Below are 92,124 nucleotides of genomic sequence, written 5' to 3'. Positions count from 1 at the left end.
CGGCGCGGGCACGCGCATCCTCGGTTCCGGTCAGCAGGCAGGCGAACTCCTCTCCGCCCATGCGGCCGAAGATCGTGCCCCGTGGYCCGACGAGGGACAACTCGCCCTTGATCACGTTGAACAGCTGCGGCAACTCGTCCAGGGACGTCCGGCGGATGAAGCGGCCCACCGGCGTCACCCGCGGGTCGTTGCGCGTCACCAGCTTGGCGGCTCCCGCATCGCTCTGGGTCACGTACATCGAGCGGAACTTGTAGACCTCGATGAGTTCGTTGTTGAAGCCGTAGCGCTTCTGCCGGAACAGGACCGGACCGGGCGAGGTGAGGGCGACGGCCAAGGCCACGCCGAGCATCACCGGGCTGAGCGCNCTCGTTGTTGAAGCCGTAGCGCTTCTGCCGGAACAGGACCGGACCGGGCGAGGTGAGGGCGACGGCCAAGGCCACGCCGAGCATCACCGGGCTGAGCGCCACCAGCATGGCGAGACCGACGAGGCGGTCGAACACGCTCTTGGCGATGATGTCCCAGTCGGCCATGGGTTTGTCGAACACGTCGAGCACCGGCACCGTGCCGAGGTAGGAGTAGGCRCGCGGGCGCAGGCGCAGYTTCGAGGCCTGGGCCGAGAGGCGGATGTCGATGGGCAGGACCCARAGCTTGGCCAGCATCTGGAGGATGCGGTCCTCGGCGGTGATGGGGATGGTGAAGATGACGAGGTCGAGGCGGGTGGTGCGGGCATAGGCGACGAGGTCGTCGACGGTGCCGAGCTTGGGGTACCCCGCCACCACGGTGTCGGAGCGCCGGTCGCCGCGGTCGTCGAACACGCCGACGATGCGGATGCCGGACTCGGCCTGGGCGTCGAGGGCGCGGATCAGGTCCTCGGCCACGGGCCCGCCGCGGTGCCGAGCTTGGGGTCCCCCGCCACCACGGTGTCGGAGCGCCGGTCGCCGCGGTCGTCGAACACGCCGACGATGCGGATGCCGGACTCGGCCTGGGCGTCGAGGGCGCGGATCAGGTCCTCGGCCACGGGCCCGCCACCCACGATGGCCGTGCGCCGGTCGAACCGGCCACGCCGCGTCTGGGCACCGATGATCCGGGACAGGATGAAGCGGCCCAGCAGGAGCAGGCCGAGGCCCGCGACGAAGACGGTGCCCAGCCAGACGCGCGAGTAATGGTCGGCGACCTTGGCAAACACCATCACGGTCGCCACGACGAGGAGAACGAGCGTCCAGGCGGCCACGAGGCGCAAGGCCGGCTTCAGGAAGCCGCGCAAGGCCCCGATGCCGTAGAGCCCCATGACTTGGAAGAGGATCACCGCGACCGTGGCGATGCCGAGGATCGCCGTGGCGTAACGCGGACCGAGCGGAACGACGCCCGCGAGCTGGAGCCATTGCGTGGCCAGACCCGTGACACCGATGAGGGCGAACTCCGCGATCCGCACGCAGCCCGTCAGCACGACGGGCGAGAAGGCCGGTGCCGGCCGAGCCGTGGCCTCGGCCGGGGGGATCGCGCTCGAGCCGCTCGGCAGAGAAGCTTCCTGTTCGGAAGCGGGAAACGGTCGGGCCGCGGCTTCCAAAAGGTCGCGGACGTCGAAGGCACTCATCGTCAGGGCTTCCGGACTTCGGTCGACGTCGCGTCACCACGACGATGATCCACTCTGTCAGGAAGGCCTCACGGAACGTTTAACGGCCCCGGTGGTACGGGCTCCGGATCAGATCGCCTGTCCCGCATGCGCGGCGGCGGGCTCGGCTTTGACACGGGCTCGGAAGGCGGCGGCATAGCCCGACAGGACATCGGCGCCCATGCGCTTCATCGAGAAGCGCACCTGGACCGAGGCACCGAGATCGGCGAACCGCGCCGCGCGGGCATCGGGGGCTTCGTCGAGCACCCGGACGATGGCTTCCTTGAGAGCGCCAGCATCCCGGGGAGGGACGAGGTGGGACGCAGCCGCCCCGAAGATTTCGGGAATCCCGCCGACATTCGTCGCCACCAGGGGGTGCTGGGCCGCAGCCGCTTCGAGCACCACGTAGGGCAGGGATTCGGCCAGGGACGGCACCACCATGATCCTGCCCCGCGCCAACACGGCACGGATGGGCTGAGGCGCCTCGAACGCGACGGCGTCGCCGAGTCCCATGGCCCGGACACGGGCGGCCAGGAGGTCGGCATCGGGACCGGAGCCCACCATCAGCAGGCGTAAGGTCCGGCCCTCTTCTCGCAAACTCGCCAAGGCTTCGAGGAGAAAGGGCACACCCTTGGCATCCCGCAATTCGCCGATATAGAGCAGATCGTAGGGATCTGCCGCGGGCGCGACGGGCAGGAACTCGGATTCGCAGATCCCATTGTGGACGATCCGGGTCAAGCGGGCCGTACCCGCATGAGCGCGGTGGCGCCCGGCGACGTACTCGCTCTCGAACAGGAACAGATCCGTCCGCAGGGCCAGAAGGCGCTCGATGCCCATGTAGAGCCTGTGCCGGATCGTGCCGGGCTTGTAGTTGTAGCTGCCCCCATGGGGCGTATAGGCCCGAATCGGATTGGGTCCGGCGACCCTCGCCGCCCGCGCGTAGACGCCGCCCTTGGCTCCATGGCCGTGCAGCACCGTAGCCCCCGTGATCCTGGCCCGCTCGGCGAGGACGCGCAGAGCCGTCAGGTCGGAGGGATGGGGATTCCGGTGCATCGGCACCCGAACGATCCCGAGTGCCAGGCTGGGCGCGAGTGCTGCGAAGGCCTGGGCCGCCCGATCCCCACCGGTGTTCGCATCGCAGACGATGCCGACCTGATGACCGGCTGCTGCCTGCAGTCGGGCGAGATCGACCACGTGGCGGAACAGGCCCCCCACGGGGGCTCGGAAAACGTGGATGATGCGGTGAGCGGTGAGTGACGGGCCTTCGGCCAGGGTGGCGGAACGAGATGCGTTCGAAATGGAAGCGGACGCACTCACGATCGGATTCTCCACGCGGCAACCGGCGGGCGGCGGCGCCCGGATGGCCGTGATCCTGTCGTCAGCGGGATGGCGGGAACATTAAGAGCATCCCGGTCACATGCTCCAACTTCGACTTGCGGTTACGCAAGGCTTAAAGGCGCCGTTTCGCGCGGATGCCTCAGAAGAAGCGCTCCTTGACCACAATGGTGTCGCCCGGGCGAACCGGGTAGGTCATCGGCACGATGCCCGAGACGAGGCCGCCACGACCCTCACGGGTCAGGACAGCGTAGTCGCGCGCCGCCCGCGGGCCGAATCCCGCGGCGATGGCCACGGCCGTCTCCACGGCCATGCCGTTGACGTAAGGGTATTGGCCGGAGTTCGTGACTTCGCCCAGGATGTAGAATGGGCGGTAGGCATCGACCTCCACGGTGACGTGCGGCTCACGCACGAAGCCGGACGCGAGCTTGGCCTCGACGGTACGGGCGGCCTGCGCCGTGGACTGACCGCCAACCTTGACGAGGCCGATGAGGGGCATCGCGATACTGCCGTCCCCATCGACGGCATAGATGTTGGATAGGTTGTCCTGCCCGAAGACGATCACCCGCAGGCGGTCGCCCGCCGACAGGGTATAGCGCGCACCGATCGAGCCCGTCGTCGTGGCGTCGAGCTGTTCCGTCCGGAAGTCCGGACGCAGGCAGCCGCCCAGCGCGAAGCTGGACGAAAGAGTGAGAAGAAGTGTGCGTCGGTTCATCACCAATGCCGCCATGACCATGAATTCTGGTCTCGATCCCTAGGGGCATATGGTTAAGGAATGCTGATCCGGGCTCCTGCCCGGTGGTTCTGTGCCGGGACTGCCCGGTCTTAACGCGTGATCAACCTTAATATGATTGCCTGATGCGACGAAGGCCGGCCTACGGCCGCTGCCTCGCACGAGCGTAAAGATCGATCCATGCCTCGCTCATCGCCGAACTTTGCCGGTCCGTCGGTCCTGCACAGGGCCGGGGACGGCCTCGGGCTCGCCCAGCTCGCCAGCCTTCTGCGCCGCTCCTGGCGTTGGATCGCCGTCCCGACGGTGGTCGCGGGGCTCGGTGCCATCGCGTTCGTACAGGTTGTGCCGCCGCGCTACACCGGCGAGGCGAAGCTTCTCCTCGAGAGCCGGGAGGCAGCCTTCACGCGCTCGACCCAGGAGCGGGGCGAGCAGGTGGCACCCATCGACGAGCAGGCCGTCGCCAGTCAGGTCCAGGTGGTGATGTCCCGCGATCTCGCTCGCGAGGCGATTCGCCGGCTCAAACTCGTGGGCAACGCCGAGTTCGATCCGGAGGTGGCCGGCATCGGCCCGGTTCAGCGTCTTCTCATGATGATCGGCCTCGCCAAGAACCCCCTGGAACGGGCGCCCGAGGATCGGGTGCTCGAAGCCTATTTCGACCGACTCCTGGTTTATCCGGCGGGGAAGTCGCGGATCCTCACGGTCGAGTTCCGCGCGAAGGATCCGGAACTCGCCGCGCAGGCCGCCAACACCATCGCCGAACTCTATATCACCTCTCTGGAGGCCGCGAAGACCGATACCGCCCGCTACGCCTCGACCTGGCTCGGCGGCAACATCGAGACCCTGCGAACCCGCGTCGCCGAAGCCGAGGCGAAGGTCGAGGCGTATCGTGCCCGCAACGGCCTCATCGGAGGCGGTACGGCGAGCCAGCCGCTGAGCGCGCAACAACTCGGCGAACTCTCGACGCAGCTATCGCAGGCCCGCACCGTCAAGGCCGATCTCGCCGGACGGGCCAAACTGATCAAGGAAATGATCAAGGACGGTCGTGCCTTCGAGATCCCGGATGTCGCCAACAACGAAATCATCCGCCGCACGGTGGAGCAGCGCATCACCCTGCGCGGCCAGCTTGCCCTGGAGGCCCGCACGCTCCTGCCGGCCCACCCGCGCATCAAGGAACTGACGGCGCAGATCGCCGACCTCGACACGCAGATCAAGGCCACCGCCGAGCGCATCGTCCGGACCATGGAGAACGACGCCCGGATCGCCGAGGCCCGCGTCGAAAGTCTGAGTGCGACCGTCGATGCCCAGCGCGATGTCGTCTGGAAGGGCAATTCGAGCGAGGTTCAACTGCGGGCCCTCGAGCGCGAGGCCAAGGCCCAGCGTGAGCAGCTCGAATCCTACCTGTCCCGCTACCGCGAAGCCTCCGCTCGCGACGCCGAGAGCGCGACCCCCGCCGACGCCCGCATCGTTTCGCGCGCCGTGGTGCCGGAAACTCCCTCCTTCCCCAAGAAGCTGCCGGTCATCACGCTGGCTGTGATCATGGCTCTTCTGTTTTCGATGGGCGGCGTCATCGCCCGCCATCTTCTCACGGATCCCGATGATATCCGGCGCAAGCGCGCGGATGCGGACGCTGAGACCAAGGCCGAAGCCGATGGGGGCGAGCCGTCCGGCTCCGCATCGTCGCGCTTCACCTTCCCGGAGGCGTCGCCGGCATTGGCCCGCCACGGCGTCACCACCGCGACTTCCTTCGAGCCCATGGTCGCCTCGGCATCGGTCGTTCCCGCCGCCGCGCCCGTTCCTGCAGTCACTCCGGCGCCCGGCCGGTTTGCGCTCGACGGGCTCGTGGCGCGCCTGAGTGAGGATGCGTACGCGGGAATCGGCCGCCGGGTCCTCTTTGCGGAAACCCTGGATCCGGTGGAAACCCAGGACGGCGGCATGGGTGACCCCGCCGGAACCCTGGCGGGTACCCTGGCCGAAGCCCTCGCGGTCGGTGCGCGCACCGTGGTGCTCGATCTGAATGGCCCAGCCTGTGGCCCCGAGGATGCCGGCCTCACGGACCTCGTCGCCGGCGAAGCGGCTTTTCTCGATGTGATCCAGCGAATTCCCGGGTCGCGCCTCGACAGGGTCCAGCGCGGCTTCCTCGACATCGACGTGCTGAGCGAGGAGCCGGAAGCCTTGGAGATTGCCCTCGATGCCCTGGCGCAAGCCTACGATTGGGTGCTCTGCCGCCTTCACGGAGCGGAGACCGAAGCGGCCCAGGCGCTTCTGTCGGCGGTGGGCGGCGCCATGGACACGGTGGTGATCGCTTCGAACCGGGAGGCGGACGATGCCGAACTCGTTCATCTCTTCGCCCTGGCAGAAGCATCCGGCGCCAGCCGTATTCTCGTGGCCCGGGACCGGACCGTCGCCGAGACACCCGTTCGGGGATTCGGTGCCGACCTCGAACTGCGTCGTTCGGCGGCCTGAACGGGCGCCGACCTCTGCGCCTTCCGAGCGCCGGCCGTCCCCCGAGCCGACGCCTCCCGCGCTACTGCGCGAGCGCACCTGCCCGCCAGTGGCGTAGGCGGCCGACCAGGGTCGACAGGCGCGGATCACGCTTGATCCGCCGCTTGAGCCGGGCAACGCCCACGGTCTTGAGGAGGAGGATCCGACCGGGCAGGGACACGGGAATCGTGACCTCGCCGAGCTCGATGGTCTCGTCACATGTGTTGGCCTTGTAGCGCGCCTCGCCGACGCCGAGGTCGAGGGCGCGGCGGCCACGCTCCGCCTGATCCCGGATCAGATACTGCAGCAGAATATCACCGGGGCTCGATCGGCTCACAGCCGGATCCTGATCGAACGACGTCATCATGCCGCTGTAGCGGGCCGCGTCCACGGCGCCGGCGAAGACCGCGAACACCCGCCCGCTCTCGGTGCCCACCAGGGCCGCGACTTCGATGGCCGGTTCGTCGGAGCGTCCGTGCCGGCGCGCGCCGGCGGCGAGGAAGCCGCGCACGCCCGCATCGGCATAGGGGTTGGCGATCCCCATGGCGGAAAAACGCGATGCCTTCTGGGCGTAGAACGCGTCGAGGTAGGCGGTGACCTCCGCATCGGTCCGCGCCATCCGGTATGCCACCGGGCCGAACGCCTCGACGAGCTTCTTCTCCTTGGCGCGCAGTTTCTTGCGGGCGTCGGTGCTGAACACCCGCTTGACCGTGGATTCCGCATCGGGCCCCAGCAGGAGGCCGTAGGCGTCGCTCGGCGAAGGCTCGGCCCGGAAGCCGAGGGGGTTGGCGGCACCCTCCCAAAAAAAGGGCTGGTGCGAGAAGGCGTAGGCGGCGATGCCGGTGGCCCGGGCTGCCGCTCGGAGAGGCTCTGCCAGATCCTCGGGCCGCAGGGCGGCTGCCGCGCGCGAGGCGAAGAGGGGCATATGGAAGTTGGCGTGCTTCCCGCCGACGACCCGTGCGACGCGCAGGCCGTGCTCGTACGTCAGGTGACAGGGGATCAGCACCTGCGGTCGACCGGCCGCGTCGCGTACCACGAAGACACGAAGCACGGCGTCCGGTTCGGTCCGCAGATAGGCGGAGACCCAGTCGAAGCGCTGGTAGGGGGTCATCAGGACAGCCGGATCGGCTTCCAGGCCGCGCCACAGGGCCTCGACGGCGGCCAAATCGGAATAGACCTCCGTGGTCAGGCTGCCGCGCGCCGTATCCCGTATCATCTCCACTCCGCCTAGATCGTGCACGCCGCCCGTCACCACCGTCGCTCCCGCTCGCTCGGCGTCGAGGGAGCGCTCAGGCTCTTAAACGACGGGTGAAGCGCCGGGGCCGTCCTGTCGGCGTGGGTAACGAAACCTTGCCGGTTCCGGGACGACTATCGCTGGCCCACGTTCGGAGTTTCGATGTCGACAGCCCGCCGCCACCGCCTGTTCGAGGCCGGGTTCCGGACCATCGCGGCGACGGGGGCCGACCGCTGGCTCGCGCCCCTGGCCCGGGGACGGGGGGTGATCCTCACCTTTCATCATGTCCGCCCCGAGCCGCCCGGCGCCTACGCGCCCAATCGGCTGCTGGCCATCACACCGGACTTCCTGGATCACGTCCTCCTCACCCTGGCCCGACGCGGGTTCGAGGTGATCTCCCTCGATGCGGTGCCCGAGCGGCTCGCGGGGACGGGGCGCGCGCCCTTCGCCGTCCTGACCTTCGACGACGGCTACCGGGACAATGTCGAGCACGCCGCCCCGGTCCTGAGACGGCACGGCGCCCCCTGGACCCTGTTCGTCACCAGCGACTTCGCCGGTGGGCGCGGTCGCCTGTGGTGGCTCGAACTGGAGCGGGCGATCGGTCGCCTCCGGCGGGTGCGGCTTCCCGGTACGCAGATCGACCTGCCCGCGGGCAGCGACGCGGAGAAACGGGCGGCGTTCGAGGTGGTCTACCGCCACCTGCGCGCCGGACCCGAAGGGCATCTTCTCGCGGAGATCGCGGGCCTGTGCGAGCAGGCCGGCATCGCGGCAGGGACCCTGGCACGCGAACTGTGCCTGAGCTGGGACGAGCTCAGGGGGCTCGGCCGCGACCCGACCGTGACCTTCGGCGCCCATACGATCAGCCACCCGATGCTCGCCAAGCATGACGCGGCGACCCTGCGGCGGGAGGTCGAGGCGGGCCGCGAGGATCTCGCCCGCGAACTCGGCCGCCCGGTGCGGCACCTGTCCTATCCGGTCGGCGACCCGAGTTCCGCGGGCCAGCGGGAGTTCGCCCTGGCGCGGCAGCTCGGCTTCTCGACGGCGGTGACGACGCGGCCGGGCCACCTGTTCCCTGGGCACGTCGACCACCTGCAGGCCCTGCCGCGCGTCTCGGTGAACGGCTGCCACCAGAGCCCGGCCGCCCTCGCGTCCCTGCTCTCGGGTGTGCCGTTCCTGGCCTGGAACCGGGGGCGGCGCCTCAACGTCGGTTGAACGGAAAGGTCTTGGCGATCAGTCGGATCAGCGCCGGCGGTGACGGCGATACGAGCGCGACCCGCCGCCGGTGTCGAAGCTCGCGCTCTGGCGGCCGTGGCGGCCGTAGCGACTGCGCCGTCCCCGACGGCCGGTCTCCTGCACCGTCGGCAGGGCGGCGGCGATGCTGGACGGCAGGGCCGCCAGGGCCGTGGCGACGGAGGCCGAGGCGGTCGCCGCTCCTGCGGAAATGCCGGCCGCAACGTTCTTGGCGGCAGGGCCGAACATCGCCAGGCACTGGTTGTAGGCGAGATCGTTCTTGAGGCGTTCGCACTCGCCCACGGAGCGCGGTGCGCCTTGGGCGGCGGCCAGGGTGGGGGCGAGGAAGGCCAGGAGAACCAGAGTCGGGCGGAGCGGCATGATGCGGGGAATCGACCTTCGGCGCGTTCGGGAGCGGGGCCGTTTGTGCCCCGCGAGTGCGGCGAAATCCCGGCGCCTTCCGGTCAAGCGTCGGAGTCGGGCCGCTGCATCCAACTGATGAGGGGCATCAGCGGGATGATCCAGGCGATGCCCAGGATGCAGTAGAGCACCGCCTGCACGGGGGCCGGGGTCTGCGAGATGCGGCTGTCGGCGAGCGCCATGGCGAGCGGCGCGTAGACGACGACGAAGGCCAGCATCGTGATGGTGCCGATCAGGGAGCGGGTGCGGCGGCGCATCGGCCTTCTCCTCGGGCGGTCCTACGGAGAAAACGGACGCCCCGGGCGGGGTTAAGCCCGGCGCACGCGCGGCGCAATGCGCCGGTCCGTCGCCCGGATGGAACGGCGCACGCCCCCCATGCGCCGAAGGCGCCGGTACGGTTCGGCCGGCGCGGCGCCGTCACAACTCGGCCGAGCGGCCCGACAGTTCGGTCCGCAACTGGCGGGCGGCCTCCAGCAACGCGGCGTCGCGGCGGCGGCGGGGCCGGGGCACCGTGACGGTCATCTCCGCGGCGACCCGGCCGGGGGCGCCGGCCAGGACCACCACCCGGTCGGCCAGGGTGACGGCCTCGTCGATGTCGTGGGTGACGAACAGGATGGTCTTGCCGGTGGCCGCCTGGATGCGCTGCAGCTCGTCCTGCAGGCCTTCGCGGGTGAAGCTGTCGAGGGCCGAGAACGGTTCGTCCATGAGGAGCACGTCGGGATCGACGGCGAGGGCCCGGGCGATGGCGACGCGCTGGCGCTGGCCGCCCGAGAGCTGGTGCGGCCAGCGCTGGCCGAGGTCGGCCAAGCCCACCAGCGCCAGCATCTCGGCCGCCTTGGCGAGGCGCTGGGCCTTGGTGAGGCCGCTGCCCTCCAGCCCGAAGGCCACGTTGGCGACGACCCGGCGCCACGGCAGCAGGCGGGCGTCCTGGAACACCAGGGCCATGGGCGTGCGGCAGCCGGGGCGGGGCTCGACGCGCACGGTGCCGGCGCTCGGCTGGGCGAGGCCGATGAGCACCCGCAGGACCGTGGACTTGCCGACCCCGGATTCGCCGACGATGACGAGGAATTCGCCCCGCGCGATGGTGAGGTCGAGGTCGGCGAGGATCGTGTTGCGCACTCCTTCCCGCTCGTAGGCGAGGCTGAGGCCCTGGATGGCGATGATGGGCGAAGAGACGGGCGGGGGGACGGGCGTGCTCACGCGCGCCACCGCAGGAGCCAGCCCTGGAGGGCGACGAAGCCGGTGTCGAACAGGCCGTAGAGGCCGGCCATGGTGAGCATGTAGACGACCACGATGTCGGTGGAGAGGAGGCTGGAGGCCTGCATCATCCGGGCGCCGACGCCCGGCACGCCGAAGATCTCGGCGGCGACCACGGCCATCCAGGCCTGGCCCAGGGCGGTGCGCAGGCCCACGAGGATGCCCGGGGTGGCGGCCGGCAGCAGGATCTTGACGAGGCGCGACCACGGCGAGCGGAAGCCGAAGGCCTGCGCCACCTCGACGAGGTCGCGGTCGACGCCGCGCACGGCGCCTTGGGTGGCGAAGAACACGATCCAGAACACGCCGATGGCGATGATGAACACGGCGGCCGAGGGCTGGACCCCGAACCAGATGATGGCGAAGGGCACCCAGGCGAGGCCGGGGATCGGCCGCAGCAGCCGCACGATCCAGGCGGTGACGGCCTCGAACCCCGAAAACATGCCGCTGAGGAGGCCGAGCGCGATGCCGGCCCCAGCGCCCACAGTGAGGCCGACGACGTAGTGGCTCAGGCTCGACCACACGGCCTCGCCCCACACGCCAAGCTGGATCTCCCGCAGGAAGGCGGCCGGAATCGTGCTCGGCGGCGGCAGGAAGGCCGGGTTGATGAGGCCGAGGCGCGGCATCGCTTCCCAGAACATCAGGAAGGCGGCGAGGCCGAGGGCGGAGAGCGCCGTGGCGCGGAACGCGGGCATGCGGTTCAAGCGGGCGCGCGGCTCAGCGCGCGGTCGCCTTCTCGTAGGGGCGCGGGTCGAACAGACCGTCCAGCGGCACGTCCTTGTCCAGCGTCCCGATGGAGACCTGATAGGCCTGCATCGCCTTGGTGGCCTCGACGATGGCGCGGGGATCGGCGGTGAATTTCGCTGCCGGCGAGGTGATGGCCTTCTGGATGGTGGCCAGATCGGTGATGCCCTTGCCCAAAGCCGCCTCGACGGGCTTCGCCGCGCGGGCCGGATCGGATTTCAGCAACTCGCTCGCCTTGATCACGGCCTTCACCAGGCCCTCGACGGCCGCCGGGTTCTTGTCCGCGAAGGCGCCGAACACGCCCACCACGGTGCCGGGCTGGTTGGGGAACATCTCACCGCCCGTGGCGATGAGTTTGATCGCCGGGTTGCGCTGCTGGACGATGGTGAGCGCCGGCTCGCGGATGGAGGCGCCGTCGACGGCCCCGGCCAGCACCGCCTGCTGGGTCGCGTCGATGCCCATGGCGACGACCTCGGCATTCGCCTTGTCGGCCTTGGCGACCTGCCAGAGCCAATGCTGCAGGGTGGTGTTGGGCACGGAGCCCGGCGGCTGGGTGGCGAGGCGGGCGGGCCGGCCCTCCTTGGCCTTGAACTGGGCGAAGGCCTCGGCCTTGCCGGCGCCGTTCGCGAAGTAGGGGGCGAGCTTCGGCCCGGCCACGAACACCATCTCCTCGATGGCGGTGGCGGCCACCACGCGGACGTCGATGCCCTTGGTGCGGGCGACGGCGAGCGGCGCGACGCCGGCGACGTAGACGTCGATGGTGCCCGACGCGAGCGCCTGGATCATGTTGGGGCCGGATTCGAAGGTGGTGAAGGTGGGGGCGAGCCCCGCCTCCTTGAGCCAGCCCTCGCCATTGGCGACGAAGACCGGCGCCGCGCCGACGACCGGGATCACGCCGATGCGCACGGGCACGGGGGCGGTGCTCTGGGCCGAGGCGACGCCCGTCATGGAGAGCAGCAGGGCGAAAACGGGCAGGAGGCGCATCGGTCAGGTCCGGTCAGGGGCGTCGAGAAGGGTGGCCGACGGCACGGGGCGCCCCAGGGCTCCACCGCACGGATCGATCGGGGCTTCTGGTCCCGGGCCTTGGCACGGGGCGCCGGGGCACGCAAGAATTTGCTCGCGTCTCCGGCCTGTTGCCCCGTGCTTTGGAAGATCCCTCTCCGTTCGCGGGGGCGGGCAGGGCGGTTCTGTCGCGGCCCGGGCGGGTTCCGGCGCGGCTTTCGGGAACGGCCTCGTCTCGCTTCCGTTATCCCCCCGCTGCGGCCACCGGGCCGGCGGCGGCACCAGAATCAGGGATTTCCACCATGAGCCTCCTCGGCAGCATCGTCAGCAAGATCCTCCATCCCTTCGGAGGCGGCGACGCCCAGGCCAAGCCCGCCGACGCCCCGGCCACCACCGGCGGCTCCGACGCCTCCACCTCGACCGGCACCGCCACGGGCGGGTCCGTCCCGGCCGGCTCCGTCGATGTCGAGGAGGTCCTCAACGGCATGGCCGCCAAGAACGGCCAGACCCTCAACTGGCGCACCTCCATCGTCGACCTGATGAAGCTCCTCGACCTCGATTCGAGCCTCACCGCCCGCAAGCAGCTCGCCGACGAGCTCCACTACACGGGCGACAAGGAGGATTCGGCTTCCATGAACGTCTGGCTGCACAAGCAGGTGATCAAGAAGCTCGAAGAGAACGGCGGCAAGGTGCCGGCCGATCTGAAGGATTGATTGTCAATTCAGGCTCGGAGCGCATTCGCGCCTGAGCTGTTCGGCAGGCCCGGTTGCCCTTGCGGCAGCCGGGCCTTCGTCGTTTGAATGCCGAGGGGAAGGCAGCAAAGCCGCTTGGACGTCTCGGATACGTCGGCCCGTGATCCTACGCGCACCGACCGGGCATCGATCGTGGCGAAGATCGAAGGCGGAGGTCTTGCTGGCGATCCAAGGGTGTCGTGGGAGCCGTGCCTCCGGTTCAAAGCGTAGGTTGCCCTCGGCAAATCGAGGGGTACCTTCTGTCGCTTCGAAGCGGGATCTATCAACTTCGCTTTAGGATTGCGTGTGCATGGTGTGTGCAAACTAGGGTTCGCACATGCATCCGAGAGTCTTGGCCTCGACCACTGCCGCCGCCGTGACGGCGTGCGCCCTCGGCATGACGATCGCGACCGGGCTTCGGGTCGAGTTGTCCCACTTGCTGCTGTGGGCCGCGGGCATCTGCGTCCTCTTCGCACTCCAGGCGTTCTACACCTTCTACCGACGGGAACCTTTCATCGCCGATAGCCTCGGTACGCTCGCCGTGACCGGGTGCAGTCTGACCATGCTTGGGGTTCTTGCGTTGGCAGGCCTGGCCGTTAACGCGCCGCTCATCGATGGGGCGCTGATTCGAGCCGATGAGATGATCGGTCTTGATGCGCGAACGATCGTGGCGTTCGTGTCCCGGGTGCCGGCACTGCACGACCCCCTGGTCTTCGCTTACCACGCGTCGTTCAAGGTACTCATCTTCGTGCCCCTGATCCTCATTCTCATGCGGAGAGCGGACGCGGCATGGCGGTTTTGTGCGATGATCGCGCTCGCCGGGTTCACCTGTGCCGTCATCGCGATTCCATTTCCGGCCATCGGAGCCTTCGCCGGACTGCAACTCGCCGAGGATGTCGTTTCACAACTACCGGAGGGCGCGGGCCTCTATCACCTCGCAACGTTCGATGCGTTCCGCTCCGGAACGACGAAGCATGTCCGTCTTTCCGAGTTGAATGGAGTCATCACGTTCCCCTCGTTTCATGCGGCCTTCGCCTGTGTGACCGCCCACGTGTTCATGTCCTTGCGAATATTGCCCGTGCGCCTGTTGCGCCTATCGATCCTGATCTGGACCGCCATCGTCATGGTATCGACGATCGTCATCGGCGGGCATTATTTCGTGGATGTGTTCGCCGGTGTCGCCCTGTTTGCGGTTGTGGTGTCGATCACGCGGACGCGGAAGCCCTCTCCCGATCTGTCCATGCCGTTGCGAGCCCTGAACCCCGCGACGTGAGGGGGGGTCGGCTCGCGACCGTTCCGACGAGGGTTACCGGTAACACCCTGCGCCTCGAACGTGGTCTCGGCCGGGACGCTCCTCGCAGGGCGCGCCCGGCCCGGCGCCGGAGAGGGGCGATCCGGTTTCGGGATGTCCATTCAATCGAAGGCGGCGCTTGGAGCCTTCTTCCCGCAGGAGTATGCCTCGGTGAGCCGCAGAGGCTGGTTCGAGGAACTGGGTCATGGCGTGGAGCGCGCGAACCTTCTGCATCGTCATTGGCGGCGCTGCCGCACAGCTTCTTGTCTATCATGCCCTGCGAGGGTGGGCCGGTCTGACATCACCCGTGGCGAGCGTGCTTGCGGGTGTGCTCGTCACCTCCGCCTGTCTCCTTGTCGCGAGCGAGCGCCCCGCGCGTCTGCGATGGGGGCTCGAGGACTATTCTGCCCTTCACATAGTCTCGTTTCTGGCACTGCTGCCGGCGGCGCGCGATGGGTTCAATCTCTTCGTCGGGTTGCCCTCCGATTCGTTTGCGGCGGCGACCGCTTTCATCTGCCTCCCGTTGCTGGCGATCCAGGCGCTGACCCGACGCATTCTCTTCAGCCGGGCGGAAATCGAGAGCCTGCGCGGAGACCGGATCCGGTCCCGCGCGCTCGAGGAAGAGCGGGGCGTTTAGTGTCTGTCACAAAACTCCCGCTGCACCGCCGTATTCAAAGCGAGAACCGATGGTGACCGGCAGGTTTGCGAGGCAGTCTTAGCGCCTGTCCCCGCGTCCGGGCTGGAAAGCGGGAGCGTGCGCCGGACGATCCGCGCGGTCACGCCAACCGCTGCCCCAGCCGCCCCGCCAGATCCTGAATGTACTGGAACGCCGTGCGCCCCGAGCGCGAGCCCCGGGTGGTCGCCCATTCCAGGGCCTCGGCCCGCACGGTGTCGGGATCGGCGGTCAGGCCGTGACGGGCCACGTAGGCGCGGACCATGGCGAGGTATTCGTCCTGGCTGCACTTGTGGAAGCCGAGCCACAGGCCGAACCGGTCCGACAGGGACACCTTCTCCTCCACGGCCTCGCCGGGGTTGATGGCCGTGGAGCGCTCGTTCTCCACCATCTCGCGGGCGAGCAGGTGTCGGCGGTTGGAGGTGGCGTAGAACAGCACGTTCTCCGGGCGCCCCTCGATGCCGCCGTCCAGCGCCGTCTTCAGGGACTTGTACGAGGTGTCGTCGCCGTCGAACGACAGGTCGTCGCAGAACACGATCCAGCGGTGCCGGTCGCCCCGCAGGGTCGCCATGAGGTCGGGCAGGGCCTCGATGTCCTCGCGATGAATTTCCACGAGCTTGAGCGGGAGGGCGTCGCCCCGGGCCGCGTTGATCTCGGCGTGCACGGCCTTCACCAGGGACGACTTGCCCATGCCGCGCGCCCCCCACAGCAGGGCGTTGTTGGCCGGCAGGCCGGCGGCGAAGCGCCGGGTGTTCTCGGACAGCGTGTCGCGGGCCCGGTCGATGCCCGTGAGCAGGCCGATCTCGACGCGGTTGACGGAGCGCACCGGGATCAGCCGGCGCTCGGGCCCCCACAGGAACGCGTCGGCCGCCGCGACGTCCACCGCCGGGCGGGCGGGGGGCGCGGCCCGCTCCAGGGCGGCGGCGATGCGCTCCAGCACGGGCAGCAGATCGGGGTGAAGGGTTTCGTGCGGGGCCGGGTCGGTGGCAGAGGTCATCGCGAAAGGTCCTTCGGGCGGGCGCGGGGGCCGGTTTAGGGCAAATCCGCCGAAAGATCAGCGTCCCCGGGGCAGGGGGCTTGCGCCCGGGACCGTTTCGCCCCAGGCCCACGCCGTTGCTTTCACTTAGGCCGTGGCTATAGTCCGCGCGCTTTTTCGACAGGCCCGCACGCCCCCTCGCCCGAGGGGATCGGGGCCGTATCCTTGAGGAGTCACGCGCTTGATCACCCCCGCCTTCGCGCAAGGGGCCTCCGCGGCCGCTGGCGGAGCGGACATCGCCTTGCAGGTGGTGCCGTTCGTCCTCATCTTCGTCATCATGTACTTCCTGATCCTCCGCCCGCAGCAGCGCCGCGTGAAGGAGCATCAGAGCATGGTCAAGAACGTGCGCCGCGACGACACCGTCGTCACCACCGGCGGCATCGTCGGCCGCGTCACCAAGGTCGCCGACGACGCCTCGGAGATCGAGGTCGAGATCGCCCCCAACGTCCGCGTCAAGGTCGTCCGCACCATGATCGCGGAAGTCCGGGTCAAGGGCGGGCCGGTCAAGGCCGCCTGAGCCACCGACGGACGAGGCCGGCGCACGGGCCGGCCTCGCAATCAAGAAACGGCAAGGGACGGGACTTCCGGATGCTGCGCTTCTCGCGAACCAAGATCGTCACGACGCTGGCCGTCATCCTCATCGGCCTCAGCCTCGCCGTGCCGAGCTTCTTCTCGCCGGAGCAGCGCAAGGGCTTCATGGCGGGGCTGCCGGGCTGGTTCCCGAGCTGGATCATCCCCCAGCGCGCCATCGTGCTCGGCCTCGATCTCCAGGGCGGCTCGCAGCTCCTGCTGGAGGTCGACCAGAACGAGCTCGTGGCCTCCCAGGGCAAGGCGCTCCGCGACGACGTGCGCCGCATCCTCCAACAGGAATCCGTCCGGGCCGAGGGCGGCATCCAGCTCTTGCAGCGCGGCGTTCAGGTCCGCGTCCCCGACGATGCGGCGCGCGCCAAGGTGCTGCCGAAGCTGCGCGAACTCGCCCAGCCCATCGCCAATCCCCTCGTCGGCCAGGGCTCGGGCCGCACCCTCGACATCGCCGAGCAGCCCGACGGCGCCATCCGCCTGAGCCTCACCGATGCGGGCATCACCGAGCGCACCCGCCGCGCCGTGAGCCAGGGCATCGAGGTCATCCGCCGCCGCCTCGATTCCACGGGCACCACCGAGCCGTCGATCCAGCAGCAGGGCGCCGACCGCATCCTGATCCAGGTGCCCGGCGAGCAGAACCCGGAGCGCCTCGAGAAGCTCCTGGGGAGCACCGCCAAGCTCGAATTCCGCATGCTGTCGGACTCGCCCTCGGGTGACGTCGATCTGCTGCCTTCCAAGGACGAGAAGGGTGCCAAGGTCCCCGTCGAGCGCCGGGTCATGGCCGATGGCGGCGACCTCACCGACGCCCAGCCGGCCTTCGACCATCAGACCCAGGAGCCGATGGTCTCCTTCAAGTTCAACCTGAAGGGCGCCCAGCGCTTCGGGCAGGCGACGGCCGAGAACGTCGGCCGCCGCATGGCCATCGTGCTCGACAACGAGGTGGTCTCGGCGCCGCGCATCAACACGCCGATCACCGGCGGCTCCGGCCAGATCACGGGCAACTTCACGGTCGCCCAGGCCAACGACCTCTCGGTGCTCCTGCGCGCCGGCGCCCTGCCGGCGAAGTTCACCGTGGTCGAGCGCCGCGTCGTCGGCCCCGGCCTCGGCCGCGATTCGATCCAGGCCGGCAAGCTCGCGACGTTGGTCGCCGGTGCCCTGGTCATCGTGTTCATGTTCGCCACCTACGGGGTGTTCGGCTTCTTCGCCAACATCGCCCTCATCGTCCATGTCGGCCTCATCCTGGGCCTGATGTCGGTGCTGGAGGCCACCATGACCCTGCCGGGCATCGCCGGCATCGTGCTCACCATCGGCACGGCGGTGGATTCCAACGTGCTGATCTACGAGCGCGTGCGCGAGGAGGTGCGGGCGGGCCGCTCCATCGTCTCGGCCCTGCAGGCGGGCTTCGACAAGGCGTTCGCCACCATCATCGACTCGAACTCGACCATGGCCATCGCCGCCCTGATCCTGTTCTTCCTCGGCTCCGGCCCGGTGAAGGGCTTCGCCGTGGTGTTCATCCTCGGCATCCTCACGACCGTCATCACCGCCGTGACCCTGACCCGCATGATGATCGCCCTGTGGTACAATATCGCCCGGCCGAAAGCCCTGCCGTTCTGATCGTCCCCACCGGGGACGCCCGCCGGCCCTTTCGACCCTGAGACACATTCGAGACCGATCATGCGTCTGCTCCGCCTCTGGCCCGACGAATCGCACTTCGATTTCATGCGCTTCCGGCGGTTCACCTTCCCGCTTTCGGCGCTGATGTCGGTGGCGACCGTGATCCTGTTCCTCACGGTGGGCCTCAACTTCGGCATCGACTTCAAGGGCGGCACCCTCGTCGAGCTCCAGGCGAAATCCGGCACCGCCGATGTCGGGGCCGTGCGCCACACGGCGAACGGCTTCGGCTTCGGCGAGACCGAGGTGCAGGAACTCGGCGGCCAGGGCACCATCCTGGTGCGCTTCCCGCTCCAGGCCGGCGAGCAGGGCCAGACGGCGGTGATGCAGAAGGCGCACGCCTCGTTCGACGCCGAGTACGAGTTCCGCCGCACGGAGACCGTCGGCCCCCGCGTCTCGGGCGAACTCGTGCAGTCCGGCACCATCGGGGTGGTGCTCTCGGTGCTGGCGGTGCTGTTCTACCTGTGGTTCCGGTTCGAGCGGGAACTCGCCCTCGGGGCGATCGTGGGCACCCTCCACGACATCGTGCTCACCATCGGCATCTTCGTCATCACCCGCATCGAGTTCAACATGACCTCGATCGCCGCGATCCTCACCATCGTGGGCTACTCGCTCAACGAGACCGTGGTGGTGTTCGACCGGACCCGCGAACTGATGCGCCGCTACAAGACGATCCCCACGGTGGAGCTCCTCAACCTGTCCATCAACTCCACCATGTCCCGCACGGTGATGACGGCGACCTCCGCCTTCCTGTCCTTGCTCGCCCTGGTGCTGTTCGGCGGCGAGGCGATCAAGGGCTTCGCCATCGTGATGCTGGCCGGCGTCGTCATCTGCACCTACTCGGCGATCTTCGTCTCGACGCCGGTGCTGATCTACCTCGGCCTCATGCTCTCGGGGGTGAAGGCGCAGGCCGCCCGGTCGGGCGGGCGGGTGCCCCAGGCGGCGGAGTAGCGCATGGCAGCCGGCAGCCTCCACGACGGCTACGTTCCCGGCCGCCACATCATCGACGCCTACGGCAACGGCGGCTTCCGCTTCGCCGAGATGTCCCATCGCGGCTCGATCCTGATGCTGCCCTCGGGCGTCCGTGCCTGGGCGCCCGACGACGCCCGGGCCATCGACCGCAACGCCCTGCGGCCCGTGGTGGCGGAGGGGGGGGCGGTCGAACTCCTCCTCATCGGGACCGGCCTCGACATCGCGCCCCTGCCCGACGCCCTGCGGCGCTGGTTGAAGGAGGCCGGCATCGGCCTCGACGTGATGCAGACGGGTGCGGCGGCCCGCACCTACAACATCCTGGTGGCCGAGAACCGCAAGGTCGCCGCCGCCCTGGTGGCGGTCGCATGACGGACACGGACACCAAAGCCGGCCCGGCCGGCGGCCTCGACTTCGCGTTCGGGCATTGCGAGGCCCTGGTGAAGGCGGGCGACCCAGACCGTTACTTCGCCACCCTGTTCGCCCCCGCGAGCGCCCGGCCGCACCTCATCGCCCTCATCGCCTTCAGCCTCACCATCGCCCGCACCCGCGAGGCGGCCTCGAACCCCATGGCGGGCGAGATCCGCCTGCAATGGTGGCGCGACGCCCTCCAGGGCGAGGCGCGGGGCGACGTGAAGGCCAACCCCGTGGCGGCGGCCCTCGACGACGCCATCGTCAAGCGCAAGCTCGGGCGCCAGCCCTTCGTCGATCTCATCGACGCCCGCGTCTTCGACCTCTACGACGACCCGATGCCGCGGGTGAACGACCTCGAGGGCTATTGCGGCGAGACGGCCTCGGCCCTCATCCGCCTCGGCGGCCTCGTCCTGTGCGACGGCGCCGAGCCCGGCGGCGCGGCGGCCGCCGGCCATGCGGGCGTCGCCTACGGCATCACCGGCCTGCTGCGGTCCCTGCCGTGGCATGCGCGCGGCGGCCAGGTCTACCTCCCGGCCGACATCCTGAAGACCTACGGCGTCACCCGCGAGGACGTGGTGACGGGCCGCGGCGGCCCCGGCCTCGTGCACGCCTGCGCCGACCTTCGGGCGCTGGCCCGCCGCCACCTCGCGGCCTACGCGGCGGCGCGCGGCACCATCGCGCCCGCCGCGCGGGCCGCCTTCCTCCCCGTGGCCCTGGTGGAACCCTACCTCGCCGCCATGGAACGCCCGGGCTACGACCCGCTGAACACCCTCATCGAGATCCCGCGCTGGCGCCGGCTTTGGCGCCTGTGGCGGGCGTCCCGGGGGGCGTTCTAGGGGCGAACGCGTTTCGGTCGGGTCCGAATCCATGGGGCCGGGCAAGGATGCGTTAGGGGTTGACCCCTGCCCGTAAGATCGGACTCATGACCACGCTGAAAGCTAGGCTTCAGGCCCTCTACGAAGGCGACACCGACCGAGCGCACCGCTTCCGTTACGCACTGCTGGCGTTTGACATAGCGACGATCGCTTTCGTCATCGTCACATCTTTTCTGCCACTTTCACTTTGGATCGTCGTACTCGACGTGGCGCTTGGCGCAGGTGTTCTGGCCGATTTCCTCGGCCGCCTGCTGATTAGCCGGGCGCCGGCCCGCGAGTTCCTGCGGCTGAGCACTTGGACGGACGTGGTGGCGATCGTCTCATTCCTGGCGCCAATGGTCGTGCAGGGCGTCGGCTTTCTGCGCATCCTGCGCACCCTTCGACTGTTGCGCACCTACCAACTGCTTGAACGGTTGCGGCACGATAGTCCGTTTTTCCGGCGGAACGATGATGCCATTCTGGCCGCCACCAACCTTATGGTGTTCGTGTTCGTAATGACCGGTGTCATCTACGTCACGCAAGCAGGGAGCAACCCAGCGATCGGCAGTCCGGTCGACGCACTGTACTTCACGGTCACATCCCTCACGACCACCGGCTACGGCGATATTACGTTACCGGGACCGACCGGGCGCCTGATCTCGGTGTTCGTGATGATATGCGGGGTGACACTCTTCTTCCGGCTCGCCCAAGTCGTATTTCGCCCCTACAAGGTACGCTTCCCGTGTCCGACCTGTGGGCTGCAGCGTCACGAGCTGGATGCTGTACACTGCAAAGCCTGCGGCACCACGCTGAACATCCCCGACGAAGGCGCATATTAAGACAATTGTGTAGGGCGGGATCAGGCTCGGGAAGAAGTCCGACCGACGCAGATCGCGGCAGCATTCCAAAGATGGACGTTCCAAAGGCTCCAGTTCGTTGAATTCCGGTCATTACGGAGGGCACACCCCAACGCCGATGATGGACCGGGGGCGGAGCGTCCGCTTCAGGGCAAGGGGTCAGGGCCCGCTCCCCACCAACCAAGGGCGCCACGCTCCCGGGTTGACAGCGAGGTCTGCCGGCGCTTCTGTCATGTCGGCTCGTGCAGCCGGCCGCTCGCGCCGCAAGGCATGGTGAATGCACGTTTCCCCCGATTCGGTCTGACCCCCTGGGCGGTCCCCTCGGCAATGCGAGCCCCGATACGAGCGACTGCCCGGTTCGAGGATCGGACGCATGCATATCCCACATGACCCGAAGGCGATGGCCAAGAGCCTTCGTCAGGCGCTCGCCGAGCGCCGTGTCGAGATTTCCCACGGCGACAGTCTGGAATGTGTCGCGCGTCAGTTCGGCTGGCGCGACTGGAATACCCTGGCGGCCCAGCTCGACCGGCCCGTCCTGCGCCTCCCCGAAGATTGGACCGTCGCCGGCACCCGCAGCGACGATTACGAGATGGGTCTCGATCCGGCGGAAGGCTGCGCGCTCATCCGCTACCGGGTCGCCCTGGCCGACCCGTCCCTCGGTCCGGCATCGACGGGCTTCGGGGCGCTCATGCAGAACTTCCGCGCCGATGGCTTCCGCGACAAGCGCCTCGAACTCAGCGCGCACCTGAGAGCACGGGACGTCACGGGCGCCGGATCGCTGTGGATGCGGATCGATGGTGACAAGGGGCGCATGCTGGCCTTCGACAACATGGATGGGCGCACGCGCGAGGGGCCGCTCGTCGGCACCGTCGGGTGGCAGGAACGGTCCATCGTCATCGACGTGCCCCCGGAGGCCCAGTCGATCCATTTCGGGTTTTTCCTGCGCGGCGGAGGCAGCCTGTGGGCCCGGCGGTTGCGCTTTGCCGAAGTGGGGGCGTCCGTGGCGGTGACGGATCATGCCGTCCCCCGGCGGGCGGCCCCGACGAATCTCGATTTCGCAGCCGGCGCGTAGTCTCGGGGCCAGTCCGGGCGACGGTCGCCCGGACTGGCCCCGTGCTCGCAAACCACCCGGACCAAGATGCGCAGCCGCCGCAGACGGAGCGATCCGAGCGCGCAGTCAGGGTCGACACGTTCGGCCGAACCAGAAGGGGCGGCCCCGAAGGAGCCGCCCCTGTTTCACATCGAGAGAACCCGCCTCAGCGCGCCTTGAGGGTCAGCTTCTTGGCGATCTCGAACATCTCCTCCGGGGCGTAGTCCGGGGTGAAGGCCGAGGGGACACCCGTGAGCTGGTGGATCTTGCCGCCGTCCGGCATGCCCTCGACGACGGAGAGCTCGCCGGGCGGATCGCCCGGAAGGGCGACTTCGCCGTTGCCCCAGATGCCCGCCATCTCCTTGTAGTCGCTCGGGCTGAAGGTGTAGAGCCGGCGGTGCGAACCCTCCTGCAGGTACTTCTGACACTCGGGGATCTTGTCGAGATTGATGTTCGGGGTTGGCAGGAACTTGTCGAGCTCGACGCCGGTGATCTTCTTGAGCGCCAGGGCGTAGGCGTGGGCGTGGACCGAGCCGCGCACCAGAAGATAACCGCAGACTTCGCGGCCCGTCGGGTCGGTCAGGGTTTCGTAGACCCGAAGCTTATGCAGGCGCGCGCCGCATTCGAGGTGGAAGTTGTGCAGCAGATCGACCACCACGTTGCCCGTGGTGGTGATGAAATCGTTGTTCCACGAGGCACCGTTGGAATTGACCGGGGTCACGCCGCCGCCGTTGGACAGGAACGCGGCCGCGAGGCGAATGTCCTTCATGTCCTCGAACGGGGCGCCCGAGATGTCGCCGCCGTTCGTCTCGTCGCCGTCGTTGTCCGGGCCGTTGTTGAGCATGGCGACGCCGTTGCTCACGAGCTCGACATGGCCGAGTTCCTCGGCCGTGATGGCTGCAACCAGACTATAGAACGGACGCAACTTGGACTTGCTGCGGAAGTTGAAGCTCTGGAACATGTAATTGCCCAGTGTCGACATCTCACCGTACTTGCCGCCGAGCAGTTCCTGTAGGGCCGCGGCGGCGTTCGGATCTTTCTTTTTCGGGGCGGGAAGCTCGGCTTGAAGCTGATCGACACGCATAAACATAAGTTATTCTCCGGTTCCGGGGCTGATCGGCGTCTCGGTGGAACCGGAGCGAAGCGGGCATGTTCCGCCGTTGCGCCATGATCACGCAGGCGCGACCGAGCCGGAACCGACGGGCCGCACGCGCCACGGCCCCGGCCGGCCCCGTGGTGGCGCGCTCGCAACTGTCTCTGAATACATGATTAACCCGCGTTGAGCCGGCTCCGGGCGTCTGCTAGCAACGATTCCAAGGTTCCGGCGGAGATCGGGGCCACCTTGGGAGGACGTTGCCCGTGAACACCGTGACCACCTGGAATCAGGTCTACGACCCGTTCGGGAGCCCCTGGCTCTCGACGCTCGCCGCCTCGCTGCCGGTCATCGCGCTGCTGGGCATGATCGCCAGCGGCAAGGTCAAGGCCCACATCGCCGCCGTCCTCTCCCTGGTGCTGGCCTTCTGCGTCGCCGTGTTCCTGTTCGGCATGCCCGCCGATCTCGCCGCCCGCGCCTCCGGCTACGGCATCGCGCTCGGCCTGTTCCCCATCGGCTGGATCATCCTCAACGTCATCTTCCTCTACCGCCTGACGGTGGAGAAGGGGTGGTTCGCCACCCTTCAGCAATCGGTGGCGGGCATCACCACCGACCGGCGCCTGCAGCTGCTCCTCGTCGCCTTCGCCTTCGGGGCGTTCTTCGAGGGCGCCGGCGGCTTCGGCACCCCCGTGGCGGTGACCGGCGCCATCCTCATCGGGCTGGGCTTCTCGCCGCTGGCGGCTTCCGGCCTCTCGCTCATCGCCAACACGGCGCCCGTGGCCTACGGGGCGCTCGGCGCCCCCATCGCCGGCCTCGCCTCCGTAACGGGCTACGACCCCTACATCCTCGGCGCGATGATCGGCCGGCAGCTGCCGTTCTTCTCCGTGCTGGTGCCGTTCTGGCTCATCTGCGTGTTCGCGGGCTTCCGCGGCATGCTCCAGATCTGGCCCGCCATCCTCGTCTGCGGCGGCTCGTTCGCGCTCGCCCAGTTCGGCATCTCGAACTACGTCAACCCGTGGATCGTCGATATCGGCGCGGCGCTGGTGTCCATGGGCGCCCTGGTGCTGTTCCTGCGCTTCTGGCGCCCGGCCGTGATCTGGACCTCGCCGGCCCTGCGTGGCAACGACCCGTCCATCGGCTACGTCACCGCGGTCGACGGCCCCAAGGCCGCCGCCGCCACCCGCACCGCCACCTCCTCCGAGATCCTGCTGGCGTGGGTGCCGTGGATCATCCTCTCGGTGATCGTGGCGATCTGGGGCACCAAGTTCTTCAAGGATATCGTCGATCCGATCTTCATCTGGAACTATCCGGTGCCGGGCCTGCACAACGTCATCATGAAGGTGCCGCCGGTGGTGGCCACCGCCCATCCGGAAGCCGCCGTCTTCAAGTTCGCCTACATGTCCTACACCGGCACCGGCGTGCTGTTCGCGGCCATCCTCTCCGGCCTGCTCATGCGGTTCTCGCCGTGGCGCCTCGTGACCGCCTACATCGAGACCATCTGGGTCCTGCGCTACTCGCTCATCACCATCTCGGCGATGCTGGCGCTCGGCGTGCTGACCCGCTACGCGGGCGTCGATGCCACCCTCGGCCTCGCCTTCGCCGGCACCGGCATCCTCTACCCGTTCTTCGGCACCCTGCTCGGCTGGCTCGGCGTCGCGCTCACGGGCTCCGACACGGCCTCGAACGTGCTCTTCGGCGGCTTGCAGAAGATCACCTCGGAGCAGCTCGGCCTGTCGGGCATCCTCATGGCCTCGGCGAACTCGTCCGGCGGCGTCATGGGCAAGATGATCGACGCCCAGTCCATCGTCGTCGCCTCCACGGCCACGGGGTATTTCGGCCAGGAGAGCAAGATCCTGCGCTTCGTGTTCTGGCACTCCATCGTGCTCGCCTGCCTCGTCGGCGTGCTGGTGATGCTCCAGGCCTACGTCTACCCGTTCAACGCCATGGTGATTCACCCCTGAGGGTGAACGCCCGACGAACGCGACGCAGCCCGCCCCGGTCCGCCGGGGCGGGTTTTTTCGTGCGGGGTGTCCGGCCGGGGCCCCGGACAGTGTGGCCGGATCGTCCGGCGCCATCGCTGTCGCGGGGGCGGGGAGGCAGCTATCGCCGGGGTTCCTCGCCAAGAAAGGGACCCCGATGCGACGGACGACGCGGGGATGGGGCAGCGGCCTCCTCGGAATCCTCATCTTCAGCGCCTCCCTGCCGGCGACGCGGGTCGCCGTCGGGGGCTTTTCGCCCCTGTTCCTCACCGCGGCACGGGCGGTGATCGCCGCGCTCCTCGGCGCGGGGCTGCTCCTGGCGCTCGGCCAGACCCGGCCGGCCCGGCGCGACCTCGGATCCCTGGCCCTCGTGGCCGTCGGGGTGGTGGCCGGCTTTCCGCTGCTCACGGCCCTGGCGCTCCAGCACGTCACGTCCGCCCATTCCGTGGTGTTCGTCGGCCTGCTGCCGCTGGCCACCGCCGGGTTCGGAATCCTGCGCGGCGGCGAGCGGCCGCGTCCGGCCTTCTGGGCGTTCTCCGTTACCGGGGCGGCGGTGGTGGCGGGCTTCGCCCTGGCCCAGGGCGGCGGCGGCTCGTCCGTGGGCGACCTCCTGATGCTCGCCGCCATCCTGCTCTGCGGCCTCGGCTACGCCGAGGGCGCGGTCCTGTCGCGGCGCCTCGGCGGCTGGCAGGTGATCTCGTGGGCCCTCGTCCTGTCCCTGCCGGCGATGGCGGCCCTGGCCCTCGCGACCCTGCCGGCGACCTGGCGCGGGATCGGCTGGCCGGCCTGGGCCGGCCTCGCCTACGTCTCGGTGTTCAGCATGCTCGTCGGCTTCGTGTTCTGGTATCGTGGGCTCGCGCTCGGCGGGATCGCGGGCGTCGGGCAGCTGCAGCTCCTGCAGCCGTTCTTCGGCCTGGCGCTGGCCGGGCTCCTCCTGCACGAGCCCGTCGCCTGGTCCATGCTGGCGGCGGCCGGCCTCGTCGTCCTGTGCGTGGCGGGAGCCAAACGGTTCGCGTGAAGACCCGATGATGGGCTAGGATGGCGGCGCCATGTTCAAGCTCGCCACGCGCTACTCCCTCGCCAAGCTCTCCCCCGTGGAGACCGCCCGCCTGCGCCTCGCGCCCCTGGGGCCCGGGGACGCCGAGGCCGTGCGGGCGCTCACGGACGATCCGGCCATCACCGGCGCCATCGACTTCCTGCCCAGCCCCTTCACCCTGCAGGCGGCGCGCGGGCTCATCGGCCCCGCCAAGGTGAGGACCGATTGCTTCCTCGGCGCCCGCACCCACGCGGGGGCCCTCGTCGCCATCGTCGGCCTGCACCTGCGCGGCGACCACGCCGTCGAGCTCGGCTACTGGGTCGGGGGCGGGGCACGGGGGCAGGGCTACGGCGCCGAGGCCGTGACCGCCGCCGTCGGCCTGCTGCGCCAGCGCTTCCCCCACCGATTCCTCGTCGCCGAGTGCCGCCCGGACAACGCCGCTTCCCGCGGCCTCCTGCTCAAGGTCGGGTTCCGCGACACCGGGGACGAGGGCCACCGGCCGGGGCGGACGATCTTCGCGTACGAGCCGAAAGCCGACTGAATCGAGGACGATCGAGGCATGCGTCGCGCGCCCTCGATGCGACGCGATCAACCGGATTTGGTCTCCGCCGCGTCCTTCCCCAGAAGACTGATCCAGTCGATGCCCAGGGCCCGCAGAGCGGCCTCCGGCTCCCGGTCGAAGATGGTGAGGAGCGAGCGCGCGGCCGGGTCGGGCACCTTCCGGCCTTGTTCCCAGTTCCGGTAGGTCGTGACCGGAACACCGAGGGCATCGGCGAAGGATTGCTGCGTGACGCCGAGATTCTTCCTGATCTCGGCCGGCGCGCGCGAGAGAACATACCCTGTGGGGGCTGCGTCCGGGTCACCTCCGTCCTCGCGGGTATGGCGGCGGATGTCGGCCTCGGTCGTGGCTTCGATCTTTTCGCGGTTCGCCTGAGGACGGTTCAGTCGAAGTTGATCGAGGCTGATGCGTGCCATCGTTGGCGCTCCCTGCGATTTGCGCGACGGGCCGAAATGATCCACCGCACAGAGCCGCGATCCGTAAAGGTAACGTGGTAGAGATCGCCCTCGATCTCTCCCAGGGCGTTCTGGCGAACTTCGCCGTAATCCCTCCGGTCGTCGGACTTCAGGAGCGTGCGCCCGAGGAAGATCAGGGCGGCGAAGTCGAAGCCGAATCCGCGCTCCCCAAGATCTCGGTTCGACTTCTCATCGTGCCACGCGAAGTCCATGGGTCAACCTACGCCCAGGGCTCACGGAATGCAACGAGTCATACGCCCTGGGCGCAGTGGTGGTCCGGGCGTGTCCGGCGCGATGGAGTCGGGGCAGGCGCCCGCTACTCCGCTGCGATCCGCGCCGCATCCGCCCCGATCCAGGCGGCGAGATCCGCCCGGCCGCGATCAGTGAGGGCCTTCTTCTTGGCCACCGCCTTCTCCGGCCCGCGCAGGCGCTTGCCGGCCTCGCCCTTGGGGGCGTGGTCCAGGGGCGGGAACAGGCCGAAATTCACGTTCATCGGCTGGAACGAGCGCGGGGCGCCCGCATCCTCGGCGGCGATGTGCCCGCCGGTGATGTGGCCGATCAGCGCCCCGAGCGCCGTGGTGGGCGGCAGCGGCGCGAGCGTCTGGCCCCGTGCCTCCGCCAGGGCGAAGCGTCCCGCCATGAGCCCGATGGCGGCGCTCTCGACGTAGCCTTCGCAGCCGGTGATCTGGCCGGCGAAGCGGAGCGAGGGCCGCGCCTTCAGCCGCAGGGTCGCGTCGAGGAGGCGGGGGCTGTTGAGGTAGGTGTTGCGGTGCAGGCCGCCGAGGCGCGCGAACTCGGCGTTCTCGAGGCCCGGGATCGTGCGGAACACCCGCACCTGCTCGGAATAGGTGAGCTTCGTCTGGAATCCGACCATGTTGTAGAGGGTGCCCAGCGCGTTGTCCTGGCGCAGCTGGACGATGGCGCAGGCCTTCACCGTCGGGTCGTGCGGGTTGGTCAGGCCCACGGGCTTCATCGGGCCGTGCCGCAGGGTCTCGGGACCGCGCTCGGCCATGACCTCGATGGGCAGGCAGCCGTCGAAATAGGGCGTCGAGGCCTCCCACTCCTTGAACCCGATCTTGTCGCCGTCGACGAGGGCCTGAATGAAGGTGTCGTACTGCTCGCGGTCCATGGGACAGTTGATGTAGTCGGCCCCCGTGCCGCCGGGGCCGACCTTGTCGTAGCGCGACTGGAACCACGCCTTGTCCATGTCGATGGAATCGCGGTGGACGATGGGCGCGATGGCGTCGAAGAACGCGAGGGATTCGGCGCCCGTGAGGTCGCGGATGGCTTGCGCCAGGGACGGCGCGGTCAGGGGTCCGGTGGCGACGATGGTCCGGCCCCACTCCTCTGGCGGCAGGCCTTCGACCTCCTCGCGCACGATGGTCACCATCGGATGGGCTTCGAGGGCGGCGGTGACGGCGGCGGCGAAGCCGTTGCGGTCGACGGCGAGCGCCCCGCCGGCCGGCACCTGATGCGCGTCGGCGGCCTTGAGGATGAGGGAGCCGAGGGTCCGCATCTCCTGGTGCAGCAGGCCGACCGCGTTGCCGTTGGCGTCGTCGGAGCGGAACGAGTTCGAGCAGACGAGCTCGGCCAGATCCTGGCCGTGATGCGCCTCGGTGCCGCGCACCGGGCGCATCTCGTGGAGCACCACCGGATGGCCGGCTTGGGCGATCTGCCAGGCGGCTTCCGAGCCCGCGAGCCCGCCGCCGACGATGTGGATTGGCAAAGGGTCTGCTCTGTCCGTCATCGTGTCGGGATAGACCCGCCGGGCGCCCGGATCAATGCAGGGGCGGGGAGACGAGGAAGCGGTCGCGGTTGGCCGACGTCACCGCGAGCTTGATGGTCTGGCCGTCGCGCCGGATGGTGAGGGGCACGCGCACCCCGGCCTCGCCGAGCGCCCAGACCTGCCGGAAGAAGCCCGCGAGATCCGCCACCGGCTCGCCCGCCACGGCGGCGACCACGTCGCCGGCCCGGAGATCGGCGGCCTCCGCCGGGCCGTCGTCGGCGAGCCCCATCACCACCACGGCGTCGTCGCCGTCGCTGGCGTAGAGGCCGAGCCACGGCCGGGGCGCCCGGTCGGCCCGGCCGCGGGTGACGAGGTCGTCGAGGATCGGCGTCAGGAGGTCGATGGGCACGATCATGTTGATGGTCTTCGGCCCCTCCGGGGTGCCCTGCTGGAGCTGGAGCGAGCCGATCCCCAGCAACTCGCCGGCCGCCCCGATGAGGGCGGCGCCGCCCCAATGCGGGTGGGCGGGGGCGGTGAACAGGGCCTCGTCGAGGACGTATTCCCAGTAGCCGGCGAATTCCTGACGGGCGACGATCTCCACGGCGACGCTGCGCTGGCGGCCGCCGACCCCGGCGACGATGGCGCGGTCGCCGACCTTCACGCCGGCGGAGCGGCCGAGCGGCAGGGCCGGCAGGCCGAGGGTGCCGAGGGCCTGGACGAGGCCGAAGCCCGTCACCGCGTCGTAGCCGACCACATGGCCGGGGATCGAGCGTCCGTCCTGGGTGGTGAGCCACACGGTGTCGGCCTCCATGACGAGGTAGCCGATGGTGACCACGAGGCCGTCGTCGCCGATGACGACGCCGTTGCCGGCCCGCTCGGTGCCCAGCGTCTCGGCGGTGAAGGCCTCGTCGGGCACGCGGGTCGAGAGGGCCACGATGGCGGTCAGCGCCTGCGCGAGGTCGAAGGCATAATCGGCGGCCTTGGGCTGCACGGATGCGGGGATTTTCCAGTCTCCGGGCGAAGCCATGGGGGCGTCTTTCCTACCGTCTTCATGCGAGAGACCGTGAGATAGGTCGCCGGCCAAACTTTCAAAAGGTTCGGGCGGCGTCTTCCCGCAGCGACCGCCGCCCGGACTTGGGCGAAGGCTGCCCTCAGACCAGCAGTTTGTCGAGGGTGATGGGGAAGTCGCGCACCCGCACGCCGGTGGCGTGCCACACGGCGTTGGCGATGGCGCCCGCCGTGCCGGTGATGCCGATCTCGCCGACCCCCTTGATGCCGAGCGGGTTCACGTGCGGATCGTGCTCCTCCACCAGGATCGCCTCGATGGACGGCACGTCGGCGTTCACCGGCACGTGGTACTCGGCGAGATTCGGGTTCATCACCCGGCCCGACCGGGTGTCGACCACCGCGTGTTCGTGCAGCGCCAGGGACACGCCCCAGATCATGCCGCCGTAATACTGGCTGCGCACGAGGCGCGGGTTGACGATGCGCCCGGCCGCGAACGCGCCGACCAGCCGCGTCACCCGGATCTGCCCGAGATCGGGGTCCACCGTCACCTCGGCGTAGACCGCCCCGTGCGCGTGCATGGCGTAGGTTTTTCGCGATGCCGGGTCGCCCGCCCCCGTGCCCTTCGCCTCCACCGAATCGCGGCCCGCTCGAGAAAGAATCTCTGCGAAGCCCTCGGCGCGGGTGGGGTCGTCGCGGCGGACGAGGCGCCCATTCTCCGCCACCGTGCCGGCATTGCCGGCGCCGTAGAGGGGCGAGGCCCGGTCGTTGACGGCGAGGTCCGCGAGCTGCGCCAGGGCCGCTTGCGTGGCCGCGTGCACGGCGCTGCCGGAGGTGGCGGTGCCGGTGGAGCCCCCGGCGAGCCCGCCGTTCGGAAGGTCGGAATCGCCGATGCGGAGTTCCACCCGGTCGCCGTCGAGGCCGAGCCCGTCGGCGGCGATCTGGGCCAGCACCGTCCAGGCGCCCTGGCCCATGTCCTGGGCGGCGGTCTCGATGAGCGCCGTGCCGTCGGCCCGGATGGTGGCGCGGGCCTCGCCCTGCATCATCCCGGCCGGATAGGTGGCGGTGCCCATGCCCCAGCCGACGAGGAGACCCTGCGCGTTCCGCATCTGCCGCGGCTGCTTCGGGCGCCTGCTCCAGCCGAAGCGCTCGGCGCCCTGGGTGTAGCATTCGCGCAGGGCCTTGGAGGAGAACGGCCGGTGGGTGATGGGCTCGACCTCGGCGTAGTTCCTCAGCCGCAGGTCCAGCGGGTCCATGTCGAGCTTCAGGGCGAGTTCGTCGAGGGCCGATTCCACCGCGACGCTGCCGGGGGCCTCGCCGGGGGCGCGCATGAAGATCGGCGTGCCGATATCGGCCCGCGAGACCGCGTGCGTCGTGGAAATCGCCTCGGAGGCGTAGAGGTGGCGGCCGATGAGGCCGCAGGCCTCCACGAAATCGTCGTGGCGGCTCGTCAGCGTCAGCGTGTGGTGATCCAGCGCCGTGAGGGCGCCGTCGGCCCGGGCGCCGAGCTTGAGGGTCTGCCGGGTCGACGCCCGGTGGCCGACGGGGCCGAACATCTGCTCGCGCCGGGTCACCAGCTTCACCGGCCGGCCGACCAGTTTGGCCGCCATGATCCCCAGAATCTGCGGGGACGAGATGAAGCCCTTCGAGCCGAAGCCGCCGCCGAGATAGTGGCTGACGATGCGGATGTTGCCTTCCGGAATCCCGAACAGGCCGGCGAGGCGGCCCTTGGCGATCCACAGGGCCTGGGTCGGCGTGTGGAGGGTGAGGCGGTCGCCGTCCCACTGCGCCACGCTGGTGTGGGGTTCCAGCGCGTTGTGATACTGCGCCGCCGTCTCGTAGGTGGCCTCCATCCGGGTCTCGGCGGCGGCGAACCCGGCCGCCATGTCGCCCGCGCCCTCCTCGGTCGGCGAGCCGGCACCGACGGTTCCGGGCGTGAAGATCTCTTCGCCGCCGAGTTCCACGCTCGCGGCTTGCGCCTCGTAGCGGGGATCGAGCAGGGCCGCGCCCTCGGTGGCCGCCTCCAGGGTCTCGGCGATCACCACCCCGATGGGCTGGTTGGCGTAGCGGACGCCCGCATTCTGCAGGAGGTCGAGGCGGAACGCGAAGGGATTGTCCTTGTCGTCCGGGGATTTGGCGAGTTCGGGCGCGTTCTCCGGCGTCATCACGGCGACGACGCCCGGATGCGCCTGCGCCGCCGTGACATCGAGGTGGGTCACCCGGCCGCGGGCGATGGCGCTCACGGCCAGGACGGCGTGGAGCATGCCCGCGGGGTGGAAGTCGGCGCTGTAGCGGGCCGCGCCCGTGACCTTGGCGGGGCCGTCGCGCCGGGTCAGGGGCTGGCCGATGGAGGCGCCGTGGCGCATGCGCTCGGTCATGGTCGGGCTCCGAAAGGACTGGCCGGCAGGGCCGGGATGCGCGCTGGGGTGCCGGCCTGCGCCAGGGTGAGCGCCCGCACGACGATGCGGCGGGCGAGCTCGATCTTGGCGGCATTGTCGCCGGACGGCCGCGCCCCGGCGAGCGCCGCCGCGGCGGCGCTCGCGAACAGTTCGGGGCTCGGAACCTGCCCGGCGAGCAGGGCTTCCGCCTCCCGCGCCCGCCAGGGCTTGAGGGCGACGCTGCCGAGGGCGAGGCGGGCCTGCCCGATGCGGCCCCCGTCGAAGGTGAGCCCGACGGCCGCCGAGACCAGTGCGAAGGCGTAGGAGGTGCGCTCGCGGACCTTGAGGTAGCGCGAATGGGCCGCGAAATCTTTTGCGTCGGGGGGCAGCCGGACAGCCACGATCAATTCGCCCGGCGCCAGCTCGGTCTCGCGCTCCGGCGCGTCGCCGGGCAGGCGGTGGAAGTCCGCGAGCGGGATGTCCCTGCGTCCGGCCGGGCCCTCGACCTCCACCACCGCGTCGAGGGCGGCCAGCGGCACGCAGAAATCCGACGGGTGGGTGGCGATGCAGTGCTGGCTCCAGCCCAAGATCGCATGGGTGCGCGTCGCCCCGCCAATGGCCTCGCAGCCGGCGCCGGGCGCGCGTTTGTTGCAGGCGCTCGCCGTGTCGTAAAAGTACTGGCAGCGGGTGCGCTGCAGGACGTTGCCGGCGGTGGTGGCGGCGTTGCGCAACTGCGCCGAGGCGCCCGACAGCAGGGCCTCGGCCACGGCCGGATACGCCCGGGCGAAGGCCGGATCGTGGGCCAGCGTCGCGTTGCGCACCAGGGCGCCGATGCGGACGCCGCCGTCCGGCAGGGTCTCGAGCGCATCGAGGCCCGACACCCGAGAGATGTCGATGAGGCGTTCGGGCCGGGTGACGCCGCCCTTCATCAGGTCGAGGAGGTTGGTGCCCGACGCCAGATACGCGGCCCCCGCCCCGTGGGCCGCCACGGCCTCGGCGACGCTGCCGGCGCGGACATAGTCGAACCGGTTCATGCCGCGTCCTCGATCAGGTGGCCGCCGGGCAGGACGTCCGGCGCGTTCATGGCCGCCTGCGCGGCGAGCACGGCTTCGGTGATCCCCGCATAGGCGCCGCAGCGGCACAGGTTGCCGCTCATGCCCTCGCGCACCCGCTCGGGATCGTCGCCGGCCTGGCCCTCCCGGATGAGGCCGACCGCGCTCATGATCTGGCCCGGCGTGCAGAAGCCGCACTGGTAGCCGTCGTGATCGACGAAGGCGGCCTGGACCGGGTGCAGCACGTCGCCGTCGGCCAGCCCCTCGATGGTGGTGATGGCCGCACCGTCGTGGCTCACGGCCAGCGCTAGGCAGGCGTTGATCCGCACCCCGTCGAGCAGGATGGTGCAGGCGCCGCACTGGCCCCGGTCGCAGCCCTTCTTCGAACCGGTGAGGTCGAGGCGCTCGCGTAAGGCGTCGAGGAGGGTGACCCGCGCATCCTCGAGGACGAGGCTGCGGGATTCGCCGTTCACGATCAGCGTGATGGGAAAGCTCATGCTCGGGCGGCTCCGCGCGGCTTGTCTGGAACCCGTCCAGATAGGGCCGGGCCGGAGTGCGACCAGCGGGGGGACGGATCGGGCGCGGGGGCGCCCGAGACGTTCCGATGGCGTACCCTGGCCCCGGCGCGGCCTTTCTACTTCGCCGGCGCAGGCTTGCGCTTCAGGATCGCCTGCATCTGGGCGATCTCGGCATCCTGGGCCTTGACGATGCTCTCGGCCAGCGCCCGCACCTCGGGGTCCTTGGAGTATTGCAGGGCGACCTTGGCCATGGCGATGGCGCCCTGGTGGTGCGGGATCATGCCGGCTGCGAAATCGCGGTCGACGTCGCCCGAATAGGCGATGTCCATGTCGCCGTGCATCTGCGTCTCGGCTTCGCGGAAGGCGCGGGTGGAGGGGGCTTCGGCGCCCGCCGTCGCTGCCGGATGGGCATGATGGGGCGTGCCGTGGCCCGCATGGTCGTCGGGCCCGGGGGCGGCCTGGGCCGGGCCCGAAATCAGGGCCAGGCCGAGGAGGAGGGCGCCGGCGCGGGCGGTCCTGTTCGAGGGGGAAGTCTTGTTAGAGGGGGAAGTCGTGTTCGTGGTGGAAGGCGTGTTCGTCTTGCGCGTCATGGCGGTGCTGCTCTCTTCGGAACGCGGATGGGTGCCGGAACGGGGCGAGGCGCCGAGGAGTAGGATCGGGGCGCGTCCGTTGTCGAGGCGTCTCGCGCCCAGCCGGCGGCCCGCCGCGCACGGTCCTCGACCTCCATCCTTGGCCTCCATCCGTGGCGTTGTCCCGCCCGGGCTGGCCGTCGCCCCGCGACAGAAGCGATTTTCTCGCTTAGGCTGACACTGCGGTGTGAATTCCGGTCTGTCGCCGTAAGAGCATGATAAGACAGGGACTTCGGGCCGGACTCCGGTCCAGGGAACAAGGCCGAAGCCGGGCGATGGGTCTGAGAGCACGTCACATGTTGCGAACCATCCGGGTCATCGGCATCGGGACCGGCAATCCCGAGCACGTCACCGTCCAGGCGGTGCGCGCCCTCAACACCGTCGACGTGGTGTTCGTCCTCGACAAGGGCAGCGAGAAGGCCGACCTCGTCGCCGTGCGTCGCGAGATCTGCCAGCGCTACATCACCGAGCGGCCCTATCGCTTCGTCGAGGCGCAGGACCCGGAGCGCGACCGCAACCCGGCCGATTACGGGGCGACGGTGGAGGCCTGGCACGCCGCCCGGGCCGCCCTCTACGAGGCGATGATCGAGGGCGAATTGCGGCCCGACGAGTGCGGCGCCTTCCTCGTCTGGGGCGACCCCTCCCTGTACGACAGCACTCTGCGGATCATCGAGCGCATCGTGGCGCGCGGCCGCGTGCCATTCGTCTACGACGTGATTCCGGGGATCAGCAGCGTCCAGGCCCTGGCGGCGAGCCACCGCATCGCCCTCAACCGCATCGGCGCGCCGATCCACATCACCACGGGCCGGCAGATCGCCGAGGGGCTGCCCCCGGGCGCCGACACCACGGTGGTGATGCTCGACGGGCATCCGCGCTTCGACCACCTCGACCCGGAGCTCACGATCTACTGGGGCGCCTACCTCGGCACCGCCGACGAGATCGTGCTGTCCGGCCGCCTCGGCGACATCGCCGACGCCATCGGCCGGACCCGGGCCGAGGCCCGCGCCCGCCACGGCTGGATCATGGACACCTACCTGCTGCGCGCGCCCGGCGAGGCGTAAGCCGCCCAACCCCTTGCCCCTGCGACATATTCGGCCGGCCTTGAGGATGCGATCCTGCGTGCGGCGTTCGCGGCGGGAGATCGATCCGCCCGCGTCGGCACGGGCAGGCGAGACCGTCTCCGGAGTCCCGCGCGCCGCCCGGCGCGGCGATTTCCGGCGCCGGTGGGGGATTTGCCGGAGCCTTGCCAGGGGCGATCATCACCCGAACGCGTCGTTGCGACGCGTTCGGGAGGCCTCGGTCGGATGGCAACGCGTACGGGAACGGCAGGGTGGGGCGGACGCCTCGGACGCATCCTCGGGGCCGGCACCGCCTGCCTGACCGGGGCCGGGTGCCTGACCTTCGCAACCCTCGCCTGCCTCGACCGGCCGGGCATGAACGACCCGGGCATGAACGACCCGGGCATGAACAATCCGGGCATGAACAATCCGGGCATGAACACCAGTGTGAGCACCGGTCTGGGTCCGGTCATGAGCGCGGCCTATGCGGCCGTGTCGCTCCGCCTGGAAGAGCGCTTCGGCACCCAGACGCCCGCCGCGCCCGCCCGGGTCGTCCTCGGGCCCCACGGCCGCGACATTCGCCTGTCCGGCGAACTGGGGGAGGGGACGGCGGAGCGCCTGCGTGCCCTCCTCGACGCCAATCCCCGGGCCGAGCGCCTGCACCTCACCAGCGAGGGCGGTCTCGTGGAGGAGGGCCAGGCCCTCGGCGACCTCGTCGCGGCGCGGGGGCTCGCCACCTACGTGCCCGATTACTGCGTCTCGGCCTGCACCCTCGCCTTCGTGCGCGGGCCCCGGCGCTTCCTCGTAGAGGGCGGCCGCCTCGGGTTCCACGCCCCCTACGAGGCCGGCCTGTTCGGGCAGGCCATCCAGGCGGACGGGACGTTCGAGCGCGCGGCCTACCTCGCCGCCGGCCTCGACCCCGCCTTCGTGACCGAGGCCCTGGCCACCGCCTCCGCCGACCTCTGGGTTCCGGAGGCAGGCCGGCTTCTCGCCGCCCGCGTCGTCACCGAGATCGTCGACACCGGGCGGTTTCCCGACTCGACCCTCGACGACGATGCGAGCCCCGCCGGTGCCCGGGCGGCGGTCCTGCGCACCCTGCCGCTCCTCGCCGCGGCACCGGGCGCCGTGGACGGGCTCGCCGCCTGGTACGCCGACGCCTACCGCGACGGCCGCCCGGAGGCCGAGTCCGTCGCGGGCCTGCGCCGGCGCGCGGCCCTCGGGGTCGCCCGCGGCCTCGCCCGCGCCGACGATCCGACGGTGCTGGCCGCGGGCCGCGTGCTCCTGCGGGCCATGCTGGCCGCCCGCACGGAGGACCGGGACGCCTGCGCGCGGATCGGCGCGGGGGCCGACCTCGTCGAGGCCGGGGAGGTGTTGGCCGATGCGACGGAGGTGCCGGCCCTGGTGGCCCGCACCGGGCTCGCCCCGTGGATCGAGCCAGTGTCCGACGCCGCGGCCGCCGCGCCGCGCGGCTGCACCGCCGAGATCCACGCCTATGCCCGGGCCCTCGGCAAGCCCCCGGCCGAGGCGGCCCCGGCCCTGCGCTCCCTCGCGGCGCGGGTGGCCCGCCCCGTGCGCGCGGCGTCCGCCCTGCCGTGACCGCGCGGGGGGGCGGGTTCCGCCGATCCCCTCAGAGGAAGCGGCGCGGATCGAACGGCGCGAGGGGGATCTCGGGCTCGGCCCGGCTCGCGAGCTGGGCGACGAGGCGGCCGGTCCGGGCCGAGCCGACGAGGCCCACATGGCCATGCCCGAAGGCGTAGATCACGTCGGCGGTGGTCCGCGCCGTTCCGATGCAGGGGCGCCCGTCCGGCATGCTCGGCCGGTGGCCGAGCCAGACCCGCAGGCCCTCGGCCGACACGGATCCGGCGAGATCCGGGAACATCGAGACGAGGTGATCGCGCAGGATGTCGGCGCGCTTCCAGTTGGGCAGCGCCGCGAGCCCCGCGAACTCGACCTGCCCGGCGGCGCGCAGCCCGCCGTTCATGTGGTTGACGATCATCTTGGCGTCGGAGGCCATCACCGGCGTGCGCGGACCCACCGCCGCGTCGGGCAGCATCACGTGGTAGCCGCGCTCGCTCTCCAGGGGCAGCGGGTCGCCGAGCGCGGCGGTGAGCGCCTTCGAACGCGCGCCGGCCGCCACCACGGCGCAGTCGCACGCGATCTCGCCCTGCTCGGTCACCACGGCGGCGAGCCGGCCCGCCGCATGGCGGAACCCCGTCGCCCGGGTGGTGACCGGGGTCGCGCCCCGCGCGCGGGCCAGATCCGCCAGGGCGGCGACGTAGCCGCCGGGATCGCGGCAATGCCCCGCCTCCTCGACCACGACGCCGAAGGTGTAGCGCGGATGGAGATGGGGCTCGCGCTGCCGCACCTCCTCGGCCGAGAGTTCGAGCCATGCGACGCCGACCTTCCGGCGGATGGCCCAGGACCGGGCCTCGGCCGCAAAGGCCGCCCGGTCGGGATAGACGTGCAGCACGCCGCGGCGCTCGATGAGGTGCGACACCCCGGCCTCGGCCGCCAGACCCGCGTGGAGCTTCGGCGCATCCACCAGCAGCGTCCGCATCGCCCGCGCCGTCCGCTCGATCAGGGCCGGATTCCGGGCCGCCAGCAGGTAGCGGATCAGCCAGGGCATGACCTTGGGCAGGTAGGTCCAGCGGATCGAGAGCGGGCCGAGGGGATCGAGGAGGAACGAGGGGACCCGCCGCCACATCCCCGGCTCGGCCGGCGGGATCACGGAATGCGAGGAGAGCCAGCCGGCGTTGCCGTAGCTCGTGGCGTGCTCGCCGCCCGGCTGGCCCGGATCGACCACGGTGACGCGGTGCCCCGCCCGCAGACATTCGAGGGCACTCACCGTGCCCACCGCGCCCGACCCGATGACGACGACGTGGCGACCTGACCCTGCGGACATCCGCTGCCTTCCCAAATGCACTGGCGCGTCGTCGCCCGGCCCGTGGCCGTGGGCACGATCGCGTTCGGAAAGGCCGGTGTAGATCATCTTCCGGGGCGAGGGGGGGCGGATTCTCGCCGTCGGCCCGCCGTTGCGGCGAGGCGGGGGCCGGGTTCGCCGCGGGCCGCGATCCCGCCGGATCGATCCGAAGGGGTCGCCGACTCCCACGGAAGGCCACGGCGCGGCAGGAGCCGCGGCCCGGCAGGGGGTCAGTGTCGGCGCTCGCCGGCCGCGTCCCGGAGGTGGCGGGCGAGTTCGCGGCCGATCTCCCGCATCAGGCCGTCGAGGAGCCGGGCGAGGGCAGGGCGGTGCAGGTGCCCGACGAGGCCGTGCAGAGCGATGGCGTGCTCGGCCATGCGGTTCACCGCGTGCTGGGCCGGCCGGTCGAGCCCTTCCTCGTGGGTGAGGTCGAGGGCGATGCCGCGCCCGTGCCGGGGCTGCCCGGCGTCGTCGCACTCGATCCGTCCGCGCAAGGACAGGGTGCGCCCGCTCCGCGCCGTGCGGAAGGCCACGTCGAACGGCGCGGCGCCCACGATGGCGGCGTGGACGACGTTCTCCACCCGGGCACGATCCTCGTCGTGAATTCCGCCGAGGAGGCTCTCCAGCGGCATGCCGGGCGCCGCAGGTTCCTGCTTGGGATCGAGTTCCTGTCCGGGCTCGAGTTCCTGGCCGGGCTCGAGTTCCTGCCCGGGATCCAGGATTTCGGCGAGGTCGCCCGAGAGCACGAGGCGATCCGTCCAGATGTCGTAGGTCCACAGGCCGACGACGCCGGAGGCCGCCAGGGCCGCCTGCACCTCGTCGCCGTTCGCCGCCGCGTGCATGAGCCGGGACATGGATCTCCTGGAGGGGGCACCGCGAAGGGGCACCGCCGGAGCGCGGGGTCCGGAGCCGGTCGCGGGGCAGGCGGTGGAATTTACCTGAGGTTGATCGTGCGCGCGGCGCGACACGCCCTGGTCGACCCAGGCTACCCGTGAAACCAGCTTAGGAGAAGGGGGCGGTTGCGCTTTTATGGCCAACCAGCAACCTCAGATTGGATTTTGGGAGTGGCGGCGGGGGCGGAGGACGGGCCGCGGTTTAACGAAGGATTAACCATGATCGGGGAGATGGATCAGGTCATCCTTGCGTCACAGGACGAACCGGCCCGCGCGGCAGGTCCTGGGTGGCCGGGACACGTCGAGAGCCGCGAAGGGGCGCCAGGATGAAGGCCATCACGTTCGTCACGCAGAAGGGGGGCAGCGGCAAGAGCACCCTGTGCATCTCGCTCGCCGTCGCCGCGCAGGAGCGCGGCCTGTCCGTGTGCATCCTCGAGATGGACCGGCAGGCGACGATCTCCGACTGGCTCGACCACCGCACCGCCGACGGTCCCGAGGTCGCCCAGATCGACGCGACCCAGATCGACGGGGTCATGGCCAAGCTGCGCGAATCCTCCTACGATTACGTCTTCATCGACACCCCGGGCGTCGATTCCACCGGGACCCTCTCGGCGATCCGCGCGGCGGATCTCTGCATCATCCCGTGCCGGCCGACGCCGGCGGACCTGCGGGCGTTCAAGCCGACCCTGGCCGCCGTCTATCGCCTCGAGAAGAAGTTCGCCTTCGTCCTCAACCAGACCCCGCCGCGCTCCTACCGCATCCGCGACGCCGCCGACGGCCTCGCGGTGCTCGGCATCCTGCCCGACGTGAACATCGTCGCCCGCACGGACCACCAGGACGCCATCGGGGTCGGCCAGGGCGTCACCGAGTTCAATCCGAAGGGCCAGGCCGCGGGCGAGATCCGCAAGCTCTGGACCTGGATCGAGAAGCGGATGCAGGTCTCCAAGCATGTCAAAGCCGCCTAAGCCGAGCCTCGCCGCCATCGTCGCGGCCTCGGCCACGACGGGGCGCCCCCCGCACGCCACCGCCGAGATCGTCCAGCTCGACGTCGGCCCCCCCCGCCCCCGGCCCGCCGCCACCCTGAAGCAGCGGGCGCGGCAGATGTCGGTCTACCTCGAGCCGCCGGTCTACGATCAGCTGCGCGACATCGCCCATGCCGAGCGGGCCAAGATGCACGGCCTGATGCTGGAGGCCCTCGACCTGCTGTTCCGCCAGCGCGGCGCCCGCTCCATCCAGCAGCTGACGGAGACCGACCCGCGCTGAGGCGGGTCGGCGCGGACCCGTGTCGCTTCCGCGCGGCAGGGTTCGGTGCCTGCCCTGGACAGCCGAGTCTCCGCGCTCGGGATGATTCCTCGTTTCGATTCAGGTGGTTGCGCTGGGATTTCGATCCAACCTCTCAGCGCAACGCCCGAACCCCGGCCCTCGCGCGAGCGAGGCGGCTCACAGATTCATTGTACTGATCGTCAGGTTTTTCATATTCTTTGGATTGTGTAACGGGTTCGCCTCGATTCTGAAGGTAGTGCGTGACCCTGCGCCAGGCCGGCTGACCCGCCCGCACGGCAATCCCGTCGATCCCATTCAGCCTTCGTTTACGGCAAAGCGACAAACCTGCGGCCCTCGGGATGGCGTGCGTTCGCGCCGCTCCGGGGCCCGGTGGACCTCGTCGTCTCGGTCGCGGGTGTGTGTTGCGTAACGAGGCGGCGGGGCGGATTCTTGGGATGACGCGTTCGACGAAGGCCGGCCTCGTATCCGCTGTGCCGGGCCGCCCCCTGTGGCAGCTCCTCGGTGTCTGCGCCGTGGCGCTCACCACCGCCAACTGCGCCCAGAATCCGCAGCAGAAATTCGCCGGGCCCTCGGGCTCCACCCTCGATCCGAAATACGGGGTCAAGGCGAGCCCGCGCCTCTACAAGGAGGGCGACGTGATCCCGAAGGGCGGCGGACGCCGCTTCTCCGGCAAGCCCTACGTGGTGGCCGGCCGCACCTACGTGCCGCGCGAGGACGCCAAGGGCTACGTCCGCGAGGGGCAGGCCTCGTGGTACGGCGCCGCCTTCCACGGTCGCCTGACCGCCAACGGCGAGGTGTTCGACCGCAATTCCATCGCCGCCGCGCACCCGACCCTGCCCCTGCCGAGCTACGCCCGCGTCACCAACCTCGCCAACCGCCGCTCGATGATCGTGCGGGTGAACGATCGCGGGCCCTACCACGCCGACCGCATCATGGACGTGTCGGAGGAGGTGGCCCAGGCGCTGGAATTCCACCGCGGCGGCACCTCCCGCGTCCGCGTCGAGTATGTCGGCAAGGCCTCCACCGCCGGCAGCGACGACCGCAAGCTGCTGGCGACCCTGCGCACGGACGGCGTGCCCGCCGCGATCCGCGGGGCCTCGCCGGTGATGGTGGCCGACCTCGGCCCCGACGAACCCCTGGCCCGGGGCCGCTCCGCCCTGGCGTTCAAGCCCGCCGCCGACGAGGCACCGCGCGAGACCGCGCCGGAGGCCGCTTCCGAGACTGCTGAGGAAACCGCTCGGGAGACGCCGCGCGAGGCGCCCCGTCCGGCACGGGTCCAGCCGATCCTCCTGGCGAGCGCGGCCGGCCTCGCCGTGCCGGCCGCCGTCCAGCCGACCGCCGTGCGGGAGACCACCTTCCGGCATGTGCCCACCGCCCCCGTGCGCCTCGCGCCGGCGCCCCTGGCCCTGACCCCGCCGCCCGTGCGGTTGGCGGCGCGCGGGATCGAGGACGGTCACCGGACCGGGGGCCGGATGCAGGCCGACGCCCAGCCCCTCACCCGCACCGCCGCCGCCTGGCCCGCGCCGTCCGTTCAGCCGAAGGCCGTGGCCAGAGGGACCGGCAGGGACGTCGCCCCGGTGCACGCCGTCGCTGCGGGCAAGACCACCGCTGCGGACAAGACCACCGCTGCGGACAAGACCGTCGTTGCCTCGAAGGGCGGCGTGGGTAAGACCGTCGACTCAGCCAAGGCGGGCGGACCCGTGAAGGCCGTGGCGGTCGCGAAGGCAACGCTGCCGCCCGCGAAGGTGACGGCCAAGGCCACGCCTGTCCTCGCGGGCAAGGCCACGCCGACACCCGTGGGCAAGGCCGCCCCGGCCAGGACCGCCGTCGTGGCCGGCAAGCCCGCGCGCGCGCGGGTGGCCGAGGCGCGCTGACCCGGAACTCTGCCCCGGAACTCTGCGGCGTTGTGCGATGCGAAATGCCGTGAGGCATCACGCATTTGGGTTCGATCTCGCACGCAAATCCCTGTATCGTCACGCTTGATCACTGGTGGGGGCCGGTGATCGGGGTGACGAGATTCTGGCGTCGAGTGGTGTGAGGCGAAAGATGCGCGCGATGGTTCTTCACGCGAGCCGGACGGCCCTGGTCTGCGGCCTGCTCGCCGCCTCCGCCTGGGGCGCCCTTGCCCAGAGCTTCCAGTCGGCGGCGCCGCACGCGATCCTCATCGATGCCGATTCCGGCTCGGTGCTGTTCGAGAAGGGGGCCGACGAGCCCTTCTCCCCGGCCAGCATGGCCAAGCTGATGACCACCGAGATCGTCTTCAACGAGATCCGGCAGGGCCGGCTCACCATGGAGTCCGAATTCCAGATCACCGAGGACGCGTGGCGCCGGGGCGGGGCCGGCGGCGGCGGCTCCTCGATGTTCGCCCAGCTCAACAGCCGCATCAAGCTGTCGGACCTCCTGCGCGGGCTCATCGTCCAGTCGGGCAACGACGCCGCCATCGCGATCAGTGAGGGCATCGCCGGTTCGGAAGAGAATTTCGGGCGGATGATGACCAACCGGGCCCGCGAGATCGGCCTGTCGCGCTCGACCTTCCGCAACGCCACCGGCTACGCGGCGCCCGACCAGAAGGTGACCGCGCGGGACCTCGCCAAGCTCGCCCTGCACCTCATCGAGACCTACCCCGACCTCTACAAGATGTTCGCCGAACGCGAGTTCACCTGGAACAAGATCAAGCAGCAGAACCGCAACCCGCTGCTGGCGCTGGACATCGGCGCCGACGGGCTCAAGACCGGATACCTCGAGGAATCCGGCTACGGCCTGACCGGCTCGGCGGTGCAGAACGGCCAGCGCCTGATCATGGTGGTGAGCGGCCTCAAGACCGCGCGCGACCGGGCCGCCGAATCCCGCAAGCTGGTGGAGTGGGGCTTTCGCGCCTTCGAGCCGCGTCAGGTCTTCGCCGCCGGCGAGACCGTGGCGGAGGCCTCCGTCTACGGCGGCGCGCAGGGAAGCGTGCCGCTGGTGGCGAAGAAACCCGTGCGGGTGCTGCTGCCGCGTGGCACCGGCGACAAGATCACCGCCAAGGCGGTCTATGACGGGCCTCTCGTCGCCCCCGTACAGGAGGGCAAGGCCGTTGGCCGCCTGCGGATCATGCGCGGCGACATCCAGGCCCTCGACCAGCCGCTCTATGCCGGCGCCGACGTCCCGGCCGGCACGATCCCGCAGCGGGCCCTCGACGCGGCCCTGGAGGTCGGCACCGGCCTGTTCCGCCGCGCCTTCGAGAAGGCCGGCGCCAAATCGTGACGGACAGCGAGTCGTGACGGAAGACAGGTCTTGACGGAAGGCGCGACAGGGATCGGCGCGACGGGGGCGTTCATCACCTTCGAGGGCGGGGAGGGGGCGGGGAAATCCACCCAGGTCCGGCGCCTCGCCGAGCACCTGCGCGCCCGCACCGGCCGCCCCGTGGTGGTGACGCGCGAGCCCGGCGGCTCGCCCAAGGCCGAGGCGATCCGCGCCGCCCTGCTCGCCGGCATCGCCAAGCCGCACGGCCCATTCGCCGAGGCCCTGCTGTTCTCCGCCGCCCGCATCGACCACCTCGACACCCTGATCCGCCCGGCCCTGGCCCGGGGCGAGACCGTGCTGTGCGACCGGTTCGCGGATTCGACCCGGGCCTACCAGGGCGCCGCCGGCGGCCTCGATCCCGCCCTCGTCCTCGGCCTGGAGCGCGTCGTCGTCGGTCCGACGCGGCCCGACCTCACCCTGATCCACGACCTCGACCCGGCGCTCGGCCTCGCCCGCGCCGCCAAGCGCTCGGACGCGGCACCCGACCGGTTCGAGGCCGAGGCCCTCGAGTTCCACGCCCGCCTGCGCGCCGCGTTCCGCGCCATCGCCGAAGCCGAGCCGGAGCGCTGCGCCATCGTCGACGCCGGTGCCGACCCCGAGGCGGTGGAGGCGGCGATCCGGGCGGCCGTGGCGGCGCGGCTGCCCGCCCTTCTCGGCGAGGGGCATATCAGGGAGGGACATACCAGGGAGGGACATGGCGATGCGGCCTGAACGCCTGCCCGAGGATGTCGAGCCGGGCGACCTGCCCCACATCCCCCGCCCCCGCGAGCAGGCGGGCCTCGTCGGCCATACGGAGGCCGAGGCCGCCCTCGTCGCCGGGATCGCGTCCGGGCGCCTGCACCACGCCTGGCTCATCGGCGGCCCCCGCGGCATCGGCAAGGCGACGCTAGCCTACCGGATGGCGCGCTGGCTCATCGCCAATCCGGAGCCTGGCGCCGTGCCTCGGACGTTCGACGTCGATCCAGGGCACCCAGCCGCGCGGCATGTGGCTGCCCTATCGCACTCGAACCTCGTGAGCTTGCGCCGTACGCGACCACCGACCGCTAAAACCATGGCGACGAAGATCTCCGTGGATGCCACACGCGACGCTTTGGGACTCTTCAACAAGATTGCCGGAGACAATGTCGGCTACCGCATCTGCATCGTCGACAGCGCCGAGGACCTCAACGCCAACAGCGCCAACGCCCTCCTGAAGATGGTCGAGGAGCCGCCGCCCCGCTCCCTGTTCCTCATCGTCAGCCACGCGCCGGGCCGGCTTCTGCCGACCATCCGCTCGCGCTGCCGGGCCCTGACCCTGCGGCCGCTGCCCGAGGCCGAGGTCGCCCGGGTTGTGGCGGGCTTTCCCCCGCCCTTCGTCCAGCCCGAAGCCGAGGCGCTGGCCCGGGCCGCCGCCCTGTCGGAGGGCTCGGTGGCGCAGGCGATGGCGATGCTCGATCCCGCCACCGCCAACCTCGTCGCGGAAGTCGAGACCCTGCTCGCCCGCCTCGACCACCCGGACTGGCGCCGCATCCTGGCGCTCGCGGAGAAGCTCTCGGGCCGCGACTCCGACGACCTGTTCGCCGCGAGCCTCGACACGGTGTTCCGCTTCGTCTCGGCCGAACTCGACCGGCGCGCCCACGAGGGGCCGTCCCGGCTTGCGGCCCTGGTCGAGGTGTGTGACAAGATCGCCCGCGCCGCGCGGGAGGCCGCGACCTACAATCTCGACCGCCGGCCGCTGGTCCTGTCCCTGTTCGGAGACCTCGCCGGCGCCCTGCGCGCGGCGGCCTGAACCGGACGGACGTCCTGCGAGTCTTCGTCCTGTGATCCCATGAACCCAGCCTCCGGGGATACTTCGACGTGACCGACCCGGCCTCCGAAAAAACCTTCGGCCTCACCACCGCGATCTCCTACCCCAACGGCGCCCCGCATATCGGCCACGCCTACGAGTCGATCGCCACGGACGCCATCGCGCGCTTCAAGCGCCTCGACGGCTACGAGGTGCTGTTCTCCACGGGCACCGACGAGCACGGTCTCAAGATCCAGCAGGCCGCCGCCAAGGCCGGGCTGTCGCCGCGGGCCCTCGCCGACAGCATGGCCGGCCTGTTCGAGACCATGGTCAAGGCCCTCAACTGCTCGCACGACCGCTTCATCCGCACCACCGAGCCCGTGCACTACGCCGCCGCGCAGGAACTCTGGCGCCGGATGGAGGCCAACGGCGATATCTACCTGTCGAAGTATTCCGGCTGGTACTCCGTGCGCGACGAGGCCTACTACGCCGAGGACGAGACCGAGATCGGCCCCGACGGGGAGCGCCGGTCGCGCGAGACCGGCACGCCCGTGACCTGGATGGAGGAGGAGAACTTCCTGTTCCGCCTCTCGGCCTATGGGGACCGGCTGCTGGCCCTCTACGAATCCCAGCCCGATTTCATCGGCCCGGAGACCCGGCGCAACGAGGTGGCGAGCTTCGTACGCTCCGGCCTCAAGGACTTCTCCGTGAGCCGCACGAACTTCGACTGGGGCGTGCCGGTGCCGGGGCATCCCGACCACGTCATGTACGTCTGGGTCGACGCGCTCACGAACTACCTCACGGTCACGGGCTTCCCGGACGAGGCGGACGCGCGCAAGAAGTTCTGGCCCATGGACCTACACGTCATCGGCAAGGACATCGTCCGCTTCCACGCGGTGTACTGGCCGGCCTTCCTGATGTCGGCCGGACTGCCGCTGCCTAAGCGCGTCTTCGGTCACGGCTTCCTGCTCTCCAAGGGCGAGAAGATGTCGAAGTCGCTGGGCAACGTCGTCGACCCCATGGACCTCATCGCCACCTACGGCGTCGACCCCGTGCGCCACTTCGTCCTACGGGAGGTACCCTTCGGCGGCGACGGCAACTACTCCCACGAGGCCATCGTCACCCGCACAACGGCGGACCTGTCCAACGGGCTCGGCAACCTCGCCCAGCGCTCGCTCTCGATGATCGCCAAGAACGTTTCGGGATTGGTCCCGGAGCACGGCGACCTCACCGAGGACGACCGGGCGCTCCTGGCCCTGGCCGACGCCCTGCCGGGCGCCGTGCGCGATGCCATGGACCGGCTCGCGCTCCACACGGCGCTCACCGAGATCTGGGCGGTGGTGACGGCCTCGGACCGCTATTTCGACGCCCAGAAGCCCTGGGTCCTGCGCAAGACCGACCCGGCCCGCATGGCCGCCTCCCTCTACGTGGTGGCCGAGACCCTGCGGGCCATCGCCATCCTGGTGCAGCCGTTCATGCCGGATTCGGCGGGGAAGCTCCTCGACCTGCTGGCCGTTCCGGGCGACCAACGCCAGCTCGCCCATGTGGGGGAGGGCGGTCGCCTCGTGCCCGGCACGCCGCTCCCCGCCCCCGTCGGGCTGTTCCCGCGCTTCGTCGAGCCGGCGGCCAGTGTGGGGTGATGCGGGGGTCGAGGCCGCCGTTCCAGGATGAGGTTTCGCGCGGGCCCCCTCCCATGGAAGGAGAGGGAGCCTGCCGCGACCGCTTTATCCGAAGCGATCAAACAGCTTCGGCATCACGTGTCCATCCAGGCTCGAGATCGTGAGGTTCGATAGCCTCGATGCGATGTTGCCTGTCGAGCCCCTCAGCTCGGCCTACAACGCGCTGAGCGACGAGGAAGCCGCCAGCCGCGCCGCGGCCGATCCGGACGCTGGTGTGATTCCCGTAGGCTTCTGGGAAACAGTTGCGCCCGTCGCATTTCCGTCCGCAAAGAAACCCTGAGCAACGATGCTGGTCGACAGTCACTGCCACCTCGATTTCCCCAACTTCGCCGAGGACCTGCCGGGCGTCATCGCCCGCGCGCGCGCAGCGGGGGTGACCCGCATGGTCACCATCTCGACCAGGGTCGCGAAGGCGGAGACCTACGCGGCGATCTCCGAGGCCCATCCCGAGATCTGGCACACCATCGGCACCCACCCGGACGGGGCCGGGGACGAGCCCGACGTGCCGACGGAGACGATCGTGGCCCTGAGCCGGCATCCGCGCTGCGTCGGCATCGGCGAATCCGGCCTCGACTTCCACTACGACAACGCCGCGCCGGAGGCCGTGCAGGAGCGGGTGTTCCGCCGCCACATCGCGGCGGCGCGCGAGACCGGCCTGCCCCTGGTGATCCATTCCCGCGACGCCGATGCCGAGATGGAGGCGATCCTCGTCGACGAGATGGGGCAGGGGGCCTTCAAGGCGGTGCTGCACTGCTTCTCGTCGGGCGCCCGCCTCGCCGAGGTCGGGGTCGATCTCGGCCTCTCCGTGTCGTTCTCCGGCATCGTCACCTTCCGGCGCTCGCACGAGCTGCGCGCCATCGCCCTCAAGGTGCCGCGCGACCGCCTGCTGGTGGAGACCGACGCGCCGTTCCTGGCGCCCGAGCCGCACCGGGGCCGCACCAACGAGCCGGCCTACACCGCCGACACGGCGCGGGCCCTGGCCAAGACCCTGGAGATGGAGTTCGACGCCTTCGCGGCGCTCACCACCGCGAACTTCCACCGCCTGTTCCACAAGGCCGCCGCCTGAGCGGGCAGGGGACAGGCGAGGGGGGCGTGACATGCCCCTCCCCCCTCCGATACCAACGGCAGCGGAGGTGGCGATGGGTTCCTTGACGGTGACGATCCTCGGCTGCGGCTCGTCCGGCGGCGTGCCCCGGGTCGCCTATGGCTGGGGCGCCTGCGATCCGGCCGAGCCGAAGAACCGGCGGCGGCGCTGCTCGCTCCTCGTCGAGCGCGGCCCGGAGACCGGGCGCACCAGCGTCCTCGTCGACACCGCGCCGGACCTGCGCGAGCAGCTCATCGGCGCGGGGGTGACGCATCTCGACGCGGTGCTGTTCACCCACGCACATGCCGACCACACCCACGGCATCGACGACGTCCGGCCCCTCGTGCTCCACATGCGCCGGCGCATTCCGGTCTATGCCGACGCCCTCACCCGGGCGCTCCTGGAGCGTCGCTTCGGCTACTGCTTCGAGACCCCGCCGGGCAGCGAGTATCCGCCGATCCTCGACATGAACGATCTCGTCCCGGGCGAGACGGTGGAGGTCGGCGGGGCGGGCGGCGCGGTGACGGCCCTGCCCTTCGCCATGGAGCACGGCAACGAGGCGGCGCTCGGATTCCGGTTCGGCCCGGCGGCCTACGCGCCCGATGTCAGCCTGATGCCGGCGGGGTCCCAGGCGCACCTGCACGGTCTCGACCTGCTGATCATCGACGCCCTGCGGGAGACGCCGCACCCGACGCACTACTCGGTCTCGGACGCCCTCGCCCTCATCGAGACGGTGCGGCCCCGCCGCGCCATCCTCACCAACCTCCACACCGACCTCGACTACGCCACCCTGGCGCGCAAGCTCCCGCCGCACGTGGTGCCGGCGTATGACGGCTTGCGGGTGACCGTGGACGTGTGAGCGGCGGCGGAGGAGGGCGGTCCGGGATCAGTTGCGGGCCGGAGTCTCGTCCGGCAGGCCGGCACTCACCAGGATCTGCGTCATCGCCGCCTTGGCGAGATGGTTGTAGCCCGCATCGGTCATGTGGAGGCCGTCGGGGCCGATCATCTGGGTGGGCGTGAGCAGGCCCTTGGCCACCCAGGCGCGCATCATGGCGTTGCGCCGGATCACCGGAACGTCGAGTTCGCTGGCGACGGCGTGCAGGGCGGTGCCGTAGAGCTCCGATCCGGCGGTGCCGGACAGGCGCTTGCACCATTGCTGGTCCATGAGGATCACGTCCGCCCCCGTGGCGCGGATCGCCAGGATGCCGGCCCGGGTCAGTTCGGCGAAGCGCTCCACGCTGACGCCGGTCATCGGGTCGTTGCTGCCCGTCTGCCAGATCACGAGATCGGGCTTGTCGGCCAGCACGTCGCGTTCCAGGCGCCGGGCCATGGCCTCGGCATCGTCGCCGCCCTTGCCCCGGTTGAGCACGGTGACGAACTGGTGGTCCGAGGCGGCCTTGTCGAGCCGCGACTCGAGATCCTCCTGCAGCTGCGCCGGATAGGTCGCGGCCGGGGAGGTGGCGCCGATGCCCTCCGTCGAGGACGAGCCGAACGCCACGATGCGGATATCCGCCCCCTTGGCCACGAGGCCGGCGAGGCGCGGCAGACGCGCCAGGGTGCGGGCGTGAAGCGCGGGACGCACCGTCTTGGGCTGCGGGATCGCGGTCTCCGCGTCCAGTCCGGCATGGACCGCATGCACGGGAACGGGCTCGGACCGGGCCGGCGCACAGAGCGCCACCAGGGCGAGGCCGAGCATCGGGATGACGGGAAGGCGTGCGGGGATCGGCATCACATTCGCTTCGGTAACGGTCTGCGCCCGGGGCGGTGCAGCCGTGTAGCACCCCTTGTGAGCCGGGATTATGACGAAGGCGAGGGCGTTTAGCGCCTCCTGTGCCACAACCGGACAGGATTGTTCGGGTTATGCGCCGAAGTCGGCGGACAGAATGAATTCAACGTTCACGGGTCGAGGAGCCCGCCGATCGGGTCGGGACGCCTGGGGTACGAAGGCCCCCTGCCCCCGATTCTCCGAGGCATAGTTCCATAATATATCTTATGCGAACGGCGTTCGGAAGGTGGGAAAGCGCCTTGGGGCGACTTCGGGTAGTGTCGGCGCGGTTTCGAGGGCCAAGTTTCGAGGTCCGCCCCGCCGTGCCGTCCGTCGCCCTGCCCTACACCCCGCCCTACGACTGGCCGGCGATCCGCGACTACCTCGCCGCCCGTGCCATCCCGGGCGTGGAGGCGGTCACGCCGGAGGCTTATCGCCGGACCACCGACCTGTACGGACGGCACGGCGACGTCACCCTCGGCCCGGGCGAGGGCGACGTCCTGGTGGCGCGGATTCGGCATCCCGACCCCGGTGCCGTGCCGGCGGTCATGGCCCGCCTTCGGCCGATGTTCGACTGCGATGCCGATCCGGCGGCGATCCGCATGGGCCTCGCGGAAGATCCCCGTCTGGCGCGTCTCGTCGCGGCCCGGCCGGGCCTGCGCGCGCCCGGCGCGTGGGACGGGTTCGAACTGGCCGTGCGCGCCATCCTCGGCCAGCAGGTCTCCGTGGCGGCGGCGACCCGCCTCGCCGGCCGGCTGGTGGCCGCCTTCGGCGCGCCGCTCACGGACCCCACCGACCCGCCGGGCCCGAGCCACGTCCTTCCCTCGAGCCACGTCCTTCCCTTGAGTCACGTCTTCCCGACGCCGGAGCGGCTGGCGGGGGCCGACATCGCGGCAGCCCTCGGCATGCCGCGGGCCCGGGGTAGGCGGTCCGGACCCTGGCGGCGGCCGTGGCGGAGGCGCCCGGCCTGCTGGCGCCGGGCCAGCCGCCCGAGGCGGTCGTCGCCGCCCTCAGGCGCCTGCGCGGCATCGGCGACTGGACGGCGCAGTACATCGCGCTCCGGGCCCTGCGCGCGCCCGACGCCCTGCCGGCGGGCGACCTCGCCCTCCTGCGCGCCCTCGACGACGGGGGCGGGCGGCCGAGCCCCGCCGGTCTGCTGGCCCGATCGCAGGCGTGGCGGCCGTGGCGGTCCTACGCCGTGCTCCACCTCTGGGCGAGCGAGGGCGACCGGAGCGGAATTCGGCAGCAAGAACCGGGATGCGCCCCCGGCCCGAAGGCGCCAGGGTAGGGGCATGACCGGTCCCGTTCCCAGCCGCTCCCTCCCCGCTCCCCCGGACGATGCCCCGGCCGCCATCGACGACGCGTGCTGGGCCGCCGTCGCCGCCCGCGATCCGGCGGCCGAGGGGCGCTTCGTCTACGCCGTGCATACCACCGGGGTGTATTGCCGGCCGGGCTGCGGTGCCCGCACCCCGCGCCGGGACAACGTGAGCGTCCACGCCACCCCGGCGGCGGCCCGCGCGGCGGGGTTCCGCCCCTGCCTGCGCTGCCGCCCGGACGATCCGCCCCGGGCGGAGCGTCACGCCGAGGCCGTGGCCCGCGCCTGTCGCCGCATCGGTGAGGCGGTGGAGCCCCCTGCCCTCGCGGCGCTCGCCCGGGCGGCGGGCTTGAGCCCGTTCCACTTCCACCGCGTCTTCAAGGCCATCACCGGCGTGACCCCGAAGGCCTATGCCGGGGCCGTGCGGGCCGAGCGCCTCGCCGCTGCCCTGCCCGCGGCCGGCACCGTGACGGAGGCGGCCTATGCGGCGGGCTACGGCACGGCGGGCCGATTCTACGCCGCCGCCGGCCAGCACCTCGGCATGACGCCCGGCGTCTTTCGGAAAGGCGGGGCCGGGGTCGCGATCCGCTTCGCCGTGGCGGCCTGCGCCCTGGGTTTCGTCCTGGCGGCGGCCACCGAGCGGGGCCTCTGCGCCATTCTCCTCGGCGACGATCCCGAGACCCTGGCGCAGGATCTGCGGGTGCGCTTCCCCCGCGCCGACATCACCGGGGCGGATGCGGACTTCGCCGCGTGGCTCGCCGCGATCGTGGCTTTCGTGGCGGCCCCGCAGGGCGGCCTCCCCCTGCCGCTGGACATCGGCGGCACGGCTTTCCAGCAGCGGGTGTGGGCGGCCCTGCGCGCGATCCCGCCGGGGCGCACGGCGACCTACGCGGACATCGCCCGAGCCATCGGCCGGCCCACCGCCGTGCGGGCCGTGGCGCTGGCCTGCGCCGCCAACGCCCACGCCGTGGCGATCCCCTGCCATCGGGTTTTGCGCACCGACGGCGCGCTCTCCGGCTACCGCTGGGGCGTGGCGCGCAAGGCCGCGCTTCTGGCTCGAGAGGGTGCGGGATCGGACCCGCCGGGATTGGACCCGGCGGGATTGGACCCGGCGGGATTGGACCCGGAGTGACCGGCCCCGAAGTGACCGGCCCCGCCATGCGTGCGCCACCCTTGTCCGCGCGGCCGGAGCGGGGGAAGAGGGGGCCGGCCAATGGAGACACCCCCGGTTCCGTGAGCGTGACACCCCCCGCCTCCCCTGCCCCGCACCGTCCGGCGCCCCTTTCCGCCTACCCGCTCCTCGTCGGCACCATGCTGCTGTGGGGCGGCAACGTGGTGGCGGGCAAATGGGCGGTGGGCGAGGTTTCGCCGCAGGTGCTCACCTGCCTGCGCTGGGCCATCGTCTGCGTCGTCCTGGCGCTGCCGGCCCGGCCCGGGCTCGTCGCCGAATGGGGGCGGCTCAAGCCCCACTGGGCCTACGTGCTGCTCATGGGGGCGTGCGGCTACACCCTCTACGCGAGCCTGTTCTACGCCGCCGGCGGGTTCACCACGGGGATCAACATCGCCCTGTTCCAGGGGGCGATCCCCGTGCTCGTCATCCTCATCAACTACGCCGTCCACCGGGTGGCCGTGACCGGGGCGCAGGCGCTCGGCGTCGCCGTGACCCTCGCCGGGGCGATGGTGGCCGCCACCCACGGCGACTGGCGCGTCCTCACCCATTTCGGGTTCAACCGCGGCGACGTGCTCATGCTCGGCGCCTGCCTGTTCTATGCCGGCTACACCGTCGCGCTCTCCGCGCGCCCGAAGGTCTCGGGCCTGACCTTCTTCACCGCCATGGCGCTCGCCGCCTTCCTCACCGCCCTGCCTCCGCTCGCCGCCGAATGGGCGCTCGGCCACACGGTCTGGCCGACGCCGACGGGCTGGCTCATCGTCGCGTTCGTGGCGCTCGGCCCGAGCCTCGTCGCCCAGCTCGCCTTCATGCGCGGGGTCGAGCTCATCGGCCCGAACCGGGCCGGCCTGTTCGTCAACCTCGTGCCGATCTTCGGCGCGGGCCTCGCCATCCTCCTCGTCGGCGAGCCCTTCCGCTGGAACGACGCCCTGGCGCTGGCCCTCGTCATCGGCGGCATCGCCATCGCCGAGCGCCTCGGCCGGCGGCGCTGAGGGCGCAGGACCGTCAGGGGGCCGCCACCGCCTTGCGCAGGGCGGCGAGAAGCTCGCCCTCGAAGGCCAGGGCCGAGCCGTAGTGGAACTCGATGTCGAACGGCTTGCGGGCGTTCATGGACAGGGAGGCGCTCTGCATGGCCACGAGGCGCCCGGCCTCGTCGAACAGGCCCGAGCCCGAGCCGCCGAAGCCGTCGTTGCAATCGTGGCGCAGGCGCCGGATGCCGCCCTCGCTCGGCGGATCGACCTGCCGGACGGCGCAGGCTTCGAGGCTCGCCGGCCCGCGGTAATTCTCGTGTCCGCCGGGCGAGACCATGACGATGGGCAGCCGCATCGGCCCCTCCCCCAAGTCCGGCGCCGCCGGCATCGGCTGGGGCCGCACGCCCTCGGCGGGCCGGACCAGGCGCAGGATCGCCCAGTCGTCGGTGATGTGGAGCGCCTGCGAGGCCGGCACCGCCCCGAGCTGGATGCTGCCCGGCACGAAATCGTAGTTGCGGCCGCCGATCTGGAAGAAGCAATCGGCCACCTCCCGCGTGGTCTCGAGGCGGCGGTTGCGGAAGTTGTGGGCGTTGAGCACCACCACAGAGGGGTCTCCGATGAGCCAGGCGGCGGCGGCCTTGCGGGGAATGCCGTCCGGCCCGTGGCAGAACAGCACGCCCGCCCCGGGATAGCGGTCGATGTCCGCGCCCGTGAGGTCCCGGCGCCCGTCCCGGGGATAGAGGGCGGCGAGGTCCTGGGCCTCCACCCGCAAGACACCAGGCAAGACACCGGGCAAGACACCGGGCAAGACACCGAGCAGCAGCACCGCCCAGGGCATCAGCGCGGCGATGCGGCGGGCCGCCCCGACCGGAGCACCCGCGATCCCGCGTCTCCGTGCAGCCCGGATGCGCCACGTCCGGATGCGCCACGTCCAGGTCCGCCAAGCCCTCGGCGCCATCGGCCCTCGCCCCCCTGATCGGCCCGTTCGCCCGGGCCGTTGCGACAGTCGTGCGATGCGCCAGGGGGACGGTCAAGCGTCGGGACGCCGCTGCGCGATCCTCATGCTGAACTTGCCGAAGTTGCCCGGCTAGAAATGTCGGATCGTCTAGAGACTTTGCTGCATGAAGATGGCTAGAAATAAGGGCTGAAGGAACAGTAATAAGCTTCTTATAAGACTTAGATAGTCTGATAAAAGCTTAAGAGGGCGGCGGTTCTTCTAAGAGCGGCGGCGCCAATGTTCCGAAACGGCGGGAGAAACAGCCACGCGCGACCGCAGGGTCGATAGACGGGGCGGCAGCTGAGGAGACGCACGATGATGAGGTACTTGAGTTCCGTGTCGGTGCTGGCCGTGATGGCCCTGGCGCCCATCGGGATGGCCACCAGCGCGGCCGCCAACGACAAGCTCGTCGAGATGTCGAAGAGCGACGAAAACTGGATCATGCCGGGCAAGAACTACGACTCGGACAACTACAGCAAGCTCAAGCAGATCAACCGCGACAACGTCAAGCAGTTGAAGCCGGCGTGGACGTTCTCCACCGGCCTGCTCAACGGTCACGAGGGCGCGCCCCTGGTCGTCGACGGCAAGATGTACATCCACACGTCTTTCCCGAACAACACCTTCGCCCTCGGCCTCGACGATCCGGGCCTGATCCTCTGGCAGGACAAGCCGAAGCAGAACCCGGCCGCCCGTGCGGTCGCGTGCTGCGATCTCGTGAACCGCGGCCTCGCCTACTGGCCGGGTGACGGCAAGGTGCCGTCCCTCATCCTGAAGACGCAGCTCGACGGCAACGTCGCCGCCTTGAACGCCGAGACCGGCGAGACGGTGTGGAAGGTCGAGAACTCCGACATCAAGATGGGCTCGACCCTGACCATCGCCCCCTACGTGGTGAAGGACAAGGTGATCATCGGGTCGTCCGGCGCCGAGCTCGGCGTGCGCGGCTACCTCACCGCCTACGACGTGAAGACCGGTGCCCAGGTGTGGCGCGCCTACGCCACGGGTCCCGACAAGGACCTGCTGCTTGGGCCCGACTTCAACGTGAAGAACGCCCATTACGGCCAGAAGGGTCTGGGCACCTCCACCTGGGAGGGCGATGCCTGGAAGATCGGCGGCGGCACCAACTGGGGCTGGTACGCCTACGATCCCGGCACCAACCTGATCTACTTCGGCACCGGCAACCCGGCGCCGTGGAACGAGACCATGCGTCCCGGCGACAACAAGTGGACGATGACCATCTTCGGCCGCGACGCCGATACGGGTGAAGCCAAGTTCGGCTACCAGAAGACCCCGCACGACGAGTGGGATTACGCCGGCGTCAACGTGATGATGCTGTCGAACCAGAAGGACAAGGACGGCAAGGATCGCAAGCTCCTCACCCATCCGGACCGCAACGGCATCGTCTATACCCTCGACCGGACCGACGGTTCGCTCGTCTCGGCCAACAAGATCGACGACACCGTCAACGTCTTCAAGTCCGTCGACCTGAAGACCGGCCAGCCGGTGCGCGATCCCGAGTACGGCACCCGGATGGACCACCTCGCCAAGGACGTCTGCCCCTCGGCGATGGGCTATCACAACCAGGGCCACGATTCCTATGATCCGGAGCGCAAGCTCTTCTACATGGGCATCAACCACATCTGCATGGACTGGGAGCCCTTCATGCTTCCGTACCGCGCAGGTCAGTTCTTCGTCGGTGCGACGCTGAACATGTACCCCGGCCCGAAGGGTGACCGTCAGAACTACGAGGGTCTCGGCCAGATCAAGGCCTACAACGCCATCACGGGCGAGTATAAGTGGGACAAGATGGAGCGTTTCGCCGTGTGGGGCGGAACGATGGCCACCGCCGGCGACCTCGTGTTCTACGGAACCCTGGACGGCTACATCAAGGCGCGCAACGCCGACAACGGCGACCTTCTGTGGAAGTTCAAGCTGCCGTCGGGCGCCATCGGTTACCCGATGACCTACAGCCACAAGGGCGATCAGTTCGTCGCCATCTACTACGGCGTCGGCGGATGGCCGGGCGTCGGCCTGGTGTTCGACCTGCAGGATCCGACCGCCGGCCTCGGCGCGGTGGGCGCCTTCAAGAAGCTCGCCAACTACACCCAGATGGGTGGCGGCGTGATGGTGTTCTCCCTGAACGGCAAGGGTCCGTACGACGATCCGAACGTCGGCGAGTACCAGACCGCCGCCAAGAAGTAAGTCTCTAGACCAACAGAGGACTCCGCCGGCCTCAAGGCCGGCGGGGTTCGCCCCGCCCTGAGATTTCGCGCGCGAAGGCCAACGGGAGGACACGCCATGTCCTGACCCGAGATATGCCGCCGTCGCGCAGCCCAGAAAACAACCGAACAACGGATGTCCCCCATGTCGCTCGTCACCGGACGTCGCCGCGCGGCGCTGGCCGCCTCGCTCTCGGCCGGCGCGCTCCTGGCGCTGGGTTTCGTGTCCTCCGTTCATGCGGCCGAGGACGTGAAAGCCTCGGCCCCCGCCGACGACAAGACCCTTCGCGTCTGCGCGGCGGTGCAGCCGCCCCTCTCCATCAAGGACGGATCGGGCCTCGAGAACCGGATCGCGAGCGCCGTGGCCGAAGCCATGGACCGCAAGGTCCAGTTCGTCTGGTCCGAGAAGCCGGCGATCTACCTCGTCCGCGACGGGCTCGACAAGAAGCTCTGCGACGTGGTGGTCGGCCTCGACAGCGACGACCCGCGCGTCCTCGTCTCCAAGCCGTACTATCGCAGCGGCTACGTCTTCATCACCCGCGCCGACCGCGACCTCGACATCAAGTCCTGGGCCGACCCGCGCCTGAAGAGCGTCGACCACATGGTGGTCGGCTTCGGCACCCCCGGCGAGGCGATGCTGAAGGATATCGGCCGCTACGAGGAGGACATGGCCTACCTCTACTCGCTGGTGAATTTTCGCGCCCCGCGCAACCAGTATACGCAGATCGACCCGGCCCGGATGATCAGCGAAGTCGCCGGCGGCAAGGCCGACGTCGCCGTGGCCTTCGGGCCCGATGTGGCCCGCTACGTCAAGGATTCGAGCACGCCGCTCCGGGTGACGCCGGTGCCCGACGACACCGTGCGCAGCGACGGCCAGAAGATGCCCCAGAGCTTCGACCAGTCCATGGGCGTGCGCCGGGACGACACCGCCCTGAAGGCCGCCCTCGATGCCGGGATCGCGAAGGCGAAGCCCCAGATCGAGGCGATCCTGAAGCAGGAAGGGGTGCCCCTCTCCGTCGCTTCGAACTGATCCGCGCCAGCCCCGGGCCGCTCGCAGGGGCGGCCCGCCCAGAACCCGACCGGTCGGTCGGAGAACCCCATCAGAGCGATTTCATGCGTCATCTCAAAGGCCTTCTGGCCGGATTCGTCGGCCTCGGCTTCGCGGCCGCCGGGCTGTCCGCCCTCGCGCAGCCGGCCTCCGGCCCGCAGAGCGGGTTCGTGTTCCGCAACACCGTGACGGGCGAGCAGCTCGACGTCTCCCAGGGCAAGGAGGGCGGCCGCGACACGCCGGCCGTGAAGGAGTTCTTCCAGACCGGCAAGAACCTCTACATCGACGACAAGTCCTGCCTGCGCAACGGCGAGTCCCTGTTCGCCACCTCGTGCTCGGGCTGTCACGGGCATCTGGCCGAGGGTAAGCTCGGGCCCGGCCTGAACGACAATTACTGGACCTACCCGTCCAACACCGAGGATACCGGCCTGTTCGCCACCATCTTCGGCGGCGCCAACGGCATGATGGGTCCGCACAACGAGAACCTCACCCCCGACGAGATGCTGCAGACCATCGCCTGGATCCGCCATCTCTATACCGGCCCGGTGAAGGATGCGGTCTGGCTCAGTGCGGACCAGAAGAAGACTTACACCCCCTACAAGCAGGGTGAGACCTTCCCCACGGACGTGAAGGGCCAGTGCAAGCCGCTGGAGAACTAGCGTCCCTGGGAAGCCACGCCGCGCCTCGACCGCGCGGTGAACGATGAGCGGCCCACGCGCCGCGCCAACCATAAACGGAGGAGACGAACATGCGGACGTTCATTTTTGCGGTGGCGCTGGGGACTGGCGCGGTTTTGGCCGGCGCGGTGCTCGCTGCCCCGGCGATGGCCTACGACGGCACCAAGTGCAAGGCCGCCGGCAATTGCTGGGAGCCCAAGCCCGGCTTCCCCGAGAAGATCGCCGGCTCGAAGTACGATCCCAAGCACGATCCGAAGGAACTCAACAAGCAGTCCGAGTCGATCAAGGGCATGGAAGAGCGCAACGCCCGTCGCATCGAGGCCGCGAAGAAGTCCGGCAAGTTCGAATACGACGTCACCAAGCTGTCGGCGAACTGAAGCCACGACGCGCCCTTGCCTATCCGCGACTGGCGCGCCGACCCCTCTCCCCGCTTGCGGGGAGAGGACCGCAGACACCCTGCCGTGTTCGCGGTGAGCGAGAGGCGAAGCCGAAGCGAGGGGGGCGCTCGTAGACCCCGTCGAGGTTCCACCCCTTGGATGCCGTGCACCCGCTTCTCATAAAGTAAACCAAGGCCCCCGCGTGATGAACGAGACCCGCCCCGGCGACGCGATGCTCACCGATTGGCGCGAGGCCGCCGGCCGGTTCGAGCGGGCCGTGGGCGGCGCCGTGGTCGGCCAGGCGCGGGCGATCCGCCTCCTCACCATCGCGATCTTCGCCCGCGGCCACGTTCTGCTGGAGGGCGATGTCGGCGTCGGCAAGACCACCCTGCTGCGGGCCGTCGCCCGGGCGCTGGGCGGCGCCTACGAGCGCGTCGAGGGCACCGTCGACATGATGCCCACCGACCTGATCTACCACACCTACCTCGCCGAGGACGGGCGCCCCCGCGTCGAGCCCGGACCGGTGCTGCGCCGGGCCGAGGACCTGTCGATCTTCTTCTTCAACGAGATCAACCGCGCCCGGCCCCAGGTGCATGCCCTGCTCCTGCGCCTCATGGCCGAGCGCAGCCTGACCGCGTTCAACCGCGAGTACCATTTCCCCAACCTGCAGGTCTTCGCCGACCGCAACCGCGTCGAGCGCGAGGAGACCTTCGAGCTGCCGGCCGCCGCCCGCGACCGCTTCCTCATGGAGATCGGGATGGAGGCCCCGCGCGACGCCGAGAGCCGCCGCGCCCTGGTGTTCGATCCGCGCTTCCACGACACCGACACCCTCATCGCGGGCATCGACGCCGACGTTCTCGATCACGCGGCGATCCCCGGCATCGCCCGCGCGATCCAGCACGGCATCCAGGCGAGCCCAGCCATCGAAACCTACGTCGTCGGCCTGTGGGAGGCCCTGGTGCGGCCGGGCTCCGCCGGCATCCGGCTCCCCGGCATCGACATGGAGGCCCTGGTGCAGGGCGGGGCCTCGCCGCGCGGCGTCGCCTTCCTCGTGCGCGCCGCCAAGGTCCGCGCTTGGCTGGAGGGCCGGGAATGGCTGGTGCCCGAGGACATCCGCGCCGTGTTCCCCGAGGTGATGGCCCACCGCGTCTTCCTCGAACCGGTCTACGAGATGCGCCGCGCCACCCTCGTGCCCGAGCTCTGCCGCACCGTGTTCGACACGGTGCCGGCCCCATGACGGTGCTGGATGCGGCGCCGGCCGATGCCGCGCCGGCCGATGCCGGCCCGGAGGCCGACATCGTCTACCGGCCGCGCGGGCGGGTGCCCGGGACGGCGGTGGGTGCCCATCGCGGCCGCGACGCCGGGGGGCTCGGCACCTTCCGCGATCAGGTGCCGTTCCTGCGCATGCCGGATGCCCGCCGCATCGACGTGCGCGCCACCCTGCGGGATCCGTTCGAGGGCACCCATGTGCGCCGCTTCGAGAGCCGAACGGCCATCGAAGTCTGGGCCCTCGTCGATCTCTCCGCCTCCATGCGCTACCGCGGCGCGGCCGACCGGATGGCGCTCGCCGCCGCCCTGTGCGGGGGGCTCGCGGCGTCGGCCACCCGCATCGGCGACGGCTTCGGCCTCATGGGCTGTGACGGGACCTTGCGGGAGGACGTGTCGATGCCCGCCACCCGCCGGCGCGGGATCGGCGCCTCCGTCCGGGCCCGCCTGCTCGACGCACACTGCACCGGCGCGCGGGCCGACGGCATGCGCGAAGCCGCCCGCCGCCTCGTCGGACGCCCCAAGATCGTGTTCGTGGTCTCGGATTTCCGCTGGCCCGAGGCCCTCGTCGCCGAGGTCTTCGCCTCCCTCGCCCGCCACGACATCGTGCCCGTGGTGCTGGCCGACGCCTCCGAGGACGAGGATCTGCCCGCCTGGGGCCTGATGGAACTCAACGACCTCGAGGGCGCCGGGCGCCGCACGGTGTTCATGCGCCCGGCGCTCCGCCGGCGCTGGCTCGCCCACGAGCGGGCCCGCGCCGACACCCTGCGCCGCATCGCCATGACCTACGGCCGCCCGCCGTTCCGCCTCGAAGGGCGCTTCGAGGCCGACGCCCTCACCCGCCACCTCATCGGGACGTGATGCGCGGTCTTAACCCTGTTCTGGTGGTCCTCCTCGCCGTGTCGGGCGCGGCCGAGGCTCAGGTGCGCACCGTCGAGGTTCGCGCGCCGCGCGCCTTCGGCTACGTCCTCGGCGACCTCGTGCGGGCGCAGGCCGACATCGTCGTGGATGCGGGCTTCACCCTCCAGAGGGCGTCCCTGCCGCAAGCCGGCCCCCTGGCCTACTGGCTCGACCTGCGCGACCTGCGCGTCGAGGACTCCGTCGCGGGCGATGCCCGGCGGGTGCGGATCTTTCTGACCTACCAGAACTTCTATGCCGCCCTCGACGTCCGCGGCCTCGAGATCCCGGGCTTTGCCGTGACCTTCGAGAGCGCCAGTGCGCATGGCGCCACCACCACGACGGCGCAGGTTCCGGCCTGGCAGTTCACCATCTCACCCCTACGGGAGGTGGTGCCGCCCGCCCGCGAGAACCCGGCCGACTATATGCGGCCCGACGGGCGCGTCGCCGCCGTCGATGTACAGCCCCTGTGGTGGCGGGCCGGAGGCGTCGCGGCCCTCGCCCTCCTGGCCTTCGGGGCGCTCGCCCGCGACCGGGCCTGGGGGCCGTTCCGGGCCCGGCGCGGGCGCCCGTTCGGCGCCGCTCTGGCCAGCCTGCGCCGCCTCGCGCGCAGCCCCGACGCGGACGCCGCCTACGGGGACGCCCTGCGCGCGCTCCATCGCGGCCTCGATGCCACCGACGGCCGCCGGGTGCTGGCCGACGACCTGCCGGGCTTCCTCGCCCGCCACCCCGCCTGCCGCCCGGACGCGGCGGGTTTGCGCGACCTGCTCGCCGCCTCGCGCCTCGCCTTCTTCGGTCCCGGCCCCGCCGCCGCCCGCGCCGCCCTGCCCTGGCCCCAGCTCGAAGCCCTGGCCCGGCGCCTCGCCGCCGCCGAGCGGGCGGCGTGATGGGCGGCGCCACCCCGATGGAAGCCCTGTCCCGGTTCGCCGTCGACACCCCCCAGGTCCTGTGGCTGCTGCCGCTGGCCCTGTTGCCGTTCCGGGCGTCGGCCCAGCGCGTGGTGCCGGTGGCGGCCCTCGACGCCGGCCCGGCCGACCCGCTCTCGCGCGCCATCGGCTGGGCCCTGCGGTTCGCCGGATTCCTGGCGCTCGCCGGCCTCGTCGTCGGCATCGCCGGCCCGTATCGCCGGGGCGAGACGGTGACCCGCACCGGAATCGGCGCCCAGGTGTCGATCCTGGTCGACCGCTCGGGCAGCATGAACGAGACCTTCGCGGGGCGTCAGCCGTCCGGCGCCGAGGAATCGAAGGCCGCCGCCTCCCGCCGGCTGCTCGGCGACTTCGTCGGCAGCCGCGCCCACGACCAGTTCGCCGTGACCGCCTTCTCCACCGCCCCCATGCTGGTGGTGCCGATGACCGACCGGCACGAGGCCGTGCGCGCCGCCATCCGGGCCATCGACCGGCCGGGCCTCGACTACACCAACGTGGCCCGCGGCCTCGCCATGAGCCTGTCCCAGTTCGGGGCCCAGGGCGGGACCGTCTCGCGGGCGCTGCTCATCGTCTCCGACGGTGCGGCGGTGATCGATCCGCGCGTCCAGGGCACCCTGCGGGCCGAGTTCGCGAAGATCCGGCCCAACCTCTACTGGCTGTTCCTGCGCACCAAGGGCTCGCCCTCCATCGCCGACAAGCCCGCCGGGGAGGACACGCCCCAGGCGGCGCCCGAGCGCCACCTCGACCTGTTCTTCAAGAGCCTCGGCACGCCCTACCGCGCCTTCGAGGCGGAGGGCCCCGAGGCGGTGGCCGCCGCCATCCGACAGATCGAGGCCCTGGAGCGCGACCCCATCCCCTACACCGAGCAGCGCCCGCGCCGCGACCTGTCGTGGGTGGCCTTCGGGGTGGCGCTGCTCGGGCTCCTCGTCCTCGTGGCGGGCAAGCTCGCGGAGGCGGATGTGCGGGGGCGTAGGGGCATTCCGCAGGCGGCCGAAGCTCCATCCGAAAGGATCGCCGCATGAACCCGGCTCCGCATCGTTTCACGACGCTCGTGAGCATCCCCCTCGCCCCGCTTGCGGGGAGAGGGTTTCGGACCCCTTGCCGGGGCCGAAACGAGGCGGCAGCCGAAGGTGAGGAGGCCGCTCCGCCCGAGGCTCGTCCGGCGAGACCCCCTCACCGTCGCTTCGGCTTCGCCTTCGCTCACCGCAGGCACGACGGGGTGCCTGCGGTCCTCTCCCCGCCTGGCGGGGAGAGGGAGACGCGCCCTATCGCCTTGGAGGCCACCCGATGACGGCGCTCGCCTTCCCCACCGAACGCGCCGGCCCCCTCCTCCGCGCCCGCATCGTCAACACCCTCCGGCGTGCCCGGCCGCGCCTGCTCCTCGCCCTGCCGGTGCTGCTCGGCCTCGCGGCCCTCGGGTTCGGCGTCGCGGCGTGGCGGGTGGCGCGCGACAACGCCGCGATCGGTGCCCTGCAGGCCGGGCGCGACGTGCCCGTGGGGACGGACGCCTCCGCCCCCCTGCTGCTCGCCCGGGTCCAGCACCTCGCCCGGCGCGGCCTGCCCGATGGGATCGAGCCCCTCGTCGAGGCGCTCGCGCGGGCCGGCGACACCGACCGGGTGGCGCGCGCTCGCTACGCGCTGGCCAACACCCGCCTGCGGCAGGCCTTCTCCCATCTGGAGCGCGGCGACCTCGACCCGGCCGGGCCCCTCATCACCCTGGCGCGCCAGGATTACCGGCGCGCCCTGCAGAACGCGCCCGACCTCTGGGACGCCAAGTTCAACCTCGACGTCGCCTCGCGCCTCCTGCGCGACTTTCCCGAATTCGACCGCAAGACCGGCGACGAGCTGAAGGCCGAGCCGAAGCAGATCTGGACCGAGGTCCCGGGCCTCCCCAGGGGGGCACCATGAGGGTGCATCTCGCCCGCAACCTGCGCGACGGCCGGTTCCAGGCCCTGGCCGGGGCGGCTTTCCTCGTCGTCCTCGCCCTCGTGCTGCCGGCCGTGCCGCTGACCCGGACCGGGGTCTCGGTGCTGGCCGTGGTCGACATCACCGGCAGCATGAACGTGCGCGACTACGCGAGCGCCGACGGCAAGCCGGCGAGCCGCCTCGACACGGCGCGGGGGGCCCTGCGCGACCTCGTCACCGCCCTGCCCTGCGGCTCGCAGGTGGCGCTGGGCCTGTTCACCGAGCGCCGGCCGTTCCTCCTGTTCACGCCCATCGAGGTCTGCGCCGATTTCGCCCCCCTCGACGGAGCCCTGGCGGCCCTCGACTGGCGCATGGCCTGGGAGGGCGACAGCCGCATCTCCGCCGGCCTGTTCCGCGCCGTGGAGATGGCGGCCAGCCTCGATACCGACCTCCTCTTCGTCACGGACGGGCAGGAGGCGCCGCCCCTGCCCAGCACGGGCGGGCCGCGCTTCGAGGGCAAGCCCGGCGCCGTGCGCGGGCTCATCGTGGGGGCCGGCGCCTACGCCCTGTCGCCGATCCCGCGCTACAACGACCGCGGCCGCGAGATCGGCTTCTACGGGTCGGGCGACGTCCAGCAGGAGAACCGCTTCGGCCCGCCCCCGGCCGATGCCGAGAGCCGCGAGGGTTACAACCCGCGCAACGCCCCCTTCGGCGGCGTCGCCGCCACGGGCAACGAGCACCTCTCCTCCGTGCGCGAGCCCTACCTGAAGACCCTCGCGGGCGAGACCGGCCTCGCCTACGTCCATCTCGAAGGCCCCGGCGGACTGGCGGCTCCGCTCCGTGCCGCCGCGACCCCGCGCCCCCTGCCCGGCCGCCTCGACCTGCGCCCCGTCCTCGGCGGGGCCGCCCTGGCGCTCGTCCTCGCCGCCTTCCTGTTTCCCATGGTGCGCGCCCTCCCCTCGGGTCGCGCACGCGCCCTCACCCTGAAAAAGGCCTGATCCGTATGCGCCTCGTCGCCCCGACCGTGTTCCTCGCCCTGTTCGCCCTCGCCACCCCGGTCACCCCCGTTTTGGCCCACGGCCCGACGCCGCAGAAGGTCGACCAGTCCGTCACCATCGCGGCCAAGCCCGAGGCGGTGTGGAAGGTGGTCGGCACCTTCGCGGCCATCGACACCTGGCACCCCGACGTCGCCAGGAGCGAGGCCGTCGACGGCAACGCCGCCGGGGGACGGCGCAAGGTCACCCTCAAGAACGGCGGCACCCTCGACGAGGGCCTCGACGAGATGAACGACAAGACCTTCACCTACTCGTACCGCCTGTCGGATGCCGACCTGAAGGCCCTGCCGGTCTCGTCCTACTCGGCCACCCTGACGGTGACGCCCGACGGCGACGGCTCCAAGGTCGAGTGGCTCGGCCGGTTCTACCGGGGCGACACCGGCAACGAGCCGCCCGAGGAGCTGAGCGACGCCGCAGGCAAGACGGCGATGAACGCCTATTTCGGCAATGGTCTGAAGGGTTTGAAGGCCAAGGTCGAGGGTGGCAAGGCCAAGTGATCGGGCGGGTCGCCACGCTCGCCCTCGCGGCCCTCCTCGCCGGCGCGGTCTCCGGCCCGGCCTTGGCGGAGAAGGGCTCGGCTGAGAAGGGCTTGGCGGAGAAGGGCTTGGCCCAAACCGTCTACGCGGTGAGCCAGGAGGGCGGCACCCTGACGCCGGTGGCGCCGTCGGGGGCGGCGATCCCTGTGGGCAAGGGGCCGGCGCAGGTGGCGGCGGGGCCGGACGGGCGGCTCTACCTCGCCCATTCGGACACCCATACGGTGTCGGTGGTCGACGGGCCGAGCGGCGCGGTGCTGGCCCGCCTGCCCTTCGCGGGCCAGCCCTTCGGCGTCGCCGTGGCCCCGGATGGCCGGAGCCTGTTCGTCGGCGACTGGTCGGGGGCCCGCGTGGTGCGACTCTCCACCGCCACGGGTGCGGTGGAGGGCAGCGTCGGCGTCGGGCGCGATCCGGCGGGTCTCGTCCTCGACACGCGCGGCCTCCTCTACGTCGCCGACCGCGAGATCCGTCAGGTCAGCGTGGTCGACACCGCGACCATGACCCGGATCGCCACCGTGCCCGTCGGCGAGGGACCGTTCGCCCTGGCGCTGAACCCGGCGCAGGACCGGCTCTACGTCGCATGCGTGCGCAGCAGCGACCTCCACGCCATCGACACCGCCACCCTGACGATCGTTGGGCGCGCGGCCCTCGGCGGCATGCCGTACGGCGTCGCGGTGAGCGGCGACGGCGCGCGCATCCTGGTCACCAACCAGCAGGCCGGCACCCTCGTGGTCCTCGACGCCGCCCTGACGCCCGTCGCGACGATTCCCGTGGGCCGCTATCCCGAGGGCGTGGCGGTCTCGGGGGACAGGGCCTACGTGGCGAACTGGTTCTCGGATTCCGTCTCGGTGATCGACCTTCCCACCCTCGCGGAGACGGCGCGGCTGCCCGTCGGCGAGGGACCGCGCGGCCTCGCCGTTCTGATGTCGAAGGAGATCCCATGACGGAGCGGCGGCGGCCTGCGCCCTTCCGGCGGCTCGCTCTTTGCCTCGTGCTCGGGCTCTCGGCCTGCGACAAGCCGGAGGAGCCCGCGGAGGCGTCGCGCGCGCCGGAGGAGCAGACGGTGGTGGCGACGAGATCGGATGCGGACATCCCGCCCTGGCTCTCGCCGACGGATGCCATGGAGCCGGCCCGCTGGCTCGCCAGCCGCGAACTCGGCCGCCCGGTGCCCGAGGTCGGATCAGGGGCCGATCACCTGCGCCACAGCCTCGCCCGCGCCAAGGACGCGTTCATCGAGGATCCCCGCATGGTGGCCAACCGCACGGTGCAGCTCGGGCAGATGCTGGTCGAGGCGGGCACGCCCGAGCCCTATGCCGACCTCCTCGACGGCCTGGAGGCCGTGGCGGCGGTGACCACGCGCAAGCAGCTCTACGGCGAGATGTGCCAGCAATACTACAACACCCGCCGGCAGGGCGCCGACCGGGCCACCGCCCTGGCCCGCCTCACGGAGCGCTACGCCGCGCAAGGAAGCGGGGACGACAGGGGGGGCGGGGATCACGACGGGAACGACAGATCAGGCCCGACCCCCGCTCCCGGGGCGGCGCGATGACGAGCGTCCTCATCGTGGACGACCATCCGGTGATCCTGCGGGGCTTCCGCCGCATCATGGAGGATGCCGGGGTCGAGACCGTCCACGAGGCCACCGACATCGTCGGCGGCTACCGCCTGTTCCACCGCCTGCGGCCCGGCATGGTGGTGGCCGACCTCACCTTCCGCACGGGGGCGCTGGCGGGCCTGTCGCTGATCCGCCAGATCCGCGCCCTGGAGCGCGACACCCGCATCCTCGCCTTCAGCATGCACGACGATCCCGTGATCGTGTCGCGTGCCCTGGAGAGCGGGGCCACGGGCTACGTGTTGAAGGACGTGCCGGCGGCGCAGTTCCACGCGGCGTTCGAGACCGTGCGGGCCGGGCGGAGCTACCTCGACCACGACCTCGCCACCCGCGTCGCGGTGCTGGGCCTCGCCGGGCAGCGGGCGCCGCTCGCCGACCTCACGGCCCGCGAACTCCAGATCCTGTCCCTGCTCGGCCGGGGCCAGTCCTACCAGACCATCGCGGACGGCCTCGCCGTGAGCTACCGCACGGTGATCGGCGCCTCCGCCAGCCTGCGGCACAAGCTCGGCGTGCGGACGCTCGCCGAACTCATCCACGTGGCCGTCTCGCAGGGCGAGGGCGGCCTGACGCGGTGAGGCGCCTCCTCTGACGGGGCCGAGTTACCGGCCCCCGCCGCCCGCCGGCCGCTCGAGGGAGAAGCGCGTCTCCGGCTCGGCGGTGAAGTAGTCGAAGGCGCCCGCGCGCAGGATCGGCCGCATCGCTCCGGTGTCGACGACGCCGTCCACGATGAAGGCGTCGTCGATGTAGATCGACACCACCTGCCCGATCACCAGGAAGTGGTTCGCGTCCCCGCCGCCGAGCGGCGTCAGCGGCACCGTCTGCACCCACTTGCACTCGATGGCGGCGGGCGATTCCCCCACCCGTGGCGGCCGCACATTTCGCGATGGGACTGGCGTGAGACCCGCGAAATCGAACTCGCTCTGCCCGCGCGGCAGCGGGGCCGAGGTGGCGTTCACGGCCTCCCGCAGGGCGTAGGTGGCGAAGTTGCACACGAACTCGCCGCCCTCCTCCGCGAAGGTCATGGCGTCCTTGCGGCCCGAGGACGAGAACATCACCATGTCGGGGCCCGAGGCCACGGCGTTGAAGTACGAATAGGGCGCCAGGTTCACTTCACCGGCCCGGTTCATCGCGCTGATCCAGCCGATGGGACGGGGCGCGACGAGGGCCTTCAGGGGATTGTGCGGCAGGCCCTTGGTCTCGGAATCGTAATGCATGGGGCTCAGATCCGGGTGACGATGTCGGACAGCACCGGCCGGGGCCGGTCGCCCGGAACCTCCTGGGGATGGCCGATGTGGATGAAGCCCGCGAGCTTCTCGCTCGGGGCGAGCCCGAGGGCGTCGAGGACGCGCCGGTCGTAGGCGTACCATTCCGTCAACCAGGACGTGGCGTAGCCCGCCGCGTTGGCGGCGACCACGAGGTTCATGCACACGGCGCCCGCCGACAGCACCTGCTCCCATTCGGGGATCTTCACGTGCGGCCCGGCGCGGGACACCACCACCACCACCACGGGGGCGTGGGCGAGGCGGGCCCGCTCCAGATCGAGCCGGCCGGAATCCGCCTCCGGATGGTCGGCCGCGTAGGTGTCGGCGATGACGGTGCCGATTCGCACCCGCGCCTCGCCCGCGATGACGAGGAAGCGCCAGGGCGCGAGCTTGCCGTGGTCAGGCACCCGGGAGGCCAGCGTGAGGAGCGCGTCGAGTTCGGCCGGCGCCGGGCCGGGGCCGTCGAGGCGCATCGGGGGCACGGAGCGGCGGGTGCGCAGGAGATCGAGGGTGGCGTTCATCGAGACCTTTTGCGAGACCTTTTGGGAGGGATGAGGCGGAGTCCGTTGGAGTCTTGCGGTGCTGCGCGTGATCTAGCATGGATCTCGGGCCGAGAACGCCGGTCATGCCGTCGCCACGCTCTGGTTCCAGAGCATGCGGATCGGACGCGCGAAGGATGCGCGAAGGGAGAGGTCGCATGACGAGGGGCCCGATGCTCGGCGCCGCACTGTCGGTCGCACTGTCGGCCCTGCTGGCGACGCCCGGCGGCGCCCAGGAGAGCGGCTTCCACAACCGGATCGGGCCGAACCTGCCAACCCCCTCCGTCACCGGGCCGGAGCTGCCGCCGCCCGTGGCTCAGGCCGACGCCGCCCTGAGCCTCAAGGCGATGTTCGCCGGCAGCGACAAGCCCATGCGCTCGGGGCTGGCCTGGCGCATCTACGAGGACCGCGCCGACGGCGTGCGGCCGGGCATCGTCGCGCGCTCGGAGGCGGCCGAGCCGACCTTCACCCTGGCGCCCGGCGCCTACGTGGCCACGGTCACGTACGGTTTCGCCAGCGCCTCGAAGCGCCTCACCATGGCGGGGGTGCCGGTCTCCGACGGGCTCAGGGTCAATGCCGGAGCCCTCAAGCTCTCGGGCGCCATCGGCGACGTGAAGATCCCGCCCGCCGAGGTGGCGTTCTCGGTGTTCGTGCCCATCGGCACCAATTCCGAGGGGCGCCTGGTGCGCAGCGGCGTCAAGGCCGGCGAGCTGCTGCGCCTGCCCGAGGGCACCTACCACGTGGTCTCGACCTACGGGGAATCGAACGCCATCCAGCGGGCCGACCTCAAGGTCGAGAACGGCAAGGTCACCGACGCGACCCTCAGCCACCACGCCGCCACCGTCACCCTCAAGCTCGTGGCCGCCGCCGGGGCCGAGGCCTTCGCGGGTACCGCCTTCAGCGTCCTGACGCCGGGCGGCGACACCATCCGGGAGGCCATCGGCGCGTTCCCCCAGGTGGTCCTGGCGGAGGGCGACTACGTGCTCATCGCCCGCCACGACGGGCAGGTCTACACCCGCGAGTTCAAGGTCGAGAGCGGGCTGGACCGGGACATCGAGGTGGTCGCCAAGGCGACGTGACCCTCGCCCTGATCGCTCCGTCGCCGCGAGACCGCCCCATGATCCTTCACCGCTGGATTTCCGTCGGCCTGACCCTCGTCACGCTCGTCGCCCCGGCCGCGCACGCCCAGCCCCTCCCGGAGGCCTCCGCGCTTCCGCCGGAGATCGCGCAGGCCGCCGTCACGCTCCTCGGTCGGGGCCTGAAGGCGCCCGAGACCGCGCGCTTCGACCGGCTCCGCATGGGCCGGGCCGGGGCCGTCTGCGGCCAGGTGGACACCACGAACCGGATGGGCCAACACGTCGGGCCGCGCGGCTTCGTCGCCGATCTGGAGGCGGGCTTCGCCGCCCTCGTCCCGGACGGGGCGGAGCTGCGCAACCCGGCGAGCCCGGCGCATTACGCGGCGATGCAGAGGGCGCTGGCGCTGTTTGCCGCCAACTGCGCGGCCTGATAGGCCGCCCGGCATGAAGGAGTCGCCCATGACACCCGCCCTCACGAAGCCCGCCATCGTCTGGCTCACGGGCCTGTCCGGCGCGGGCAAATCGGCCACGGCCGAAGCGCTGCAGGACCTGCTCGCCGCGCAGGGACACCAGGCCACGATCCTCGACGGCGACGAACTGCGCCAGGGCCTCAGCCGCGACCTCGGCTTCGGCGACGCCGCCCGCATCGAGAACATCCGCCGGGCGGCCGAGGTGGCGCGCATCCTGGCGCGCTCCGGCATCGTCACCATCGTCTCGCTGATCTCGCCGTTCCGCAAGGAGCGCGCCCAGGCCCGCGCCATCGCGGGGGAGATCCCGTTCCTCGAAGTCTACGTCGATGCGCCTCTGGCCGTGTGCGAGAAGCGCGACCCCAAGGGCCTCTATCGCCGCGCCCGTGCCGGCCTGATCCCGAACTTCACCGGCATCGACTCCGCGTACGAGGCGCCGGCCGAGCCGGACCTCCACCTGCACACGGATGCGGGCACGCCGCAGGACGGCGCCGCGCGCGTGGCCGTGGCGTTGGGCAAGCTCTGAAGGGCTGAGGGCCTATCGGATGGGAAGCGGCAGAAACAGGCCCAGGATACACCGGGGGTTGCGGACGGCGATCTGCGTGTGGCTTCGCCGCATGTATCCCGCGCCCGGGTAGAGCTCACCGCCCTCCGTGAACATCCCCCTCACGGTATCGTAGGGTTCCAGTTCGGGGACCCCCTTCCCCGCACTGTCGATCATGCTGTGAAGATGTTTGATCACGGCCCGGTCCAGGAACCGCAACAGACGATCGGAATTCGGGTCGCCCTTGACGTTTCGGTTTTCCGGTAGCGGCAGGCCCGCCATCGTCTGCGTTGCCGCGAAGGAATCGTAAGCCAACCGAACGATCCCGAGATCCTCGCGATTGGTCAGATCGAGGCAATGTCTCAAATCGATGACCGCACCCACGACGAAGGGCTTTGCCGTCGTTGATGTCGCGAACTTCGCTTCGGCCCATTCCCAGGCGCGTTTCGGATCGGACTCCCGGAAATACGCCCCGGGCCCGAGCCAGTCGTAGTCCTTGTCGCTCTGAATGAGTGCGGTATCGCCACGGATTGCCTCGCGCCCGATGGCTTCGTCGCATCCGTGGTAACCCAGGACGAAGGAAGTCGCGAGACGGCTCAAACGGCGCGTGTCGCCTTCTCGTCCGGACCACCGAAAGTCGCGCGAAGCTCGCCGTCCTTCGTATAGATGCCCTCCTCGATGAGGGCCGCCCGCGCGGCAGCGGGACTTGCCGTATTCGTGGCGGTACGCTTGGCGATCAGAACCTTGATGGCCGCACGACGCTTTTCATCCGTCATGATCCCGGCGCCTCCGACGTCGATCGCGCATGGCAGCGCGCCGTTGATCCCCAATCATAGGAAGAAACGCGGCGGACGTGCAACCGGCTCCCGAAAGCCCCTTCCGATCGTTGGATCGAAAGGGGCGCAGTCCCTCAAGGCGTCGGCGCTTCCTCGTTCTGGCCGTCGAGGGTGACCTCCGCGCTCGGCACGCTCGCCGCGATGCTGTCGGCGCGGATGCGGTCGGGGGAGGTCGCTTCCGCCACCAGGGCCGCGAGGGTCTCGTCGAGGCCGCCCGTGCGGGTGTGCTGGCTGCCCAGCCGCCGGACCGAGACCGTGCGCTCCTCGCCCTCCTTGCGGCCCACCACGAGCATCACCGGCACCTTCGCCAGCGAATGCTCGCGGACCTTGTAGTTGATCTTTTCGTTTCTCAGATCGGCTTCCACCCGGAGGCCGAGGCGGTCGGCGGCCGCCACCACTTCCCGTGCGTAGGGGTCGGCGTCCCCCGTGATGGTCGCCACGACGATCTGCACGGGCGCGAGCCACAGCGGGAAATGCCCGGCGAAATGCTCGATGAGGATGCCCGTGAACCGCTCCAGGGAACCGCAGATGGCACGGTGGACCATGACCGGCGGCTTCTTCCCGCTGTCGGCATCGACGTAGAACGCGCCGAAGCGCTCGGGCAGGTTGAAGTCCACCTGGGTGGTGCCGCACTGCCAGTCGCGGCCGATGGCGTCGCGCAGCACGTACTCGAATTTAGGCCCGTAGAAGGCGCCCTCGCCCGGGTTGATCGCCGTCTTGATCCGGCCGCCCGACTGCTCCTCGATCTGGGCGAGCACGCGGGTCATCACTTCCTCGGCGTGGTCCCACAGGGCGTCCGACCCGACCCGCTTCTCGGGCCGCGTCGAGAGCTTCACCACGATGTCGCCGAAGCCGAAATCGGCGTAGGTCGACAGGATGAGGTCGTTGATCTTGAGGCACTCGGCGGCGAGCTGGTCCTCGGTGCAGAACACGTGCGCGTCGTCCTGCGTGAAGGCCCGCACCCGCATGAGCCCGTGCAGCGCGCCGGACGGCTCGTAGCGCGAGACCGCGCCGAACTCCGCCATGCGCAGGGGCAGGTCGCGGTAGGATTTCAGGCCGTGCTTAAAGATGAGCACGTGGCCGGGACAGTTCATCGGCTTGATGGCGAAGACGCGCTCGTCCTCGGTCTTCGTGACGAACATGTTGTCCCGGTACCACTCCCAGTGGCCGGAGGTCTCCCACAGTGCCTTGTCGAGGATCTGGGGGGCGTTGACCTCCTGGTAATCGCCCTTCAGGCGCCGGCGCATGTAGGCGATGAGCTCCTGGAACACCGTCCAGCCCTTGGCGTGCCAGAACACCACGCCCGGCCCCTCCTCCTGGAAGTGGAACAGGTCCATCTCGCGCCCCAGGCGGCGGTGGTCGCGGCGCTCGGCCTCCTCCAGGCGGTGCAGGTAGGCGTCGAGGTCCTCCTTGGTGGCCCAGGCGGTGCCGTAGATGCGGGTCAGCATCGGGTTGTTGGAGTCACCGCGCCAATAGGCGCCCGCCACCTTCATGAGCTTGAAGGCGGTGCCGACTTTGCCCGTCGAAGTCATGTGCGGGCCGCGGCACAGGTCGAACCAGTCGCCCTGCCGGTAGATGTTGAGGTCTTCGCCGGGGGGAATCGCGTCGACGAGTTCGACCTTGTAGGCCTCGCCCTTCTCCGAGAAGATTTTTCGGATATCGTCGCGCTTCCAGACTTCCTTGGTGAAGGCGGCGTCACGCGCGATGATTTCGCGCATTTTCGCTTCGATCGCCGGAAAATCGTCGGGGGTGAACGGCTGGTCGCGGGAAAAGTCGTAGTAGAACCCGTTCTCGATGACGGGCCCGATGGTGACCTGCGTCTCCGGCCACAGGGCCTGCACGGCTTCGGCCAGCACGTGGGCGCAATCGTGCCGGATCAGCTCGAGGCTGCGCGGATCGGCCCGGTCGAGGAACTCGATGCGGGCATCGTGCTCGATGAGGTCGGAGAGGTCGCGGACCCGGCCGTCCAGCGCCATGGCGACGGTGCGCTTGGCGAGCGACTTGGCGATGCCCTCGACGACGGCGCGGCCGGTGACGGCATCCTCGAAGCTGCGGGTGTTGCCGTCGGGGAAGGTCAGGATGGGCATCGGGATCACTCTCGCGGTGGCTCACTCCTGCGAACGCAGCAGGTAAGCCGGGTGGGGTGGGATCGGGCGCGACACGCGCCGTGCCCGGCCGTTTAGACCGTTTCGCGGAGGGAAGGAATCCGCCTCGCGTCCGGGACCCGTCCGACGCGCGGCGGATGGCGTTCAGCTACGATCCGGCGCGGTTGATACAAGCTGACGTTGACAACCCGCCGCTCCGAACAGCCCATCGTCCGCATACGGACCCGGGCGGGGCGTCGGCCAGCACATGCCAGGACACGCGCCGCCACGAGGTTCGAACAGGCGAGCCGGCCCCATGGGGCGACGGGCTCACGGGAGAACACCCATGTCGAATCCCCTCTCCGTCTCCCCGGCGGAGACCCACGGCGCGGTCGGGGCGCCCGCGAAGAAATTCTGGCCGCAGGGCTGGTGGCGGATCGTCGACATCAAGATCGGCATCATCCCGCTCCCGGTCTACGCGATCCTCGTCGTCCTGCTGGCCATCCTGACCCAGGAGGGCGAGATCAAATCGGACGCGCCGACGATGATCGCCGTACTGGTGCTCGGGGGCTTCACCTGCGCCGAGATCGGCAAGCGGCTGCCGGTGCTGCGCAGCATCGGCGCGGGGGCGATCTTCGCGACCTTCATCCCCTCGGCCCTGGTGTTCTACGGGTGGATCCCGCCGCAGATCTTCAAGGCGATCGTGGATTTCACCAAGTTCACCAACTTCCTCTACCTCTACATCGCCACCATCATCGTCGGCAGCATCTTAGGCATGGACCGCGACGTCCTGATTAAGGGCTTCCTCAAGATCTTCGTGCCCCTGGCTGCGGGCTCCGTGGCGGCCGGGATCGTCGGCACCCTGGTGGGCACCCTGCTGGGGCTAGGCGCCTACAACACCTTCTTCTTCCTCGTGGTGCCGATCATGGCCGGCGGCGTCGGCGAGGGCGCGATCCCGCTCTCCATCGGCTACGCGGCGATCCTCGGTCAGGGCCAGGGCGACGTGTTTGCCCAGGTGCTGCCGCCGGTGATGCTCGGCAGCCTCACGGCCATCGTCCTGGCCGGCACCCTCAATGCCGTTGGCAAGCGCCTGCCCCACCTCACCGGCGAGGGCCGGCTGCAGCCCGACCGGGAGAACGACGTCGCCGCCGTGAAGGCGGAGGACATCCCCGTCGACGCCGCCACCGTGGGCGCGGCGGCGCTGACGGCGGTGACGCTCTACCTGCTCGGCGTGATGATGCACCACCTCACCGGCCTGCCCGCCCCCGTGGCGATGCTGTTCCTCGCGGTGATGGCCAAGCTCGCCAGCGCGGTGTCGCCGCGGCTCCAGGCCGGCGGCTTCGTCGCCTACAAGTTCGTGCAGGTGAGCATGACCTACCCGCTGCTCTTCGCGGTGGGCGTGTCGCTGACCCCCTGGGACAAGCTGGTGGCGGCCTTCACGATCCCGAACCTCGTCACCATCGTGGCCACCGTGGTGACCCTCATGGCCACGGGCTTCGTGGTAGGGCGAAAGCTCGGCATGTACCCCATCGAGACCGCCATCGTGAACGCCTGCCACAGCGGCCAGGGCGGCACCGGCGACGTCGCCATCCTGACGGCCGCCAACCGCATGAGCCTGATGCCGTTCGCCCAGATCGCGACGCGGATCGGCGGGGCGCTGACGGTCACGGGGACCCTGGTGGTGATGCGGTGGGTGAGCGGGGGGTGAGCGGGGCGGGACGCGCTTCGACCGCCTCGCACGCGAATGGCGAGGCCGGGGCGTTCACGCCGCGCCAGCGGCCGAAGCGCCACGGCACGAACCACAGGGCACGGGGCGGCAGCGCCTCCGGCACGAGGTCGATGCCATGGGTTCCGAAGGGGCCACAGCGGCAGATTCGCGACAGGCCGATCCAGCCGCCGGCCCAGAGCCCGTGTCGCCCGATCGCTTCGTCCGTGTAGGCGGAGCACGACGGCCAGTGCCGGCACTGGCGGCCGATCAGGCCCGACAGGGTGAGCTGGTAGGCGCGGATCGCCCCATGGGCGGCGCGCCGGACCATGCTCAGGCGGCCGCCTGTGGGCCTGCGGCGGCCTGCGGATTGCCGACGGGCGTGCCGGCGGCGATCTGATCCAGGGCGTTCACCACGGCGTCGAAGGTGAGCAGCGTCGAGGCGTGGCGGGCCTTGAAGTCGCGCACGGGCTCCAGCACGGCGAAGTCCGCCCACGGGCCCTGGGGGCCGGGGCCGTTCTCCTTCAGCATCGCCCGCATGGCCGCGCGCGCGCGCCGCAACTCGTCGGCCGTAGCCCCGACCACGTGGCGGGCCATCAGGGAGGACGACGCCTGGCCCAGGGCGCAGGCCTTCACCTCGTGGGCGAAATCCGTGACGACCCCGTCGGCGACGCACAGGTCCACCGTGACGGTGGAGCCGCAGAGCTTCGAGTGGGCGGTGGCGCTGGCGTCGGGCGTGGGCAGGCGCCCGAGGCGGGGAATGTCGGCGGCGAGTTCGAGGATGCGACGGTTGTAGATGTCGTCGAGCATAGGCGGCGTCCTCTCGGCAGGATCCCTGCAGCAGCCTCGTTCGAGGCCGGCGTCCGGTCCCGGTTGTCTGATCCGCGCGCCCCGCATTGCGCGGCGACGCGATAACGACGATATAGGCGCCAACGCACCGTTTCGCGAGGAGGCGGATCGTCGATCCGGGCTGCGCCCACGGCCAGGGTCGCGCCTGCGGCCAGGGCGTCCCCGCCGGCCGATGCCCCAGACGGCCAGTGGTTCGACGATGTACGCCAAGCCCGACAGCAACACGATGACGACCCGGATCGCTCGGGCGGAAGATGCCATGGATGCTGCGCTCAAATCCCTGTCCTACCGCCTGACCGAGACGGAGGATTCGCGGATGGCTCCCAAAACCCCGGATACGGCGCGTCCGAACGGGTCCGCTCCGGCGGCGTCCCTCAACGGCATGCGCAACGACAACGCCCCGGTGCCTGCTGCGGAGATCGCTCCCGAGATCGCTCCCTTGCCGGCCTCCGCCAAACGCGTGCCCGAGGCCATCGCCACCGGGCGCCCGAGTCGCGAGGAGGCCGAGGCCGCCGTGCGGACCCTCCTGCGCTGGGCCGGCGACGATCCGAACCGCGAGGGCCTGCGCGACACCCCCGCCCGCGTCGCCAAGGCCTACGGCCAGCTCTTCGGCGGCTACGAGCAGGATGCCGACAAGCTCCTCGAGCGGGTGTTCGAGGAGGTCGAAGGGTATTCCGACATCGTCCTCGTGCGCGACATCCCGTTCTACTCCCATTGCGAGCACCACATGGTGCCGTTCATGGGCCTCGCCCACATCGCCTATTATCCGACCAAGGGCGTGGTCGGCCTGTCGAAGCTCGCCCGCGTGGTCGATACCTTCGCGCGCCGGCTGCAGACCCAGGAGACCATGACGGCGCAGATCGCCGACGTGATCGAGAGCATCCTCAAGCCCCGCGGCATCGCCGTGATGCTCGAGGCCGAGCACCTGTGCATGGCCATGCGCGGGGTGCAGAAGGCCGGCGTCTCGACCATCACCACCCAGTTCCGCGGCGCGTTCCGGAACGACGCCAACGAGCAGGTCCGCTTCCTGACCCTCGTGCGCAACAAGCCCTGAGCGTCGCGATGACGATCGCCTTCGCCGCACCCGGTACGAAGGCCGCGGTCGAGGAGGGGACGGTCTTCACCCCCCGCTTCGACGCCAACGGCCTCATCGCCTGCATCGCCGTCGACGCCACCGACGGGCAGGTGCTCATGCTCGCCCACATGAACGCCGAATCCCTCGCCCGCACCCTGGAGACGGGGGAGGCTTGGTACTGGTCGCGCTCGCGCGGGGAGCTCTGGCACAAGGGCGCCACCTCCGGTCAGATCCAGCGCGTCGTCGAGATGCGGGTCGATTGCGACCAGGACGCGGTCCTCATCCGCGTCGCCGTCGGCGGCGACGGCGGCTGCTGCCACACGGGGCGGCGCGACTGCTTCTATCGCGCGGTCGAACTCGGATCCCCGGACGGTCCCGTGCGCCTGCACGCCGGCGCGGCACCATGATTCCCGCGGCGACGATCCTCCCGCCATGACCTGTCTCCCGCCATGACCTGTGCGCCATGACCTGGGACGGGTCGGGCGGCGAGCGCGGGCGCTTCGGCGCCGATGCCGTCGAGCCCGTCGCGGCCCCTGCCCCGCGCAGCCCCCGCATCGGCCTGGCGCTCGGTGGCGGCTCCGCCCGGGGCTGGTCGCATATCGGCGCCATCGAGGTGCTGGAGGAGTCTGGAATCCACCCGGGCGTGGTGACGGGCTGCTCTATCGGCGCCGTCGTCGGTGGTTGCTATGCGGCGGGCCAGCTCGGCCTGCTCAAGACCTTCGCCCTGTCCCTGACCAAGCGCCGCGTCGTCGGCCTCCTCGATCTGCGCCTCGGCTCCGGCCTCATCGCGGGGGCTCGCCTGCGCCAGCGCCTGGAGCGCGACCTCGCCGACCGCCGCGTCGAGCATCTCGCCGTCCGGTTCGCCAGCGTGGCCACCGATCTCGGCAGCGGCGAGGAGGTCTGGCTGACGCGCGGCAACCTCGTGGAGGCGCTTCGCGCCTCCTACGCCCTGCCGGGGGTGTTTCCGCCCGTGCGGCTCGGCGGCCGCCTCCTCATGGACGGGACCCTGGTCAACCCGGTCCCCGTCGGCCTCGCCCGCGCCCTCGGGGCGGACGTGGTGATCTGCATCAATCTCAACGGCGACCCGCGCGAGGCCGGCGGACCGGTGGTCCTCGACCCGGACGAGCGCGCGGACGAGGCGCGGCCGGCTCCGGCCCCGCGCCGCCGCCGGTCCTGGGCCCTGTTCCGACGCGGCCGGCGCGCCCCGCCGGAGACGCCGAGCCCCGGCATGGCCCGGGTGATGCTCGATGCCTTCAACATCACCCAGGACAAGATCTCGCGGGCGCGCCTGGCCGGAGATCCGCCCGACGTCACCATCTCGCCGCGCCTCGCCGAGATGGGATTGTTCGAGTTCCACCGCGCGGCGGAGGGGATCGAACTCGGCCGCCAGGCCGCCCGTGCCGCCCTGCCGGCCATCCGCGCGACCCTCGCGTCGGCGGCCGCCAGGGTCTGATCGCCCCGTCCCTCGATCGGGGCGAGGGCGCGGCGCGGAGGGGTCACGCCATGGTGATGTAGTCGCGCATGGCCTGATGCTCCGCCTCCACGGCCGCGATCCGGCGCTTGACCACGTCGCCGATGGAGATGAGGCCGGCGAGGCGCCCCTCCTCCAGAACGGGAACGTGGCGGAAGCGGCCGTCGGTCATGAGGTGCATCACGTCCTCGACGCTGGTGTCGCGGGCGCAGGTGACGACGGTGGCGGTCATGTGCTCCGAGACCAGGGCATCGAGCGCCCCGGCCCCCTGGCGGGCGAGCGCCCGCATGATGTCGCGCTCGGACAGGATGCCCAGCACCGTGCCCGCGGCATCGCTGACGACGACGGCGCCGATGCGCTTCTCGGCGAGCAGATGGATCGCTTCGTCGAGGGTGCGCTGCGGCTCCACGGTGACGACGGAGCGGCCTTTCTCGGCGAGAATGCGGGCGACGGTCATGGGTCTTTCCTTCCTGGTGGGGGCACACGGCCTTGCGGCCGGGTTTGCCCCTGGCTCGCGGTTCTTGGTCGATCGGCTCCGGCGTCCCGGTCTCGGACGCGGGGAGGCTCTGTGGCGATTGTGTGGCCCGCGTCGCGTTCTGGCAAGCGGCCGCGCGCGTGCGAACGCCGGGCGCGCGTTTCCCGACGGACCGGGTGGGCGTCGCCCCCGTCCGGCGAAGGCAGCGATGGCCGGTTCGTCAGCCCGGATGACGGTCGATCAGCGGCAGCAGGAAGAACCCGACGAGGAAGCCGCCGAGATGCGCGTCCCAGGCGACCGCCGTCGCCTCGGCGCCGAGCGGCAGAGCGATGATGCCGAACAGGAAGTTGGTCGCGAGCCAGATCACCAGGAACACCACCGCCGTGCGGTTGCGCATGAGTTCCGGGATCGTCTGCAGGCGCTGGCGCGGCGCCAGGTGCCACGGCTGGGCCGGCGTGAAGGCGGGGGGCGGCTGGAACACGAAGCGCGCGGCGGCGGCCATCAGGGCCGAAACGCCCGCCGAGGCGCCGATGAGGGGCGCCGTGCTCAAGGGATCGAGCACCACGTGCAGGGCCCCCCCGGCGACCGCGCCCACGAGGGCGACGAGTCCGAAGCGCCAGGCGCCATAGCGGCGCGCCACGGGCGAGCCGAAGGCGGCGAGCCAGACGGTGTTGAAGATCACGTGCGTCCACGAGCCGTGCAGGAGGGCGTAGGTCGCGAAGGTCCAGGGGCTCGCGTCCGGTTCGGCCGCGATGTAGCGGGCGAAGGCCTGGCGGGCATCCATCACTTCCGGGTCGCCGGCGGCGGAGGCCGCCGTCAGCAGGTCCGCGATGCGCGACGGGTCGATGGCCACGCTCCACCGCCCCGGGATCAGGGCGAGGTGGATGAGGGCCCAGATGTCCCAGGCATCGGGGAGGATGAATTCGCGCAGGGCGTGGATGCCCAGCAGCACAGCGATGGAGGCCGTGACCACGCCCGGCATGTTGAAGATCGGAACGCGGTTCTGGCGCGGCAGGTCGGGCATGGCATCCATGGCGCCACCATGTTCGGGCTTTCGCGGACGCGGCAACCCCCGGATTCGCGAAACTTGCAGGGGAAACCTGCCGCGGCGGATGGACGGAACCCTTAACCTTAAGGATATTAACCTTACACAAGAGTTAAGCGCGCGCGTCCCGAAGGGGCGGCATAGGGTGTGCGCAGGGATGAAGAATTCCTTCACGGCACGGCTGCCCGTGTCCCGAAATGGAACTCATCCCGAAGATGCCCCCACGGGCCGTGCCACCGCAGGACACCATGAAGCATCCGACCAGTCGCCTGCTCCACAGTTACTGGGATGGTCTGCGCCGGGAGCGGGCCGCCCCCGAGCGCAGCGAAATCGAACCCGGTGCGATTCGCAACCTCCTCGCCGACAGCCTGATCCTCGAGGTCGACGTGCCGGGCAGCGCCGCGTCGGTGCGCCTGGCCGGCACCCGCGTCTGCGCCCTGTTCGGCCGCGAGCTGCGCGCCGACGCGTTCTCGGACCTGTGGGGCGCGCCCGACGCCGACCCGTGGCGCCTCGTCGAGACCGTCGCGGTGGACACCCTCGGCATGGTGGCCGGGCTCACCGGCACGACGGTGCGCAACGAGACCATCGACCTCGAACTCATCCTCCTCCCCCTGCGCCATCGGGGCCAGACCCAGACGCGGATCCTCGGCGCCCTCAGCCCGCATTGCGTGCCGCACTGGCTCGGCCTGCGTCCGGTCACGCGCCTGCGCACCACCTCCCTGCGCGTGCTGGAGCCCGTCCCGCAGCGCATGGACGACGCCGAGGCGGCCCTGCGCAACCTGCCGACGCCCGCCAACGACTCGCTGCCCTTCCGCCGCGGGCACCTGCTGGTCCATCCGGGCGGCCGGGGCTGAGCGCTCCGTCGCCGATGTCGGTGCCGACTTAGGCGAGACGGCCGGGCGACGATCAGGGATTTCGAAGGCTGAAACGATCCAACAGGGTTGGTCCGGGCTCGAATTCGCGGGCCGCCGTGATCAAATCATCGAGATCGTTCACGTAGAGGCCAAGTCGTCATGGCCGGAGAGGCGTGGTTTCGGCCACGCTCTGCAAGAGCGACCATAGGCCTGCCGGCTCCGCGACGCCTCTGTTCCTGGGGCGGATCGTGTCGATGGCGAACTACACGTAGGGCGTGATTTCGGCCGGGTTGCTGAAGGGTTTCGTAACCAAGGGTCGTCTAGGGTTCGTTACCGTTACGAAACCGAGACCTTGGTCCATCATGCTTGAGGCCCTCGTACGCCCCGAGGCGAAACTGACACGCGGCATCCGCGCATCGGACCTTCGCCGCCATCAGCGGGTCAAGGTCGCCCTGCTCGGCCGCTACATGCTCACCGACCGTCGGGAATTTCCGTGCCAGACCGTGGATATGTCCCCGGGCGGCGTGCGCCTCACCTGCGTCGAGCCGGGTCTGCTCGACGAGCGCGTGGTGCTGTACCTGGAGGAGATCGGCCGCCTCGAAGGCACCATCGCCCGCCTGATGCCCGAGGGCTTCGCCGTGCGCCTCAGCGCGACCCCGCGCAAGCGCGAGAAGATCGCCTCCCAGCTGACTTGGCTCGCCAACCGCGAGAACCTCGGGCTGCCCGAGGGCCGAACCCACGAGCGCCTCAAGCCCGTCAACCTCGCCACGACCCTGCGCTTCGACACCGGCCGCGAGATTCCGGTGCGGATCGTCGACGTCTCGATGTCCGGCGTCGCCCTCAGCACCGGCATCGTACCGGCCCTCGGCAGCAGCGTCGTGGTCGGACGGACCCCCGGGCGGGTGGTGCGTCACTTCGAGGGGGGCATCGGCGTGAACTTCCTGCTGCCGATCTCGCCGGATCTGTTCCACGAAGGCCTCCGGCTCTGACGGGAATGCACGCGCGCCGGCCCGCACCGGATCGCGGGCGGGCCCGATGGTTTCCGGACCGTGAATCCGGCGCCGCACTTCCTAACGATGGCGGAAGCGGCGGGTTGGTCCTGTCGCGCGGGAGCTGACGCCACCGGGCCGAATCGATAAAATTGCGCGGATCGGCTTCAGCGCGGGGCAGCCGCCGCCACCGCATCGTGACCTCGTTGACGACGGGGGTTGCGATGCGCGGGATGAAGACGATCGCTCTGGGAGCCTTGGTGGTGCTGGCCACGGCCCTGGGTTCGACCGCCCCCCGCGCCCAGACCACCCTCGCGGCCCTGCCGGCCCCCGCCACCCTCGCGGCCCCCGTCGGGGCCGCCCGTCCCATCGCCGCGTGGGTCGCCTTCTGCGAGCGCTACGCCCCCGAATGCGCCATCGACGCGAACGAGCCGGCGCGGATCGCCCTGACCCCGGCGGCCTGGACCACCATCGCGACGGTGAACCGCCGGATCAACGCCCAGATCCGCCCCGTGACCGACCTCGACCACTGGGGGCCGGCCTGCCGCGCCGGGCCATGCGGATGACCGTGGTCATCGACGAGAAGGGCGAGGGCCACGCGGTGCTCACCCTGATCACCGACCGGGGCGACTTTGTTCTCGACAACAAGACCAGTGCCGTCCTGCCCTGGCACCGCACCGGGTACGTCTTCATCAAGCGCGAGGGCACCGAGGCGGTGGCCTGGGTTTCGCTGGGCGGCGTGACCTCGCCCACCACCACCGCGAATCGCTGACGCCGGCCCGCCCGCAGCGATCGCCCCGATCGCGATGCGGGCGCGGATGCCGCCCACGCGGCGAATTGGAACCGGACGCTGCCGAGGCGGTTAACAGGGGTTTAACTTTACGATTGAGCGCCGGGCTCGGCCGTGCCAACTTTGCCGTATCAGCAATGGACGGCAGGGCGACCCGGATGCGGCACGCGATTCTGCACAGCCTCGGCGAACCGACGACGAGCCAGGGGGGCGCCCTTCGCGAGCGTCTCGGCCGCTTGGCCCGCTGCTCCCTCGTCGGCTCGATCCTGCTCCTCGGCGGTGCCGGGACGCAGGCCCGGCCCGCCCAGGACCGCGCCCTCGCCGCCCTCCCCGATGCGCCCGCCCTCGGTGCCGGCACCGATGCGCGCCCGGTGGCGGCCTGGAACGCGTTCTGCGGACGCCACCCCGGCGAATGCGCCGTCGACCTCGCGGAGCCGACCCGCATCACCCTGACCCCGGCGGTCCGGTCGACCCTCGACGGCGTCAACCGCCGGGTCAACGCACGCATCCGCCCCCTCACCGACATGGCCCATTGGGGCGTCGTCGACCGCTGGGATTTTCCCGACGACGGCGCGGGCGATTGCGAGGATTTCCAGCTGTTGAAGCGGCGTATGCTGGTGGAGCGCGGCCTGCCCCGCCGCGCCCTGCGGATGACCGTGGTCATCGACGACATCGGCGAGGGCCATGCGGTCCTCATGGTGCGGACCGACCGGGGCGACCTCATCCTCGACAACAAGACCAATGCGATCCTGTCCGGACCGCGTACGGGCTACACCTTCATCAAGCGCGAGGGCCAGGACGGGCCGGCCTGGGTCACCCTCAACGGCGGCGCCTCGCCCGTCGCCACGGCCAACCGGTAGGCGTCAGGCGCCGACGATCAGGTGGGCGAGATCGAGGGCGACCCGGCCCGACATCAGGCTCCAGCCGCAGGCGATCATCGTGGCGATCATCACGAAGGGGATTGGCCGGCGCTCGAAGCGCCGGCCCCGCACGGTGTTGCGCAGGATGATGAAGGGGGCGCCGAAGGCCAGCATCGGCAGGGCCGCCACGGCGGTGACGCCGCCGCGCTCCAGCAGGCTGAAGCTCGCGCGGCGCTCCGTGAACAGTTCGAAGGCGCTGGCGAGCAGACCCGACAGGGCGAGGCCGACGCACAGGGTCTGGAGGGAGTCGAGGGCCGAGGGGCTGAGGGTCATCACGCAAACGCTCCACGCTTAACGAACCGTGAAGCCCACTCTGCCCTGCCGTTTACGAAACGTTAAGACTTTCTTCGTCTCAAGGTTAAGTCCGCGCACAGGCCATCGGCCGATGGCCCGTCGCCCCGGAGACCCTTGGAGCGTCGACCTGAGAGGTGGACGCCGGATTTCGGAAAAGTCGACGCAAAAACAAGGCACTAGAGCTTCGTCCTGGATACGATATCCAGGACGAAGCTCTAGTCTTCCAGGTCGATGTCGAGGATCGCCATGGCGAAGTTGAACGAGCGGTCGCCGTCCTCGTCGTCCACGGAGACCACGCCCAGGAACTCCTCGCCGATATAGACCTCGGCCGAATCGTCCTTCTTCGGGCGGGGCACGAGGCGGATGTTGGCGTTGGCGAAGGTCCGGCGGAGGAAGTCCTGTACCTTGGTGATGTCGGTCTTGGTCACGCTGATCGCCTCTCGCGTTCGGGGTCGGATCGGCCCGCACCCGGTGGGCGGGTTCGTCCGGGACCGCTTGCCACGCCGCCGGGGCCCGGGCAAGCACGGGGCAGATTCTTCCCCGGACGGCGTCGGACCGATGCCCGCGCGCGTCCGATTCCGAAAGCGCTCAGATTCCGTCGGCGATGTGGATGAACGCGTCGAAGCCGAGCAGCTGGTCCATGGCGCGGGACGGTTCGGCGCAGCCGGCGGTGCCAACGACGCGGGCCGGCACCCCCACCACCGTGGTGTGCGGCGGAACGGCGCGCAGCACCACCGAGCCGGCCGCGACCCGGGCGCATTCCCCGACCTCGATGTTGCCGAGGATCTTGGCGCCGGCGCCGATCATCACCCCGCGGCGGATCTTCGGATGGCGGTCGCCGCCCTGTTTGCCCGTGCCGCCGAGCGTCACCGCGTGCAGGATCGAGACGTCGTCGTCGATCACCGCCGTGGAGCCGACGACGAGGCCGGTGGCGTGGTCGAGGAACACCCCGCGCCCGATCTGCGCCGCCGGGTGGATGTCCGTCTGGAACACCTCCGACGAGCGGCTCTGCAGGTAGAGGGCGAGGTCGCGCCGGTTGTGGGTCCAGTACCAGTGCGCGAGGCGGTGGGCCTGGAGGGCGTGGAAGCCCTTGAAGTAAAGCACCGGCTCGATGGCCCGGGTGGTGGCCGGGTCGCGGTCGAGGACCGCCCCGATATCGGCGCGGAAGATCTCGCCGAGACGCGGATCGTCGGCGATGGCCTCGTGGAAGCCGTGGGCCACGAGTTCGGCCGGCAGGGATTGATGGCCGAGGCGCGCCGCGACCCGATGGGCGATCGCCGCTTCGAGGGTCGAGTGGTTGAGCAGCGTCGCGACGATGAAGGAGGCGAGCTGGGGCTCCTCGCGTACGAGGGCCTCCGCCTCCGCGCGCACGCGGGTCCAGATCGGATCGAAGCTCGCGACCGTCTCCCGGTCTGCGGGTCTGGTCAGGGAAGAACGGACGGACATGGGCTCCTCCTCGAAACAGGCCTCTGAAACGGAATCGGGTTCACCGGGATCCCGGTCCATGGAGACCTGGTTCGTCGAAAAATCGGTTCGGCCGCCACGAGAGCGGTACACTACGCGGAATCACATCCGAAGGTGAGGGGCCGCGTGCGGCGAGCCCTACGGAGAACGTTTGCCCCGGTGCGGTGCAGCACGAGGCCCGTCCTTAGCGTGTGGTGCGAGGCCATGCCGATCAAGGGCGCCGGGTGGACGCAGCCTCCGCGCGACGGACGTTTCAGGCGCGGTGGGTCTGGCCCAGGTTGCCGAAGCGAGCTTCGATGGCGGCCGCGAGGCGGTCGACCATCGTCTCCACGGGAACGTCGGAGGTGTCGACCACGGAGGGGGCCCGCGCGTAGAGCGGCTCGCGGCTGGCGAGGACCGCCCGTAGCTCCTGCATGGCCGAAGGGTGGTCGCCCGTGGTGGCGAGGTCGCCTTGCTCGCGCACGCGCTGCATGTGCTCCTCGGGCCGGGCCCGCAGCCACACGGTGAAGAACGCCTGCAGCAGGAGGTCGTAGGTCAGGGGCTCGGCGACGATGCCGCCGCTGGTGGCGAGGATGAGGGGGCCGGGATGCTCGGTGAGGCGGCGCAGGGCCGCCTGCTCCAGGCGGCGGTAGCCCTCCTGGCCGTAGATCGCGAAGATCTCCTTCACCGACAGGGCGTTCTCGCGCTCGATCTCGGCGTTCAGCTCGACGAAGGTCCAGCCGAGGCGCTCGGCGACCCGGCGCCCGAGGGTGGATTTTCCCGCCCCGCGCAGGCCGACCACGGCCACCCGCGGCTGAGGCGTGTCGCCCCCGGCGGGGGCTTGGCCGGACAGGATGCCCTTGGCCAGGGCGATCTGCTCGCTCGACGCGTTGCCGAGGAGGTCGCGGACCACGTGCCAGTCGGCCGCGTTGTCCTGATCGGCGATGAGGTCGTCGAGGCGCACGCCCATGGCGTTGGCGACCCGGCGCAGGAGGATGATCGAGACGTTGCCCTGGCCGCTCTCGAGTTGCGCGATGTAGCGCTCCGACAGGCCGGACGTGTGGGACAGGAGCTTGCGCGAGAGTCCCCGGAGGGTCCGGGCGTGGCGGACGCGCCGGCCGAGTTCCGTCAGGAAGAGCGATTCTTGTTCTGCAGCGCCGGCCATGCCGTCGTTCGTCTTCCTAATGCGCTGGCAGGCCCGACGCCTGCGCAACTACTGAATCTCAACTGACCATCACCCATTATCAACCCACGACGACAGCATCGTGAGAATTCGGGTGGAGGATGGATGACGCCGTCGGAACAAACCCCGAATATCAGGTCGTGCCAGCCGCCTCGTATGCAGATCGTATCGCTCGAGGCCGCGACGGCTTTCGGAAAGCCGCTTGGCGGCGGAGTTCCTGTGCAGCGCAGCATGTGAGGCTGCGGGTGCAGGAGCGCAAGCGCTTCCCGGAGGCGGATTAGGAAAAAACACGGTGTCGTCCGCCTGCCCGGCACTGGCCCCGAAAAACGTCAGACCGACGAAAAGTCGGGAAAACGGGGCTGCCCGACGCGGGATCGAACCAGCCGGACCCGCGATCGATCGAAATTCGAGCGCGAGACGGGTCGTCTCACTGGTCGGCAGGCAGGGCCGTAGCTTCGAGGACCATCGCGCCGCCGGTCTTTCTCGCGACAATTTGCCGCCCCGAGACGGCGAGGAGCACCGCGGAGGGACGGCGTGGGGGCAGCGGAACTTCCACCAGGTCGCTCGGGGCGGCGTCGACGGCATGAGGGCCCGTCATGGACATCGGAGTGGTCGGCGCCGGTGCGTTGGGCGCGATGGCGACGGGGGCCGGGTCGAGGCTCGCCATGGCCGTGGGTGCGCCCGCGAGCGAGGCCGGCCGGCGCGGCGGCAGGGGAACCTCGACGCTTTCCGTCGGGACGCCGTTGGCCGTCGGGCTCGGCGCATAGGCCAGGGCGGTGTTGGCGGCGGCGAGGTTGGGATCGAGGGCCGCCGTGCGATCGAAGGCGCTGGTGAAGGCGGCGCCGGATTTCGCCCCGGAGGCGACAATGGTCACGCCCTCGGGGACATCCGCCGGGATGCCGAGGCGCTTGGCGGCGTAGTAGTAGCCGCGGTTGTAGTAGCCGTAGGCCCGGGCGAGGTCGCCCTTGGCGGTTTTGTAGGCGCCGGCGAGGTAGGCGACGCCGTAGCGCAGGTTCACCGCCGGATCGAACAGGCCGGCCGCGTCGCCCTGGTAGCCGAGGCCGCGCGCCGTGGCGGGCTTGATCTGCATGAGGCCGAGCGCGCTGCCGCCCTTGGCGTTCGGATTGTAGTTGCTCTCGCGCTTGACCACCGCGTGGACGAAGCTCGCAGGCACGCCGGCCGCGCGGGCCTGCTCCTCGATCAGCGCGTCGATGTTGTCCCGTGCGGTCTTGCCCTGGGCGCAAGCCGGCGTGGACAGGATCTGGGTCGGGACGACCAGCGCGGCGACGGCGAGGAGCAGGAGGCGCTGGTTCATGCGGTGACCCGGATCGTCCTTGTTCTGAGCGGCCAAGGTCGGGGTCAAATAAGGCTGGAAAGCGACCCGGTGCCCCGATTGCGGCGACCCGGCCGGGCTTTCCCCACGTGCTGTGGCGCACATGATACACACTCGGGAAACGTGGGGGGCGGTCCCGCAGCGGATTTTCCCTGTCCGCGCAACGGCCTGGCCCAACCCAGGCGCGCCACGGGGTTCAGGCCGACGGGCGGTGCAAAACGAATTCTTCGATGGCGCGGGAAAACCCCTCGCTGTCGTTGTCGGCCGTGACGGCCCCGGCCGCCGCCTTCACGTCCGGGCCCGCGTTGCCCATGGCGATGGACAGGCCGCTGCGGGCGAACATCGGCACGTCGTTGCCCGCGTCGCCCAGGGTGGCGATCCGGCTGCGGTCGATTCCGAGGCGCCGGCTCAAGGCGTCGACGAAGCCGCCCTTGCCGGCGCCGGCCGGTGTCACGTCGAGGTAGTACGCCTGGGAGCGGTGGACGTCGGCCCCCTCCCCCAGGGCGGCGGCCAGGGCCGTCTCGCAGGCGGCGAGGTGCTGGACGTCGGCGCCGACGCCGACGATCTTGGCCGCGTGGTCGAGGAGCGGGTCGAGATCGGCCACGACGTTCGGCTCGGCCCCGAGGGTCCGCCGTTCGAGGTCGGTGTAGGGCGCACGCGGATCGCGCAGGTTCCAGGCCCCGTGGGCGAACACCCAGATGTCGAGGCCGTCCCGAGCGAGCCGATCGACGGCCTCCCGCGCGACGGCGGCCGGGATCAGGGTCTCGGACAGCACGGTGAGATCGGGTGCCACCAGGGTGCTGCCGTTGAACGCACCGAGCGGCAGGCGCAGGTCGAGCGCCGCGACCAGGCTTCCGAGCCCCATCGGCGGGCGGCTCGACGCGACGGTGAAGCCGATGCCGGCCTGGCCGAGGCGCCTCACCGCCGCCCGGGTGGCCGGCGTCAAACGCTTGTCCGAGGTCACCAGGGTGCCGTCCACGTCGGAGATGACGAGGGCGATGGGCGGGGCGGAGGCGTCCATGGGCGGCCTATGTCTCGTTCCGGTTCTTCTCCAATCCCAGGCGGGCCGCGATCGTTACAGCGACATCCACCGCGGGTGCGTCGATGCCGACCACGACGGCGTTCTCCTCGGGCGCCGGCGGCTCCAGGATGGCGAACTGGGTGTCGAGGAGGGAGGACGGCATGAAGTGTCCCCTGCGCTGGGCGAGCCGCCCTTCGATGAGGGCGCGGTCCCCCGCCAGGTAGGCGATCCGGACCTCGGGACGCCCGCGCACGAGGGCGTCGCGATAGGCCCGCCGCAGGGCCGAGCAGACCACCACGCCGGGCTCGCGGGTCTGGAGCCGGGTGTCGATCCAGGCCGCGATGGCCGCGAGCCAAGGCGCGCGATCGTCGTCGTCCAGGGGATGGCCCGCGTGCATCTTGGCCACGTGCGCGGCGCTGTGGAAATCGTCCCCATCGACGAAAGCCCAGCCGAGACGTTCCGCCAGGCACGCCGCCACGGTGCTCTTGCCCGAGCCCGAGACGCCCATCACCACGATCACGCCGGGACCGCCATCGAGGGACGCGAGAAGGCCTGCCTGCATGCTGTACCCAGGTCCGTCAGGTGGGCCGTGTCGCCTGCCCCGAAGGCGCGGGTCAAGGGGGGAAGGGGCACGGGAAAAGGGGCACGGGAAAAGGGGCACGGGAAAAGGGGCACGGAGCCGTGCCCGACGCGGCAGGATCGAACCACATTCCGAAGTCCCTGTCCCAGGATCCCGGGGCGGACCGGCCTTCACTTCGTCGCGAGAGCCGCCTCGCCCGCGCGCCCGGTCGGTTCGGCGCTGGGCATCGGCGCGGGATCGAGCACCCGTGCGCGCACGCGCTGGGGCCCGAGGGTCATGGCGAAGAAATCGTAGGCGCCGGGCCGGTCGTTCGCCATGAGGAACTGGAAGTGCATGCGGAACGGCCGCCACCGGACCCTGCGGTAGGTCTCCGGGCCGATGATCTCCCGGAACCGCGCGGAGCGCACGAGGGGATTGGCGATCGGCCGGTCCCCGAGGGCCAGGGGCAGATCGCGCACGGGATTGAAGCCCGGAAAGTTCATCCAGTCCTGCGGCGCCTGATAATCGACCCAGACGAGGCGCGGACTGGTGCAGAGATCGGCGATCTCGGCGCGCAGGCCGTGCGCCCGCGGCTGGATCGCCACCAGGGGCAGGCCCGACCCGAGGGTGACGAGGGCGAGACTGGTGCTCCCCGTGCCGAGGTCCGGGTCGCGCGCCAGCAGCCGTGCGGCGACCTCGACCGCCGTCAGGGCGCCGGAGGAATGGCCGAGCAGCATCACCTCGTCGATGGGGGTTCCCGCCTCCGCGAAGGCGGCGAGGCGGGCGATCACATGGTCGGTGAAGGCGGTGAGGCGGGCCTCGTAATCCGGGCGCCAGCCCTGCCCGTGCTGCCAGTTGAACACCCAGTCGTTCAGGAGCTGCCAGAAGAAGATCCGGTTGAGCATGGCCTCGATGGCCTTCACCCAGCCGAGCCCAGCGAGGAGACCGAGGGGCACCGTCGCCCAGAGCGGCCAGCCCAGGCTGTGCCCGAATCCGTCGCCGAGATGCGCATGGACGAAGCCCGCGATGGCGAGGGTGGCCAGGACGAGGCCGACGAGGAGGACGAACGGATAGAGGATGACGTTGCCGTACTTCCAGTTGAGCCGGTAGAACCGCAGCATCTGTCCGGCCAAGACGGCGTGAAGGGTGCCGAGGACGAGGAGCCCCGCGCTGATGAGGCGCCAGCGGCGAAAGTCCCGGACCACGAGGTCGTCCCACAGCAGAACGTCGTAATGGGTCCGCGCGCTTCCCGTGGCCGGCTCGTCGGCGACGGTCCAGCTCTGGACCAGGCCGTCCGCCTCCAGGGTGGCGGGGCCGATCCTGGGCTTGGGCTGCCCGAAGCGCTTGGCGTAGCGGGTGAGTTCGCGCACGAACAGCAGCCGGTAGCGGGTGCGCCCCTCCGGGTCGTAGCCCGGGACATAGAAGATCTGGCGCCGCCGGACGGCACCCGGCATCGCCTCTGGCAGGGCCGGTGGGGTGTAGTCGAACGAGAGCATGGCGCATCGGTTTTCATGGCTTCGGGAGGTCGAAGCCTGCACGGTCAGAGACAAGGGGCACGGCGCTGAGGTTCCGGCAAGCGCCGAGACAAGGTTGTGGCAAGTATCGCGCCCCGGCGGATCGACGGCCCGTCCGGCCGGTGTACAGCGGGGATGGCGCGGGCGCTCGGCCGCTCACGGGGGGACTGTGACCCCCCCGCCACGGACAGGGCGGTGGCGATGGTCTAGGCAGCAGGTGAGAGAAACCGACAGGCGATCCTGCATGCGCGTTCTGCCCCTGGCCCTCTGCACCGCCCTGGCGGTGTCGGGCTGTTCCTCGATCCTACCCGGTGCGGGCCCGACGACGGGCGCCATCGTGGACGGGGCCGACGTGTCGACGAGCGAGGGCACGTTCGCGCGCTACGAACTCGTGGATCTGACCGCCGCCACCATCGAGGCCCTGCGCGGGCGCCTCATCCGTATCGATCCCGACGACGAG

The 92,124-nt window shown here is 70.6% G+C and carries 94 protein-coding genes and 4 pseudogenes; 56 read left to right on the top strand and 42 right to left on the bottom strand.

Features of this window, described 5'->3' with window-relative positions:
- Nucleotides 1–79 precede the first annotated feature (79 nt).
- The 5 genes and pseudogenes from ASF27_RS22830 to ASF27_RS06620 form a co-directional block, all read right to left on the bottom strand.
- Nucleotides 80–364 (bottom strand): annotated as a pseudogene (locus ASF27_RS22830) (sugar transferase); the annotation flags it as partial.
- A 1-nt stretch (nt 365) separates the two neighbouring features.
- The coding region (locus ASF27_RS23370; protein ID WP_210166263.1) for a sugar transferase at nt 366–878 on the bottom strand (513 nt) is incomplete at its 3' end.
- Nucleotides 863–1,594, bottom strand: a complete 732-nt coding sequence (locus ASF27_RS23365) for a hypothetical protein (RefSeq protein WP_056358729.1) — start codon at nt 1,592–1,594, stop codon at nt 863–865. The genes ASF27_RS23370 and ASF27_RS23365, both read right to left, overlap by 16 nt.
- 108 nt (nt 1,595–1,702) lie before the next feature.
- Entirely contained in the window at nt 1,703–2,911 is a 1,209-nt protein-coding gene (locus ASF27_RS06625) for a glycosyltransferase family 4 protein (RefSeq protein WP_244480941.1), read from the bottom strand.
- A gap of 178 nt (nt 2,912–3,089) precedes the next feature.
- Nucleotides 3,090–3,662: a polysaccharide biosynthesis/export family protein gene (locus ASF27_RS06620; protein WP_056171477.1), complete on the bottom strand. Its 573-nt coding sequence runs from the start codon at nt 3,660–3,662 to the stop codon at nt 3,090–3,092.
- A gap of 198 nt (nt 3,663–3,860) precedes the next feature.
- On the opposite strand from ASF27_RS06620, the gene ASF27_RS06615 reads away from it, so the two are divergent.
- Nucleotides 3,861–6,143, top strand: a complete 2,283-nt coding sequence (locus tag ASF27_RS06615; RefSeq protein ID WP_056303999.1) for a GumC family protein — start codon at nt 3,861–3,863, stop codon at nt 6,141–6,143.
- Between the two features lie 61 nt (nt 6,144–6,204).
- On the opposite strand, the gene ASF27_RS06610 is transcribed toward ASF27_RS06615, so the two are convergent.
- A complete protein-coding gene (locus ASF27_RS06610; RefSeq protein WP_056304022.1) occupies nt 6,205–7,377 on the bottom strand; it encodes a GNAT family N-acetyltransferase in 1,173 nt (390 codons plus the stop codon).
- A gap of 180 nt (nt 7,378–7,557) precedes the next feature.
- Between ASF27_RS06610 and ASF27_RS06605 the strand changes: the two genes are divergently transcribed.
- Nucleotides 7,558–8,607 carry a polysaccharide deacetylase family protein gene (locus tag ASF27_RS06605; protein ID WP_056171470.1) on the top strand — a complete coding sequence of 350 codons (1,050 nt, stop codon included), beginning with the start codon at nt 7,558–7,560 and terminating at the stop codon, nt 8,605–8,607.
- 27 nt (nt 8,608–8,634) lie between these two features.
- On the opposite strand, the gene ASF27_RS06600 is transcribed toward ASF27_RS06605, so the two are convergent.
- From ASF27_RS06600 to ASF27_RS06580, 5 genes are all read right to left on the bottom strand, one after another.
- Complete coding sequence (locus ASF27_RS06600) at nt 8,635–9,006, bottom strand: hypothetical protein (RefSeq protein ID WP_056171468.1); 372 nt, start codon at nt 9,004–9,006, stop codon at nt 8,635–8,637.
- An 83-nt stretch (nt 9,007–9,089) separates the two neighbouring features.
- On the bottom strand, nt 9,090–9,302 hold the full coding sequence (locus ASF27_RS06595; RefSeq protein ID WP_056171466.1) for a DUF2842 domain-containing protein: 213 nt from the start codon (nt 9,300–9,302) through the stop codon (nt 9,090–9,092).
- Nucleotides 9,303–9,462: 160 nt separating this feature from the next.
- On the bottom strand, nt 9,463–10,245 hold the full coding sequence (locus tag ASF27_RS06590; RefSeq protein WP_056304020.1) for an ABC transporter ATP-binding protein: 783 nt from the start codon (nt 10,243–10,245) through the stop codon (nt 9,463–9,465).
- The gene (locus tag ASF27_RS06585) at nt 10,242–10,994 is read right to left on the bottom strand and encodes an ABC transporter permease (RefSeq protein WP_056358726.1); all 753 of its coding nucleotides are present in this window, start codon (nt 10,992–10,994) and stop codon (nt 10,242–10,244) included. The genes ASF27_RS06590 and ASF27_RS06585 overlap by 4 nt, the downstream gene beginning before the upstream one ends.
- Nucleotides 10,995–11,016: 22 nt before the next feature.
- Entirely contained in the window at nt 11,017–11,991 is a 975-nt protein-coding gene (locus ASF27_RS06580) for an ABC transporter substrate-binding protein (protein ID WP_244472929.1), read from the bottom strand.
- A 356-nt stretch (nt 11,992–12,347) separates the two neighbouring features.
- Between ASF27_RS06580 and ASF27_RS06575 the strand changes: the two genes are divergently transcribed.
- The 3 genes from ASF27_RS06575 (at nt 12,348) to ASF27_RS06565 (ending at nt 14,704) form a co-directional block, all read left to right on the top strand.
- Entirely contained in the window at nt 12,348–12,758 is a 411-nt protein-coding gene (locus tag ASF27_RS06575; RefSeq protein ID WP_056262523.1) for a DUF3597 domain-containing protein, read from the top strand.
- Between the two features lie 415 nt (nt 12,759–13,173).
- Nucleotides 13,174–14,049 (top strand): phosphatase PAP2 family protein, encoded by an 876-nt coding sequence (locus ASF27_RS06570; protein WP_210166262.1) that lies wholly within the window; start codon nt 13,174–13,176, stop codon nt 14,047–14,049.
- 223 nt (nt 14,050–14,272) lie between these two features.
- Complete coding sequence (locus tag ASF27_RS06565) at nt 14,273–14,704, top strand: hypothetical protein (RefSeq protein WP_056358721.1); 432 nt, start codon at nt 14,273–14,275, stop codon at nt 14,702–14,704.
- Between the two features lie 139 nt (nt 14,705–14,843).
- On the opposite strand, the gene ASF27_RS06560 is transcribed toward ASF27_RS06565, so the two are convergent.
- Nucleotides 14,844–15,737: an ATP-binding protein gene (locus ASF27_RS06560; protein ID WP_056358718.1), complete on the bottom strand. Its 894-nt coding sequence runs from the start codon at nt 15,735–15,737 to the stop codon at nt 14,844–14,846.
- Between the two features lie 220 nt (nt 15,738–15,957).
- Here ASF27_RS06560 and yajC point away from each other — a divergent pair, with 220 nt between their 5' ends.
- The 7 genes from yajC (at nt 15,958) to ASF27_RS06525 (ending at nt 22,195) form a co-directional block, all read left to right on the top strand.
- Nucleotides 15,958–16,293, top strand: a complete 336-nt coding sequence (gene yajC, locus ASF27_RS06555; protein WP_056171456.1) for a preprotein translocase subunit YajC — start codon at nt 15,958–15,960, stop codon at nt 16,291–16,293.
- Nucleotides 16,294–16,364: 71 nt separating this feature from the next.
- Nucleotides 16,365–17,972 (top strand): protein translocase subunit SecD, encoded by a 1,608-nt coding sequence (secD, locus tag ASF27_RS06550; RefSeq protein WP_056171453.1) that lies wholly within the window; start codon nt 16,365–16,367, stop codon nt 17,970–17,972.
- 60 nt (nt 17,973–18,032) lie between these two features.
- A complete protein-coding gene (gene secF / locus ASF27_RS06545; RefSeq protein WP_056171451.1) occupies nt 18,033–18,980 on the top strand; it encodes a protein translocase subunit SecF in 948 nt (315 codons plus the stop codon).
- 3 nt (nt 18,981–18,983) lie between these two features.
- Nucleotides 18,984–19,370, top strand: a complete 387-nt coding sequence (locus tag ASF27_RS06540) for an MTH938/NDUFAF3 family protein (RefSeq protein WP_056171450.1) — start codon at nt 18,984–18,986, stop codon at nt 19,368–19,370.
- Nucleotides 19,367–20,248: a phytoene/squalene synthase family protein gene (locus ASF27_RS06535; protein WP_056358715.1), complete on the top strand. Its 882-nt coding sequence runs from the start codon at nt 19,367–19,369 to the stop codon at nt 20,246–20,248. The genes ASF27_RS06540 and ASF27_RS06535 overlap by 4 nt, the downstream gene beginning before the upstream one ends.
- Before the next feature lie 86 nt (nt 20,249–20,334).
- Entirely contained in the window at nt 20,335–21,105 is a 771-nt protein-coding gene (locus ASF27_RS06530) for an ion channel (RefSeq protein ID WP_056262512.1), read from the top strand.
- A gap of 391 nt (nt 21,106–21,496) precedes the next feature.
- Entirely contained in the window at nt 21,497–22,195 is a 699-nt protein-coding gene (locus tag ASF27_RS06525; protein WP_082478847.1) for a glyoxalase superfamily protein, read from the top strand.
- A 184-nt stretch (nt 22,196–22,379) separates the two neighbouring features.
- On the opposite strand, the gene ASF27_RS06520 is transcribed toward ASF27_RS06525, so the two are convergent.
- Entirely contained in the window at nt 22,380–23,303 is a 924-nt protein-coding gene (locus tag ASF27_RS06520) for a manganese catalase family protein (RefSeq protein ID WP_056168855.1), read from the bottom strand.
- Nucleotides 23,304–23,581: 278 nt separating this feature from the next.
- On the opposite strand from ASF27_RS06520, the gene ASF27_RS06515 reads away from it, so the two are divergent.
- The 3 genes from ASF27_RS06515 to ASF27_RS06505 all read left to right on the top strand — a co-directional run bounded on the left by ASF27_RS06515 (nt 23,582) and on the right by ASF27_RS06505 (nt 26,862).
- Nucleotides 23,582–25,267 (top strand): L-lactate permease, encoded by a 1,686-nt coding sequence (locus tag ASF27_RS06515; protein ID WP_056169028.1) that lies wholly within the window; start codon nt 23,582–23,584, stop codon nt 25,265–25,267.
- Between the two features lie 175 nt (nt 25,268–25,442).
- Nucleotides 25,443–26,303, top strand: coding sequence for a DMT family transporter (locus tag ASF27_RS06510; protein WP_056262507.1), 861 nt, complete (start codon nt 25,443–25,445; stop codon nt 26,301–26,303).
- 31 nt (nt 26,304–26,334) lie between these two features.
- On the top strand, nt 26,335–26,862 hold the full coding sequence (locus tag ASF27_RS06505) for a GNAT family N-acetyltransferase (protein WP_056358712.1): 528 nt from the start codon (nt 26,335–26,337) through the stop codon (nt 26,860–26,862).
- A gap of 47 nt (nt 26,863–26,909) precedes the next feature.
- Here ASF27_RS06505 and ASF27_RS06500 read toward each other — a convergent pair whose 3' ends face one another.
- From ASF27_RS06500 to ASF27_RS06465, 8 genes are all read right to left on the bottom strand, one after another.
- Nucleotides 26,910–27,296 (bottom strand): helix-turn-helix domain-containing protein, encoded by a 387-nt coding sequence (locus ASF27_RS06500; RefSeq protein WP_156467471.1) that lies wholly within the window; start codon nt 27,294–27,296, stop codon nt 26,910–26,912.
- The gene (locus ASF27_RS06495) at nt 27,263–27,547 is read right to left on the bottom strand and encodes a BrnT family toxin (protein WP_056358710.1); all 285 of its coding nucleotides are present in this window, start codon (nt 27,545–27,547) and stop codon (nt 27,263–27,265) included. Before ASF27_RS06495 ends, ASF27_RS06500 begins: the two co-directional genes overlap by 34 nt.
- A 104-nt stretch (nt 27,548–27,651) precedes the next feature.
- Nucleotides 27,652–29,082, bottom strand: a complete 1,431-nt coding sequence (gene trmFO, locus ASF27_RS06490) for a methylenetetrahydrofolate--tRNA-(uracil(54)-C(5))-methyltransferase (FADH(2)-oxidizing) TrmFO (protein ID WP_056358706.1) — start codon at nt 29,080–29,082, stop codon at nt 27,652–27,654.
- A gap of 31 nt (nt 29,083–29,113) precedes the next feature.
- Nucleotides 29,114–30,088, bottom strand: a complete 975-nt coding sequence (locus ASF27_RS06485; RefSeq protein WP_056168873.1) for a S1C family serine protease — start codon at nt 30,086–30,088, stop codon at nt 29,114–29,116.
- A gap of 124 nt (nt 30,089–30,212) precedes the next feature.
- Nucleotides 30,213–32,444 (bottom strand): xanthine dehydrogenase family protein molybdopterin-binding subunit, encoded by a 2,232-nt coding sequence (locus ASF27_RS06480; RefSeq protein WP_056358703.1) that lies wholly within the window; start codon nt 32,442–32,444, stop codon nt 30,213–30,215.
- A complete protein-coding gene (locus tag ASF27_RS06475) occupies nt 32,441–33,478 on the bottom strand; it encodes a xanthine dehydrogenase family protein subunit M (RefSeq protein ID WP_056358700.1) in 1,038 nt (345 codons plus the stop codon). The genes ASF27_RS06480 and ASF27_RS06475 overlap by 4 nt, the downstream gene beginning before the upstream one ends.
- Entirely contained in the window at nt 33,475–33,993 is a 519-nt protein-coding gene (locus tag ASF27_RS06470) for a (2Fe-2S)-binding protein (protein ID WP_056168881.1), read from the bottom strand. Before ASF27_RS06470 ends, ASF27_RS06475 begins: the two co-directional genes overlap by 4 nt.
- 137 nt (nt 33,994–34,130) lie before the next feature.
- On the bottom strand, nt 34,131–34,604 hold the full coding sequence (locus tag ASF27_RS06465) for a DUF305 domain-containing protein (protein WP_056358755.1): 474 nt from the start codon (nt 34,602–34,604) through the stop codon (nt 34,131–34,133).
- Nucleotides 34,605–34,942: 338 nt separating this feature from the next.
- Between ASF27_RS06465 and cobF the strand changes: the two genes are divergently transcribed.
- Together cobF and ASF27_RS06455 are read left to right on the top strand one after the other, a co-directional pair.
- Nucleotides 34,943–35,704, top strand: a complete 762-nt coding sequence (gene cobF, locus ASF27_RS06460; protein WP_056358751.1) for a precorrin-6A synthase (deacetylating) — start codon at nt 34,943–34,945, stop codon at nt 35,702–35,704.
- Between the two features lie 243 nt (nt 35,705–35,947).
- Entirely contained in the window at nt 35,948–37,297 is a 1,350-nt protein-coding gene (locus ASF27_RS06455; RefSeq protein WP_056358697.1) for a hypothetical protein, read from the top strand.
- Nucleotides 37,298–37,328: 31 nt separating this feature from the next.
- Here ASF27_RS06455 and ASF27_RS06450 read toward each other — a convergent pair whose 3' ends face one another.
- Both ASF27_RS06450 and ASF27_RS06445 read right to left on the bottom strand, forming a co-directional pair.
- A complete protein-coding gene (locus ASF27_RS06450; protein ID WP_056358748.1) occupies nt 37,329–38,603 on the bottom strand; it encodes an FAD-dependent oxidoreductase in 1,275 nt (424 codons plus the stop codon).
- A 248-nt stretch (nt 38,604–38,851) separates the two neighbouring features.
- Entirely contained in the window at nt 38,852–39,475 is a 624-nt protein-coding gene (locus ASF27_RS06445; RefSeq protein WP_056168888.1) for a hypothetical protein, read from the bottom strand.
- A 365-nt stretch (nt 39,476–39,840) separates the two neighbouring features.
- Here ASF27_RS06445 and ASF27_RS06440 point away from each other — a divergent pair, with 365 nt between their 5' ends.
- The 10 genes from ASF27_RS06440 to ASF27_RS06400 all read left to right on the top strand — a co-directional run bounded on the left by ASF27_RS06440 (nt 39,841) and on the right by ASF27_RS06400 (nt 49,467).
- Complete coding sequence (locus ASF27_RS06440) at nt 39,841–40,479, top strand: ParA family protein (RefSeq protein WP_056168893.1); 639 nt, start codon at nt 39,841–39,843, stop codon at nt 40,477–40,479.
- Nucleotides 40,463–40,777 (top strand): ribbon-helix-helix domain-containing protein, encoded by a 315-nt coding sequence (locus ASF27_RS06435; protein WP_056168895.1) that lies wholly within the window; start codon nt 40,463–40,465, stop codon nt 40,775–40,777. The genes ASF27_RS06440 and ASF27_RS06435 overlap by 17 nt, the downstream gene beginning before the upstream one ends.
- A 455-nt stretch (nt 40,778–41,232) precedes the next feature.
- Nucleotides 41,233–42,672, top strand: a complete 1,440-nt coding sequence (locus ASF27_RS06430) for a septal ring lytic transglycosylase RlpA family protein (protein WP_056358693.1) — start codon at nt 41,233–41,235, stop codon at nt 42,670–42,672.
- 181 nt (nt 42,673–42,853) lie between these two features.
- Entirely contained in the window at nt 42,854–44,041 is a 1,188-nt protein-coding gene (locus ASF27_RS06425; protein WP_244472927.1) for a D-alanyl-D-alanine carboxypeptidase family protein, read from the top strand.
- Nucleotides 44,042–44,071: 30 nt separating this feature from the next.
- Complete coding sequence (gene tmk, locus ASF27_RS06420; protein ID WP_244480940.1) at nt 44,072–44,791, top strand: dTMP kinase; 720 nt, start codon at nt 44,072–44,074, stop codon at nt 44,789–44,791.
- Nucleotides 44,781–45,848, top strand: a complete 1,068-nt coding sequence (locus ASF27_RS06415; protein WP_056358743.1) for a DNA polymerase III subunit delta' — start codon at nt 44,781–44,783, stop codon at nt 45,846–45,848. Before tmk ends, ASF27_RS06415 begins: the two co-directional genes overlap by 11 nt.
- A 68-nt stretch (nt 45,849–45,916) precedes the next feature.
- Nucleotides 45,917–47,485 (top strand): methionine--tRNA ligase, encoded by a 1,569-nt coding sequence (gene metG, locus ASF27_RS06410; protein ID WP_056358691.1) that lies wholly within the window; start codon nt 45,917–45,919, stop codon nt 47,483–47,485.
- A gap of 139 nt (nt 47,486–47,624) precedes the next feature.
- Entirely contained in the window at nt 47,625–47,804 is a 180-nt protein-coding gene (locus tag ASF27_RS22115; protein ID WP_156368879.1) for a hypothetical protein, read from the top strand.
- 6 nt (nt 47,805–47,810) lie between these two features.
- The gene (locus ASF27_RS06405) at nt 47,811–48,590 is read left to right on the top strand and encodes a TatD family hydrolase (RefSeq protein ID WP_056262484.1); all 780 of its coding nucleotides are present in this window, start codon (nt 47,811–47,813) and stop codon (nt 48,588–48,590) included.
- A 73-nt stretch (nt 48,591–48,663) separates the two neighbouring features.
- Entirely contained in the window at nt 48,664–49,467 is an 804-nt protein-coding gene (locus tag ASF27_RS06400) for an MBL fold metallo-hydrolase (protein ID WP_056168908.1), read from the top strand.
- Between the two features lie 27 nt (nt 49,468–49,494).
- On the opposite strand, the gene ASF27_RS06395 is transcribed toward ASF27_RS06400, so the two are convergent.
- On the bottom strand, nt 49,495–50,337 hold the full coding sequence (locus ASF27_RS06395; protein ID WP_244474211.1) for an SGNH/GDSL hydrolase family protein: 843 nt from the start codon (nt 50,335–50,337) through the stop codon (nt 49,495–49,497).
- A 263-nt stretch (nt 50,338–50,600) separates the two neighbouring features.
- On the opposite strand from ASF27_RS06395, the pseudogene ASF27_RS23475 reads away from it, so the two are divergent.
- From ASF27_RS23475 to ASF27_RS06380, 3 genes and pseudogenes are all read left to right on the top strand, one after another.
- A pseudogene (locus tag ASF27_RS23475) lies at nt 50,601–50,993 on the top strand (AlkA N-terminal domain-containing protein); the annotation flags it as partial.
- Nucleotides 50,994–51,665: 672 nt separating this feature from the next.
- The gene (gene ada / locus ASF27_RS06385; protein ID WP_082478846.1) at nt 51,666–52,820 is read left to right on the top strand and encodes a bifunctional DNA-binding transcriptional regulator/O6-methylguanine-DNA methyltransferase Ada; all 1,155 of its coding nucleotides are present in this window, start codon (nt 51,666–51,668) and stop codon (nt 52,818–52,820) included.
- 101 nt (nt 52,821–52,921) lie between these two features.
- A complete protein-coding gene (locus ASF27_RS06380; protein WP_244472924.1) occupies nt 52,922–53,848 on the top strand; it encodes a DMT family transporter in 927 nt (308 codons plus the stop codon).
- Between the two features lie 13 nt (nt 53,849–53,861).
- Here the strand turns inward: ASF27_RS06380 and ASF27_RS06375 are convergent, their stop codons facing one another.
- A complete protein-coding gene (locus ASF27_RS06375; RefSeq protein WP_244480939.1) occupies nt 53,862–54,785 on the bottom strand; it encodes a trypsin-like peptidase domain-containing protein in 924 nt (307 codons plus the stop codon).
- A gap of 354 nt (nt 54,786–55,139) precedes the next feature.
- Between ASF27_RS06375 and ASF27_RS06370 the strand changes: the two genes are divergently transcribed.
- From ASF27_RS06370 to ASF27_RS06305, 14 genes are all read left to right on the top strand, one after another.
- Nucleotides 55,140–57,023, top strand: coding sequence for a methanol/ethanol family PQQ-dependent dehydrogenase (locus tag ASF27_RS06370; RefSeq protein ID WP_056168914.1), 1,884 nt, complete (start codon nt 55,140–55,142; stop codon nt 57,021–57,023).
- Nucleotides 57,024–57,185: 162 nt separating this feature from the next.
- Nucleotides 57,186–58,070 (top strand): methanol oxidation system protein MoxJ, encoded by an 885-nt coding sequence (gene moxJ / locus ASF27_RS06365; protein WP_056358740.1) that lies wholly within the window; start codon nt 57,186–57,188, stop codon nt 58,068–58,070.
- An 83-nt stretch (nt 58,071–58,153) separates the two neighbouring features.
- Nucleotides 58,154–58,747 (top strand): cytochrome c(L), periplasmic, encoded by a 594-nt coding sequence (moxG, locus tag ASF27_RS06360; protein ID WP_056262480.1) that lies wholly within the window; start codon nt 58,154–58,156, stop codon nt 58,745–58,747.
- An 89-nt stretch (nt 58,748–58,836) separates the two neighbouring features.
- A complete protein-coding gene (locus ASF27_RS06355) occupies nt 58,837–59,142 on the top strand; it encodes a methanol dehydrogenase [cytochrome c] subunit (RefSeq protein WP_056303966.1) in 306 nt (101 codons plus the stop codon).
- Nucleotides 59,143–59,347: 205 nt separating this feature from the next.
- Nucleotides 59,348–60,379 (top strand): MoxR family ATPase, encoded by a 1,032-nt coding sequence (locus ASF27_RS06350; protein WP_056358688.1) that lies wholly within the window; start codon nt 59,348–59,350, stop codon nt 60,377–60,379.
- On the top strand, nt 60,376–61,269 hold the full coding sequence (locus tag ASF27_RS06345; RefSeq protein WP_056358684.1) for a DUF58 domain-containing protein: 894 nt from the start codon (nt 60,376–60,378) through the stop codon (nt 61,267–61,269). The genes ASF27_RS06350 and ASF27_RS06345 overlap by 4 nt, the downstream gene beginning before the upstream one ends.
- Entirely contained in the window at nt 61,269–62,192 is a 924-nt protein-coding gene (locus ASF27_RS06340; protein ID WP_056358681.1) for a hypothetical protein, read from the top strand. Before ASF27_RS06345 ends, ASF27_RS06340 begins: the two co-directional genes overlap by 1 nt.
- Nucleotides 62,192–63,253, top strand: a complete 1,062-nt coding sequence (locus tag ASF27_RS06335) for a vWA domain-containing protein (protein ID WP_244480938.1) — start codon at nt 62,192–62,194, stop codon at nt 63,251–63,253. The genes ASF27_RS06340 and ASF27_RS06335 overlap by 1 nt, the downstream gene beginning before the upstream one ends.
- Before the next feature lie 265 nt (nt 63,254–63,518).
- On the top strand, nt 63,519–64,139 hold the full coding sequence (locus tag ASF27_RS06330; protein WP_056358677.1) for a hypothetical protein: 621 nt from the start codon (nt 63,519–63,521) through the stop codon (nt 64,137–64,139).
- A complete protein-coding gene (locus tag ASF27_RS06325; protein WP_056358674.1) occupies nt 64,136–65,134 on the top strand; it encodes a vWA domain-containing protein in 999 nt (332 codons plus the stop codon). The genes ASF27_RS06330 and ASF27_RS06325 overlap by 4 nt, the downstream gene beginning before the upstream one ends.
- A gap of 5 nt (nt 65,135–65,139) precedes the next feature.
- Nucleotides 65,140–65,688: an SRPBCC family protein gene (locus tag ASF27_RS06320; protein ID WP_056168943.1), complete on the top strand. Its 549-nt coding sequence runs from the start codon at nt 65,140–65,142 to the stop codon at nt 65,686–65,688.
- Entirely contained in the window at nt 65,685–66,668 is a 984-nt protein-coding gene (locus tag ASF27_RS06315) for a YncE family protein (protein ID WP_244480937.1), read from the top strand. The genes ASF27_RS06320 and ASF27_RS06315 overlap by 4 nt, the downstream gene beginning before the upstream one ends.
- Nucleotides 66,665–67,273: a hypothetical protein gene (locus tag ASF27_RS06310; RefSeq protein WP_244476578.1), complete on the top strand. Its 609-nt coding sequence runs from the start codon at nt 66,665–66,667 to the stop codon at nt 67,271–67,273. The genes ASF27_RS06315 and ASF27_RS06310 overlap by 4 nt, the downstream gene beginning before the upstream one ends.
- On the top strand, nt 67,270–67,911 hold the full coding sequence (locus ASF27_RS06305) for a response regulator transcription factor (protein ID WP_056358672.1): 642 nt from the start codon (nt 67,270–67,272) through the stop codon (nt 67,909–67,911). The genes ASF27_RS06310 and ASF27_RS06305 overlap by 4 nt, the downstream gene beginning before the upstream one ends.
- Nucleotides 67,912–67,935: 24 nt before the next feature.
- Here the strand turns inward: ASF27_RS06305 and ASF27_RS06300 are convergent, their stop codons facing one another.
- Both ASF27_RS06300 and ASF27_RS06295 read right to left on the bottom strand, forming a co-directional pair.
- A complete protein-coding gene (locus ASF27_RS06300; protein WP_056262467.1) occupies nt 67,936–68,550 on the bottom strand; it encodes a flavin reductase family protein in 615 nt (204 codons plus the stop codon).
- A gap of 5 nt (nt 68,551–68,555) precedes the next feature.
- Nucleotides 68,556–69,119, bottom strand: a complete 564-nt coding sequence (locus ASF27_RS06295; RefSeq protein WP_056358668.1) for a nitroreductase — start codon at nt 69,117–69,119, stop codon at nt 68,556–68,558.
- A gap of 176 nt (nt 69,120–69,295) precedes the next feature.
- Between ASF27_RS06295 and ASF27_RS06290 the strand changes: the two genes are divergently transcribed.
- The 3 genes from ASF27_RS06290 to cysC are packed head-to-tail and all read left to right on the top strand — an operon-like array spanning nt 69,296 to nt 71,206.
- The gene (locus ASF27_RS06290) at nt 69,296–70,216 is read left to right on the top strand and encodes a hypothetical protein (RefSeq protein WP_056358665.1); all 921 of its coding nucleotides are present in this window, start codon (nt 69,296–69,298) and stop codon (nt 70,214–70,216) included.
- Nucleotides 70,217–70,254: 38 nt separating this feature from the next.
- Nucleotides 70,255–70,644, top strand: coding sequence for a hypothetical protein (locus tag ASF27_RS06285; protein ID WP_056358663.1), 390 nt, complete (start codon nt 70,255–70,257; stop codon nt 70,642–70,644).
- A gap of 28 nt (nt 70,645–70,672) precedes the next feature.
- Complete coding sequence (cysC, locus tag ASF27_RS06280) at nt 70,673–71,206, top strand: adenylyl-sulfate kinase (RefSeq protein ID WP_244472920.1); 534 nt, start codon at nt 70,673–70,675, stop codon at nt 71,204–71,206.
- Nucleotides 71,207–71,218: 12 nt separating this feature from the next.
- Here the strand turns inward: cysC and ASF27_RS23015 are convergent, their stop codons facing one another.
- From ASF27_RS23015 to thrS, 3 genes are all read right to left on the bottom strand, one after another.
- Nucleotides 71,219–71,824: a hypothetical protein gene (locus ASF27_RS23015; RefSeq protein WP_056358660.1), complete on the bottom strand. Its 606-nt coding sequence runs from the start codon at nt 71,822–71,824 to the stop codon at nt 71,219–71,221.
- Entirely contained in the window at nt 71,821–72,000 is a 180-nt protein-coding gene (locus tag ASF27_RS06270; RefSeq protein ID WP_156467470.1) for a hypothetical protein, read from the bottom strand. The genes ASF27_RS23015 and ASF27_RS06270 overlap by 4 nt, the downstream gene beginning before the upstream one ends.
- Nucleotides 72,001–72,134: 134 nt before the next feature.
- A complete protein-coding gene (thrS, locus tag ASF27_RS06265; protein ID WP_056358652.1) occupies nt 72,135–74,147 on the bottom strand; it encodes a threonine--tRNA ligase in 2,013 nt (670 codons plus the stop codon).
- Between the two features lie 343 nt (nt 74,148–74,490).
- Here thrS and ASF27_RS06260 point away from each other — a divergent pair, with 343 nt between their 5' ends.
- On the top strand, nt 74,491–75,852 hold the full coding sequence (locus tag ASF27_RS06260; protein WP_056358648.1) for a 2-hydroxycarboxylate transporter family protein: 1,362 nt from the start codon (nt 74,491–74,493) through the stop codon (nt 75,850–75,852).
- Here ASF27_RS06260 and yidD read toward each other — a convergent pair.
- Together yidD and ASF27_RS06250 are read right to left on the bottom strand one after the other, a co-directional pair.
- Nucleotides 75,809–76,180, bottom strand: a complete 372-nt coding sequence (gene yidD / locus ASF27_RS06255) for a membrane protein insertion efficiency factor YidD (RefSeq protein WP_056358644.1) — start codon at nt 76,178–76,180, stop codon at nt 75,809–75,811. The two genes, ASF27_RS06260 and yidD, sit on opposite strands and share 44 nt — an antisense overlap.
- A 2-nt stretch (nt 76,181–76,182) precedes the next feature.
- Nucleotides 76,183–76,659 carry an iron-sulfur cluster assembly scaffold protein gene (locus tag ASF27_RS06250; protein ID WP_056303943.1) on the bottom strand — a complete coding sequence of 159 codons (477 nt, stop codon included), beginning with the start codon at nt 76,657–76,659 and terminating at the stop codon, nt 76,183–76,185.
- Nucleotides 76,660–76,897: 238 nt separating this feature from the next.
- Here ASF27_RS06250 and folE point away from each other — a divergent pair, with 238 nt between their 5' ends.
- From folE to ASF27_RS06235, 3 genes are read left to right on the top strand one after another with little or no spacing between them, the layout of a single operon-like run.
- Nucleotides 76,898–77,752 carry a GTP cyclohydrolase I FolE gene (gene folE / locus ASF27_RS06245; protein ID WP_056168986.1) on the top strand — a complete coding sequence of 285 codons (855 nt, stop codon included), beginning with the start codon at nt 76,898–76,900 and terminating at the stop codon, nt 77,750–77,752.
- Between the two features lie 8 nt (nt 77,753–77,760).
- Entirely contained in the window at nt 77,761–78,180 is a 420-nt protein-coding gene (gene hisI / locus ASF27_RS06240) for a phosphoribosyl-AMP cyclohydrolase (protein WP_056168987.1), read from the top strand.
- A gap of 56 nt (nt 78,181–78,236) precedes the next feature.
- The gene (locus ASF27_RS06235; RefSeq protein WP_056262441.1) at nt 78,237–79,226 is read left to right on the top strand and encodes a patatin-like phospholipase family protein; all 990 of its coding nucleotides are present in this window, start codon (nt 78,237–78,239) and stop codon (nt 79,224–79,226) included.
- A 43-nt stretch (nt 79,227–79,269) separates the two neighbouring features.
- Here ASF27_RS06235 and ASF27_RS06230 read toward each other — a convergent pair whose 3' ends face one another.
- Both ASF27_RS06230 and ASF27_RS06225 read right to left on the bottom strand, forming a co-directional pair.
- A complete protein-coding gene (locus ASF27_RS06230; RefSeq protein ID WP_056168992.1) occupies nt 79,270–79,701 on the bottom strand; it encodes a CBS domain-containing protein in 432 nt (143 codons plus the stop codon).
- Nucleotides 79,702–79,939: 238 nt separating this feature from the next.
- The gene (locus ASF27_RS06225; RefSeq protein ID WP_056358641.1) at nt 79,940–80,752 is read right to left on the bottom strand and encodes a rhomboid family intramembrane serine protease; all 813 of its coding nucleotides are present in this window, start codon (nt 80,750–80,752) and stop codon (nt 79,940–79,942) included.
- Nucleotides 80,753–81,012: 260 nt separating this feature from the next.
- Between ASF27_RS06225 and ASF27_RS06220 the strand changes: the two genes are divergently transcribed.
- The 4 genes and pseudogenes from ASF27_RS06220 (at nt 81,013) to ASF27_RS06205 (ending at nt 84,257) form a co-directional block, all read left to right on the top strand.
- Nucleotides 81,013–81,618 carry a PAS domain-containing protein gene (locus tag ASF27_RS06220; protein ID WP_056358732.1) on the top strand — a complete coding sequence of 202 codons (606 nt, stop codon included), beginning with the start codon at nt 81,013–81,015 and terminating at the stop codon, nt 81,616–81,618.
- Nucleotides 81,619–81,980: 362 nt separating this feature from the next.
- Complete coding sequence (locus tag ASF27_RS06215) at nt 81,981–82,607, top strand: PilZ domain-containing protein (RefSeq protein WP_056168998.1); 627 nt, start codon at nt 81,981–81,983, stop codon at nt 82,605–82,607.
- 224 nt (nt 82,608–82,831) lie between these two features.
- A pseudogene (locus ASF27_RS06210) lies at nt 82,832–83,379 on the top strand (transglutaminase-like cysteine peptidase).
- A gap of 176 nt (nt 83,380–83,555) precedes the next feature.
- Nucleotides 83,556–84,257 carry a transglutaminase-like cysteine peptidase gene (locus ASF27_RS06205; protein ID WP_056169005.1) on the top strand — a complete coding sequence of 234 codons (702 nt, stop codon included), beginning with the start codon at nt 83,556–83,558 and terminating at the stop codon, nt 84,255–84,257.
- A gap of 3 nt (nt 84,258–84,260) precedes the next feature.
- Here ASF27_RS06205 and ASF27_RS06200 read toward each other — a convergent pair whose 3' ends face one another.
- The 8 genes from ASF27_RS06200 to ASF27_RS06165 all read right to left on the bottom strand — a co-directional run bounded on the left by ASF27_RS06200 (nt 84,261) and on the right by ASF27_RS06165 (nt 91,646).
- Nucleotides 84,261–84,590 carry a hypothetical protein gene (locus tag ASF27_RS06200; protein ID WP_056169007.1) on the bottom strand — a complete coding sequence of 110 codons (330 nt, stop codon included), beginning with the start codon at nt 84,588–84,590 and terminating at the stop codon, nt 84,261–84,263.
- 236 nt (nt 84,591–84,826) lie between these two features.
- Nucleotides 84,827–85,039, bottom strand: a complete 213-nt coding sequence (locus tag ASF27_RS06195; protein WP_056096383.1) for a DUF3126 family protein — start codon at nt 85,037–85,039, stop codon at nt 84,827–84,829.
- A gap of 160 nt (nt 85,040–85,199) precedes the next feature.
- Nucleotides 85,200–86,057, bottom strand: a complete 858-nt coding sequence (gene cysE, locus ASF27_RS06190) for a serine O-acetyltransferase (protein ID WP_056169069.1) — start codon at nt 86,055–86,057, stop codon at nt 85,200–85,202.
- 271 nt (nt 86,058–86,328) lie between these two features.
- Nucleotides 86,329–87,219, bottom strand: coding sequence for a helix-turn-helix transcriptional regulator (locus ASF27_RS06185; protein ID WP_056169010.1), 891 nt, complete (start codon nt 87,217–87,219; stop codon nt 86,329–86,331).
- Between the two features lie 445 nt (nt 87,220–87,664).
- Complete coding sequence (locus ASF27_RS06180; RefSeq protein ID WP_056358638.1) at nt 87,665–88,552, bottom strand: transglycosylase SLT domain-containing protein; 888 nt, start codon at nt 88,550–88,552, stop codon at nt 87,665–87,667.
- A 214-nt stretch (nt 88,553–88,766) separates the two neighbouring features.
- Nucleotides 88,767–89,591 (bottom strand): Cof-type HAD-IIB family hydrolase, encoded by an 825-nt coding sequence (locus tag ASF27_RS06175; protein ID WP_056358636.1) that lies wholly within the window; start codon nt 89,589–89,591, stop codon nt 88,767–88,769.
- A gap of 7 nt (nt 89,592–89,598) precedes the next feature.
- Nucleotides 89,599–90,153, bottom strand: coding sequence for a gluconokinase (locus tag ASF27_RS06170; RefSeq protein WP_056358634.1), 555 nt, complete (start codon nt 90,151–90,153; stop codon nt 89,599–89,601).
- A 188-nt stretch (nt 90,154–90,341) separates the two neighbouring features.
- Nucleotides 90,342–91,646 carry a hypothetical protein gene (locus tag ASF27_RS06165; protein WP_056262418.1) on the bottom strand — a complete coding sequence of 435 codons (1,305 nt, stop codon included), beginning with the start codon at nt 91,644–91,646 and terminating at the stop codon, nt 90,342–90,344.
- Nucleotides 91,647–91,908: 262 nt separating this feature from the next.
- Here ASF27_RS06165 and ASF27_RS06160 point away from each other — a divergent pair.
- Nucleotides 91,909–92,124: pseudogene (locus ASF27_RS06160) on the top strand (hypothetical protein); the annotation flags it as partial.

It is taken from the genome of Methylobacterium sp. Leaf102 (assembly GCF_001422425.1).
Classification (GTDB): Bacteria; Pseudomonadota; Alphaproteobacteria; order Rhizobiales; family Beijerinckiaceae; genus Methylobacterium.
Note: the sequence above shows the minus strand (reverse complement) of the source record. Positions and strands in the feature narration are given on the sequence as shown.

Coding starts and splice junctions, on each gene's coding strand:
- ASF27_RS23365 (WP_056358729.1), bottom strand. CDS start 1,594: ATGAGTGCCTTCGACGTCCGCGACCTTTTGGAAGCCGCGGCCCGACCG.
- ASF27_RS06620 (WP_056171477.1), bottom strand. CDS start 3,662: ATGAACCGACGCACACTTCTTCTCACTCTTTCGTCCAGCTTCGCGCTG.
- ASF27_RS06615 (WP_056303999.1), top strand. CDS start 3,861: ATGCCTCGCTCATCGCCGAACTTTGCCGGTCCGTCGGTCCTGCACAGG.
- ASF27_RS06610 (WP_056304022.1), bottom strand. CDS start 7,377: ATGATACGGGATACGGCGCGCGGCAGCCTGACCACGGAGGTCTATTCC.
- ASF27_RS06605 (WP_056171470.1), top strand. CDS start 7,558: ATGTCGACAGCCCGCCGCCACCGCCTGTTCGAGGCCGGGTTCCGGACC.
- ASF27_RS06600 (WP_056171468.1), bottom strand. CDS start 9,006: ATGCCGCTCCGCCCGACTCTGGTTCTCCTGGCCTTCCTCGCCCCCACC.
- ASF27_RS06595 (WP_056171466.1), bottom strand. CDS start 9,302: ATGCGCCGCCGCACCCGCTCCCTGATCGGCACCATCACGATGCTGGCC.
- ASF27_RS06585 (WP_056358726.1), bottom strand. CDS start 10,994: ATGCCCGCGTTCCGCGCCACGGCGCTCTCCGCCCTCGGCCTCGCCGCC.
- ASF27_RS06580 (WP_244472929.1), bottom strand. CDS start 11,991: ATGACGGGCGTCGCCTCGGCCCAGAGCACCGCCCCCGTGCCCGTGCGC.
- ASF27_RS06575 (WP_056262523.1), top strand. CDS start 12,348: ATGAGCCTCCTCGGCAGCATCGTCAGCAAGATCCTCCATCCCTTCGGA.
- ASF27_RS06570 (WP_210166262.1), top strand. CDS start 13,174: ATGACGATCGCGACCGGGCTTCGGGTCGAGTTGTCCCACTTGCTGCTG.
- ASF27_RS06565 (WP_056358721.1), top strand. CDS start 14,273: ATGGCGTGGAGCGCGCGAACCTTCTGCATCGTCATTGGCGGCGCTGCC.
- ASF27_RS06560 (WP_056358718.1), bottom strand. CDS start 15,737: ATGACCTCTGCCACCGACCCGGCCCCGCACGAAACCCTTCACCCCGAT.
- secD (WP_056171453.1), top strand. CDS start 16,365: ATGCTGCGCTTCTCGCGAACCAAGATCGTCACGACGCTGGCCGTCATC.
- secF (WP_056171451.1), top strand. CDS start 18,033: ATGCGTCTGCTCCGCCTCTGGCCCGACGAATCGCACTTCGATTTCATG.
- ASF27_RS06540 (WP_056171450.1), top strand. CDS start 18,984: ATGGCAGCCGGCAGCCTCCACGACGGCTACGTTCCCGGCCGCCACATC.
- ASF27_RS06535 (WP_056358715.1), top strand. CDS start 19,367: ATGACGGACACGGACACCAAAGCCGGCCCGGCCGGCGGCCTCGACTTC.
- ASF27_RS06530 (WP_056262512.1), top strand. CDS start 20,335: ATGACCACGCTGAAAGCTAGGCTTCAGGCCCTCTACGAAGGCGACACC.
- ASF27_RS06525 (WP_082478847.1), top strand. CDS start 21,497: ATGCATATCCCACATGACCCGAAGGCGATGGCCAAGAGCCTTCGTCAG.
- ASF27_RS06520 (WP_056168855.1), bottom strand. CDS start 23,303: ATGTTTATGCGTGTCGATCAGCTTCAAGCCGAGCTTCCCGCCCCGAAA.
- ASF27_RS06510 (WP_056262507.1), top strand. CDS start 25,443: ATGCGACGGACGACGCGGGGATGGGGCAGCGGCCTCCTCGGAATCCTC.
- ASF27_RS06505 (WP_056358712.1), top strand. CDS start 26,335: ATGTTCAAGCTCGCCACGCGCTACTCCCTCGCCAAGCTCTCCCCCGTG.
- ASF27_RS06500 (WP_156467471.1), bottom strand. CDS start 27,296: ATGGCACGCATCAGCCTCGATCAACTTCGACTGAACCGTCCTCAGGCG.
- ASF27_RS06495 (WP_056358710.1), bottom strand. CDS start 27,547: ATGGACTTCGCGTGGCACGATGAGAAGTCGAACCGAGATCTTGGGGAG.
- trmFO (WP_056358706.1), bottom strand. CDS start 29,082: ATGACGGACAGAGCAGACCCTTTGCCAATCCACATCGTCGGCGGCGGG.
- ASF27_RS06485 (WP_056168873.1), bottom strand. CDS start 30,088: ATGGCTTCGCCCGGAGACTGGAAAATCCCCGCATCCGTGCAGCCCAAG.
- ASF27_RS06480 (WP_056358703.1), bottom strand. CDS start 32,444: ATGACCGAGCGCATGCGCCACGGCGCCTCCATCGGCCAGCCCCTGACC.
- ASF27_RS06475 (WP_056358700.1), bottom strand. CDS start 33,478: ATGAACCGGTTCGACTATGTCCGCGCCGGCAGCGTCGCCGAGGCCGTG.
- ASF27_RS06470 (WP_056168881.1), bottom strand. CDS start 33,993: ATGAGCTTTCCCATCACGCTGATCGTGAACGGCGAATCCCGCAGCCTC.
- ASF27_RS06465 (WP_056358755.1), bottom strand. CDS start 34,604: ATGACGCGCAAGACGAACACGCCTTCCACCACGAACACGACTTCCCCC.
- ASF27_RS06455 (WP_056358697.1), top strand. CDS start 35,948: ATGGCAACGCGTACGGGAACGGCAGGGTGGGGCGGACGCCTCGGACGC.
- ASF27_RS06450 (WP_056358748.1), bottom strand. CDS start 38,603: ATGTCCGCAGGGTCAGGTCGCCACGTCGTCGTCATCGGGTCGGGCGCG.
- ASF27_RS06445 (WP_056168888.1), bottom strand. CDS start 39,475: ATGTCCCGGCTCATGCACGCGGCGGCGAACGGCGACGAGGTGCAGGCG.
- ASF27_RS06440 (WP_056168893.1), top strand. CDS start 39,841: ATGAAGGCCATCACGTTCGTCACGCAGAAGGGGGGCAGCGGCAAGAGC.
- ASF27_RS06435 (WP_056168895.1), top strand. CDS start 40,463: ATGTCAAAGCCGCCTAAGCCGAGCCTCGCCGCCATCGTCGCGGCCTCG.
- ASF27_RS06430 (WP_056358693.1), top strand. CDS start 41,233: ATGACGCGTTCGACGAAGGCCGGCCTCGTATCCGCTGTGCCGGGCCGC.
- ASF27_RS06425 (WP_244472927.1), top strand. CDS start 42,854: ATGGTTCTTCACGCGAGCCGGACGGCCCTGGTCTGCGGCCTGCTCGCC.
- ASF27_RS06415 (WP_056358743.1), top strand. CDS start 44,781: ATGCGGCCTGAACGCCTGCCCGAGGATGTCGAGCCGGGCGACCTGCCC.
- ASF27_RS06405 (WP_056262484.1), top strand. CDS start 47,811: ATGCTGGTCGACAGTCACTGCCACCTCGATTTCCCCAACTTCGCCGAG.
- ASF27_RS06400 (WP_056168908.1), top strand. CDS start 48,664: ATGGGTTCCTTGACGGTGACGATCCTCGGCTGCGGCTCGTCCGGCGGC.
- ASF27_RS06395 (WP_244474211.1), bottom strand. CDS start 50,337: ATGCCGATCCCCGCACGCCTTCCCGTCATCCCGATGCTCGGCCTCGCC.
- ada (WP_082478846.1), top strand. CDS start 51,666: ATGACCGGTCCCGTTCCCAGCCGCTCCCTCCCCGCTCCCCCGGACGAT.
- ASF27_RS06375 (WP_244480939.1), bottom strand. CDS start 54,785: ATGGCGCCGAGGGCTTGGCGGACCTGGACGTGGCGCATCCGGACGTGG.
- ASF27_RS06370 (WP_056168914.1), top strand. CDS start 55,140: ATGATGAGGTACTTGAGTTCCGTGTCGGTGCTGGCCGTGATGGCCCTG.
- moxJ (WP_056358740.1), top strand. CDS start 57,186: ATGTCGCTCGTCACCGGACGTCGCCGCGCGGCGCTGGCCGCCTCGCTC.
- moxG (WP_056262480.1), top strand. CDS start 58,154: ATGCGTCATCTCAAAGGCCTTCTGGCCGGATTCGTCGGCCTCGGCTTC.
- ASF27_RS06355 (WP_056303966.1), top strand. CDS start 58,837: ATGCGGACGTTCATTTTTGCGGTGGCGCTGGGGACTGGCGCGGTTTTG.
- ASF27_RS06350 (WP_056358688.1), top strand. CDS start 59,348: ATGAACGAGACCCGCCCCGGCGACGCGATGCTCACCGATTGGCGCGAG.
- ASF27_RS06345 (WP_056358684.1), top strand. CDS start 60,376: ATGACGGTGCTGGATGCGGCGCCGGCCGATGCCGCGCCGGCCGATGCC.
- ASF27_RS06340 (WP_056358681.1), top strand. CDS start 61,269: ATGCGCGGTCTTAACCCTGTTCTGGTGGTCCTCCTCGCCGTGTCGGGC.
- ASF27_RS06335 (WP_244480938.1), top strand. CDS start 62,192: ATGGGCGGCGCCACCCCGATGGAAGCCCTGTCCCGGTTCGCCGTCGAC.
- ASF27_RS06330 (WP_056358677.1), top strand. CDS start 63,519: ATGACGGCGCTCGCCTTCCCCACCGAACGCGCCGGCCCCCTCCTCCGC.
- ASF27_RS06325 (WP_056358674.1), top strand. CDS start 64,136: ATGAGGGTGCATCTCGCCCGCAACCTGCGCGACGGCCGGTTCCAGGCC.
- ASF27_RS06320 (WP_056168943.1), top strand. CDS start 65,140: ATGCGCCTCGTCGCCCCGACCGTGTTCCTCGCCCTGTTCGCCCTCGCC.
- ASF27_RS06310 (WP_244476578.1), top strand. CDS start 66,665: ATGACGGAGCGGCGGCGGCCTGCGCCCTTCCGGCGGCTCGCTCTTTGC.
- ASF27_RS06305 (WP_056358672.1), top strand. CDS start 67,270: ATGACGAGCGTCCTCATCGTGGACGACCATCCGGTGATCCTGCGGGGC.
- ASF27_RS06300 (WP_056262467.1), bottom strand. CDS start 68,550: ATGCATTACGATTCCGAGACCAAGGGCCTGCCGCACAATCCCCTGAAG.
- ASF27_RS06295 (WP_056358668.1), bottom strand. CDS start 69,119: ATGAACGCCACCCTCGATCTCCTGCGCACCCGCCGCTCCGTGCCCCCG.
- ASF27_RS06290 (WP_056358665.1), top strand. CDS start 69,296: ATGACGAGGGGCCCGATGCTCGGCGCCGCACTGTCGGTCGCACTGTCG.
- ASF27_RS06285 (WP_056358663.1), top strand. CDS start 70,255: ATGATCCTTCACCGCTGGATTTCCGTCGGCCTGACCCTCGTCACGCTC.
- cysC (WP_244472920.1), top strand. CDS start 70,673: ATGACACCCGCCCTCACGAAGCCCGCCATCGTCTGGCTCACGGGCCTG.
- ASF27_RS06270 (WP_156467470.1), bottom strand. CDS start 72,000: ATGACGGATGAAAAGCGTCGTGCGGCCATCAAGGTTCTGATCGCCAAG.
- thrS (WP_056358652.1), bottom strand. CDS start 74,147: ATGCCCATCCTGACCTTCCCCGACGGCAACACCCGCAGCTTCGAGGAT.
- ASF27_RS06260 (WP_056358648.1), top strand. CDS start 74,491: ATGTCGAATCCCCTCTCCGTCTCCCCGGCGGAGACCCACGGCGCGGTC.
- yidD (WP_056358644.1), bottom strand. CDS start 76,180: ATGGTCCGGCGCGCCGCCCATGGGGCGATCCGCGCCTACCAGCTCACC.
- ASF27_RS06250 (WP_056303943.1), bottom strand. CDS start 76,659: ATGCTCGACGACATCTACAACCGTCGCATCCTCGAACTCGCCGCCGAC.
- folE (WP_056168986.1), top strand. CDS start 76,898: ATGTACGCCAAGCCCGACAGCAACACGATGACGACCCGGATCGCTCGG.
- hisI (WP_056168987.1), top strand. CDS start 77,761: ATGACGATCGCCTTCGCCGCACCCGGTACGAAGGCCGCGGTCGAGGAG.
- ASF27_RS06235 (WP_056262441.1), top strand. CDS start 78,237: ATGACCTGGGACGGGTCGGGCGGCGAGCGCGGGCGCTTCGGCGCCGAT.
- ASF27_RS06230 (WP_056168992.1), bottom strand. CDS start 79,701: ATGACCGTCGCCCGCATTCTCGCCGAGAAAGGCCGCTCCGTCGTCACC.
- ASF27_RS06225 (WP_056358641.1), bottom strand. CDS start 80,752: ATGGATGCCATGCCCGACCTGCCGCGCCAGAACCGCGTTCCGATCTTC.
- ASF27_RS06220 (WP_056358732.1), top strand. CDS start 81,013: ATGAAGCATCCGACCAGTCGCCTGCTCCACAGTTACTGGGATGGTCTG.
- ASF27_RS06215 (WP_056168998.1), top strand. CDS start 81,981: ATGCTTGAGGCCCTCGTACGCCCCGAGGCGAAACTGACACGCGGCATC.
- ASF27_RS06205 (WP_056169005.1), top strand. CDS start 83,556: ATGCGGCACGCGATTCTGCACAGCCTCGGCGAACCGACGACGAGCCAG.
- ASF27_RS06200 (WP_056169007.1), bottom strand. CDS start 84,590: ATGACCCTCAGCCCCTCGGCCCTCGACTCCCTCCAGACCCTGTGCGTC.
- cysE (WP_056169069.1), bottom strand. CDS start 86,057: ATGTCCGTCCGTTCTTCCCTGACCAGACCCGCAGACCGGGAGACGGTC.
- ASF27_RS06185 (WP_056169010.1), bottom strand. CDS start 87,219: ATGGCCGGCGCTGCAGAACAAGAATCGCTCTTCCTGACGGAACTCGGC.
- ASF27_RS06180 (WP_056358638.1), bottom strand. CDS start 88,552: ATGAACCAGCGCCTCCTGCTCCTCGCCGTCGCCGCGCTGGTCGTCCCG.
- ASF27_RS06175 (WP_056358636.1), bottom strand. CDS start 89,591: ATGGACGCCTCCGCCCCGCCCATCGCCCTCGTCATCTCCGACGTGGAC.
- ASF27_RS06170 (WP_056358634.1), bottom strand. CDS start 90,153: ATGCAGGCAGGCCTTCTCGCGTCCCTCGATGGCGGTCCCGGCGTGATC.
- ASF27_RS06165 (WP_056262418.1), bottom strand. CDS start 91,646: ATGCTCTCGTTCGACTACACCCCACCGGCCCTGCCAGAGGCGATGCCG.